Annotated in this window: 98 protein-coding genes, 1 other RNA gene and 8 pseudogenes (1 of these 107 running past the window's edge); 39 read left to right on the plus strand and 68 right to left on the minus strand. The window is 58.3% G+C overall.

The genetic code is table 11. From position 1 onward, the window contains the following. The 3 genes from ACYZTR_RS26980 to ACYZTR_RS26990 form a co-directional block, all read left to right on the plus strand. Positions 1-343: the 3' portion of a glutamine synthetase family protein gene (locus ACYZTR_RS26980; RefSeq protein WP_283182097.1), read on the plus strand. The gene continues 1,034 nt to the left of window position 1, outside the view; the window shows 343 of its 1,377 coding nt (coding positions 1,035-1,377); its start codon lies off the left edge, out of view; the stop codon is at positions 341-343. A gap of 230 nt (positions 344-573) precedes the next feature. Then, positions 574-1,599, plus strand: coding sequence for an IS110 family RNA-guided transposase (locus tag ACYZTR_RS26985; RefSeq protein WP_461972651.1), 1,026 nt, complete (start codon positions 574-576; stop codon positions 1,597-1,599). A gap of 336 nt (positions 1,600-1,935) precedes the next feature. Beyond that, positions 1,936-2,571: a TetR/AcrR family transcriptional regulator gene (locus ACYZTR_RS26990; RefSeq protein WP_461975247.1), complete on the plus strand. Its 636-nt coding sequence runs from the start codon at positions 1,936-1,938 to the stop codon at positions 2,569-2,571. A 49-nt stretch (positions 2,572-2,620) separates the two neighbouring features. Here ACYZTR_RS26990 and ACYZTR_RS26995 read toward each other — a convergent pair whose 3' ends face one another. The 8 genes and pseudogenes from ACYZTR_RS26995 to ACYZTR_RS27030 all read right to left on the minus strand — a co-directional run bounded on the left by ACYZTR_RS26995 (position 2,621) and on the right by ACYZTR_RS27030 (position 9,089). Further along, complete coding sequence (locus tag ACYZTR_RS26995) at positions 2,621-2,836, minus strand: TOBE domain-containing protein (protein ID WP_007942473.1); 216 nt, start codon at positions 2,834-2,836, stop codon at positions 2,621-2,623. Between the two features lie 33 nt (positions 2,837-2,869). Further along, a complete protein-coding gene (gene ssuB / locus ACYZTR_RS27000) occupies positions 2,870-3,676 on the minus strand; it encodes an aliphatic sulfonates ABC transporter ATP-binding protein (RefSeq protein ID WP_461975249.1) in 807 nt (268 codons plus the stop codon). Then, entirely contained in the window at positions 3,673-4,455 is a 783-nt protein-coding gene (gene ssuC, locus ACYZTR_RS27005; protein ID WP_461975251.1) for an aliphatic sulfonate ABC transporter permease SsuC, read from the minus strand. Before ssuC ends, ssuB begins: the two co-directional genes overlap by 4 nt. 8 nt (positions 4,456-4,463) lie before the next feature. Continuing rightward, entirely contained in the window at positions 4,464-5,612 is a 1,149-nt protein-coding gene (gene ssuD, locus ACYZTR_RS27010; protein WP_461975253.1) for an FMNH2-dependent alkanesulfonate monooxygenase, read from the minus strand. 25 nt (positions 5,613-5,637) lie between these two features. Then, positions 5,638-6,618, minus strand: coding sequence for a sulfonate ABC transporter substrate-binding protein (locus tag ACYZTR_RS27015; protein ID WP_461975255.1), 981 nt, complete (start codon positions 6,616-6,618; stop codon positions 5,638-5,640). Between the two features lie 101 nt (positions 6,619-6,719). Beyond that, positions 6,720-7,313, minus strand: coding sequence for an NADPH-dependent FMN reductase (ssuE, locus tag ACYZTR_RS27020; RefSeq protein WP_461975257.1), 594 nt, complete (start codon positions 7,311-7,313; stop codon positions 6,720-6,722). A gap of 278 nt (positions 7,314-7,591) precedes the next feature. Beyond that, positions 7,592-7,657: pseudogene (locus ACYZTR_RS27025) on the minus strand (hypothetical protein); the annotation flags it as partial. A 61-nt stretch (positions 7,658-7,718) separates the two neighbouring features. Further along, positions 7,719-9,089 (minus strand): OprD family porin, encoded by a 1,371-nt coding sequence (locus ACYZTR_RS27030; protein ID WP_461975259.1) that lies wholly within the window; start codon positions 9,087-9,089, stop codon positions 7,719-7,721. Between the two features lie 444 nt (positions 9,090-9,533). Between ACYZTR_RS27030 and tauA the strand changes: the two are divergent. Continuing rightward, positions 9,534-9,707 (plus strand): annotated as a pseudogene (tauA, locus tag ACYZTR_RS27035) (taurine ABC transporter substrate-binding protein); the annotation flags it as partial. A gap of 178 nt (positions 9,708-9,885) precedes the next feature. On the opposite strand, the gene argA reads toward tauA, so the two are convergent. Both argA and argE read right to left on the minus strand, forming a co-directional pair. Next, on the minus strand, positions 9,886-11,184 hold the full coding sequence (argA, locus tag ACYZTR_RS27040) for an amino-acid N-acetyltransferase (RefSeq protein ID WP_461975261.1): 1,299 nt from the start codon (positions 11,182-11,184) through the stop codon (positions 9,886-9,888). A gap of 135 nt (positions 11,185-11,319) precedes the next feature. Continuing rightward, positions 11,320-12,477 (minus strand): acetylornithine deacetylase, encoded by a 1,158-nt coding sequence (argE, locus tag ACYZTR_RS27045; RefSeq protein ID WP_461975263.1) that lies wholly within the window; start codon positions 12,475-12,477, stop codon positions 11,320-11,322. Between the two features lie 157 nt (positions 12,478-12,634). Between argE and ACYZTR_RS27050 the strand changes: the two genes are divergently transcribed. Continuing rightward, positions 12,635-14,002, plus strand: coding sequence for a CYTH domain-containing protein (locus ACYZTR_RS27050; protein WP_461975265.1), 1,368 nt, complete (start codon positions 12,635-12,637; stop codon positions 14,000-14,002). 123 nt (positions 14,003-14,125) lie between these two features. Here the strand turns inward: ACYZTR_RS27050 and ACYZTR_RS27055 are convergent, their stop codons facing one another. Continuing rightward, a complete protein-coding gene (locus ACYZTR_RS27055; RefSeq protein WP_046045137.1) occupies positions 14,126-14,590 on the minus strand; it encodes an Lrp/AsnC family transcriptional regulator in 465 nt (154 codons plus the stop codon). 126 nt (positions 14,591-14,716) lie between these two features. Between ACYZTR_RS27055 and ACYZTR_RS27060 the strand changes: the two genes are divergently transcribed. The 3 genes from ACYZTR_RS27060 (at position 14,717) to ACYZTR_RS27070 (ending at position 17,472) form a co-directional block, all read left to right on the plus strand. Then, a complete protein-coding gene (locus tag ACYZTR_RS27060; protein WP_461975267.1) occupies positions 14,717-15,055 on the plus strand; it encodes a hypothetical protein in 339 nt (112 codons plus the stop codon). 90 nt (positions 15,056-15,145) lie between these two features. Continuing rightward, complete coding sequence (locus tag ACYZTR_RS27065; RefSeq protein WP_461975269.1) at positions 15,146-16,930, plus strand: GspE/PulE family protein; 1,785 nt, start codon at positions 15,146-15,148, stop codon at positions 16,928-16,930. 224 nt (positions 16,931-17,154) lie between these two features. Then, positions 17,155-17,472, plus strand: a complete 318-nt coding sequence (locus ACYZTR_RS27070) for a DUF2388 domain-containing protein (RefSeq protein WP_010466645.1) — start codon at positions 17,155-17,157, stop codon at positions 17,470-17,472. 64 nt (positions 17,473-17,536) lie between these two features. Here ACYZTR_RS27070 and gcvP read toward each other — a convergent pair whose 3' ends face one another. The 10 genes from gcvP to ACYZTR_RS27120 all read right to left on the minus strand — a co-directional run bounded on the left by gcvP (position 17,537) and on the right by ACYZTR_RS27120 (position 29,691). Beyond that, a complete protein-coding gene (gene gcvP / locus ACYZTR_RS27075) occupies positions 17,537-20,410 on the minus strand; it encodes an aminomethyl-transferring glycine dehydrogenase (protein ID WP_461975271.1) in 2,874 nt (957 codons plus the stop codon). Positions 20,411-20,544: 134 nt separating this feature from the next. Next, entirely contained in the window at positions 20,545-20,928 is a 384-nt protein-coding gene (gcvH, locus tag ACYZTR_RS27080; protein ID WP_461975273.1) for a glycine cleavage system protein GcvH, read from the minus strand. A 50-nt stretch (positions 20,929-20,978) separates the two neighbouring features. Continuing rightward, positions 20,979-22,061 carry a glycine cleavage system aminomethyltransferase GcvT gene (gene gcvT, locus ACYZTR_RS27085; protein ID WP_461975275.1) on the minus strand — a complete coding sequence of 361 codons (1,083 nt, stop codon included), beginning with the start codon at positions 22,059-22,061 and terminating at the stop codon, positions 20,979-20,981. A 156-nt stretch (positions 22,062-22,217) separates the two neighbouring features. Continuing rightward, complete coding sequence (locus ACYZTR_RS27090) at positions 22,218-23,834, minus strand: ABC transporter permease (protein WP_461975277.1); 1,617 nt, start codon at positions 23,832-23,834, stop codon at positions 22,218-22,220. A gap of 140 nt (positions 23,835-23,974) precedes the next feature. After that, the gene (locus tag ACYZTR_RS27095) at positions 23,975-24,979 is read right to left on the minus strand and encodes an extracellular solute-binding protein (RefSeq protein ID WP_461975279.1); all 1,005 of its coding nucleotides are present in this window, start codon (positions 24,977-24,979) and stop codon (positions 23,975-23,977) included. Positions 24,980-25,224: 245 nt separating this feature from the next. Further along, on the minus strand, positions 25,225-26,448 hold the full coding sequence (locus tag ACYZTR_RS27100) for a 2-octaprenyl-3-methyl-6-methoxy-1,4-benzoquinol hydroxylase (protein WP_461975281.1): 1,224 nt from the start codon (positions 26,446-26,448) through the stop codon (positions 25,225-25,227). Positions 26,449-26,451: 3 nt separating this feature from the next. Beyond that, a complete protein-coding gene (locus ACYZTR_RS27105) occupies positions 26,452-26,592 on the minus strand; it encodes a hypothetical protein (RefSeq protein WP_461979926.1) in 141 nt (46 codons plus the stop codon). After that, positions 26,585-27,772 carry a 2-octaprenyl-6-methoxyphenyl hydroxylase gene (ubiH, locus tag ACYZTR_RS27110; protein WP_449645327.1) on the minus strand — a complete coding sequence of 396 codons (1,188 nt, stop codon included), beginning with the start codon at positions 27,770-27,772 and terminating at the stop codon, positions 26,585-26,587. The genes ACYZTR_RS27105 and ubiH overlap by 8 nt, the downstream gene beginning before the upstream one ends. Then, positions 27,769-29,103: a Xaa-Pro aminopeptidase gene (gene pepP / locus ACYZTR_RS27115; protein ID WP_461975283.1), complete on the minus strand. Its 1,335-nt coding sequence runs from the start codon at positions 29,101-29,103 to the stop codon at positions 27,769-27,771. The genes ubiH and pepP overlap by 4 nt, the downstream gene beginning before the upstream one ends. Before the next feature lie 27 nt (positions 29,104-29,130). Beyond that, positions 29,131-29,691, minus strand: coding sequence for a YecA/YgfB family protein (locus tag ACYZTR_RS27120; protein WP_449645329.1), 561 nt, complete (start codon positions 29,689-29,691; stop codon positions 29,131-29,133). A gap of 128 nt (positions 29,692-29,819) precedes the next feature. On the opposite strand from ACYZTR_RS27120, the gene ACYZTR_RS27125 reads away from it, so the two are divergent. The 4 genes from ACYZTR_RS27125 (at position 29,820) to ACYZTR_RS27140 (ending at position 31,245) form a co-directional block, all read left to right on the plus strand. Beyond that, positions 29,820-30,029, plus strand: coding sequence for a TIGR02449 family protein (locus ACYZTR_RS27125; protein WP_003177365.1), 210 nt, complete (start codon positions 29,820-29,822; stop codon positions 30,027-30,029). Further along, on the plus strand, positions 30,026-30,343 hold the full coding sequence (locus tag ACYZTR_RS27130) for a cell division protein ZapA (RefSeq protein WP_007942435.1): 318 nt from the start codon (positions 30,026-30,028) through the stop codon (positions 30,341-30,343). Before ACYZTR_RS27125 ends, ACYZTR_RS27130 begins: the two co-directional genes overlap by 4 nt. Before the next feature lie 30 nt (positions 30,344-30,373). Next, positions 30,374-30,552, plus strand: a non-coding RNA gene (gene ssrS / locus ACYZTR_RS27135) — 6S RNA. Positions 30,553-30,639: 87 nt separating this feature from the next. Continuing rightward, entirely contained in the window at positions 30,640-31,245 is a 606-nt protein-coding gene (locus ACYZTR_RS27140; protein WP_461975289.1) for a 5-formyltetrahydrofolate cyclo-ligase, read from the plus strand. A gap of 34 nt (positions 31,246-31,279) precedes the next feature. Here the strand turns inward: ACYZTR_RS27140 and ACYZTR_RS27145 are convergent, their stop codons facing one another. Then, positions 31,280-31,432: a hypothetical protein gene (locus ACYZTR_RS27145; RefSeq protein ID WP_461975291.1), complete on the minus strand. Its 153-nt coding sequence runs from the start codon at positions 31,430-31,432 to the stop codon at positions 31,280-31,282. A gap of 201 nt (positions 31,433-31,633) precedes the next feature. Between ACYZTR_RS27145 and ACYZTR_RS27150 the strand changes: the two genes are divergently transcribed. Then, positions 31,634-32,086 carry an EVE domain-containing protein gene (locus ACYZTR_RS27150; RefSeq protein ID WP_461975293.1) on the plus strand — a complete coding sequence of 151 codons (453 nt, stop codon included), beginning with the start codon at positions 31,634-31,636 and terminating at the stop codon, positions 32,084-32,086. Positions 32,087-32,211: 125 nt separating this feature from the next. Here the strand turns inward: ACYZTR_RS27150 and ACYZTR_RS27155 are convergent, their stop codons facing one another. Then, positions 32,212-32,613 (minus strand): flagellar basal body-associated protein FliL, encoded by a 402-nt coding sequence (locus ACYZTR_RS27155; protein WP_461975295.1) that lies wholly within the window; start codon positions 32,611-32,613, stop codon positions 32,212-32,214. Between the two features lie 150 nt (positions 32,614-32,763). Between ACYZTR_RS27155 and ACYZTR_RS27160 the strand changes: the two genes are divergently transcribed. Together ACYZTR_RS27160 and glpT are read left to right on the plus strand one after the other, a co-directional pair. Continuing rightward, on the plus strand, positions 32,764-33,741 hold the full coding sequence (locus ACYZTR_RS27160) for an NADPH:quinone oxidoreductase family protein (protein ID WP_461975297.1): 978 nt from the start codon (positions 32,764-32,766) through the stop codon (positions 33,739-33,741). 291 nt (positions 33,742-34,032) lie between these two features. Continuing rightward, complete coding sequence (gene glpT, locus ACYZTR_RS27165) at positions 34,033-35,382, plus strand: glycerol-3-phosphate transporter (RefSeq protein ID WP_461975299.1); 1,350 nt, start codon at positions 34,033-34,035, stop codon at positions 35,380-35,382. On the opposite strand, the gene ACYZTR_RS27170 is transcribed toward glpT, so the two are convergent. The 7 genes and pseudogenes from ACYZTR_RS27170 to ACYZTR_RS27200 form a co-directional block, all read right to left on the minus strand. Then, positions 35,358-36,026 (minus strand): gamma-glutamylcyclotransferase, encoded by a 669-nt coding sequence (locus ACYZTR_RS27170; protein ID WP_461975301.1) that lies wholly within the window; start codon positions 36,024-36,026, stop codon positions 35,358-35,360. The two genes, glpT and ACYZTR_RS27170, sit on opposite strands and share 25 nt — an antisense overlap. 273 nt (positions 36,027-36,299) lie before the next feature. After that, positions 36,300-37,268, minus strand: coding sequence for a CDP-6-deoxy-delta-3,4-glucoseen reductase (locus ACYZTR_RS27175; protein WP_461975303.1), 969 nt, complete (start codon positions 37,266-37,268; stop codon positions 36,300-36,302). Then, on the minus strand, positions 37,268-38,734 hold the full coding sequence (ubiD, locus tag ACYZTR_RS27180; protein ID WP_461975304.1) for a 4-hydroxy-3-polyprenylbenzoate decarboxylase: 1,467 nt from the start codon (positions 38,732-38,734) through the stop codon (positions 37,268-37,270). Before ubiD ends, ACYZTR_RS27175 begins: the two co-directional genes overlap by 1 nt. A gap of 80 nt (positions 38,735-38,814) precedes the next feature. Then, the gene (locus ACYZTR_RS27185; protein WP_461975306.1) at positions 38,815-40,770 is read right to left on the minus strand and encodes an acyltransferase family protein; all 1,956 of its coding nucleotides are present in this window, start codon (positions 40,768-40,770) and stop codon (positions 38,815-38,817) included. A gap of 303 nt (positions 40,771-41,073) precedes the next feature. Continuing rightward, entirely contained in the window at positions 41,074-42,333 is a 1,260-nt protein-coding gene (gene rho / locus ACYZTR_RS27190; protein WP_007942421.1) for a transcription termination factor Rho, read from the minus strand. A gap of 248 nt (positions 42,334-42,581) precedes the next feature. Then, positions 42,582-42,911, minus strand: coding sequence for a thioredoxin TrxA (gene trxA / locus ACYZTR_RS27195; protein ID WP_008150340.1), 330 nt, complete (start codon positions 42,909-42,911; stop codon positions 42,582-42,584). 164 nt (positions 42,912-43,075) lie between these two features. Continuing rightward, a pseudogene (locus ACYZTR_RS27200) lies at positions 43,076-43,195 on the minus strand (GntR family transcriptional regulator); the annotation flags it as partial. Between the two features lie 4 nt (positions 43,196-43,199). Between ACYZTR_RS27200 and ACYZTR_RS27205 the strand changes: the two are divergent. Together ACYZTR_RS27205 and ppx are read left to right on the plus strand one after the other, a co-directional pair. Next, positions 43,200-43,506 (plus strand): annotated as a pseudogene (locus ACYZTR_RS27205) (ATP-binding cassette domain-containing protein); the annotation flags it as partial. 182 nt (positions 43,507-43,688) lie between these two features. Then, the gene (ppx, locus tag ACYZTR_RS27210) at positions 43,689-45,191 is read left to right on the plus strand and encodes an exopolyphosphatase (protein ID WP_461975308.1); all 1,503 of its coding nucleotides are present in this window, start codon (positions 43,689-43,691) and stop codon (positions 45,189-45,191) included. A 141-nt stretch (positions 45,192-45,332) separates the two neighbouring features. Here the strand turns inward: ppx and ppk1 are convergent, their stop codons facing one another. Then, complete coding sequence (gene ppk1 / locus ACYZTR_RS27215) at positions 45,333-47,555, minus strand: polyphosphate kinase 1 (RefSeq protein WP_461975310.1); 2,223 nt, start codon at positions 47,553-47,555, stop codon at positions 45,333-45,335. Between the two features lie 18 nt (positions 47,556-47,573). Then, the gene (gene hemB, locus ACYZTR_RS27220; protein ID WP_461975312.1) at positions 47,574-48,587 is read right to left on the minus strand and encodes a porphobilinogen synthase; all 1,014 of its coding nucleotides are present in this window, start codon (positions 48,585-48,587) and stop codon (positions 47,574-47,576) included. Positions 48,588-48,795: 208 nt separating this feature from the next. Here hemB and ACYZTR_RS27225 point away from each other — a divergent pair, with 208 nt between their 5' ends. Next, on the plus strand, positions 48,796-49,419 hold the full coding sequence (locus ACYZTR_RS27225; RefSeq protein WP_461975314.1) for a DedA family protein: 624 nt from the start codon (positions 48,796-48,798) through the stop codon (positions 49,417-49,419). Here the strand turns inward: ACYZTR_RS27225 and ACYZTR_RS27230 are convergent. Then, the gene (locus ACYZTR_RS27230; protein WP_461975316.1) at positions 49,400-50,635 is read right to left on the minus strand and encodes a sterol desaturase family protein; all 1,236 of its coding nucleotides are present in this window, start codon (positions 50,633-50,635) and stop codon (positions 49,400-49,402) included. The genes ACYZTR_RS27225 and ACYZTR_RS27230 overlap by 20 nt on opposite strands. Before the next feature lie 115 nt (positions 50,636-50,750). Between ACYZTR_RS27230 and elbB the strand changes: the two genes are divergently transcribed. Continuing rightward, positions 50,751-51,419, plus strand: coding sequence for an isoprenoid biosynthesis glyoxalase ElbB (gene elbB, locus ACYZTR_RS27235; protein WP_461975318.1), 669 nt, complete (start codon positions 50,751-50,753; stop codon positions 51,417-51,419). Positions 51,420-51,533: 114 nt separating this feature from the next. Here the strand turns inward: elbB and ACYZTR_RS27240 are convergent, their stop codons facing one another. Both ACYZTR_RS27240 and ACYZTR_RS27245 read right to left on the minus strand, forming a co-directional pair. Beyond that, the gene (locus ACYZTR_RS27240; RefSeq protein WP_461975320.1) at positions 51,534-51,989 is read right to left on the minus strand and encodes a YaiI/YqxD family protein; all 456 of its coding nucleotides are present in this window, start codon (positions 51,987-51,989) and stop codon (positions 51,534-51,536) included. A gap of 29 nt (positions 51,990-52,018) precedes the next feature. Continuing rightward, entirely contained in the window at positions 52,019-53,917 is a 1,899-nt protein-coding gene (locus ACYZTR_RS27245; RefSeq protein ID WP_461975322.1) for an FTR1 family protein, read from the minus strand. A gap of 151 nt (positions 53,918-54,068) precedes the next feature. On the opposite strand from ACYZTR_RS27245, the pseudogene ACYZTR_RS27250 reads away from it, so the two are divergent. Further along, a pseudogene (locus ACYZTR_RS27250) lies at positions 54,069-54,218 on the plus strand (penicillin-binding protein activator LpoB); the annotation flags it as partial. A gap of 71 nt (positions 54,219-54,289) precedes the next feature. Here ACYZTR_RS27250 and ACYZTR_RS27255 read toward each other — a convergent pair. From ACYZTR_RS27255 to ACYZTR_RS27265, 3 genes are all read right to left on the minus strand, one after another. Beyond that, a complete protein-coding gene (locus ACYZTR_RS27255) occupies positions 54,290-54,922 on the minus strand; it encodes a LysE family transporter (protein ID WP_461975324.1) in 633 nt (210 codons plus the stop codon). Between the two features lie 227 nt (positions 54,923-55,149). Then, a complete protein-coding gene (locus ACYZTR_RS27260; protein ID WP_461975326.1) occupies positions 55,150-55,731 on the minus strand; it encodes a mechanosensitive ion channel domain-containing protein in 582 nt (193 codons plus the stop codon). Then, positions 55,731-57,641, minus strand: coding sequence for an ATP-binding cassette domain-containing protein (locus ACYZTR_RS27265; RefSeq protein WP_461975328.1), 1,911 nt, complete (start codon positions 57,639-57,641; stop codon positions 55,731-55,733). Before ACYZTR_RS27265 ends, ACYZTR_RS27260 begins: the two co-directional genes overlap by 1 nt. A 50-nt stretch (positions 57,642-57,691) precedes the next feature. On the opposite strand from ACYZTR_RS27265, the gene ACYZTR_RS27270 reads away from it, so the two are divergent. Beyond that, positions 57,692-58,156 (plus strand): TIGR02444 family protein, encoded by a 465-nt coding sequence (locus ACYZTR_RS27270; RefSeq protein ID WP_461975330.1) that lies wholly within the window; start codon positions 57,692-57,694, stop codon positions 58,154-58,156. Here ACYZTR_RS27270 and ACYZTR_RS27275 read toward each other — a convergent pair. After that, on the minus strand, positions 58,153-59,172 hold the full coding sequence (locus tag ACYZTR_RS27275) for an AlgP family protein (RefSeq protein WP_461975332.1): 1,020 nt from the start codon (positions 59,170-59,172) through the stop codon (positions 58,153-58,155). The two genes, ACYZTR_RS27270 and ACYZTR_RS27275, sit on opposite strands and share 4 nt — an antisense overlap. Positions 59,173-59,364: 192 nt before the next feature. Here ACYZTR_RS27275 and ACYZTR_RS27280 point away from each other — a divergent pair, with 192 nt between their 5' ends. Beyond that, positions 59,365-60,030, plus strand: coding sequence for an FKBP-type peptidyl-prolyl cis-trans isomerase (locus ACYZTR_RS27280; protein WP_461975334.1), 666 nt, complete (start codon positions 59,365-59,367; stop codon positions 60,028-60,030). Positions 60,031-60,092: 62 nt separating this feature from the next. On the opposite strand, the gene rsd is transcribed toward ACYZTR_RS27280, so the two are convergent. The 8 genes and pseudogenes from rsd to ACYZTR_RS27320 all read right to left on the minus strand — a co-directional run. Beyond that, on the minus strand, positions 60,093-60,551 hold the full coding sequence (gene rsd / locus ACYZTR_RS27285; RefSeq protein ID WP_282376157.1) for a sigma D regulator: 459 nt from the start codon (positions 60,549-60,551) through the stop codon (positions 60,093-60,095). Positions 60,552-60,729: 178 nt separating this feature from the next. Then, positions 60,730-61,281 carry a disulfide bond formation protein B gene (locus tag ACYZTR_RS27290; RefSeq protein WP_461975336.1) on the minus strand — a complete coding sequence of 184 codons (552 nt, stop codon included), beginning with the start codon at positions 61,279-61,281 and terminating at the stop codon, positions 60,730-60,732. A 229-nt stretch (positions 61,282-61,510) separates the two neighbouring features. Next, positions 61,511-62,749, minus strand: coding sequence for a heme biosynthesis HemY N-terminal domain-containing protein (locus ACYZTR_RS27295; RefSeq protein ID WP_461975338.1), 1,239 nt, complete (start codon positions 62,747-62,749; stop codon positions 61,511-61,513). Continuing rightward, positions 62,746-63,900 carry a uroporphyrinogen-III C-methyltransferase gene (locus ACYZTR_RS27300; protein WP_461975340.1) on the minus strand — a complete coding sequence of 385 codons (1,155 nt, stop codon included), beginning with the start codon at positions 63,898-63,900 and terminating at the stop codon, positions 62,746-62,748. Before ACYZTR_RS27300 ends, ACYZTR_RS27295 begins: the two co-directional genes overlap by 4 nt. Positions 63,901-63,916: 16 nt before the next feature. Further along, positions 63,917-64,684 carry a uroporphyrinogen-III synthase gene (locus tag ACYZTR_RS27305; RefSeq protein ID WP_461975342.1) on the minus strand — a complete coding sequence of 256 codons (768 nt, stop codon included), beginning with the start codon at positions 64,682-64,684 and terminating at the stop codon, positions 63,917-63,919. After that, positions 64,681-65,622: a hydroxymethylbilane synthase gene (gene hemC / locus ACYZTR_RS27310; RefSeq protein WP_461975344.1), complete on the minus strand. Its 942-nt coding sequence runs from the start codon at positions 65,620-65,622 to the stop codon at positions 64,681-64,683. Before hemC ends, ACYZTR_RS27305 begins: the two co-directional genes overlap by 4 nt. A gap of 136 nt (positions 65,623-65,758) precedes the next feature. Then, on the minus strand, positions 65,759-66,505 hold the full coding sequence (locus tag ACYZTR_RS27315) for a LytR/AlgR family response regulator transcription factor (protein WP_461975346.1): 747 nt from the start codon (positions 66,503-66,505) through the stop codon (positions 65,759-65,761). Continuing rightward, positions 66,502-66,615: pseudogene (locus tag ACYZTR_RS27320) on the minus strand (sensor histidine kinase); the annotation flags it as partial. The gene ACYZTR_RS27315 and the pseudogene ACYZTR_RS27320, both read right to left, overlap by 4 nt. A gap of 357 nt (positions 66,616-66,972) precedes the next feature. On the opposite strand from ACYZTR_RS27320, the gene argH reads away from it, so the two are divergent. Further along, on the plus strand, positions 66,973-68,367 hold the full coding sequence (gene argH, locus ACYZTR_RS27325; RefSeq protein ID WP_461975348.1) for an argininosuccinate lyase: 1,395 nt from the start codon (positions 66,973-66,975) through the stop codon (positions 68,365-68,367). 149 nt (positions 68,368-68,516) lie between these two features. Here the strand turns inward: argH and ACYZTR_RS27330 are convergent, their stop codons facing one another. Then, positions 68,517-69,176, minus strand: coding sequence for a glutathione S-transferase family protein (locus tag ACYZTR_RS27330; RefSeq protein ID WP_461975350.1), 660 nt, complete (start codon positions 69,174-69,176; stop codon positions 68,517-68,519). A gap of 124 nt (positions 69,177-69,300) precedes the next feature. On the opposite strand from ACYZTR_RS27330, the gene ACYZTR_RS27335 reads away from it, so the two are divergent. The 3 genes from ACYZTR_RS27335 (at position 69,301) to ACYZTR_RS27345 (ending at position 73,097) form a co-directional block, all read left to right on the plus strand. Beyond that, positions 69,301-69,597 (plus strand): hypothetical protein, encoded by a 297-nt coding sequence (locus ACYZTR_RS27335; protein ID WP_461975352.1) that lies wholly within the window; start codon positions 69,301-69,303, stop codon positions 69,595-69,597. A 212-nt stretch (positions 69,598-69,809) separates the two neighbouring features. Next, positions 69,810-70,055, plus strand: a complete 246-nt coding sequence (locus ACYZTR_RS27340) for a TIGR02647 family protein (protein ID WP_461975354.1) — start codon at positions 69,810-69,812, stop codon at positions 70,053-70,055. A 195-nt stretch (positions 70,056-70,250) separates the two neighbouring features. Further along, complete coding sequence (locus tag ACYZTR_RS27345; protein ID WP_461975356.1) at positions 70,251-73,097, plus strand: class I adenylate cyclase; 2,847 nt, start codon at positions 70,251-70,253, stop codon at positions 73,095-73,097. A 7-nt stretch (positions 73,098-73,104) separates the two neighbouring features. On the opposite strand, the gene rnk is transcribed toward ACYZTR_RS27345, so the two are convergent. From rnk to cyaY, 3 genes are all read right to left on the minus strand, one after another. After that, on the minus strand, positions 73,105-73,515 hold the full coding sequence (gene rnk, locus ACYZTR_RS27350; protein ID WP_461975358.1) for a nucleoside diphosphate kinase regulator: 411 nt from the start codon (positions 73,513-73,515) through the stop codon (positions 73,105-73,107). A gap of 165 nt (positions 73,516-73,680) precedes the next feature. After that, positions 73,681-73,899, minus strand: coding sequence for a DUF1289 domain-containing protein (locus tag ACYZTR_RS27355; RefSeq protein WP_461975360.1), 219 nt, complete (start codon positions 73,897-73,899; stop codon positions 73,681-73,683). 4 nt (positions 73,900-73,903) lie between these two features. Continuing rightward, complete coding sequence (cyaY, locus tag ACYZTR_RS27360; RefSeq protein WP_122567530.1) at positions 73,904-74,236, minus strand: iron donor protein CyaY; 333 nt, start codon at positions 74,234-74,236, stop codon at positions 73,904-73,906. 337 nt (positions 74,237-74,573) lie between these two features. Here cyaY and lptM point away from each other — a divergent pair, with 337 nt between their 5' ends. From lptM to ACYZTR_RS27390, 6 genes are read left to right on the plus strand one after another with little or no spacing between them, the layout of a single operon-like run. Further along, on the plus strand, positions 74,574-74,756 hold the full coding sequence (lptM, locus tag ACYZTR_RS27365; protein ID WP_449645364.1) for an LPS translocon maturation chaperone LptM: 183 nt from the start codon (positions 74,574-74,576) through the stop codon (positions 74,754-74,756). 9 nt (positions 74,757-74,765) lie between these two features. Next, positions 74,766-76,013 (plus strand): diaminopimelate decarboxylase, encoded by a 1,248-nt coding sequence (gene lysA / locus ACYZTR_RS27370; RefSeq protein WP_461975363.1) that lies wholly within the window; start codon positions 74,766-74,768, stop codon positions 76,011-76,013. A 4-nt stretch (positions 76,014-76,017) separates the two neighbouring features. Next, a complete protein-coding gene (gene dapF / locus ACYZTR_RS27375; RefSeq protein WP_282376176.1) occupies positions 76,018-76,848 on the plus strand; it encodes a diaminopimelate epimerase in 831 nt (276 codons plus the stop codon). A 13-nt stretch (positions 76,849-76,861) separates the two neighbouring features. Then, the gene (locus ACYZTR_RS27380) at positions 76,862-77,587 is read left to right on the plus strand and encodes a DUF484 family protein (RefSeq protein ID WP_461975365.1); all 726 of its coding nucleotides are present in this window, start codon (positions 76,862-76,864) and stop codon (positions 77,585-77,587) included. 2 nt (positions 77,588-77,589) lie between these two features. Next, complete coding sequence (gene xerC / locus ACYZTR_RS27385; RefSeq protein ID WP_461967109.1) at positions 77,590-78,489, plus strand: tyrosine recombinase XerC; 900 nt, start codon at positions 77,590-77,592, stop codon at positions 78,487-78,489. Further along, the gene (locus ACYZTR_RS27390) at positions 78,486-79,193 is read left to right on the plus strand and encodes an HAD family hydrolase (RefSeq protein ID WP_461975367.1); all 708 of its coding nucleotides are present in this window, start codon (positions 78,486-78,488) and stop codon (positions 79,191-79,193) included. The genes xerC and ACYZTR_RS27390 overlap by 4 nt, the downstream gene beginning before the upstream one ends. Before the next feature lie 188 nt (positions 79,194-79,381). On the opposite strand, the gene sutA is transcribed toward ACYZTR_RS27390, so the two are convergent. The 4 genes from sutA to glnK form a co-directional block, all read right to left on the minus strand. Next, on the minus strand, positions 79,382-79,702 hold the full coding sequence (gene sutA, locus ACYZTR_RS27395; protein ID WP_282376182.1) for a transcriptional regulator SutA: 321 nt from the start codon (positions 79,700-79,702) through the stop codon (positions 79,382-79,384). Between the two features lie 100 nt (positions 79,703-79,802). Next, on the minus strand, positions 79,803-80,228 hold the full coding sequence (locus ACYZTR_RS27400) for a secondary thiamine-phosphate synthase enzyme YjbQ (RefSeq protein ID WP_461975369.1): 426 nt from the start codon (positions 80,226-80,228) through the stop codon (positions 79,803-79,805). Between the two features lie 215 nt (positions 80,229-80,443). Then, on the minus strand, positions 80,444-81,781 hold the full coding sequence (locus tag ACYZTR_RS27405) for an ammonium transporter (RefSeq protein WP_461975371.1): 1,338 nt from the start codon (positions 81,779-81,781) through the stop codon (positions 80,444-80,446). Between the two features lie 35 nt (positions 81,782-81,816). Beyond that, the gene (glnK, locus tag ACYZTR_RS27410; protein WP_002555808.1) at positions 81,817-82,155 is read right to left on the minus strand and encodes a P-II family nitrogen regulator; all 339 of its coding nucleotides are present in this window, start codon (positions 82,153-82,155) and stop codon (positions 81,817-81,819) included. A 421-nt stretch (positions 82,156-82,576) separates the two neighbouring features. Here glnK and ACYZTR_RS27415 point away from each other — a divergent pair, with 421 nt between their 5' ends. Continuing rightward, positions 82,577-82,837, plus strand: a complete 261-nt coding sequence (locus ACYZTR_RS27415; protein ID WP_461975373.1) for an accessory factor UbiK family protein — start codon at positions 82,577-82,579, stop codon at positions 82,835-82,837. Between the two features lie 441 nt (positions 82,838-83,278). Further along, positions 83,279-83,800 carry a BRO-N domain-containing protein gene (locus ACYZTR_RS27420; RefSeq protein ID WP_461975375.1) on the plus strand — a complete coding sequence of 174 codons (522 nt, stop codon included), beginning with the start codon at positions 83,279-83,281 and terminating at the stop codon, positions 83,798-83,800. 51 nt (positions 83,801-83,851) lie between these two features. Here the strand turns inward: ACYZTR_RS27420 and ACYZTR_RS27425 are convergent, their stop codons facing one another. Together ACYZTR_RS27425 and ACYZTR_RS27430 are read right to left on the minus strand one after the other, a co-directional pair. Next, positions 83,852-84,157: a HigA family addiction module antitoxin gene (locus ACYZTR_RS27425; protein ID WP_030129123.1), complete on the minus strand. Its 306-nt coding sequence runs from the start codon at positions 84,155-84,157 to the stop codon at positions 83,852-83,854. Between the two features lie 8 nt (positions 84,158-84,165). Beyond that, positions 84,166-84,444: a type II toxin-antitoxin system RelE/ParE family toxin gene (locus ACYZTR_RS27430; protein ID WP_150631401.1), complete on the minus strand. Its 279-nt coding sequence runs from the start codon at positions 84,442-84,444 to the stop codon at positions 84,166-84,168. A gap of 771 nt (positions 84,445-85,215) precedes the next feature. Here ACYZTR_RS27430 and ACYZTR_RS27435 point away from each other — a divergent pair. Further along, a pseudogene (locus tag ACYZTR_RS27435) lies at positions 85,216-85,860 on the plus strand (magnesium chelatase domain-containing protein); the annotation flags it as partial. A 376-nt stretch (positions 85,861-86,236) separates the two neighbouring features. Here ACYZTR_RS27435 and ACYZTR_RS27440 read toward each other — a convergent pair. The 3 genes from ACYZTR_RS27440 to ACYZTR_RS27450 all read right to left on the minus strand — a co-directional run bounded on the left by ACYZTR_RS27440 (position 86,237) and on the right by ACYZTR_RS27450 (position 87,987). Then, entirely contained in the window at positions 86,237-86,455 is a 219-nt protein-coding gene (locus ACYZTR_RS27440) for a hypothetical protein (RefSeq protein ID WP_346635809.1), read from the minus strand. 258 nt (positions 86,456-86,713) lie between these two features. Further along, the gene (locus ACYZTR_RS27445; protein ID WP_461975378.1) at positions 86,714-87,259 is read right to left on the minus strand and encodes a recombinase family protein; all 546 of its coding nucleotides are present in this window, start codon (positions 87,257-87,259) and stop codon (positions 86,714-86,716) included. 509 nt (positions 87,260-87,768) lie between these two features. Next, positions 87,769-87,987, minus strand: coding sequence for a helix-turn-helix domain-containing protein (locus ACYZTR_RS27450; RefSeq protein WP_461975380.1), 219 nt, complete (start codon positions 87,985-87,987; stop codon positions 87,769-87,771). A gap of 108 nt (positions 87,988-88,095) precedes the next feature. Here ACYZTR_RS27450 and ACYZTR_RS27455 point away from each other — a divergent pair, with 108 nt between their 5' ends. Both ACYZTR_RS27455 and ACYZTR_RS27460 read left to right on the plus strand, forming a co-directional pair. Continuing rightward, positions 88,096-88,299: a hypothetical protein gene (locus ACYZTR_RS27455; RefSeq protein ID WP_461975382.1), complete on the plus strand. Its 204-nt coding sequence runs from the start codon at positions 88,096-88,098 to the stop codon at positions 88,297-88,299. 22 nt (positions 88,300-88,321) lie between these two features. Further along, positions 88,322-89,281: a hypothetical protein gene (locus tag ACYZTR_RS27460; protein ID WP_461975384.1), complete on the plus strand. Its 960-nt coding sequence runs from the start codon at positions 88,322-88,324 to the stop codon at positions 89,279-89,281. Between the two features lie 773 nt (positions 89,282-90,054). On the opposite strand, the gene ACYZTR_RS27465 is transcribed toward ACYZTR_RS27460, so the two are convergent. The 5 genes from ACYZTR_RS27465 to ACYZTR_RS27485 all read right to left on the minus strand — a co-directional run bounded on the left by ACYZTR_RS27465 (position 90,055) and on the right by ACYZTR_RS27485 (position 96,090). Beyond that, positions 90,055-90,291: a hypothetical protein gene (locus ACYZTR_RS27465; protein WP_461975386.1), complete on the minus strand. Its 237-nt coding sequence runs from the start codon at positions 90,289-90,291 to the stop codon at positions 90,055-90,057. Between the two features lie 23 nt (positions 90,292-90,314). Next, positions 90,315-90,782 (minus strand): hypothetical protein, encoded by a 468-nt coding sequence (locus tag ACYZTR_RS27470; protein ID WP_461975388.1) that lies wholly within the window; start codon positions 90,780-90,782, stop codon positions 90,315-90,317. Between the two features lie 335 nt (positions 90,783-91,117). Further along, positions 91,118-92,377, minus strand: coding sequence for a primase-helicase family protein (locus tag ACYZTR_RS27475; RefSeq protein WP_461975390.1), 1,260 nt, complete (start codon positions 92,375-92,377; stop codon positions 91,118-91,120). A 167-nt stretch (positions 92,378-92,544) separates the two neighbouring features. Next, positions 92,545-92,721, minus strand: a complete 177-nt coding sequence (locus ACYZTR_RS27480) for a hypothetical protein (protein ID WP_461975392.1) — start codon at positions 92,719-92,721, stop codon at positions 92,545-92,547. A 1,635-nt stretch (positions 92,722-94,356) separates the two neighbouring features. Then, positions 94,357-96,090, minus strand: coding sequence for a recombinase family protein (locus ACYZTR_RS27485; protein ID WP_461975394.1), 1,734 nt, complete (start codon positions 96,088-96,090; stop codon positions 94,357-94,359). Between the two features lie 39 nt (positions 96,091-96,129). Between ACYZTR_RS27485 and ACYZTR_RS27490 the strand changes: the two are divergent. After that, positions 96,130-96,990, plus strand: a pseudogene (locus ACYZTR_RS27490) (YifB family Mg chelatase-like AAA ATPase); the annotation flags it as partial. Positions 96,991-97,101: 111 nt separating this feature from the next. On the opposite strand, the gene ACYZTR_RS27495 reads toward ACYZTR_RS27490, so the two are convergent. Beyond that, positions 97,102-99,078, minus strand: a complete 1,977-nt coding sequence (locus ACYZTR_RS27495) for a methyl-accepting chemotaxis protein (protein WP_461975396.1) — start codon at positions 99,076-99,078, stop codon at positions 97,102-97,104. 182 nt (positions 99,079-99,260) lie between these two features. Further along, entirely contained in the window at positions 99,261-100,181 is a 921-nt protein-coding gene (locus ACYZTR_RS27500; protein ID WP_461975398.1) for a LysR substrate-binding domain-containing protein, read from the minus strand. A 176-nt stretch (positions 100,182-100,357) separates the two neighbouring features. Between ACYZTR_RS27500 and ACYZTR_RS27505 the strand changes: the two genes are divergently transcribed. Then, positions 100,358-101,755 (plus strand): NorM family multidrug efflux MATE transporter, encoded by a 1,398-nt coding sequence (locus tag ACYZTR_RS27505; RefSeq protein WP_461975400.1) that lies wholly within the window; start codon positions 100,358-100,360, stop codon positions 101,753-101,755. A gap of 108 nt (positions 101,756-101,863) precedes the next feature. On the opposite strand, the gene ACYZTR_RS27510 is transcribed toward ACYZTR_RS27505, so the two are convergent. Continuing rightward, the gene (locus ACYZTR_RS27510; RefSeq protein WP_461975402.1) at positions 101,864-103,537 is read right to left on the minus strand and encodes a putative bifunctional diguanylate cyclase/phosphodiesterase; all 1,674 of its coding nucleotides are present in this window, start codon (positions 103,535-103,537) and stop codon (positions 101,864-101,866) included. Positions 103,538-103,800: the final 263 nt, after the last annotated feature.

The raw sequence follows: 103,800 nt of genomic DNA on the forward strand, positions 1-103,800 counted from the left end.
GACCGGTTCCGCCGACGCGGTCCGTCTGGAACACCGCGTTGCCGGCGCCGATGCCAACCCGTACCTGCTAATGGCTTCGGTCCTGGCAGGCGTGCACCACGGTCTGACCAACAAGATCGAGCCAGGCGCACCCGTGGAAGGCAACTCCTACGAGCAGAACGAGCAAAGCCTGCCGAACAACCTGCGCGATGCATTGCGCGAGCTGGACGACAGCGAAGTCATGGCCAAGTACATCGATCCGAAATACATCGATATCTTCGTCGCGTGTAAAGAGAGCGAGCTGGAGGAGTTCGAACACTCCATCTCCGACCTTGAGTACAACTGGTACCTGCATACCGTGTAAGCGATTGCAGTAAAAACAACGCCGCAGGCCTCACAGCTTGCGGCGTTTTTTTATGGGTTCATTCAGTAGGACCACGGTGGATTCATCGCGAGCAAGCTCGCTCCCACAGGAGATCTCCTGCGTACGCGACATCTGTGTTTCACATCGATCAAATAATGAAATGGCTACCCCCGCCGCCCCCTGTGATCGCCCACTAAGCTTTCACAGGGGGCCTATCGGAGACCGTTGCCATGAACAAAGTAGCTATTGCCGCCATCGACCTGGGAAAACACTCCTTTCACCTGCATGCTCAAGATGATCGTGGTCATGAGCTCCAGCGCAAAAAGTTTACTCGAGTGGCGCTGATCCAACACCTGGCGAACCTCGATCCCTGCATCGTCGTGATGGAAGCCTGTGGCGGCGCCCACTTCATGGCGCAGGAGGTCGCAAAGCTGGGACATACGCCCAAGCTCATTGCGCCTCATCTCGTGCGTCCTTATGTGAAAAGCAACAAGAACGACTTCGCTGACGCCGAGGCGATCTGCGAGGCAGCGACCCGCCCAACGATGCGCTTTGTCGCCCCCAAGACCCAGGCTCAGCAGGCGTTGGCCATGCTCAACTCGACACGGGATTCGTTCATCAAAGACCGCACCGCGACCGTCAATCGGATTCACGCAGCCCTTCTGGAGGTTGGCGTCAGCTTGGCCCCAGGCTTCAAATCGATCAACGATCTGCCGACGCTACTTGAGGCGAGTTCATTTTCTGAAGACATCAAAATAATTCTGACGATGCTACATGAGCACTTCAACTACCTGAATGAGCGGATCAAGGCACTGGATAAGCGAGTGCAATGCCAGGCCGCTGAAGATGATCTGGCATCTCGTTTGATGACCATGCCGTGTGTCGGCCCGATCACCTCCACCGTCCTGGCTGCCGAGTTGGGTGATGGCAAACAGTTCAAATGCGGGCGAGGCTATTCGGCCTCGATCGGGCTGGTGCCCAAACAGCATTCCACGGGCGGCAAGACCGTTCTATTGGGCATCAGCAAGCGCGGTGATCGCAACCAGAGGCGCCTGCTCATCCAGTGCGCCCGTGTCTACTTGATGCAGCTGGAGCGCCAGAAAGGCTGGCTGGCGGACTGGGTCCGGCAGCTATTAGCCCACCATCACTCCAACCATGTGGTCTGCGCGCTGGCCAATAAGCTGGCGAGGATCGCCTGGGCGATTGCGGCACACCACTCTGAATTCGATGCAGGGCCAACCGCGATGAACGCCTGACCCTGCTGTCACCCGAGCACCACCCACCTGGTTTTGCGATGCTGGATAACAGATGACGTGAACGGCCAACCGGCCTGACGACAACCCTGAGCTCCCACACGGCTGAAAGGCCGTTCGAATAATTAGGATCGTCGGGCATCGATTCTCATCGAGGCGCGGGGGCCACAACCCCACTCAGACGCCGGATAGATGAAAGCAAGCCAACCACGCATCAAAAACAGTATTGCAGAAAAGGGGGTAACCATAGATGTGGGAGCGAGCTTGCTCGCGATGGCGGCCGGGCAGACAACATAGATGCCTGCTCGTACAATGCCCGCTGCCCTGCAGGAGACACCAATGACTCGACTCGCCACCCCACGCAAACCCCGCGCACGCAGCCAGGCCCGGATCGATTCAATACTCGATGCCGCCCGCACGCTGCTGGCTGCCGAGGGCGTGGCCAGCCTGTCGATCTACAGCGTCGCCGAACGCGCGGAGATCCCGCCCTCCTCCGTCTACCACTTCTTTGCCAGCGTCCCGGCGCTGCTCGAAGCCCTGACGGCCGACGTCCACGCGGCGTTCCGCGCCTGCCTGCAAGCACCCATCGACCACAACGCCCTGAACGGCTGGCGCGATCTGTCGCGACTGGTGGAGCAACGCATGCTCGACATCTACGACGAAGACGCCGCCGCCCGCCAGCTCATTCTTGCCCAGCACGGGTTGACCGAGGTCACCCAGGCCGACCGTCAGCACGACATCGAACTCGGCGACCTGATGCACAAACTCTTCGACCAGCACTTCGAGCTGCCGACGCTACCGACCGACGTCGATGTGTTTGCCCTCGCCATGGAACTCGGCGACCGCGTCTACGCGCGCTCGGTGCAACAACACGGACAGATCACCCCGCGCATGGCCGAAGAGGGCATGCGGGTATTCGACGCCTACCTGGGCCTGTATCTGCCGCCCTACCTGCCGAAGCGCCCCGCGCTCTGATCGTTCCCGCGCTCTGCGTGGGAACGATCAATTACAGAGCCGAACGCGCTTACAACTTGGCAATCGACACCTCAGTGGATTTCACAAACGCGATCACTTCGCTGCCGACCACCAGTTCCAGCTCTTTCACCGAGCGCGTGGTGATCACCGAAGTGACAATGCCGGAAGCGGTCTGTACGTCGATTTCCGACAACACGTCACCGAGTACGATTTCCTTGATTGCGCCTTTGAACTGGTTGCGAACGTTGATGGCTTTGATCGTCATGAGGTTGATTCCTGTCGTTGGATAAGGCTTGAGTTATTGAGCCCAACGCAATTGCGCGGGCAATGGTGAAACAGGTTCCGGTGCCGGCGGTTCGCCGGGCAACGCCAGCACGCGATTGAGGACTTCGGTTTCCAGCGCCGCCAGCCGATGGGAGCCGCGAACCCGAGGGCGCGGCAACTCGACGTGCAGGTCGAGGCCGACTTCGCCCTCCTCGATCAGGATCACCCGATCGGCAATCGCCACCGCTTCACTGACGTCGTGGGTGACCAGCAACACGGTGAAACCGTGCTGCTGCCAAAGCCGTTCGATCAGCTGCTGCATTTCAATTCGGGTCAGCGCATCCAGCGCGCCCAGCGGTTCGTCCAGCAATAGCAAACGCGGTTGATGGATCAGCGCGCGGGCCAGGGCCACACGTTGCTTTTGCCCGCCGGACAAGGCGGCCGGCCATTCATTGGCGCGGTCTGCCAGACCTACCGACTCCAAGGCTTCCAGCGCTTGTGGCCGCCAGTTGCCCGTGAGCCCGAGGCCGACGTTGTCGATGACCTTTTTCCACGGCAGCAAACGCGCTTCCTGGAACATCAGCCGGGTGTCTTCCCGCGCCTCACTCAGCGGCGCGGAACCAGCGAGCAATTCACCGCCAGTGGGTTTGTCGAGACCGGCGAGCAAGCGCAGCAAGGTACTTTTGCCGCAACCGCTACGACCGACCACGGCGACAAACTGGCCGGCCGGGATATGCAGATCGATCTCACGCAGCACCTGCCGCGAGCCGAAAGTTTTTTGCAGTTTGCGCACTACCAGCGCAATGCCGCGCAGCAGGCGTGGAGGTTGTTGAGCCGTCATGCCGCACTTCCCTTGGTCACCTGATACGCCGGGTGCCAGCGCAACCACACGCGTTCAAGTCCGCGGGCCGCGAGGTCGGCGAGTTTGCCGAGCACGGCGTACAAGAGAATCGCCAGCACCACCACGTCGGTGTGCAAGAACTCCCGGGCATTCATCGCCAGGTAGCCAATGCCGGAGCTCGCAGAAATGGTTTCCGCCACGATCAGGGTCAACCACATGAAACCGAGGGCGAAGCGCACACCGACCAGAATCGAAGGCAGCGCGCCCGGCAGAATCACCTGACGGAACAGGCTGAAACCGGACAAGCCATAATTGCGGGCCATTTCCACGAGCGCCGGATCGACGTTGCGGATGCCGTGATAGGTGTTGAGATAGATCGGGAACAACGTGCCCAATGCCACCAGGAAAATCTTCGCCGACTCATCAATGCCGAACCACAGGATCACCAGCGGAATCAGCGCCAGGTGCGGCACGTTGCGGATCATCTGTACCGAACTGTCGAGCAGCCGTTCGCCCCACTTCGACAGACCGGTGATAAAACCCAACGCCAGACCGATTCCCCCGCCGATGGCGAAGCCCAGCGTTGCGCGCCAGCCACTGATCGCCAGGTGAGTCCAGATTTCACCGCTGCGCACCAGGCTGATGCCGGCGTCGATGACCGCAATTGGCGCCGGCAAAATCCGTGTCGACAACCAGCCCGCCGACACCGACAACTGCCACACCGCCACCAGCAAAACAGGTAACGCCCAGGGCGCAAGGCTGTGGATAAGTTTCTTCATGGCGCGACTCAGCTCTGCGACGCGGCTTTGGGGAGGATGTCGTTGGCGACCATCTCACCAAACGGGCTGACGTAACCGGCGCTTTTCGGCAATTCCGGACGTTCGATGTCCAGGTGCGGGAACAGCAACTCGGCAACGCGGTACGACTCTTCCAAGTGTGGATAACCGGAGAAGATGAACGTGTCGATGCCCAGGTCCGCGTACTCCTTCACGCGGGCGGCCACCGTTGGACCGTCGCCCACCAGCGCCGTGCCAGCACCGCCGCGCACCAGGCCGACACCGGCCCACAGGTTGGGGCTGACTTCCAGATTGTCGCGGCTGCCACCGTGTAATGCGGCCATGCGTTGCTGACCGACCGAGTCGAAGCGCGCCAGAGAGGCCTGGGCACGAGCGATGGTTTCGTCATCCAGATGAGAGATCAGCCGATCCGCCGCTTGCCAGGCTTCGGCATTGGTTTCACGAACGATCACGTGCAAACGAATGCCGAAGCGCACCGTGCGACCGAGCTTCGCGGCTTTGGCTCGAACCTGCTCGATTTTTTCCGCAACAGCGGCTGGAGGCTCACCCCACGTCAAGACCATCTCGACCTGCTCTGCCGCGAGGTCTTGCGCCGCTTCCGAAGATCCACCGAAGTACAGTGGCGGGCGCGGTTGCTGAATCGGCGGGTAGAGCAACTTGGCACCCTTCACGCTGATGTGCTGACCGTCGTAATCGACGGTTTCACCTTCCAGCACGCGGCGCCAGATGCGGGTGAATTCCACCGAGGCTTGATAGCGTTCTTCGTGACTCAGGAACAAACCGTCGCCGGCCAATTCTTCCGGATCACCACCGGTGACCAAGTTGAACAACGCACGACCGCCGGACAGGCGATCCAGCGTCGCGGCCTGACGCGCGGCCACCGTCGGGGAAATGATCCCGGGGCGCAGCGCGACGAGGAATTTCAAACGCTGGGTCACCGGGATCAGAGACGCCGCTACCAGCCACGAGTCTTCGCAGGAGCGGCCGGTAGGAATCAGCACCCCGCCGAAGCCCAGACGATCCGCCGCTTGCGCGACTTGTTGCAGATAACCGTGGTCGACGGCGCGAGCGCCTTCGGAGGTGCCAAGGTAATGGCCGTCGCCGTGGGTAGGCAGGAACCAGAAAATATTGAGGCTCATGGAGTGGTCTCCTTGGGGAATCGAATTACTGAGCGTTGGCAACGGCCGCCGGTGGCGTCCAGATCACGTCTTTGATGCTCAGGGGCTTTGGAATCAGCTTGAGCTGGAAGAAGCTGTCGGCGATTTTCTGTTGCGCGGCGACCACTTCAGGCGTGAGGAACAGCGCGCCGTAGCCTTGGCGTTTCATCGAGGTCAGGGTGATGTCCGCCGGCAGGCCGAGCAGCGGTGAGACTTGTTTAGTCACGTCTTCGGGATTGGCCCTGGACCATTCGCCGACCGCACGCACTTCTTCCACCAAGGTCCTGATCACCTCTGGATTTTTCTGCGCATAAGGCTTGGTCGCGAGGTAGAACTGATGGTTGTCGACGATGCCTTGGCCATCACGCAAGGTGCGTGCTTGCAGTTGCTGTTCGGCGGCGGCCTGGTACGGGTCCCAGATCACCCAGGCATCGACGCTGCCACGCTCGAACGCGGCGCGGGCGTCGGCCGGCGGCAGGAATACGGTCTGGATGTCGGTGTATTTGAGACCGGCCTCTTCCAGTGCGCGGACGAGCAGGTAGTGAACGTTGGAGCCTTTGTTCAGGACGACTTTTTTGCCCTTGAGGTCCTGCACCGATTTGATCGGCGAGTCCTTCGGCACCAGGATCGCTTCGCTGTGAGGCGCAGGCGGTTCATAGGCGACGTAGAGCAGATCGGCGCCGGCGGCTTGGGCGAATACGGGTGGCGTTTCACCGGTAACGCCGAAGTCGATGGAGCCGACGTTCAGACCTTCGAGCAGTTGCGGGCCGCCGGGGAATTCAGTCCATTGCACGTCCACGCCTTGGGCGGCGAGGCGTTTTTCAAGTGTGCCTTTGGCTTTGAGCAGCACCAGGGTGCCGTACTTTTGATACCCGATCCGAAGCACGCCTTCCTGGGTAGAGCGTGCTTGAGCTTGAGTAATGGCGCCGAAGGTTACAGCCGCAGCAAACAGAGCGACCAGACCACGACGCAAAATGACAGTGCGCATGGCGCTCTCCTTTTTGCAGTTGGGTTTTGGCTGCACCTGCTTGGCCGTTAGCGGGCGAGTAAGGCGAGTGGATCAAATTCAGGTGTGGCTTAAGTGCTGGCTTAAATGCTCCAGCGTGCACTCAACAAACGGTCATTCAACAAGTTCGGATCGATCGGCTTGGGCCGTCGGGCCATGGCGCTGAAAAACAACTCCAGCGATTCATTCAGTCGTTGTTCCAGCTCGGGTACCAACTGCGCCTGGGCGCTGCCTTCTCCGTAAGCGATCTGGCTGTCCACGGCGAAAATCCCGTGGAGCATTTCCTGGGCTTTCAACGCCGACAGCACCGGCTTGAGCGCATAATCGACCGCCAGCATGTGGGCGATGCTGCCACCGGTGGCCATTGGCAAAACCACCTTATGGGCCAGGGCGCGCTCGGGCAGCAGGTCCAGCACGGTTTTCAATGCGCCGGAGAACGACGCCTTGTACACCGGTGTAGCGATCAGCAGACCATCGGCGTTTTCAATCTGCTGCAGCAGGTCGATGACCTTCGGGCTGTCGAAGCGTGCATGCAGCAAGTCTTCGGCCGGGAAGTCCCGTACCTGGTAACTCACCACTTCCACACCTTGCTCTTGCAGCCAACGTTGGGAGCGCTCCAGCAGCACCCCGGAACGGGAGCGTAGGCTGGGACTGCCACCGAGTGAGACGACCCGCATTCAGGCGATTCCTTGAACGGTGTTGGCGATTCGCGGCTTGCGATCTCGCGGTGATGGAGTGACCTTAACAGGTGATTTTTATATCTATAAATCATATTTATTCATTTGGTTATGCGTTTTAGATATATATGAATTCAAACAAATAGTCCGCCGAAACGGCCTTAATCCGCTGCTGATCGTTCCCACGCTCTGCGTGGGAATGCCTCTAGGGACGCTCCGCGTCCAGTGACGCGGAGCGTCACGGGCTGCATTCCCACGCGGAGCGTAGGAACGATCTCTCAACGATTCGGTTGTGGCGTCAGACGCAGGTACGGCTTCACCGCGCGATAGCCCTTGGGAAAACGCAAAAGCCCCGCCCGGCGTGATGCCGGGCGGGGCTTTTTTACTTCAGTTACGCGAGCGCTATTACAACAGCGGGATCGAGTAGCTGACGATCAGACGGTTTTCGTCCTGGTCGCGTTGGCCTGGGACGTCGTTGCGCCACATGGCGTTTTTCCACGTGAGGCCCAGGTTTTTCAGTGGACCGCTCTGGACTACATAGGCCAGGGTCAGGTCGCGTTCCCACTCGGAACGGCCAGAGCCGTTCTCGCGACCATTTGTACCAACGGTATCAATGTTGTCGCCACGCAGGTAAACGATGCCGGCAGTAGCACCTGGCAAGCCGACCTTGGCGAAGTCATACGAGTAGCGAGCTTGCCAGGTACGTTCGCCGGCACGGGCGAACTTGGCGATCTGACTGTCGGTAGTCAGGTAAGCCGACGAGCCGTCACCCTGGTTCAGCCAAGGGAAATCGCTGCTACCGTTGCTGACCTGATAACCGCCACCGAAGGTGTGACCGGCAACGGAGTACAGGAACAGGCCGCTGTACAAGTTGTTGTCGACTTTGCCCCTGCCAGCACGGAAACCCTGATAGTTACCCGAGCTGAAGTAGTTCGAGTCGTTGCCGTTAGCACCATCATCGGAGCTGTTGAAGTAGCGGAAATCAGACTTCAACACGCCCGGGCCGATAGCCCAGTTGTGAACCAGACCCAGGAAGTGTTGCTTGTAGAAATCTTCCAGGTTGCCGTAGTAGTACTGGGCCGTCAGGTCTTTGGTGATTTTGTAGTCGCCGCCACCGTAAATGAACTTGTTGCTGTCACGGCCGGCTGCAGTACGACCGTTAGCACCAGCGATCGACAACTCTTCGTTGTTGCTGGAGTTACGACCCTTGACGTGCTCGATCTGACCACCGACCAGTGTCAGGTCCTTGATCTCGTTCGTGGTGATCTGACCGCCCTGGAAGGTTTGCGGCAGCAGACGACCATCGTTGGTCACGATCACCGGCAGTTTTGGCTGCAGAGTGCCCAGTTTCAGTTCGGTCTGGGAGATCTTGGCTTTGGCAGTCAGGCCCAAGCTGGAGAAGTTATCAACCGCTTCGCCGTTAGACTTGCTTGGGAAAACAGTACCGCCATAAGAACCATAGTTTGTGCTGGTTGCAGGGCTCGCACCATTAGTGCCACCACCCGAATCCAGACGCACGCCCAGCAGGCCGATAGCATCAATACCGAAGCCAACGGTGCCTTGGGTGTAACCGGAGATGAAACGCAGGTCGAAGCCTTGGCCCCATTCTTCTGCCTTACTCTGGGTGGTATGAGCACCGGAATCACGGTTATCGTTGTTGATGTAGAAGTTACGCAGCCCCAAAGTAGCCTTGCTGTCTTCGATGAAACCGGCGGCGCCTGCCTGCTGCGCCAAAACCCCTACGGCCACAGCCAGGGCCAAGGTGGACTTGTTCATTTGTTTCGCTCCTATCGTTTCTAATTTTGTGTTCTTTGGTCTCGGGTCTAACGCCCCAGATCCAAGATGCGCGATTAGCACCAGACCGTGACTTATAAGGCAATCGTAACTATATGTGTCTACGACCAAGGTCTAACCGCAGTGATTTGGTCCCTGCAGGGAATGAATCCCTCATAAACCCAAAAGGAATTTTTTTATCCGTTTTAATACCATTCAGGAATATAGCTCAGCACTACCTATCCGAACCGGGACACTGGGTATCGGCTCATAAGCTAATTCCTAAATGGTATTTGTTAGCCTTTTTTTAGATCGATTAGCGTTTAAGCATCCCGAAAACGTCAATCCCTATCGAATTTGCGACCCTATGATGGCCAAGCGCGCACTATCCAGTCAATTTGTTACAGTTTGTGTATCGGTATTATTTTCTTTTAGCGCTCACGCGGCGACCTCACGGTCGGTTATCAAACCGGTATCGACCCCAGCAAAGTCCCCCAGGCAGATGGACTGTACGAGAAAACCATCGGCCAGAAAATTGACTGGAGTCGTTTCAATAGCGGCCCGGAAGTGGTTACAGCCATTGCTTCCGGCGACGTGCAGATCGGCAACCGCGGCTCAGCCCGTTGGCCGCCGCCGCTCAGGCTGGCCAATGGGGCCGTATGTCAGCGCAAAGTTTGTCACTGAGTGATGATCGTTCCCACGCTCTGCGTAGGAATGCAGCCCGGGACGCTCCGCGTCCCACAGCCGAACGCGGAGCGTCCGTTGAGGCGTTCCTTTGCTGCGCGTGGGAGCGATCAGGTCAGAGGGTTTTTTCGAAGATCTTCGAATTACGCTGATAGTTGTATAGCGATGCCCGCGCCGACGGCAGGCGTTCGACGCTGCTCGGCACGAAACCACGCTCGCGAAACCAGTGAGCGGTCCGGGTAGTCAGTACGAACAAGGTTTTCAACCCTTGCGCCCGGGCGCGGGTTTCTATGCGCTCCAGCAGCTCATCACCACGACCGCCATGGCGGTATTCCGGGTTCACCGCCAGACAGGCCAACTCCCCCGCATCCGAATCAGCAATCTGATACAGCGCTGCACACGCGATGATCATGCCTTCGCGTTCGACCACACTGAACTGCTCGATCTCACGCTCCAGCACCTCACGGGAACGCCGCACCAGAATGCCCTGCTCTTCCAGCGGGCTGATCAAATCCAGCAAGCCGCCGACGTCTTCGATGGCCGCTTCGCGAACAATCTCGAATTGCTCCTGGGCCACCAGCGTACCGCCACCGTCACGGGTGAACAGTTCGGTCAGCAGCGCGCCGTCTTCGGCGTAGCTGACGATATGACTGCGCGCCACACCACCGCGGCAGGCCTCAGCGGCCGCATCCAACAGCTCAGCCTGATAGTTGCTGCCCAGGCGCTGCAGATGCGCCGGCACTTGTTGCGGACGCAACTCACGAACCAGCCGACCGTTTTCATCGATCAACCCCAGGTCGGCGCCGAACAACAGCAGCTTGTCCGCCCCAAGATCGATGGCCGCGCGAGTGGCGACGTCTTCGCAGGCGAGGTTGAAAATCTCACCGGTCGGCGAATAACCCAGTGGCGACAACAGCACGATGGAGCGTTCATCCAGCAGACGATTGATGCCCTTGCGGTCGACCCGACGAACTTCGCCGGTGTGGTGATAGTCGACGCCTTCGAGCACGCCGATCGGCCGCGCCGTCACCAGATTGCCGCCGGCCACCCGCAGACGCGAGCCCTGCATCGGCGATGAAGCCATGTCCATGGACAGTCGCGCTTCGATGGCGATGCGCAGCTGGCCGACCGCATCAATCACGCACTCAAGGGTCGCGGCATCGGTGATGCGCATCCCATGGTGGTAATGCGGGGTCAGGCCGCGCGCAGTGAGGCGGGTTTCAATTTGCGGACGGGAACCGTGAACCAGCACCAGTCGCACGCCCAGGCTGTGCAACAGCACCAGGTCATGGACGATATTGCCGAAGTTCGGGTGCTCCACGCCGTCGCCGGGCAGCATGACGACAAAGGTGCAATCACGGTGGGCGTTGATGTAAGGCGAAGCATGACGAAGCCAATTAACGTAGTCGGGCATGAACCTGGGCCTGTAATAAATAGCAGCCAAAAAATGGGCGAAACTGAAAACGCACAGCGGGCTGATGGTTATCGTCGGAACAGGCTTGGCGACACGCGCGCTCTCCTCATGAATACGGGTTGGGATGCTGGCAATTTATACGGCTTGGGCCGGTGTGAGGCAGTAATGTTCAATCAGTTGTCGTAATAGATGCACGGTAGGCTGCAAACGTGACATTTCGAGGTATTCCCCCGGTTGGTGCGCGCAGGCGATATCGCCAGGGCCCAGCACCAGTGTTTCGCAGCCAAGACGCTGAAGATAAGGCGCTTCGGTGCCGAACGCCACTGCTTCGGCGCGATGGCCGGTGAGCTTTTCCGCGACACGGATCAATTCGGCGTCCTCGGCTTGCTCGAACGGCGGCACTTCGGGGAACAGCGGCGCGTAATCGATCTTCACCTGATGCCTCTCGGCAATGGGCTTGAGCTTCTGCAGAATCTGCGCGCGCAGAACATTGGGGTCCATGCCTGGCAACGGGCGCAGATCAAACTCCAGCGAACACTGCCCGCAAATACGATTGGGGTTATCGCCACCATGGATGCAGCCGAAATTCAGGGTCGGCGTCGGTACACCGAACTGCGGATTGCGATATTCGCGCTGCCACAGCAGACGCAAACCACGCAGTTCGCCGATGGCATCGTGCATGGCTTCGAGTGCGCTGTGGCCAAGGCGCGGATCAGAGGAGTGGCCGCTCTGACCGAGAATATCGATGCGCTCCATCATGATGCCTTTGTGCATGCGGATCGGCTTTAGCCCGGTCGGCTCGCCGATCACGGCGGCACGGCCCAGTGGCCGCCCGGCTTCAGCCAGTGCGCGAGCGCCGGACATCGAGCTTTCTTCATCGCAGGTAGCGAGAATCAGCAGCGGTTGTTTGAACGGTTGGTCGAGCAGAGGAATGACGGCTTCGATGGCCAGGGCGAAAAAACCCTTCATGTCGCAACTGCCCAGCCCGATCCAGCGGCCATCGACTTCGGTCAGCTTCAGCGGATCGGTCTGCCACAGCGCGCCGTCAAACGGCACAGTGTCACTGTGACCGGCCAACACCAGGCCTCCGGGGCCAGAACCGAAACTGGCCAGCAGGTTGAATTTGCCGGGGCTGACCTGCTGGATGTCGCAGGTAAAACCCAGATCGCCGAGCCACGTCGCCAGCAGATCAATCACTGGACGGTTCGATTGATCGAGGCTGGCCTGCGTACAGCTGACGGACGGCGTAGCGATCAGCGCAGCGAACTGATCTTTCATGGACGGCAAAGGCATCGCTGACTCCAACTCCCGAATTGAAGTCCATCATAGAACCATCCGGCGACAGGAATAAACCGTCGCGGCACGTAGGACGGATGAGTCCTGTACACTGCACGACCTTGGCAGCCACACATTCCCCCCGGCTGCGCTCCCGATCCTGGATTTTCCGGCCATGCAGAAAGAAACCGAAATCAAACTCCGCGTCAGCCGCGAAACCCTCGCCGCGCTGCGCGAGCACCCGCTCCTGAAAAAACGCAACAAAAGTGGCTGGGAACGCCGTGAGTTGATGAACCAGTACTTCGACACGCCTGAGCGCGACCTGGCCCGCGCCAAGGTTGCCCTGCGCCTGCGCCGCGATGGCGAAGAAGTGATTCAAACCCTCAAGACCCGTGGCCAGAGCGTCGCCGGTCTGTCGGTGCGTAACGAATACGACTGGAACCTGCCCAAAGCCAAGCTCGACGTGAAGAAACTCGACGGCGAATGCTGGCCCGAAGAACTCGCCGAGTTGGACAAGAAAACCCTGAAGGCGATCTTCACCACCGATTTCGTCCGCGAACGCGCTGAAATCGCTTGGGGCCGTGGCAAGACCAAAGTGGTCATCGAAGCCGCGCTGGACCTCGGCCATGTTGTGGTCGGCAAGCAGAAAGAAGAAATCTGCGAACTGGAACTGGAACTGCGCGAAGGCGAGCCGGCCGCTTTGTTGGAACTGGCCGCCGAACTGGCCGCGACCCTGGCCCTGATGCCATGTGACATCAGCAAGGCCGAACGCGGTTATCGCTTGTACGACGCCAACAGCTATTCGTTGAGCCTGCCGGCGCCGCAGATCACCGCTGAAACGCCGCTGGACGACGCTTTCGCCGCGCTGAGCTGGCACTTGCTGAGCAGCAGCCAGCGTCTGGCCGAGCAGTATCGCTTCAACGGCCACTGGCGCCTGCTGCAGGACTGGGTCGAAAACCTGGCTGAATTGCGCGCGCTGCTCAGCAGCCTGGGTCAAGCCGCACCGCGTCAGTCGACGCACGATCTGCGCGTCGCGCTGGATGCCTTGCTCGAAGACTGGCGTCCGCTGGTTCAAGCCGGTGTCGATGACGAAGACGTGCGCAAAGCCGCGCCGGAGCAGTTCCTCGAAGAACTCGAAGACCCGCGCTGGGGCCTGTTCTCCTTGAACACTTCGCGCTGGTTGCTCGCCCGCACCTGGGCGGCCGATCGCAACGTCCGGGGCAATCGCCAAGGCGCTGCGCAACTGGGCAGCTGGCTGCCGCGCCTGCTGGGCGAAGAAGCGACGTCCCTGCAATTGCAGCGTTACCAGCAACAGCCGGAAGACCTGGCCGAGCAACTGCCGCGCATCGAGCGCATTCAGGCCTGGCTGCATCACGCCCGCAACGTGCTGGACATACCGGAAATGGATCGCCTGTATGGTGAGCTGAAACAGCTTGCTCTGCTCGCTAACGAGCCGATCACCGATGAATCGCTGGATGCGCGCAAGCAGCAGGCGATTGCGGTGTATCAGAATCGTGCCTGGAAGATGCTGCTGCGTATGTAATCTTGTGATGATCGTTCCCACGCTCCCGCGTGGGAATGCAGCCGGTGACGCTCCGCGTCACCTGGACGCGGAGCGTCCCTTGAGGCATTACCACGCAGAGCGTGGGAACGATCACGCAAAACGTCAGACCGGCAAACTCGTCGTGGACTTTATTTCGGATAAAGCCACGATCGAGTTCACCTCCTGAATCCCCGGCACCATCGACAGTTTCTCGAAGAAGAAGCGCTCATACGCTTCGATGTCCGCCGTGACGATGCGCAGCAAGAAATCCACCGACCCCATCAGCACATAACACTCCAGCACTTCGGGAAAACCGCGAATCGCCTCGGTGAACTCGGTGAAGTTCGAACGCCCGTGAGCGTTGAGTTTGATTTCAGCAAAGATCTGCGTGTTCAGGCCGATTTTCTTCCGGTCGAGCAAGGTCACCTGCCCGCGAATGATCCCCTCTTCCTTCATCCGCTGAATCCGTCGCCAGCACGGCGACTGCGAGAGTCCCACCTGTTCAGCGATCTGCGCACTGGAGAGTGAAGCGTCCTCTTGCAGCAACGCGAGAATCTTGCGGTCGTAGCCATCCAGCTCGCTATGCATAAAAAAACCTTTAATCGATAACTTTACGAATCAAGCAATTCAAATAACTGCCAATAATCCCAATCATAGATAAGAAATGCCGGGCACCTAATGTAAAAATTCCTCCAGTGATTTTGGAGTCCGACCATGCCGCATCTAGAAGCCGTGAACACCCCGCACACCCGCGCCGATGTCTGGAACGTCAGTAACGTCCACTGCCGCGTTCACTATCAATTGCTGGCCGAGGCCGAACCGGATCTGCTGTGCCGGGCACTCAACCTGTTCGCCTTACAGTGCCTGACACCGGTACAGGTCAACGTGCAGCGTATGGACGATCTGCTGTCGATCGACATCGTGATGGACGGTCTGAGCTGGCACCGCGCCCAAGTAATCGCGGAGAAATTACGTAACCTGATCAGCGTCTGTTCGGTTGACCTGCAAGCGACTGATTGCGCTTGGGATGAACCGGTTCAGGCGGCAGGCTGAAAAAACTCGACACGGCTTCGTCGGGTAGTGGCCCAACGGTCTGCGGGTCCGCGACTATCCTTTGCGAACTGTTGTTCATGAGGAGCCCGCATGTCCGTTCAACTTGCCATTCAGGACCGCTGGCTGGATCTCAATGATTTGCTGCGTGAACTGGTCGCCCAAGGCTTTATCAGCCAGGACTCGGCCGAACACGCGCTCAATGCTCGACGACGTCACGCCGCCAGTGGCCAGATGCACCCACTGGAATTCATCGCCAGCCAACACCTGGACGACCTCAGTCGTCCGGGTAAAAACCTCGATCTGGAATGCCTGACGCTTTGGCTGTCGCAGCAGGCCGGCCAGCCTTATCTGCGTATCGATCCGCTGAAAATCAACGTTGCGGCGATTACGCCGCTGATGTCCTACGCCTTCGCCCAGCGCCACAAGATTCTTGCGATCTCCATCGACCGCGACGCGGTGACCGTGGCCAGCGCCCAGCCCTACGTCACCGGCTGGGAAGCCGACCTGACCCACGTGCTGAAACTGCCGATCAAGCGTGTGGTGGCCAACCCGGTCGACATCCAGCGCTTCAGCGTGGAGTTCTTCCGCCTGGCCAAATCCGTCAGCGGCGCGATCAACACCGATCAGCAGATGAACACCCTGGGCAACTTCGAGCAGCTACTGAACCTCGGTGCCAGCGACCAGGAACCAGACGCGAATGACGCCCATATCGTCAACATCGTCGATTGGTTGTTCCAGTACGCGTTCCAGCAACGCGCCAGCGACATCCACATCGAACCCCGGCGCGAGCAAGGCACGGTGCGTTTTCGCATCGACGGCGTGCTGCACAACGTCTATCAATTTCCGCCACAAGTGACGATGGCCATTGTCAGCCGCCTGAAAAGCCTCGGACGAATGAACGTCGCGGAAAAACGCAAACCCCAGGACGGACGGGTCAAGACCAAAACCCCGGACGGTGGCGAAGTCGAGCTGCGGCTATCGACATTGCCTACCGCATTCGGCGAAAAAATGGTCATGCGGATCTTCGACCCTGAGGTACTGCTCAAGAACTTTGACCAGCTGGGATTCTCCGCCGATGACTTGCGCCGCTGGCAGGACATGACTAGCCAGCCCAACGGCATCATTTTGGTCACCGGGCCGACCGGTTCCGGTAAAACCACCACGCTTTACACCACGCTAAAGAAACTGGCGACGTCAGAGGTCAACCTCTGCACCATCGAAGACCCAATCGAAATGGTCGAGCCGGCGTTCAATCAGATGCAGGTCCAACACAACATCGACCTGACCTTCGCCGCCGGAGTGCGCGCGCTGATGCGACAGGATCCAGACATCATCATGATCGGCGAGATCCGTGACCTCGAAACCGCAGAAATGGCGATCCAGGCCGCGCTCACTGGCCACTTGGTGCTGTCGACGCTGCACACCAACGATGCACCGAGCGCGATCAGCCGCTTGCTGGAACTGGGCGTGCCGCATTACCTGATCAAAGCCACGGTGCTCGGCGTCATGGCCCAGCGCCTGGTCCGCACCTTGTGCCCGCACTGCAAGGCGCCGCTGACGCTGGGTGAAGAAGACTGGCAAACCTTGACCCGCCCTTGGCAGGCACCATTGCCAAACAACGCACATCGCGCCATTGGTTGCCTGGAATGCCGCGATACCGGTTACCGCGGCCGCGCCGGGGTCTACGAAATCATGCAGCTGACGGACGGCGTCAAAGCGCTCATCAACCCCGACACCGATTTGCTGGCGGTGCGGCGTCAGGCGTTCAAGGAAGGCATGCGCAGTTTGCGGTTGTCAGGGGCGCAAAAAGTGGCGGCCGGTTTAACGACCATTGAGGAAGTATTGCGGGTGACGCCGCAGAGTGAGCAGAAATAGCCGCGCTACCCGTCGGCCAGGCCCCATCCGGTATTGGGTTTTGACCCATAGCACTGCACCGTCCGGACTGCGCTGCAGGACCCCTGGCTGCACCCCATGTGGGTCAAATGGGCAAACAAATTTGCCTCCTGATAATTTGCTGGTTGAACCGGCTGAGCCGTTACGGAACTCGACTGGGTGATTGGCAATCCAAGGCCGTAGATAACCCAGTGGAGTCACCCCTTATGCGTCTCAAACTTGCTGTCGCTACCATCGCCCTGTTGTCCCTTCCCGTCGGTTCGGCGATGGCCGATAGCTTTTGGCGTAACGTCATCTCGTCCGGTGCGACCACCGGCTCGACCTACCTGACCTTCAAGGATCACAAGCTGATCGTTGCCGCCCAGGACGACGCCGGCAGTTTTGTTGCCAGTGACGGCGGCATTCGTGGGCCATACCTGGAAGCCGCGATGCAGAAAGTCCGCGCCGACAACCCTGGCCTGCAGGCCACGGACATGGAACTGGCGAATGCGATCCTGGCGAAGAATGCCGTTGCTTCCGAGTAAGCTTTTCAGCTGAACAAAAATGCCGCTCTATATGAGCGGCATTTTTATGCCCAAACACAAACTATTAGCGATAATCGTCCACCGGGACGCAAGCGCAAAACAAATTGCGGTCACCGTAAACGTTATCGACACGGTTCACCACCGGCCAATATTTATGCGCCTTGGTATGAGCATCCGGCGTCACCGCCTGCTCGATGGTGTAAGGCCGTTCCCACACCCCGGTGATGTCCGCCAGGGTATGCGGCGAACGTTTCAGCGGGTTGTCATCGGCTGGCCAATTGCCGTTCTGCACCTCGGTGATTTCCGCGCGGATACTCAGCATCGCTCCAATAAACCGGTCCAGCTCTGCCTTCGACTCACTTTCGGTCGGTTCAACCATTAACGTCCCCGGCACCGGAAATGACATGGTCGGCGCATGGAAGCCATAGTCCATCAACCGCTTGGCGACGTCTTCCTCGCTGATCCCGGTCAGCGCCTTGAGCGGCCGCAGGTCAAGAATGCATTCGTGAGCCACCCGTTCATTACGCCCGGTATAGAGCACCGGAAATGCACCGGACAGATGCTGCGCCAGGTAATTCGCGGCAAGAATCGCCACCTCGCTGGCATCCGCCAATTGCGGCCCCATCATCGCGATGTACATCCAGCTGATCGGCAAAATACTCGCGCTGCCCCAAGGCGCTGCGCTGACCGCTCCGTTCTGCGGCAGTGGTCCTTCAATCGGCACCACCGGGTGATTGGCCACGAACGGCGCCAAATGCGCCCGTACCCCAATCGGCCCCATGCCCGGCCCGCCGCCGCCATGTGGAATGCAGAAGGTCTTGTGCAAGTTCATGTGGGACACGTCGGCGCCAATGTCCGCCGGCCGCGCCAACCCGACCTGGGCGTTGAGATTGGCGCCGTCCATGTACACCTGGCCACCGTGACTGTGGATAACTTCGCAGATTTCGCTGATGCCTTCCTCGTATACGCCGTGGGTCGAAGGATACGTTGCCATCAGGCAGGCAAGTTTGTCGCCCGCCTCGGCGGCTTTGCCTTTGAGGTCATCCAGATCAACGTTGCCCGCCTCGTCGCACTCGACGATCACCACCCGCATCCCGGCCATTTGCGCCGAGGCCGGGTTGGTGCCGTGGGCCGAGGACGGGATCAGGCAAATATCCCGCGCGCCCTCATGACGGCTCTCATGGTATTTGCGGATCGCCAGCAACCCGGCGTACTCGCCTTGGGCGCCGGAGTTGGGTTGCATACAGATCGCGTCGAAACCGGTAATCGCGCAGAGCCAGCGCTCCAGTTCTTCGATCATCAGTGAATAACCGACCGCCTGCTCTTTCGGCGCAAACGGGTGCAGGTTGGCGAACTGCGGCCAGGTGATGGGAATCATCTCGCTGGTGGCATTGAGCTTCATGGTGCAGGAGCCCAGCGGGATCATCGATTGATTGAGGGCCAGGTCCTTGTTCTCCAGCTGCTTGAGGTAACGCAACATTTCGGTTTCGCTGTGATGGGCGCTGAACACCGGGTGACGCAGATAAGGCGAGGTACGCAGCAGGCCTGCGGGAATGCCGCAAGCAAGGGCTTCAGCGTCCAGTTCGTCGACGTTGAGCCCGTGATCGGAACCGAGGAACACATCAAACAACTTCGCGACGGTGGATTCGTCAGAGGTTTCGTCGAGGCTCAGCCCCAACTGCCCACGCCCAAGAATGCGCAAATTGATCTGTGCGGCCTGAGCGCTTTCGATAACTGCCGTCTGAGTACCACCGACTTCCAGTGTCAGCGTGTCGAAAAAGTGTTGGTTGAGGCGGGTGATGCCGTGGCGCTCAAGGCCGGCGGCGAGAATGCTGGTCAGCCGATGGACGCGCTGGGCAATGCGTTTGAGCCCTTCCGGACCGTGGTAGACCGCATAGAAACTGGCGATGTTGGCCAGCAGCACCTGAGCGGTGCAAATGTTCGAGTTAGCCTTCTCCCGGCGGATATGTTGCTCGCGGGTTTGCAGGGCCATGCGCAAGGCGACATTGCCGCGGGCATCTTTGGACACGCCGATGATCCGGCCGGGAATCGCCCGTTTGTACTCATCGCGACTGGCAAAAAACGCTGCGTGAGGCCCGCCGTACCCCATGGGCACGCCGAAACGCTGGGAGGAACCGAACACCACGTCGGCGCCCAACTCCCCCGGTGGCGTCAGTAACAGCAGACTCAGCAGGTCGGTTGCGACACACGCCAAGGCTTGCTGAGCATGCAGATGATCGATCAACGGACGAAGATCGCGGATCTCGCCGTGGGTATCCGGATATTGCAGGAGCGCGCCGAACACCTGGTGCTGTTTCAAGTTATCCACAGCGTCGATGATGAGCTCGAAGCCGAACCCTTCTGCTCGGGTCTGCACCACGGAAATGGTCTGCGGATGACAGTTTTCGTCGACGAAGAACAGATTGCTTCTGGACTTGGCGACACGCTTGGCCAGTGCCATGGCTTCCGCCGCCGCCGTGGCTTCATCCAGCAACGAGGCGTTGGCCAGTTCCAGGCCGGTAAGGTCGATGGTCAATTGCTGAAAATTCAGCAGCGCTTCGAGCCGGCCCTGGGCGATCTCTGGTTGATACGGCGTGTACGCGGTGTACCAACCGGGATTTTCCAGCACGTTGCGCGCAATGACAGTCGGCGTGAGCGTGCCGTGGTAGCCCATGCCGATCAGGCTGGTCCAGACCTGGTTTTGCTCAGCGTACCCACGCAGTTTGGCCAGCGCGGCTTCTTCGTCGAGGGCGGGTGGCAGGTCGAGCGGCCTGTTCAGGCGGATTCCCGGCGGCACCGTCTGCTCGATCAACTCGACCCGGCTGCCGAGGCCGAGGCTGTCGAGCATCGCCTGTTGCTCGGCGGCATCGGGCCCGAGGTGGCGGCGAAGGAAGGCATTGGGGTCGCGTAACTGGCTCAAGGACGGCAATTGGGACATGACGGGCTCTCTCTTGACTGGCGCTCAACGTCGATGCAACACGGTCAAACCAGCATAGCAGTCGATGCCGGGGAGTCCTGAGCGGACGTAAAAAAGCCCCGACGGGTCGGGGCTTTGGGGGTGACGCGGATCGCTTAGTCGCCGATGGCGGCCTTGTAGCCAGCTGCATCGAGCAGCTTGTCCAGATCAGCCGTGTTGCTTGGCTTGAGCTTGAAAATCCAAGCCCCGTATGGGTCGGTGTTGAGCAATTCCGGCGAAGCGCCCAAGTCTTCGTTGATTGCAATCACTTCACCGGCAACCGGGGAGTAGATATCCGAAGCCGCTTTGACCGACTCCACCACGCCAGCTTGTTCTTCGGCAGCAAATACTTTGCCGACTTCGGTCAACTCAACGAACACCACATCGCCCAAGGCTTCCTGAGCGTGATCGCTGATGCCCACGGTGACGGTGCCATCGGCTTCGAGACGGGCCCATTCGTGACTTTCGGCAAAACGCAGGTCGGCAGGAATATCGCTCATGTTCTGTGTCCTCAAGAGAATTGTCAGCGGTCGTTGCCCGCCAGAAAAGATTAGATCAAGGTTTTGCCATGGCGTACGAAGGTCGGTTTGACCACTCGGACCGGGTACCATTTGCCACGGATTTCCACTTCTGCGCGGTCGGCTGTCGCCATCGGCACGCGCGCCAGTGCTATCGATTTGCTAAGCGTAGGAGAGAAACTACCACTGGTGATCTCCCCTTCGCCAACATTGGCGATGCGGACCACTTGATGAGCGCGCAAAACCCCACGCTCCTCAAGGACCAGCCCGACCAGTTTGTGCTGTACGCCACCCGCCCGTTCGGCTTCCAGTGCACTGCGACCAATGAACTGGCGCGTCGACGGTTCCCAGGCAATGCTCCAGGCCATGTTGGAGGCCAGCGGTGAAACGTCCTGGTGAATGTCCTGACCGTAGAGGTTCATGCCGGCTTCGACCCGCAGAGTATCGCGCGCCCCGAGGCCGATCGGCGAGATGCCCGCGCCCACCAGATCGTTGAAGAATCCCGGCGCTTGATTGGCCGGCAGAACAATTTCCAGGCCATCTTCGCCGGTGTAACCCGTGCGCGCGATGAACCAGTCACCATCGGGCTGGCCTTCGAAGGGCTTGAGCATCTGAATCAGGTTGCCGCGGGCCTGGGTCACCAATTCGGAGATTTTGTTCCGGGCCTGAGGCCCTTGAATGGCCAGCATCGCCAACTCGGAGCGCTCGTTGAGCTGCACATCGAAACCATCGAGATGGGCCTGCATCCAGGCGAGGTCCTGGTTGCGGGTGGAGGCGTTGACCACCAGCCGATAACCGTCCTCGAGACGGTAGACGATCATGTCGTCGACGATGCCGCCGCGCTCGTTGAGCATCGTGCTGTACAAGGCACGGCCAGGGCTGTGCAGACGTTCGACGTCATTGGCCAGCAAATGCTGGAGCCAAGGTTTGGCCTCAGGGCCGCTGACATCGATCACGGTCATGTGGGATACATCGAATACCCCGCAATCGCGGCGCACCTGATGGTGTTCCTCGACCTGCGAGCCGTAATGCAAAGGCATATCCCAACCGCCAAAATCGACCATCTTCGCGCCGAGGGCGAGATGAAGGTCATACAGAGGCGTACGCTGTCCCATGGGTTTCTCCTTCCGGGCGTGGCGAGGGTGCGGGCAGGTGCTGCACGGGGTGAAAGCCTTGAAATATATGGCTTTCAGCCGATTTCAGCTACCTGGTCTGTAGGACAGACCGCACCGAATGCCGCGCATTGTAGCCTCAAGGTGTAGGACTGGCACCTAGGCGTTTCGATGCGCCGAACGTCGAATCAATCCGATGACCGGTAACAGCCCGACCAAAACCAGGGTCAGGGCCGGCAACGAGGCCCTCGCCCACTCACCTTCGCTGGTCATCTCGAAGATCCGCACTGCCAGCGTGTCCCAGCCAAACGGGCGCATCAGCAGGGTCGCGGGCATTTCCTTGAGCACATCGACGAACACCAGCAACCCAGCGCTCAACGTTCCCGGGAGCAATAACGGCAGATACACTTTGAAAAACAGTCGTGGCCCACTGACGCCAAGGCTACGTGCTGCTTCGGGCAAAGAGGGCCGTATTCGCGCCAGACTGCTTTCCAGCGGCCCATACGCCACCGCGATGAAACGCACCAGATAGGCCAGCAATAACGCCGACAGACTGCCCAGCAGCAATGGCTTGCCGGCGCCCCCCAACCAACCCGATAACGGAATCACCAATTCGCGGTCCAGGTAACTGAACGCCAGCATGATCGACACCGCCAGCACCGAACTCGGCAAGGCGTAACCGAGATTGGCCAGACTGACACCAGAACGAATCGCCCGAGTCGGCGCCAGGCGTCGGGCAAACGCCAGCACCAAAGCAACACTGACGGTGATCAGCGCGGCCATGCCGCCCAGGTACAACGTATGGACGATTAGCCCCGCGTAACGCTCATCCAGGTCGAAGCGCCCGCGTTGCCAGAACCACACCATCAGTTGCAGCATCGGAATGACGAAGGCACACGCGAACACCAGAGCGCACCAACTCATCGCTGCCAGCGCTTTGAAACCGCGCAGGTGATACAGCGCCTTGACCCGAGGTCGTTCGTTACTCGCCCGGTTGGCCCCGCGAGCACGACGCTCGCCGTACAGCACGACCATCACCACCAGCAGCAACAGGCTGGCCAGTTGCGCGGCGGTGGAGAGGCTGAAAAATCCGTACCACGTCTTGTAGATGGCGGTCGTGAACGTGTCGAAGTTGAACACCGACACCGCGCCGAAATCCGCCAGGGTTTCCATCAGCGCAAGCGCCACGCCAGCACCGATGGCCGGGCGCGCCATGGGCAACGCGACTCGCCAGAACGCCTGCCACGGGGATTGCCCCAAGACTCGCGCCGCTTCCATCAAGCCTTTGCCTTGAGCCAGGAACGCGGTTCGCGCCAACAGGTAAACGTAGGGATAGAAGACCAGCACCAGGACCAGAATCACCCCGCCGGAGGAGCGCACCCGTGGCAACCTCAAACCCGTGCCGAACCATTCGCGCATCAACGTTTGAACGGGGCCGGCGAAATCCAGGAGGCCGACGAAAACGAATGCCAGCACGTAGGCGGGAATGGCGAATGGCAGCATCAGCGCCCAGTCCAGCCAACGCCGACCGGGGAATTCACAGAGGCTGGTCAGCCAGGCCAGGCTCACGCCCAGGACCGTCACGCCGATACCGACGCCGAGCACCAACGTCAGCGTGTTGCCGAGCAGGCGCGGCATCTGGGTGTCCCAGAGGTGGGACCAGATTTGATGATCGATGGTTTGCCATGACAACAGCAAAACGCTAAGTGGCAGCAGGACCAGCGCGGCGATGGCGAAGACCAGGGGGTACCAGCGGCGTTGGGCGGGGTGGGCCAAGGAAGGTCTCTCGCAAGCAAATCGTGGAGTGTAGGAAAAATGCAAAAAGATCGCAGCCTCCGGCAGCTCCTACGTTGGGTGGTTTACACCCTGCAGGAGCTGCCGAAGGCTGCGATCTTTCGCTCTTACAAGCCGCAGACTCAGTTCCAGCCAGCGCGGTCCATCAACCGTATGGCTTCGGCCTGGCGTTTACCCGCCACTTCCACCGGCAAGGTGTCAGCCTTGAACTTGCCCCACGCCGCCACTTCCTTGGAAGGTTCCACTTTCGAGTTGGCCGGGAACTCCTGGTTGACGTCGGCGAAGATGCTCTGCGCTTCAGGCGTGGTCATCCACTCCACCAGTTTCTTCGCGGCTTCCGGGTGCGGGGCATGCTTGGTCAGGCCGATGCCTGAGAGGTTGATGTGCACGCCACGGTCGGCCTGGTTCGGCCAGAACAGCTTGACCTTCAGGTCCGGCTTCTGCTGGTGCAGGCGGCCGTAGTAATAAGTGTTAATGATGCCGACGTCGCATTGCCCGGCGTTGATCGCCTCAAGCAGCGCGGTGTCGTCGGAGAACACGTCAGTGGACAGATTCTTGACCCAGCCCTTGATGATTTCTTCGGTTTTTTCCGCGCCGTGGGTTTCGATCAGGGTGGCGGTCAGGGACTGGTTGTAGACCTTCTTCGAGGTGCGCAGGCAAAGACGACCTTCCCACTCCTTGCCAGCCAGGGCTTCGTAAGTGGTCAGTTCGCCGGCTTTGACCCGGTCAGTGGAGTAGGCAATGGTCCGCGCCCGCAGGCTCAAGCCGGTCCAGGCGTGGGACGCGGCACGGTATTGAGGCGCAATGTTGGCGTCGATGGTTTTCGAGGTGAAGGGTTGCAGGATTCCCATCTGCTCAGCTTGCCAGAGGTTACCCGCGTCGACGGTCAGCAGCAGGTCGGCGGTGGCATTCTCGCCCTCGGCCTTGATCCGCTGCATCAGCGGCGCTTCCTTGTCGGTGATGAACTTCACCTGCACACCGGTTTTCGCCGTGTAGGCATCGAACACCGGCTTGATCAGTTCATCGATACGCGAGGAGTAAACCACCACCTCGTCGGCGGCCTGGGCGACAGTGCTGCCAATCAGGGTCAGGGCGAGTGCAGTCAGTAGACGCTTCGGTGCCAACATAGGAGCGATCTCTCGATTGGGAAATTGAGACCAAATGATAAGGACTCACATTTACGTTCTCAATCAATCAGTTTGCGGAGGCGTTACCAGATGTTGCACGGTTTGGAATTTGTGGTGAATGTACCGACGCCTTCGCGGGCAAGCCCGCTCCCACCGTTTCTGTGTCGTTCAGGGATATCACAATCGACTCAATCCCTGTGGGAGCGGGCTTGCCCGCGAAGAGGCCATCAGCCCCAACGAAGATCTCAGGCCTTGGCCAACGCAGGCAAATCCCCGATCAATCCCAGCGCCTCACGCACAAACAACGCCTTGGCCTCCGGCATCTGATCAACCATCTTCAACCCGGCATTACGCAGCCAGCGCACCGGCAACGGATCCGCCTGGAACAAACGTTCGAAGCCTTCCATCGCTGCCATCAACGCCAGGTTGTGAGGCATGCGCCGACGCTCGTAACGGCTGAGCACTTTCACATCTGCCAAACGCTCGCCACGCGCGGCCGCTTGCAACAGCACTTCGGCCAGCACGGCGGCATCGAGGAACCCGAGGTTCACGCCCTGCCCGGCCAATGGGTGAATGGTGTGGGCCGCGTCGCCGATCAGCGCCAGGCCTTCAGCCACGTAACGCTTGGCGTGGCGCTGACGCAGGGGCACGCACAGCCGCGGGTCGGCGCTGAGCACCGTGCCAAGTCGGCCTTCGAAGGCTCGCTCCAGCGCTGTGCAGAAACCTTGGTCGTCCAGCGCCATCAGGCGTTCGGCTTCGCTCGGGGTGGTCGACCAGACGATCGAACACCAATCCTGCTGACCATCACGTTCCAGCGGCAGAAACGCCAATGGACCGTTGTCGGTGAAACGCTGCCAGGCGGTCAGTTGATGCGGCCTGGAGCTGCGCACGCTGGTGACGATCGCATGGTGCAGATAATCCCACTCGCGAGTCGCCACACCGGTCAGCCGCCGCACTGCGGAATTGGCGCCATCCGCCGCAATCACCAGCGGTGCGCGCAGCGTGCGCCCATCGGCCAGGGTCAGCAGCCAATCGTCGCCGGAGCGACGCATTTGCTCCAGACGCGCATTGGCCAGCATTCCCAGATCACAGTCATGCAAACGGTCGAGCAAGGCATCCTGAACCACGCGGTTCTCGACGATATGCCCCAGCACTTCGGCATGCACACTGGTCGCCGAAAAATGAATGTGCCCGGTGCCGCTGCCGTCCCAGACGTGCATGTCGGTATACGGGCTGCTGCGCCGGCTGGCGATACCGTCCCAGACACCGAGGCGTTCGAGAATCCGATGGCTGGCCGTCGACAAGGCGCTCACTCGCGGCTCGAACGGCGATTGTTCGTCGAAGGGCTTAACGCTCATCGGGCTGCCGTCCAGCAACAGGACTTCCAGCCCGCTGTCCTGTAACGCCAGCGCCAAGGTGCTACCGACCATTCCGGCCCCGACAATCAGCAGATCTGCGCGCGTTTCCATGCTTTAAGCCTGTCTCGCTTGCGGCTTGAGCCGCACGTAAAGGGTTTTTCCGACAATGTACCGGTGACCGAGGTTCTTCAGCAGCATCAGCATGAAAAACGGATCGACCATCGAGTCGAGTCTTGCAGTCAGCCACTTAAGCATCGGGTCGAGTACCCAAGCCCATGGCTTGCCGGGCGAACCAGCGTTTGGCCGGCGGCAGCAGATCGAGACCGAGCAGGCCGATGTTGCGGCCCAGGGAAACCAGCGGTTGGGTGCTGCCGAACAAACGAGTGACCTGATCGGAGAAACCCACGGTCAGGTTCTGATCCAGACGCTGACGTTCGCGGTAAGCCTGCAAGGTCGCAAAATCGCCGGGAGATGTTTCGCTCGCCAGCAGCGCATCAGCCAGCGCTTGAGCATCACGCAGGGACAGGTTGAAACCCTGGCCGGCAATCGGGTGCAGGCTGTGAGCGGCGTTGCCGAGAATTGCCAGATGCGGACGCACCTGCTCTTCGGCCTCGATCAGCGTCAGCGGGTAAAGATGCCGCGCCCCCACCTGCTTCAAGGTGCCGAGGCGATAACCGAACACGCCCTGCAACTCGCTGAGGAAGCTGCGCTCATCAAGTGCCGCGAGCCGTTGCGCGTCCATGCCCAATCGAGTCCACACCAGTGCGCAGCGGTTTTCCGGCAGCGGCAACAACGCCATCGGGCCGTCATCGGTGAAACGCTCGAAGGCCATGCCGTTGTGCGCCTCGCTCGGGGTGATGTTGGCAATCAGCGCGCTCTGGTTGTACGGGCGCTTTTTGATGCCGATCCCCAGTTGTTCGCGCAGGCCGGAACGGCCGCCATCCGCGAGCACCGCAAGGTCGCATTCCAGGGTGGTTTCATCGTTGAGGGTCAGGCGATAGCCGCCGGTCATTGGCTCCATGCGCGTGACTTCCGCCGGGCAACGCCATGTGATCACGTCCTTATCCAGACCTTGCCAGAGGCATTGGCCGAGCCAGGCGTTTTCCACCACGTAACCCAGCGCCGGAACGCCCTCTTCCATCGCCGACAATCGCGCGGTGGAGAAGCGTCCACGGTCGGAGACATGAATCTGCTTGATCGGCTCGGCGCGGCGGGAGATTTCCTGCCACACGCCCAACCGCTGATAAATCTGCTTGGCGCCGTAGGACAACGCCGAAGAACGGGCGTCATAGCTCGGTTGATAGGTGTGGCCGGGGGCAAAGGGTTCGATCAACACGATCTTCCAGCCACGCGCCTTGGCCCCTGCTTGCAACGCCAACGCCAGGCTAGCGCCGACCAGACCACCACCGATGATTGCCAGATTGACTCGACTCATGCCGCTTGTGCCCGCGCAGCGGCCATCAAGCCCTCGATCTCGGCGACCGTTTTCGGCACGCCTTTGGTCAGGATTTCACAGCCGGTTTTGGTGACCACTACGTCGTCCTCGATGCGCACGCCAATGCCGCGCCATTTCTTCGCCACATTCTGGTTGTCCGGGGAAATGTAGATACCCGGTTCCACGGTCAGCGCCATGCCAACTTCCAGCACGCGCCATTCGCCGCCGACCTTGTATTCGCCGACATCATGCACATCCATACCCAGCCAGTGGCCGGCGCGGTGCATGTAAAACGCTTTATAGGCTTCGCTGGCAATCAACTCGTCGACGTCGCCTTGTAACAAGCCCAACTTCACCAGCCCGGTGGTAATGACCCGGACGGTGGCTTCGTGGGCCTGATTCCAATGTTTGTTCGGGGCGATTTCGGCAAACGCGGCTTCTTGCGACGCCAGCACCAACTCGTAGATCGCCTTCTGTTCCGCCGAATACTTGCCGTTGACCGGCCAGGTGCGGGTGATGTCGCTGGCGTAGCAATCGATCTCGCACCCGGCATCGATCAACACCAGATCGCCATCCTTGAGCACGGCGTCATTCTGCTGGTAATGCAGGATGCAGCTGTTGCGCCCCGCGGCGACGATCGAACCGTAGGCCGGCATTTTCGCCCCGCCCTTGCGGAACTCGTAATCGAGTTCGGCTTCGAGGCTGAATTCATGCAGCCCGGCCCGGCTGGCCTGCATCGCGCGGATATGCGCCTGGGCGGAAATCCGTGCGGCTTCGCGCATCACCTTCACTTCTGCCGCCGATTTATACAGGCGCATGTCGTGAAGCAGATGATCCAGGGCAACGAATTCGTTCGGCGGCTGGGCGCCAAGGTGCGCTTTAGAGCGGATCACGTTGATCCAGTCCATCAGGTGCCGGTCGAATTCCGGGTTGCTGCCCATGGCCGAATACACCCGGTCGCGGCCTTCGATCAGGCCCGGCAGGATGTCGTCGATGTCGGTGATGGGGAAGGCGTCGTCGGCGCCGAAGTCGCCAATCGCGCCTTCCTGCCCGGCGCGCAGGCCGTCCCACAACTCTCGCTCGGCGTTGCGTTCACGGCAGAACAGTATGTATTCGCCATGTAAACGCCCAGGCATCAAAACGATGACCGCCGAAGGCTCGGGAAAACCGCTGAGGTACTGGAAGTCACTGTCCTGACGGTAAATGTGCTCGACGTCGCGGTTGCGGATAGCAATGGCGGCGGCGGGCAGAATGGCGATGCTGTTGGGTACCATCTGCGCCATCAGGGCCTTGCGGCGACGGCTGTATTCTGATTTCGGGATATGAATCATGGGCAGATGGCTTTCCCTGGCTCGCGATTAATGCAACGACGGTTTGGCAGCCGCCGGCGCGTCCGGCTTCTTGGTTTCGGTGAACAGCAGCAGCGGCGCAACGCGCAGGTACTCCATCACTTCCATGTAATCGCTTTCGCCGTCGTCGGACTCTTCCAGAGCGTCTTGCACCTGCGAAATAGCCGCCAGATCCTGCAGAACTTCAGTGGCTTCGGTGCTCAGCATGCTGCTGTCACGGCAGTTCAGGCCGAAACCGCTGAGAAAGCCCTGGCACCACTGGCCCAGTGCGGCGGCGCGGTCAGCCAGTGGCTCGTCATCGGTCGGGAGCAGCAGAACGACGGTCACGTCGTCGCCGGTGAGCTCGCCCTTGACCATCTCTTGCAAGCCGATCAAAGCGTTGCGGACGTTGTCTTGCGGCTCGCCTTCGAGCAGTTCGGCGGCATCAACCAGCCAACCTTCGGCATCGAAGCCGGCACCGGCGCAACTGCGCCCGAGCAGCAAGCCATGCAGTTCGGCAGGCGAGACGTTATGACCGCTGGAAGTCAGCAGCGTGGCGAAGGCTTGGTACGGGGAATTCTGAATGGGCATGGGCAGCTAGGCGCCAGACGGCGCTATGTCTAGAATGAAGGCCTTGTATCCTACATCGACAGACTCGCCAAGACTATTAAAGGCTGTCCGCCAGCTACCACACACTAGACACAATCTCAGTGGACCCAATGGAAGACACAGACCTGCAAGCGCTGATGGCGAGACTCGAGTTGCTAATTGACCGAGTCGAGCAACTAAAGAGTCAAAACGGACTCTTATTAGCTCAGGAAAAGACCTGGCGCGAGGAACGCGCTCACCTCATTGAAAAGAACGAAATCGCTCGGCGTAAGGTCGAATCGATGATTTCGCGCCTCAAGGCCCTGGAGCAAGACTCATGAGTTCAAGCAATAGCGTTACCGTGCAGATCCTCGATAAAGAGTATTCGATCATTTGCCCCCAGGAAGAGCGCAGCAACCTGGTGAGCGCCGCCCGTTACCTGGACGGCAAGATGCGCGAAATCCGCAGCAGCGGCAAAGTCATTGGCGCCGATCGCATCGCCGTGATGGCCGCGCTGAACATCACCCACGATCTTCTGCACAAGGAAGAACGCCCGGATGTGCAGGCCAGCGGCTCGACCCGTGAGCAGGTTCGCGACCTGCTGGACCGCGTCGATCTGGTGCTCGCAACCGATCCGGACGTCACCAAGGGCTGAAACGCGAAACCGCTTGGGGTATACTCGCAACACTCCCTGGGGTGCTTGCCAGTTGACCACGTCCCTGAGCCGATTCGCACTACCCTGGAGGCTGCACGTTGGGCTGGTGTGCATGTCCGCTAGACGGAAAGCCTTAAAGCCTACTGCATCTTCCACCTTGAACTTTCGGGTTCAAGGGCTAAGTCAGCAGCGGTTCATCCGGGGAGCCTAATTGCAGTCCGATGCCGGTTTAAACACCGGCATCGGCTTTTTTACGGGTACGCTTTGTGTACTTGCCCTTCTGAAGCCCGAAATCCATGACCGAACCTGCGCTGCTGCCCCGCCCGCAACTTCGACGCATGCTGCGCAAGGCCCGCCGCGCACTGACTCCCCGTCAGCAACGCCAGGCTGCACGCGGGCTGTACAAGCAATTGGCCCAACAGCCGCTGTTTCGCCGCGCAAAACATATCGCTCTGTATCTGCCCACTGACGGTGAAATCGATCCGCGTGTTGTGCTGCGTGCCGCTCAACGTCGGGGCAAGGCGACTTATCTGCCGGTGCTCAGCGCTTGGCCACGAACCAAAATGGTGTTCCAGCGAATTCGCCCCGGTGAAAAACTGAAACCCAACCGTTTCCGTATTCTCGAACCCCGGCACAACCTTGCCCGGCAACGCAAAGTCTGGGCGCTCGATCTGGTGCTGTTGCCTTTGGTGGGATTTGACGATGTCGGCGGACGCCTGGGCATGGGCGGTGGTTTCTATGATCGAAGCCTGGCGTACCTGGCACGACGTAAAAACTGGCGCAAGCCGACGTTATTGGGGCTGGCCCATGAATGTCAGAAGGTCGAACGATTGGCTCAAGCGAGCTGGGATGTGCCGTTACAGGGAACGGTGACAGACAAGGCGTGGTATTTCGCAGGCTAGACGCCGCAGGAATCAGCGGCGTCCCAAAACAGGTTCAGCGTTTGAACGCCGACGGCTGCTGTTGCTGCGCGATTTCGATCGGAGCGTCGGTCTTGTTGTTCCACAGGCTTTGGGCATAGCCAGTGGTCACGACGCCGAGGCCGAACAAAACAACCAAAATCCATAGTAAATCCGGTTTGCGTTTCATCGATTGCCCCCCAAAGGCACATCAACACGATGACAGCAGCGGTTTCCGTTGTAGGTGTAGGCCGTGCAGCAGCGTCAAGCTTAGAAGGCCGGCATTCTGCGACAACGTGAACCGACACGCAAACGCTGGCGTCAACCGACCGTCGGTTTGTCATAAAATTGCCCGACAACTTGCCCACTCACCTCGCAAGGAGCAAAAACCATGGCCTATTGGCTGATGAAATCCGAGCCCGACGAGCTCTCGATCAAGGGCCTGGAAACGCTTGGCAAAGCGCGCTGGGACGGGGTTCGCAACTATCAGGCGCGTAATTTTCTGCGGGCCATGGCCGTGGGCGACGAGTTCTTCTTCTATCACTCCAGCTGCCCCGAACCGGGAATTGCCGGGATCGGAACGATTGTCGAAGCCGCGTATCCGGACCCGACGGCACTGGAGCCGGAGAGCGTTTACTTCGACCCGAAATCTTCACCCGAGAAAAACGCCTGGAGCGCGATAGATGTCGCTCACGTCGAGACGTTTCCCAAGGTGCTGAAGCTGGATTATCTGAAACAGCAGACGGCGCTGGCCGAGATGCCGCTGGTGCAGAAAGGCTCGCGACTGTCGGTGATGCCGGTGACGGCCGAGCAGTGGGCGGCGGTGATTGCATTAAGGCCTTGACTGATCTATTGCCTGAAAGAATGCCATCGCGAGCAAGCTCGCTCCCACAGTGGATCTGCATTCACTGAAGATCCACTGTGGGAGCGAGCTTGCTCGCGATGAGGCCGGTTTAGACAATAAAAGTCTTATTGGATGATCAAGTTGTTGAACAACAAATCCTCAACCACCGGCTTGCCGGTTTCGTCGTTCATGATTTGCTGGGTCTGCTTCAGGGCTTCCTGACGCAGCTTTTCCTTGGCCTCGACGTTGTTCATCGCCTCGGTAGTCTGCTGGGCAAACAACGCCACCAGTTGATTACGAATCAACGGTTCGTTGGCTTTGACCAATTTGGTCGCTTCTTCCCCGGTCACTCGCAACGCCACATCGGCCTTGTAGACCTTGAGCTTCGGTGTGCCGTCCAGCCCGTAGTTACCCACGAACGGCGGGCTCAGGGTGATGTAATTGACCTTCGGAGCTTCTTTGCCTTCTTCGGCCATCGCTGCCACGGGCAGAGACAGGGCCAGCAACAACATGATCCACGCTTTCACAATTCGCTCCTTATCCGGTTTGCGGCCTAGCATAACGACCCGTCGCACAAGCACAAGCTTATGGCTGACTATCAGGGCCGGGCATGCTCGTTGACCCGTCGACTCACACACCTACACTTATCGGCCATCACTCCCAAAGGAATAGCCCTGATGAAAGCCGTGCTGTGCAAAGCCTTCGGCCCTGCCGAATCGCTGGTGCTGGAAGACGTCGCCAGTCCTGTTGCGAAGAAGAATGAAATCCTGCTGGATGTGCACGTCGCCGGGGTGAATTTCCCGGACACGTTGATCATCGAGGGCAAATACCAGTTCAAACCGCCCTTCCCGTTTTCCCCGGGTGGCGAAGCGGCTGGTGTGGTCAGCGCGGTGGGTGAAAACGTCAGTCACCTCAAGGTCGGTGATCGGGTCATGGCCCTGACCGGTTGGGGCAGTTTCGCCGAACAGGTCGCGGTGCCGGGCTACAACGCGCTGCCAATCCCGCCATCAATGGACTTCAACACCGCCGCCGCTTTTAGCATGACCTACGGCACTTCGATGCACGCGCTCAAGCAACGAGGCAATCTGCAACCCGGTGAAACCCTGCTGGTGCTCGGCGCTTCCGGTGGCGTCGGCCTGGCGGCGGTGGAAATCGGCAAAGCCATGGGCGCCCGCGTGATCGCCGCCGCCAGCAGCGCCGAAAAACTCGCGGTGGCCAAGGCTGCCGGCGCCGATGAGCTGATCAACTACAGCGAAACCAGCCTCAAGGACGAAATCAAACGCCTGACCGATGGCCAGGGCGCCGACGTGATCTACGACCCGGTGGGTGGCGACCTGTTCGACCAGGCCATCCGCGCCATTGCCTGGAATGGACGCCTGCTGGTGGTCGGCTTTGCCAGCGGTCGTATTCCGGAATTGCCGGTCAATCTCGCGCTGCTCAAAGGTGCAGCGGTGATCGGCGTGTTCTGGGGCTCGTTCGCCCAACGCCAGCCTCAAGACAACGCAGCGAACTTCCAGCAATTGTTTGGCTGGTTTGCCGAAGGCAAGTTGAAGCCGCTGGTGTCGCAGGTGTATCCGCTGAGCAACGCGGCGCAGGCGATTAATGATCTGGGCCAGCGCAAGGCAGTCGGGAAAGTGGTGGTGCAGGTTCGCTGAGCCCAATGAAGCGGTCTGGACTTCAAATGAAAGTGTTCAGACTGCTTACTTCCCATTCAAACGTAGGACATTTCCCAAAGCCTCGTCCTACCCTGGACCGAAATGCGGCATGAAGACCTGCAAGTAACCTTTCCCACAACGTCCTTCATTTATGCCTGAGCGACATGTTCATAAAAGAACATGCAATCTTCAACATTTCCTCTATTTGGCCGATGCGAACCGGTGCTATTTTCGGTAACGAAACTGTAACATTCGCATCCGCAGTCAAAACAAGAAATCTGGAGCTCTTGAATGTTTGCTTTCTTTCGTCCTGCCGCACATCAGGCTCCATTGCCTGATGAACAAATAGACAGCACCTACCGACGCCTTCGCTGGCAGATCTTCGCCGGGATTTTCGTTGGCTATGCGGGTTATTACTTGCTGCGCAAGAACTTCTCCCTGGCCATGCCTTACCTGATCGACGAGGGTTACACCCGTGGTCAGCTGGGGTTGGCGATGTCGGCGATCGCGATTGCCTACGGTTTGTCGAAGTTCCTCATGGGCCTGGTGTCCGACCGCTCCAACCCGCGTTACTTCCTGCCCTTCGGCCTGCTGGTATCGGCGGGGGTGATGTTCATTTTCGGTTTCGCACCGTGGGCTACGTCCAGCGTCACGATGATGTTCATCCTGCTCTTCATCAACGGCTGGGCCCAGGGCATGGGTTGGCCGCCGAGTGGCCGGACCATGGTGCACTGGTGGTCGCAAAAGGAACGGGGTGGCGTGGTGTCCGTGTGGAACGTGGCGCACAACGTCGGCGGTGGCCTGATCGGCCCGCTGTTCTTGCTCGGCATGGGCTTGTTCAATGACTGGCACGCGGCATTCTACGTACCGGCGGCGGTGGCTCTGGCGGTGGCAGTGTTCGCCTTCATGACCATGCGCGACACCCCGCAATCGGTTGGCCTGCCGCCGATCGAGAAGTACAAAAACGATTACCCGGAAGGCTACGACGCCAGCCACGAAGACGAATTCAGCGCCAAGGAAATCTTCGTCAAATACGTGCTGCACAACAAAATGCTCTGGTACATCGCCATGGCCAACGTCTTCGTCTACCTGCTGCGCTACGGCGTATTGGACTGGGCACCGACTTACCTGAAGGAAGCCAAAGGCTTCAGCGTGGATAAGACGTCGTGGGCGTACTTCTTCTACGAGTGGGCAGGTATTCCGGGCACGCTGCTGTGCGGCTGGATGTCGGACAAGATCTTCCGTGGCAACCGTGGCCTGACCGGCATGGTGTTCATGGCATTGGTGACTGTGGCGACCCTGGTGTATTGGCTCAACCCGGCCGGCAATCCGACCGTGGACATGATCGCGCTAGTCTCGATTGGCTTCCTGATTTACGGCCCGGTGATGCTGATCGGCCTGCAAGCGCTGGAACTGGCGCCGAAGAAAGCCGCCGGTACGGCAGCGGGCTTCACGGGTCTGTTCGGGTATCTGGGTGGTTCGGTCGCGGCCAGTGCAGCGATGGGCTACACCGTGGACCATTTTGGCTGGGACGGCGGCTTTGTGCTGCTGATCGGTGCATGCCTGCTGGCGATGGCCTTCCTCGCGCCGACGCTGTGGCACAAGCAAGTCGCCAGTCAGAGCCGCGAAGCAATCGCTTGATCGGCGTTTGATTTGCAGCGCTTGAGCCGTGCCTCCAGATTCCGGTCTGGCATGGCGTGGCTACGCAGGGCGTTGGCGGTCTGCTCGACATAATCGCGAGTGGTGCCGTAACGCCCGCAAGCGTTATCGAACACATGGCTCAGCACGTGATCCGGCAAGTTGCCGGCATAGCTGGGCAGGTGTCGCTCCAATACAAATCCCAATGCCTGAACCTGGCTTCCGTCTTCGAGGCGGCAGTTGAGCCAGTGTGGGCGATAGGACGGGAATGGCATTTCGCGCTGCCACAAGGCGTAGAGCGAAGCGTCGAGTTGTTCTTCGGGTAAGCGGTAAGCGAAACCGCTGCAAGAGCCGCCGCGATCCAGGCCAAACACCAGGCCAGGCACTTCCGGTGTGCCGCGATGCTCGTGGGACCACAGGTACAAACCGCGATGGTAGCCATGCACCCGACCCCGCACACGTTCCACCGCCGGGCATTCAGGCCGCCAGATCAGCGAGCCGTAAGCAAACAGCCAGACCGGCCCGCCCTTGTGGCGCGCCATGGTCGACTGCATCGAGCTGAGCAATTGTTCGTGCGTATGCTGCGGCCCCAGATCGAGCCGCGGAGGGTAAGCCAAATTCAAAAAAGCAGATTCAATGGCGCTCATGGCGAATAGCGTTCAGCTCCCCGCGGGTCAAGAATTACTTAATAGAACGCACCGCTGTAACAATAAGGCACATGTGTTTTAAGGCAATTTAAGTGCCATGGCACAGTTCTAAAGCAATCGCCTGAATGAGATATAACCTATCGGTATTTATACAATTCTATAAATACCGATCGGCTATATGGAGAGTTATAACGATTAGGACCTGGGATCAAGATCGTGGATCAAGATCGTGGATCAAGATCGTGGATCAAGATCGCGGATCAACATCGCGGATCAAGATCGAGGCGCGTACGCAAACACATCCGCGCGCATCTGATGAGCGTCCATCCCGGCGTTGACCAGAGCGTCCAGCGTGCCGTAGACCATGGCCGGAGAGCCGCTGGCGTAGACATGCAGGGATTTCAGATCAGGAAAGTCCTCACACACCGCCTCATGCAACATGCCGTAACGCCCCTGCCAGCCGCCTTGATCGCTGACGACTTTATGCAGAAACAGGTTGGGCAATTTCAACCATTCGCCCCAATGTTCGACCTCATAAAAATCTTCAGGACGACGCACGCCCCAATACAAATGCACCGGATGTTTGAAGCCCGCGGCACGGCAATGTTCGATCAGGCTATGGATCTGGCCCATGCCGGTGCCAGCGGCAATCAGCACCAACGGACCGTCCGGCAATTCCGCCAGATGGGTGTCGCCGAACGGCATTTCAATCCGCACCATCGGGTTGCGTTGCAGCTGTTCGATCAGGCTCAGTGCACTGCTTTCGCGCGCCAGCACATGGATTTCCAGATCACGCCCGCCGTGCGGCGCCGAGGCCAGGGAGAACGCGGATTTCTCGCCGTTCTCGCGCTCGATCATCAGGTACTGACCGGCGTGATAGCGCGGCGGCTTGCCGGCCGGCGCTCGCAGACGCACACGCCAGGTATCGCCGCCGACGTCCCTGCATTCAATGACCTGACACGACAAGCTGCGCACCGGCAATTCTCCCCGCGCGAGCACGCCATCCCACAGCACGATGCAGTCTTCCAGCGGCTCTGCTATGCAAGTGTAGAACTCGCCATGGTCGCGCACACCGCCTTCCTGTTCGACCCGCCCTTCCACCAGCAGCGCGGCGCACACGTGACAATTGCCGTTTCGGCAGCTTTGTGGGCATTCATAGCCCAGACGCCGCGCGCCGTCGAGAATCCGCTCGCCGGGCAGAATCTGTAGCACTGCTCCGGAGGGCTGCAAGGTTACACGCATCAATCTATTCCTAACTGATTCCAGATGGCATCGATCCGTTGGGTCACGGCTTCATCCTTGACGATCACCCGGCCCCACTCGCGAGTGGTTTCGCCCGGCCATTTATGCGTGGCATCGAGCCCCATCTTCGAACCCAGGCCGGAGATCGGCGAGGCGAAGTCCAGGTAGTCGATCGGCGTGTTGTCGATCATCACCGTGTCGCGCTTGGGGTCCATGCGCGTGGTGATGGCCCAGATCACGTCGTTCCAGTCGCGTGCGTTGATATCGTCGTCAGTGACGATAACGAACTTGGTGTACATGAACTGTCGCAAAAACGACCAGACACCGAGCATTACCCGCTTGGCATGGCCGGGATACGACTTCTTCATGGTCACGATGGCCATGCGGTACGAGCAGCCTTCGGGCGGCAGATAGAAGTCGGTGATCTCCGGGAACTGCTTCTGCAGGATCGGCACAAACACTTCGTTCAGCGCCACGCCGAGAATCGCCGGCTCATCCGGCGGACGGCCGGTGTAGGTACTGTGATAAATCGGTTTGATCCGGTGGGTGATGCGTTCGACAGTGAACACCGGAAAGCTGTCGACTTCGTTGTAGTAGCCGGTGTGGTCGCCGTACGGGCCTTCATCGGCCATTTCGCCCGGATGGATCACGCCTTCAAGGATGATCTCGGCCGTCGCCGGTACCTGCAGATCGTTACCGCGGCATTTCACCAGTTCGGTGCGGTTACCGCGCAACAAGCCAGCGAAAGCATATTCGGAAAGGCTGTCCGGTACCGGCGTTACAGCGCCAAGAATGGTCGCCGGGTCGGCGCCCAGCGCCACGGACACCGGGAACGGTTGGCCAGGATGCTTCTCGCACCACTCGCGGTAATCCAGCGCGCCGCCACGGTGGCTCAGCCAACGCATGATGACCTTGTTGCGGCCGATCACTTGCTGACGGTAGATGCCGAGGTTCTGGCGATCCTTGTTTGGGCCTTTGGTGACGGTCAGCCCCCAGGTGATCAGCGGGCCCACGTCGCCGGGCCAGCAGGTCTGCACTGGCAGCATCGCCAGATCGACGTCGTCGCCTTCGATGACCACTTCCTGGCAGACCGCGTCTTTGACGACTTTCGGTGCCATGGCGATGATCTTGCGGAAGATCGGCAGCTTGGACCAGGCATCTTTCAGGCCTTTCGGCGGCTCGGGCTCCTTGAGGAACGCCAGCAGTTTGCCGATCTCGCGCAATTCGCTGACCGCCTCTGCGCCCATGCCCAGCGCCACGCGCTCAGGGGTGCCGAAGAGGTTGCCGAGCACTGGGATGTCGTACCCGGTAGGGTTTTCGAACAAAAGCGCCGGGCCTTTTGCCCGCAGCGTGCGATCACAGACTTCGGTCATCTCCAGTACTGGAGAAACGGGGATCCGGATGCGTTTCAACTCTCCGCGCTGCTCAAGCTGCTGCACGAAATCCCGAAGATCCTTGAATTTCATTGATGATGGCACCCGTAAAATAGGCGTACATCCTACCTGCTCTAGCAGCCAAACAGCAGCCCGTCAGTGGCCCGCACCGATCAATTTTGATTGGCGCTCAGCATCACCGGGGTAAACAACGGGCTCAATCTGGCACTGCCAATGTCCGACAGATGATCCTCATCCCTGTACTGCGAATGACCGTTGACTTCGATATTGCAGATGCCGCGCGAGCACATTAGCGGCGTCGGGTCGATGACATGCACGCCAGGATCTGCGGCGCTCATCGAGTCGAACAGGGCACTGAGAAAGTGCTGCCTTGCCAAGTGTTCCTCAAGCGGGCGCCCCAGCCCCTCGACCGATCCGCCGATACGCGCCAAGCTCGTCAAGCGAGAAACGCTGCCCTTGCGCTGCAGCGGCACTTCCTTGAACAACCAGACCTGCGCACCCGCCTCTCTTAACGCCGCCACCCGTGCCTTGAGAGCCTTGGCCATGCGCTGCTCGGCTTGTGCCGTGTCGTCGCGCTCGTTGAGCAGCACTTTTTTATCGCCGTCTTCACGGCCGTAAACGTTAAGGCTCCAGTTGGATACCAGTACCACATCCTTGATCTTCAGGCTGCGAACGCGCTCCATTGTTCGCTCGTTGAAATCGTTGCAGCGCTGGCGTTGATCGTCGCTGAGAACCGGCGAACAGGCACTCATGCTGTACAGCCACACGGGGTGACCTTCAACTTGTGCGTTGTGTTCGATGGCCGGTAACAGCGCCGCGGCATGACTGTCGCCCCAGAACATCTTCGTTGCCGCAATACCGGTGTTGCCACCGACCAGGCACGCCTTGTCCAGATTCTTGTCCGAGGTCACCAGCATGCATTTCATCTGCCCGGCCTTCCAGTCCCGAGACTCTGCGTATTCCAGGGCCTTGCCGGTAAGACGCTGAGGAAAGCCATCGGCCGATCGCACGGCCGAACCTATGACCGCCAGGGCTGCCATTGCCAGCAAACCGCCCAACAACACGGGTCTACGCCCTGCCATTACGCGTTTTTCGCGGAAAGGAAGCTCGACGAAGCGCCAGCTCACCCACGCAAGACCCACCGCCAGTCCAATCCAGCCTGCAGCCTCAACTGACTGAATACCGTCAATCGATATGGCATTGGCGTAGACGTAGACCGGCCAGTGCCACAGATACAGGGAATAGGAGATCAATCCGATCCATACCAGCGCGCGGGCACTCAAGACTTTACCGACCCATGTCGAACCCTGGCCACCCGACCAGATCATGGCGGTCGCCCCAAGAACAGGCAGTAACGCAGCCCAGCCCGGGAATGCGGTGGATTTATTGAACGTGAAAACAGCAACAAGGACCGCGACCAGGCCAGCCAGCGCTACTGACTGATAGAACCAAGGCCGCGCCGAGTATCTCGACGCAGGCAAAACAGCCAGCATGGCACCGCACAACAGTTCCCAGGCGCGAGTCGGCAGCGAGAAGAAAGCCACGTTAGGCTTAGGGTCGATATAGGCGACGTTCAGCCCGAATGACACCAAAAGCACGGCAAACAGCATCCAGCGCCAATGGCGAACATGGCGCATCAACAACGCCATCAACAGTGGAAAGAAAATGTAGTACTGCTCTTCAACGGCTAAAGACCAGGTGTGAAGCAGCGGTTTCAAATCCGACGCGGGCTGAAAGTAGCCATCCTCTCGCATGAACAGAATGTTCGATGCAAAAAGCGCCTGATAACGGATCGTCCGTCCCAGCTCCGAGAAGTCCCTGGCCGTCAGTAACAGCCAGCCGAGCGCCAGCGTCACCAGCATCACCACGGTCAAGGCTGGAATGATGCGCCGGGCACGGCGCGCCCAGAAATCGACGAAGCTGAAACGCTGCGCACTGATCTCGCGGAACAGGATGGTGGTAATCAGGAAGCCGGAAATGACAAAGAAGACATCGACGCCGACAAAGCCACCGCTGAACGTGCTGAACCCGAAGTGGAACAGCACGACAGGAATAACGGCCAGAGCCCGCAAACCATCGATATCACGGCGATTGCCAAACGTGTGCATGACGTCCCTTGTCGTTTCAGATACAAAACCGATTAAAAAAGGGGCTCACCGATAGCGCGAATGGGGATATTCGACGGAGGTCAACTGAGGACGTACCTGTCAGAACACGCGATCAATCGCCAGCAAGATCAACGCAGGGAACGCCCGACGATGGATCAGCTGTGAGCGGGCGGTGACGCCCGTGGAATGGGCGGCAGTTTACAGTACGCGGTGTATGTATCCAGATACAAATGTCGCGATACAAATATCGCGCGCAAAAAAAAGCGCCCTTTCAGGGGGCGCCCTTTTTAAGCGTGTTTCGACTTACTTGCGTTTCATCGACAGGAAGAACTCATCGTTGGTCTTGGTCGTTTTCAGCTTGTCGACCAGAAACTCAATGGCAGCGATTTCGTCCATCGGGTGCAGCAGCTTGCGAAGGATCCACATGCGTTGCAACTCGTCGTCGGCCGTCAGCAACTCTTCGCGGCGGGTGCCGGAACGGTTGATGTTGATGGCCGGGAAGACGCGTTTTTCGGCGATGCGGCGATCCAGAGGCAGTTCCATGTTGCCCGTGCCTTTGAATTCTTCGTAGATCACTTCGTCCATCTTCGAGCCGGTTTCAACCAGCGCGGTAGCGATGATGGTCAGCGAACCGCCTTCTTCGATGTTCCGCGCGGCGCCGAAGAAACGTTTTGGTTTCTCCAGGGCGTGGGCATCGACACCACCGGTGAGTACTTTGCCGGAGCTCGGGATCACGGTGTTGTAGGCGCGAGCCAGACGGGTGATGGAGTCGAGCAGAATCACCACGTCCTTCTTGTGTTCGACCAGGCGCTTGGCCTTCTCGATCACCATTTCGGCTACCTGTACGTGGCGGGTTGGCGGCTCGTCGAACGTCGAGGCAACCACTTCGCCGCGCACGGTGCGCTGCATTTCGGTAACTTCTTCCGGACGTTCGTCGATCAGCAATACGATCAGATGAACTTCAGGATTGTTACGCGCGATGTTCGCTGCGATGTTCTGCAGCATGATCGTTTTACCGGCTTTCGGCGGTGCAACGATCAGACCGCGCTGGCCTTTGCCGATCGGAGCGCACAGGTCGATGACACGACCGGTCAAGTCTTCGGTGGAACCGTTGCCGGCTTCCATCTTCATGCGCACGGTCGGGAACAGCGGGGTCAGGTTCTCGAAGAGAATCTTGTTTTTCGCGTTCTCGGGACGGTCGTAGTTGATCGTGTCGACCTTGAGCAGCGCGAAATAACGCTCGCCTTCCTTTGGAGGGCGGATCTTGCCAACGATGGTGTCACCGGTGCGCAAGTTGAAACGACGGATCTGGCTCGGCGAGACGTAAATATCGTCTGGGCCTGCAAGATAGGAAGCGTCAGCGGAGCGAAGGAAGCCGAAGCCGTCCTGGAGAATCTCCAGCACGCCATCACCGGAGATTTCCTCGCCGCTTTTAGCGTGCTTTTTGAGCAGGGAGAAAATCACGTCCTGCTTGCGCGAACGGGCCATATTTTCTATGCCCATCTGTTCGGCCAATTCGAGCAGTTCGGTAATCGGCTTTTGCTTGAGTTCAGTCAGATTCATATAGGAATGACGTAATCATTTATGGAGGGGGGGAAATTAAGCTTTTGGCTTAATGAGGCCGCGCCGCAGAGAAGGCGACAGGATCGCGTACTTATTCGAAAAGGAGTGCGTCGGCGACGGCTAGTAGGGGGCAATGGAGAAACCAGTGCGGGGCCGAATGTACCACCTGAGTTTCGGAGCGTCTAGCCCTCAATAACGAAAAGGCCCCGCAATATGCGGGGCCTTTTTGATGACGCTTTAAACGACGCTTAGATGTTGGCGTCGAGGAAAGCAGCCAGTTGCGACTTCGACAGTGCGCCGACCTTGGTCGCTTCAACGTTGCCGTTCTTGAACAGCATCAGCGTCGGGATACCACGCACGCCATGCTTGGCCGGAGTTTCCTGGTTCTCGTCGATGTTCAATTTGGCAACGGTCAGCTTGCCTTTGTAGGTTTCAGCAATTTCGTCCAAAACAGGAGCGATCATTTTGCAAGGGCCGCACCATTCAGCCCAGTAGTCGACCAGTACAGCGCCTTCGGCCTTGAGGACGTCGACGTCGAAGCTAGCGTCGGTGACGTGTTTAATAAGATCGCTGCTCATGGAAGTCTCCAGGTTGTAAGCAAAAAAACGTGGCCCATCATAGCCGCCCTTCCCTCGTTCAGGAAGGTGCAGATGATTGAGTCTCGCTATGGTGCCGCATGAGTTTGGGTATAGCTCAAGTCACGAGGTGGCGGGAGCGACGAAGGCAATTGCGGTGCGCAGGGCGGCAAATCAACCGGCGACTGCACGAACACAACTTTGCCTGGCTGAATGCTGATTACCCGCAGCGCGCTCCCAACAGGTCGGTGTTGTGCACCACCGGCAGAAAGTCGAACTGATAAGTCATATAAGCAGGTGGCGATTGCGCGGGCGCTGGCAATGTCGCCGAAGGTCTTGCTGTGCGATGAGATTACGTCGGCGCTGGATCCGGAGCTGGTCAACGAAGTGCTGAGCGTGGTTCGGCAACTGGCGAAGGAAGGGATGACGCTGATTATGCGTCACCCATGAGATGCGCTTTGCGCGGGAGGTTGGGGATAAGTTGGTGTTTATGCCTCAGGGGAAGGTGCATGAGGTGGCGGATCCGACGATTTTGTTTGCCAGCCCGCAGACAGCCGAGCTGGCGAATTTCATCGGGACGGCTGAACACGCCATCTGATCGTTCCCACGCTCTGCGTGGGAATGTCTCAACGGACGCTCTGCGTCCGCTTTTGGGACGCGGAGCGTCCCGGGCTGCATTCCTTTGCTGCGCGTGGGAACGATCGGCAATAAACCGTACGCGTTGGCGGCAGCGTTTGATCGTGGCACGATGTCGAGGTTAACGACCGAGACCCCCTGACCATGCCGCAATCTCAAGCCAAGAATCTGTCCCTGATCGCCGCAATTGACCTGGGCTCCAACAGCTTTCACATGGTCGTGGCCAAGGCCCAAAACGGCGAAATCCGTATTCTCGAACGTCTCGGGGAGAAGGTTCAGCTGGCCGCCGGCATCAACGATGAGCGCCAGCTCAGTGAAGAATCCATGCAACGCGGGCTCGATTGCCTGAAACGTTTTGCCCAACTGATCAGCGGTATGCCGCCCGGCGCCGTGCGGATCGTCGGCACCAACGCCCTGCGTGAAGCCCGTAACCGTGTCGAATTCATCCGCCGCGCAGAAGAAATTCTTGGCCACCCGGTGGAAGTCATCTCCGGCCGTGAAGAAGCGCGTCTGATCTACCTCGGCGTTTCCCACACCCTCGCCGACACCCCGGGCAAGCGCCTGGTGGCCGACATCGGCGGCGGCAGCACCGAATTCATCATCGGCCAGCGCTTCGAACCGCTGCTGCGCGAAAGCCTGCAAATGGGCTGCGTGAGTTTCACTCAGCGCTATTTCAAGGACGGCAAGATCACCCCGGCTCGCTACGCCCAGGCGTACACGGCGGCGCGGCTGGAGATCATGAGCATCGAACACGCCCTGCACCGCCTGACCTGGGATGAAGCCATCGGCTCCTCGGGCACCATTCGCGCCATTGGTCTGGCGCTGAAGGCCGGGGGGCATGGCACTGGCGAGGTCAATGCCGAAGGCCTGGCCTGGCTCAAGCGCAAGCTGTTCAAACTCGGCGACGCCGAGAAGATCGACTTCGAAGGCATCAAGCCCGACCGTCGGGCGATCTTCCCGGCGGGCCTGGCAATTCTCGAAGCGATCTTCGACGCGCTCGAACTGCAACGCATGGACCACTGTGAAGGCGCCCTGCGCGAAGGCGTGCTCTATGACCTGCTGGGCCGTCATCATCACGAAGACGTCCGTGAGCGCACGCTCAGCTCGTTGATGGAGCGTTATCACGTCGATCTGGAACAAGCGGTGCGCGTTGAGCGCAAGGCGTTGCATGCCTTCGATCAAGTGGCTGAGGATTGGGACCTGGATGACGGCGTCTGGCGCGAATTGCTCGGCTGGGCAGCCAAGGTTCATGAAGTGGGCCTGGACATCGCTCACTATCACTACCACAAGCACGGCGCCTACCTGATCGAGCACTCGGACCTGGCCGGGTTCTCTCGCGAAGACCAGCAAATGCTCGCGTTATTGGTGCGTGGCCACCGACGCAATATTCCCCGGGACAAATTTGCCGAGTTTGGCGATGAAGGCATCAAGCTGATTCGCCTGTGCGTGCTGCTGCGCTTTGCGATCCTGTTCCATCACATCCGCGGCACCCAGGAAATGCCTCAGGTCGTGCTGCACGCCAATGGCGACAGCCTGGATGTGCTGTTCCCGGAAAACTGGCTGGACGAAAACCAGCTGACCCAGGCGGACTTCGGTCTGGAAGCAGATTGGCTGACCCGGGTTGGCTTCGTGCTCAACGTGCGCTGAAACACGCACCTGCAGGAGCACAGCTTGCCGGCGATGGCGATCTCACGGGCGCCATCGCGGCAAGCTGTGCTCCTACAGGGTTCGATGAAAACAAAAATGGCGATCCGCAGGGATCGCCATTTTTTTCACTCGATGTTTGCGTTATCGGACCGCAAGAATCGGGCTACCCAAACGCTCCAGCAGGGTTGCCTGGGCGCTGCGCGGGTTCTGGTTGCCGGTCGGCGTGTTGCGGATGTAACGGCCGTCCGCCTGCAAGCTCCAGCTGTGAGTGTTATCGGTGAGATAAAGCTCCAGCTCTTTCTTGACCCGCATGATCAGCTTCTTGCCCTCGACCGGGAAGCAAGTCTCGACGCGCTTGTCGAGGTTGCGCTCCATCCAGTCGGCACTGGACAGGAACATCTGCTCTTCGCCGCCATTGAGGAAGTAAAAGACCCGGGTGTGCTCCAGGAAGCGCCCGATGATCGAGCGTACGTGGATGTTATGCGAAACCCCGGCGATGCCCGGACGCAGGCAGCACATGCCACGCACCACCAGATCGATACGCACCCCGGACTGACTGGCCTTGTACAGCGCGCGGATAATCTTCGGATCGGTCAGCGAGTTGAACTTGGCGATGATGTGCGCCGGTTTGCCGTCGAGGGCGAACTGGGTCTCGCGGGCAATCATGTCGAGCATGCCCTTCTTCAGCGTGAACGGCGCGTGCAGCAGCTTCTTCATGCGCAGGGTTTTACCCATGCCGATCAACTGGCTGAACAGTTTGCCGACGTCTTCGCACAAAGCGTCGTCGGACGTCAGCAGGCTGTAGTCGGTGTACAGACGGGCATTCGCCGCGTGGTAGTTGCCGGTACCCAAGTGGGCGTAACGGACAATCTCACCGGCCTCGCGACGCAAAATCAGCATCATCTTGGCGTGGGTCTTGAAGCCCACCACGCCGTAAATCACCACCGCACCGGCCGCTTGCAGACGGCTGGCCAGTTGCAGGTTGGACTCTTCGTCGAACCTCGCCCGCAATTCAATCACCGCGGTGACTTCCTTGCCGTTCCGCGCAGCATCGACCAGCGCATCGACGATTTCCGAGTTGGCGCCGGAGCGGTACAGGGTCTGACGGACCGCCAATACATGCGGGTCCTTGGCCGCCTGGCGCAGCAGGTCGACCACCGGCGTGAACGACTCGAACGGGTGCAGCAACAGGATGTCCTGCTTGCTGATCACACTGAAAATGTTCTCGCTGTTCTGCAGCAGTTTCGGGATCTGCGGGGTGAACGGCATGTATTGCAGCTCACGCTGACTGTCCAGACCAGTGATGCTGAACAGGCGGGTCAGGTTGACCGGACCGTTGACCTGGTACAGCTCGGTTTCGTGCAGGTTGAACTGCTTGAGCAAATAGTCGGACAACTGTTTCGGGCAGGTGTCGGCAACTTCAAGACGCACCGCGTCACCGTAGCGACGGGAGAACAACTCGCCGCGCAGGGCGCGGGCCAGGTCTTCTACATCTTCGGTGTCGACGGAAAGGTCGGCGTTACGGGTCAGGCGGAACTGGTAGCAGCCCTTGACCTTCATGCCCTGGAACAAGTCATCGGCGTGAGCGTGGATCATCGACGACAGGAACACGTAGTTGTCGCCAGAGCCGCCGACTTCTTCCGGCAACTTGATGACGCGCGGCAACAGACGTGGCGCCGGGATGATCGCCAGACCGGAATCGCGGCCGAAGGCGTCAATACCTTCGAGCTCGACGATAAAGTTCAGGCTCTTGTTGACCAGCAACGGGAACGGGTGCGTCGGGTCGAGGCCGATCGGGGTAATGATCGGCGCGATCTCGTCGCGGAAATAGCGGCGCACCCAGGTTTTGATCTTGGTGGTCCAGTGACGTCGGCGGATGAAGCGGACCTGATGCTTTTCCAGTTCCGGCAACAGAATGTCGTTGAGGATCGCGTACTGGCGGTCGACGTGACCGTGTACCAGTTCACTGATGCGGGCCAGGGCCTGATGTGGTTGCAGGCCATCGGCGCCAGCCTGTTCACGGGCGAAGGTGATCTGCTTCTTCAGGCCGGCCACACGAATCTCGAAGAACTCGTCCAGGTTGCTGGAGAAGATCAGCAGAAACTTCAGCCGCTCCAGCAACGGGTAGGACTCGTCCAGCGCCTGTTCCAGCACGCGGATGTTGAACTGCAGTTGCGAGAGCTCGCGATGGATGTAGAGGCTGCTGTCATCCAGGCCGGGAATGGCAATCGCCGGCGCCGCATGTGCGGGTTCGGCCACCACCGCGGGTGGAGCAGGCTCCAGTTCCGGCGGGGCTTCGGCGATTTGCTCCACCACAGGTTGAGCGTCTTTTACGGCAACTTCAGTGAGGACTTCGGTATTCATCGAATGTTCCTGGGAGGGCTATTTTTGCTCTCGTAACAATTGAGCGGCACGGACGGCAAAGTAAGTCAGGATGCCATCGGCGCCTGCACGTTTAAAAGCGGTCAGGGATTCGAGGATAACCCCTTCGCTCAACCAGCCATTCTGGATGGCCGCCATGTGCATGGCGTATTCACCGCTGACCTGATAAACAAAGGTCGGCACTTTAAATTCTTCTTTGACCCGGTAGAGGATGTCCAGATACGGCATGCCTGGCTTGACCATGACCATGTCCGCGCCTTCTGACAAGTCCGCCGCCACTTCATGCAGGGCTTCGTTGCTGTTGGCCGGGTCCATCTGATAGGAGGCCTTGTTGGCCTTGCCCAGGTTCAGCGCCGAACCGACCGCATCGCGGAACGGGCCGTAATAGGCGCTGGCGTACTTCGCCGAATAGGCCATGATCCGCACGTTGACGTGATCGGCCAGTTCAAGCGCTTCGCGGATCGCCTGGATGCGACCGTCCATCATGTCCGACGGGGCCACCACCTGAGCGCCGGCTGCGGCGTGGGATAGCGCCTGCTTGACCAGTGCGTCGACGGTGATGTCGTTCTGCACGTAGCCTTCTTCGTCGAGGATACCGTCCTGACCATGGGTGGTGAACGGGTCCAGGGCGACGTCGGTGATCACGCCCAGCTCAGGGAACTGCGCACGCAACGCACGGGTGGCGCGCTGGGCAATCCCGTTGGGGTTCCAGGCTTCGGCGGCGTCCAGGGATTTGAGCTCCGGCGGCGTCACCGGGAACAACGCCAAGGCCGGAATCCCCAGCGCGACCCATTTGGCCGCTTCTTCAAGCAACAGATCGATGGTCAGGCGCTCGACGCCTGGCATCGACGCCACCGCTTCGCGACGGTTTTCACCGTCCAGCACGAACACCGGCAGGATCAGGTCGTCGACGCTCAGAACATTTTCACGAACCAGTCGACGCGAGAAATCATCACGACGGTTGCGACGCAGGCGGGTTGCTGGAAACAAACGATTGGCGGGGGTAAAGCTCACGGCAGACTCCTGAGCCCGCGCTGGCGGGCGAGTGTGACAGTTATAAGCGGCCATTATGACCAACGCATGACAGTTATGTGCCCCCCTGTGACAGGTAGTCGCATTCCATTGTCCTTGTAGGAAATGTTCACGTCGAGACACATTTGGACACTTTCATGAATGTGCCCGAAGGGTTAGGCTGCGCGTTCATTTCGCCAGCATCCAGACAATGCTCCAACAATTTCTTCAGGAATTCGGCTACTTCGCCCTCTTTCTCGGCACGTTCTTCGAAGGCGAAACCATTCTGGTGCTCGCGGGCTTCCTCGCGTTCCGCGGATACATGGACCTCAAAGTGGTCATGATCGTGGCGTTCCTCGGCAGCTATGCCGGTGATCAGCTGTGGTATTTCCTGGGGCGCAAGCACGGCCGCAAGTTGCTGGCGCGCAAACCGCGCTGGCAATTGATGGGCGACCGGGCGCTGGAACATATCCGCAGACACCCGGACATCTGGGTGCTGAGTTTCCGCTTTGTCTATGGTCTGCGCACGGTGATGCCGGTGGCGATCGGCCTGTCGGGCTATCCGCCGGGACGTTATTTGCTACTTAACGGCATTGGTGCAGCGATCTGGGCCGCCGCACTGGCCGCTGCCGCTTATCACTTCGGCGCCGTGCTCGAAGGCATGCTCGGCAGCGTCAAGAAGTACGAGCTGTGGGTGCTCGGTGCCCTATTGGTACTGGGCCTGTGCCTGTGGCTGCGCCGGCGCTTCAAGAATGCCCGTCTGGCGAAGAAGATCTACGCCGACGAGCAGGCCGAGTTGGCCAAGTCTAACGAGACTAAGACGCCAGCCGAGTGAATCGGTTTCTGCAACAGTAGAGACCGATCCCGCTGAGCAGGCTGTAACTGAGCAAGCCGACCCAGCCCACCGCGCTGGCCGGCCACAGCCCAACGACCGGCGCCAGCCACACCAGCGGCACATTTGACGCCAGGCGCAGCAGTTCCAGCTTCAGCGCCCACGGGCGATTCTCCAGGGCCACGCCCAACGTAAACAAACCCAGCGCCACGGCACTCCAGCCGAGCACCAGCGCGGCGGTTGGCAAACGCTGCTCCAGGTTCATCAAGAAGCTGCCCAGCGCGATGTAGATACAAAACTGCAACACGACATAAAGCTGCTGACGCCCGTCCAGTGGCACCTCGAATTTACGGAACTGACTCAGATCCGGCTTGTTCATCGGGTACTTGGCCGCCACGTCCGCCGGGCGCCAACCGGTGCGCATGAACCAAATACGCAGTTTGTCCCATTTGCTTTGCGCACGCCGCGCGTCATCCCACAGCTGCGCGTAGAACTGCACGTTCGCCCACAACGGATTCCAGCTCGCCAGCGGCGTGGTCACGCCGAAAATCACCGGTTCGTTGTCGTCCTCTTCCTGGAACGAGCCAAATAGACGGTCCCAAATAATGAACACCCCGCCGTAGTTGCGATCCATGTAGAGAGCGTTCTGTGCATGGTGAGCCCGATGATTGGACGGCGTGACGAAGAACCACTCGAACCAGCCGAGCTTGGGAATGTGTTGGGTATGCACCCAGAATTGGTACAGCAAGTTCAGCGCGGCGACGCTGACGAACACCAGCAGCGGCACGCCGAGCACCGCCATCGGCAGGTAGAAAATCCAGCTCAACAGGAAGCCCGTACTGGTCTGGCGCAGCGCCGTGGAAAGGTTGTAGTCCTCGCTCTGGTGGTGCACCGAATGCGCCGCCCAAAGGATGTTGCGTTCGTGGCCCATGCGATGCAGCCAGTAATAGCAAAAGTCGTAGAGGACGAAGGCAAACACCCAGACCCAGACACTGTCGGCAGAGCGTTCGAACAGCGCCAAATGCTTGAGGGCAAATGCGTACGTGACCAGGCCGACGCCTTTGGTCAGCAGGCCGGTGGTGGTCGACAACACCCCGGTGCTGATGCTGTTAATCGCGTCGGCCACGCGATAATTGCTCACCCCGCGCCAACGGTCGGCCAGCAGTTCGACGGCAATCAGCACAAAGAAAAACGGCACCGCATACAGAATGAAGTCCATGACGCGCCCTGATCGGAATCTTGAGGACAGATGCTAGGTGTAGCCGCGAATTAACCCTATGGCAACGAGTGACAAATTAGTGGACATTTAACGCCATGAATCTGGAGAAAAGCCCATGAGCAAAAAAATTGCAGTGATCCTGTCCGGCTGTGGCGTGTACGACGGTGCCGAGATCCATGAAAGCGTGATCACCTTGCTGCGTCTGGACCAGCGAGGTGCTCAGGTGCAATGCTTTGCCCCCAATATCTCGCAATTGCATGTGATCAATCACCTGACCGGCGACGAAATGCCCGAGTCGCGCAACGTGCTGGTGGAATCGGCGCGGATCGCAAGGGGCAACATCAAAGACATTCGTGAGGCCGACGTCGAAGACTTCGACGCGCTGATCGTGCCCGGTGGTTTCGGGGCGGCCAAAAACCTGTCGAACTTTGCCATCGAAGGCGCTGGCTGCACCGTGCAACCGGATGTCCTTGCTTTGACCGAAGCGTTTGCCGAAGCGGGCAAACCGGTGGGGTTGATCTGCATTTCGCCAGCGCTGGCGGCGAAGATCTATGGACCGGGCGTAACCTGCACCATCGGCAACGACGCCGACACAGCAGGCGCCATGAACAAAATGGGCGCTACACACACAGACTGCGCGGTCACTGACATCGTTGAGGACAAAGCGCGCAAACTGGTGAGCACCCCGGCATACATGCTGGCGCAGAGCATCAGTGAAGCGGCTTCGGGTATCAACAAACTGGTCGACCGCGTTCTGGAACTGACCCACGAAAACGACGTTTAAAGGCAAGACCTGATCGTTCCCACGCTCTGGTGGGAACGCAGCCCGGGGCGCTCCACGTCCCAAAGCGGACGCAGAGCGTCCAGTGAGGCATTCCCACGCAGAGCGTGGGAACGATCATTGTGAACGGGATAACCGCGTCAGGATCCGGTCCAGCGCATTGGCAAACGCTTGCTTCTCACGCTCGCCAAACGGCGCTGGCCCGCCGCTCATCTGCCCCTGTTCACGTAGATCGGTGAACAGGTTACGCACCGCCAACCGATCGCCCATGTTCTGCGCATCGAACTCTTTGCCACGTGGATCCAGCGCCGCAACGCCCTTTTTCACCAGACGGTCGGCCAGCGGCACATCGCTGCAGATCACCAATTCGCCGGGTACCGCATATTCCACCAGGTAGTCGTCGGCGGCATCCGGACCACTCGGCACCACGATCAGTTTCACCAGGGTCAAACCCGGCTTGATCTGCGGCTGTCCAGCCACCAACACCACTTCGAACTGGCGCTTTAGAGCGAACTTCACTACCAGATCCTTGGCCGCCCGAGGGCAGGCGTCGGCATCGATCCAGACACGCATTGTGTTTTTCCTTTTAAAGGATCACTCGGTCAGGAAGCCGGCACCCGCCGCTTCTCGGCCATCCGGCTGCGACTGTACAGCACGATGATCGCCATGATCGCCACGACCTGAGCACTCAGCGAATACGCATCAGCGTGGATGCCCAGCCAGTCGAAGTCAAAGAACGGCACCGGCCGGGTGCCAAAAATCCCGGCTTCCTGCAACGCCTTCACACCGTGCCCGGCAAACACCACCGACAGCGCGCACAGCAAGCCGGCGTTGATGCTGAAAAACAGCGACAGCGGCAACTTCGCCGAGCCACGCAGAATCACCCACGCCAGACCGACCAGCAACACCAACGCCGTCGCACCACCCGCCAACACCGCGTTATGACCCGCTGGACCCGCCTGCAGCCACAGAGTCTCGTAAAACAGAATCACTTCAAACAGTTCGCGATACACCGAGAAGAACGCCAGCGTCGCAAACCCGAAACGCCCACCGCCGCCCACCAGGCTGCTCTTGATGTAATCCTGCCAGGCCGCTGCGTGACGACGATCGTGCATCCACACGCCGAGCCAGAGCACCATGACGGCGGCAAACAACGCCGTTGCACCTTCCAGCAATTCGCGCTGCGAACCGCTGACATCGATCACGTACGCCGCCAGCGCCCAGGTCGCCAGACCCGCCAGCAGCGCCAGCCCCCAACCGACGTTGACGCTGCGTACCGCCGATTGCTGGCCGGTATTGCGCAGGAACGCGAGGATCGCTGCCAGCACCAGAATCGCTTCCAGGCCTTCGCGCAGCAGAATCAACAAACCGGAGATGTAGCTCAGGGACCCACTCAACCCATCGCTGCCCAGCAGGCCGGCGGATTCCTTCAACTTGGCCTTGGCCGCGTCCAGACGCTGTTGGGCCTGGGCCACCGGCCAACCATCCTGCAACGACTGACGGTACGCCATCAGCGATTTTTCAGTGTCTTTGCGCACGTTGGCGTCGACGTTATCCAGCGAGCTTTCGACCCGTTCGAAACCCTCCAGATAAGCCGCCACCGACAGGTCATAGGCCTGATCATGATCGCCGGCACGGTAGGCCGCCATGCTCTTGTCCAGGGTCGCGGCGGTGTAGTCGAGCAACTGCGCCGGGCCACGCTTGACCTGCGGCGGTTGCGCCCGCTGCGCACGGAAGATCGCCGCCGCTTGCGGCCCCTCCGCGGCCTGCACTTCTGCGGGAGTCTGACGGGCCAGGTCGGCGAAGTTGTAGGTCTTTTCGGATTTTGCAGCAGCCGGGTCGGCGCTGAAGCTGGCGATGTAGGTCGCCAGATCCCAACGCTGACGATCGTCCAGCTGATCGGCGAAGGCCGGCATGTCGGTACCTTCGACACCGAGGCCCAAGGTGCTGTAGATCGCGTAGAGGCTCAGGTGATCCAGCCGCGCCGCATCACGCAGATTGGACGGCGGCGGCATCAGACCGACACCCGCCGGACCATCCCCGGCACCCGCGTCACCGTGGCAAACCGAACAATGCTGAGCGTACAGCGGCGCACCACGGGAAGGATCCGGCGTAATGATCGGCGCCTGGCTGACCTCATAGGCCACGGCCAACCTGGCGCTGAGTTGCCGTGCCTGGCGACCGACGTCCGCGCCGTCCTGACGCGCAGCGATCGCGTTGCGCAGCGTGCTGACGCCCTGCTCCAACCCGGCTTTTTCCGGTTTGGCCGGCATCGCGGCGATCAAGCCTTGCAGTGCCTTGATGAATTCGAGCTGCTCTTGGTATTCGGACTCATCAATGACCTTGCCCGCGCGCACCGTTTCCGGGTAATCCGCGCCGATGTAATCGAGCAAATGCAGCGCTTGTGGCGCGCCTTCCACGGTGTCAGCCAGCAGATTGAAACTGCACAAGGCAAACAGCGGCAACACCAGCCAGGCAAGGAAACGGGACGGGGCAGTCATGAAAGAATCTCAAATGGAAATACGAAGTAACACATTGTTCACTTCCAATGACTTTCACTCAAGCTTTGTTGTGCGGAGATCGGCACGGCATTCGGCGTTTAAGCTCCTGATCGCCGACCCGCGCGACAAGGAATACCTCAAGAGCGAAGAGCAAGCGGTCCAGGGCACGCCTTATACATCGGCGTCCAAGGGTGACGTCTATGACGTGATCAAGCGGATCAAGGCCGGCAACTTTAAAGGTGCCGACTACTTGTTGTTCGGCACCGTGTCGCACATCGACTTCAACGACAGCTACTCGGCGCCGGTCATTCTGTGCTGATTTTTGAAACTAAAAAGGCGACCCTTGGGTCGCCTTTTTTGTGTCTGACGGTTTTACACCGCCGCTTTGCGAAGGGTCGCCATGAACGCCGCCGCACCAATGAACAGCCCTGCAAAGGTGCGGTTCATGCGTTTTTGCTGCTTGGGCGTGCGCAACAACCGCAGCACCTTGGACGCCAATCCGGTGTAACCGGCCATGACAATCAGATCGACGAAGACCATGGTCACCCCGATGATCAGGTACTGAGCCAGCAGCGGTGCATGCGGATCAATGAACTGCGGCAGTACCGCGAGCATGAACACCAACGCCTTGGGGTTGCTGATGTTCACCAGGAAACCGCGAAACACCAACGCCATCGGCTTGCCAATCTGGCGCCCGGCCGCGTCGTCGCTCATGTCGCTGGGTAGCGCGCGCCATTGCTTGATCGCCAGGTAGACCAGATACGCCACGCCGAACCATTTGATCGCATAGAACGCCGTGGCCGATGCCGTGAGGATCGCACCTACACCAGCGCCAACGATCGCGATCTGCACCGCCAAGCCCAATTGCAGGCCCAGGGCGTTCCAATAACCGCGCCAGAAACCGTATCGCAGACCGCTGGACATCGACGCAATGGCGCCGGCACCGGGAGACAGACTGATCACCCAGCAGGCGGCAAAAAACGCCAGCCATGTTTGAAGCACCATCGCACACCTCGACTCAGACTCGTGACAGACGTCTAAGCTAATGCGGCTTTGGGCTGATGACTATCGATTTTTTGTAGGACAGAGCGACTGCCGACCAGCGTTTTATGGCTTTAGGGCCCCTTCGCGAGCAAGCCCGCCCCCACTGGTGACCGCGTGTTTGGTTAGAGACTCGGTCTACTGTGGGAGCGGGCTTGCCCGCGAAAGCGGTGTGTCAGGCAACAGAAGGTTTACTTTTCAAACCCACCGGTCGAGAACACATCCGTACCACGCCAGCGTCGAACCGAGCGCTGGAAGAACAGGCTGTTGGGCACTTGCACCATCGCGCTGCCGGTGCCGAGTTCTTCGGCTTCGATCAGCGTGGTGTAGAGCAGATTGATCGCCACTACCCGGCCTTTGACGCCAGGCTTGTCGGTGGTGTCCACCAACTCGACCACGTCGCCGAGGCGGAACGGGCCGACGGTGAAGATCAGGATCGCGCACAGCAGATTGGAGAGCACGCTCCACATCGCAAAGAACGCCACCGCCGCTACCGCGACAAAACCGGACAACGCGGTCCAGAGCACCGTCGCCGACACCCCCAGGCGTTCCAGTACGAAGATCAGCGCACTGCCCATGATCAGCCAGCGCAGACCACCGCGCAGCGGCATCAGCAATTGCGGTGGAAACGGATACCGCTTACCCAGGCGAGTCAGGCACTTGGCGACGCAGCGCTGGGCGACATATCCCGCCAACAGAATCAGCAGGATTTGCACAAAGAGCAAGATCGGCTCAATCCACACGGCAGGCAATGGCAGCTTGAAGGCTTCCATCAGGACAGCGCCTCCAGCTCCGCCTGCATGCTTTCGAGCAATTCCAGCGCTTCCATCCAGGTTTCTTCCAGTTCGGCTTCACGTACCTTCAGCCTGGCCTGTTCGGCCAGCAGATCACGCAAGTCGTTCTTGCGCACTGGTTCGTAAATGTCGCTGTCGCCGAGGCTGGTATCGATCTTCGCCAGTTTCTCGTGCAGCTTGCCCAACTCGGCTTCGAGCTTGTCGGCCTCGCGCTTGTGCGGCGCCAGTTGCTGACGCAACGCAGCGGCGGCCTGGCGCTGGGCCTTCTTGTCGGTCTTGTCCGGGTTTACCGGGGTGTTGCTGACGGGGGCATTGCGCTGGCGGTACTCCACCAGCCAGCGAGTGTAGTCTTCCAGATCGCCGTCGAACTCCTCGACCTTGCCATCCGCCACCAGGTAGAAATTGTCGGTGGTACTTTTAAGCAAATGGCGATCGTGGGAGACCACCAGTACCGCGCCGCTGAATTCCTGAAGCGCCATGGTCAGCGCCAGGCGCATTTCCAGGTCCAGGTGGTTGGTCGGTTCGTCGAGCAGCAGCAGGTTCGGCCGGCCCCAGGCGATCAACGCCAGCGCCAAGCGAGCCTTCTCGCCACCGGAGAAATTCAGCACCGGCTCATCGATCCGCGCGCCACGGAAGTCGAAACCACCGAGGAAGTCGCGCAGGGTCTGCTCGCGCTCAGTCGGCGCCAGGCGCTGCATATGCAGCAACGGGCTGGCCTTGGAGTCGAGCGAATCCAGCTGATGCTGGGCGAAGTAACCGACGACGGTGTTCTCGCCACGGGTCAATCGACCGGACAACGGCTCGAGTTCACCGGCGAGGTTTTTGATCAGGGTCGATTTACCGGCGCCGTTCGGGCCGAGCAAACCGATCCGTGCACCGGGGGTCAGTTGCAGCTTGACCTTTTCCAGCACGGCTTTGTCGCCATAACCCAGCCGGGCATCAGACAGGTCAATCAGCGGGCTGGAGATCTTGACCGATTCGCGGAAGACGAAATCGAACGGCGAATCGACGTGGGCGGCGGACAGTTCTTCCATCCGCTCCAGGGCCTTGATCCGGCTCTGGGCCTGACGGGCCTTAGTGGCCTGGGCCTTGAAACGGGCGATGTAGCTTTCCATGTGCGCACGTTGCACCTGTTGCTTCTCGTAGGCCTGCTGTTGCTGGGCCAGACGTTCGGCACGGGCGCGTTCGAAGGCGCTGTAACCACCGCGATACAGGGTGATCTTGCGCTGGTCGACGTGAGCCACGTGATCGACCACGGCATCGAGGAAGTCCCGGTCGTGGGAAATCAGCATCAAGGTGCCAGGATAGCTTTTGAGCCATTCTTCGAGCCAGATGATGGCGTCGAGGTCCAAGTGGTTGGTCGGTTCGTCGAGTAGCAGAAGGTCCGAGGGGCACATCAAAGCCTGCGCCAGGTTCAGACGCATCCGCCAACCACCAGAGAAATCTCCTACCTGGCGATCCATTTGTTCGTTGGTGAACCCAAGCCCCGCCAGCAACTTGCGCGCGCGGGCGTCGGCGGTGTAACCGTCGGCGCTGTCGAGCTCGGAGTGCAGGCGGGCCTGAGCGGCACCGTCATGGGCCGCTTCGGCAGCGGCGAGGTCGCGTTGCACCTCGCGCAGTCGCAGGTCGCCATCGAGCACATAGTCGACCGCCACGCGATCGAGGGTGTCGATCTCCTGGCGCATGTGGGCGATGCGCCAGTCCGCCGGCAAGAAGCAATCACCCGAGTCCGGGTGCAGGTCACCCAGAAGCAAGGCGAACAGGCTCGATTTGCCGGCGCCGTTGGCACCGATGAGGCCGGCTTTGTGGCCGGCGTGCAGGGTCAGCTCGGCGTCTTCTAGCAGACGTTGCGGGCCACGCTGTAAAGTCAGGTTCTGAAGTCGAATCATAATGGCGGCGGAGTCTACCAGCTTCGCTCGCAACTGGCGCGAGTAGCACTATGTCCTCTGACCTGTGGAGTTTTTCCCTTGGCACTTACGCCCGTCCCGGCGTTGAACGCGCATGCCTGCGATTACAGTCGGCGGGCGTGAATGTGTGCCTGCTGCTCGGTGGATTGTGGCTGGCACAGCGGGGTGTTGCCTGTAACGAGCAGCGATTGCAGCTACTTCGCAATGTGGCCGAGCCCTGGGATACCGATGTCGTTCAACCGCTGCGAGCATTGCGCATGCAATGGAAAGCCGCCGCGACTGAGGATGCCGAGCTGACTACGTTGCGCGAACAAATGAAGACATTGGAGCTCGAGGCCGAACGACATCTGTTGTTGCGGCTGGAGCGATTGGCACAGAGTTGGCCGCAAAGTGAGGCGACCGATTTATCGGCCTGGCTGGAAGGTGTGACGGCAGGCGCCGTCCACCTGGACCGCGACGCGCTGCATCAGCTGCGCGTCGCGGTATCCGGCACTTAGGAAGCGCTGGTTGGGGTGGTTGCCGCACTCGAAGCGGTTGCCGGCGTTGACGCTGGTGTGGCTGTCGAGGTGGTTGCTGCAGAAGCAGGCGTTGCAGCCGGGGTGGCTGGCTTGGCAACTGGCGCGGTGGCCGGCTTGGCCGCAACCGGTTTTTTCACTGCTGGTTTTGCAGCTGGCTTCGCCGCCGCTGGCTTGGCAGCGGGTTTGGCGGTGGCCGGCTTGGCGGCTGCTTTTACAGCGGGTTTGGCCGCGGTTCTCGCAGCAGGTTTTGCAGCGGTTTTAGCCGCGACAGATTTGGCGGCTGGCTTGGCAGCAGGTTTCGCCGCTGCAGTTTTGGCTGCTGGTCTTGCTGCGGGTTTAGCGGCCGTTTTTGCAGCTGATTTAGCAGCTGGTTTAGCAGCGGCAGTTTTCGCCACGGCGGGTTTGGCAGCGGCCGTTCTTGCAGCACCAGATTTGGTTGCGGCAGGCTTGGCAGCCGTCGTTTTAGCCGCTGGTTTCGCAGCGCTGGCAGCGACTGCTTTTCTTGCTGCTGGTTTGGCTGCGGCTTTCACCGGTGCTTTTGCAGCAGCCGGCTTGGCAGCGGCTTTCTTGGCAGGAGCCGCAGCAGGCTTGGCCGAACGCAGGGACAACGCCTTGCCGACAGCCTCTTGAACACGACCGACACCCTGGGCCAATTTCAGGCTTTCTTGAGCATCGCGCTTGAGTTGCAGAATGTAGCTGCGAGTTTCCGATTGACGATCCTTGAGGGCATCAAGCAGGTCCTCAAGCTCCTTCATCGCGCCCTTGGCTTTGGTTTGTGCCTTGGCCTTGCCGGCCGCCGCAGCGTCCTGCAATTTGGTACGGGACTTGTGCAATTTTTCCTGCGCTTTTCCGCGCTGCTTTTCCAGTTTGGCGAGCAGTTTTTCAGCATCAGCCAAGGCTTGGGAACAAGCGTTTTCCAGATGCTCGAGCAAGCTGCCCGAGAGTTGTTGGAGTAAGTGCAACGGAGTATTTACTGGCTTCTTGGTGGCCGACATGGTTTACCTCCTGGCTGACGTGGGTGCGGCTCATACTAGACCTCTGCTGCTACCGCCGCTAGGGCATGTTGACAGTATCCAAAGCGCTGCGTTGCAACGGATTGAAATTCTTCTTCGCCTGCGCAAAACCAGTTCACCGTTGAGCGCATTCACACTGGCATAATCCTGCGCATCTCAGGTCGGAGAGTGCCCATGTCGCGCTACCTTTTTTTATCACTGTGCGTGTTTTTTTCCGTGGCCCAGGCCGCCGAAAAAACCAAAGGAAATGACACTCACGATCTCTCTTACAGCCTGGGCGCGAGCCTCGGCGAACGCCTGCGCCAGGAGGTTCCCGATCTGCAACTTCAGGCGCTGATCGAAGGTTTGCAACACGCCTATCAAGGCAAACCCCTGGCGTTGAAAGATGAGCAGATCGAACAGATCCTTGCCGAGCACGAAGCCCGGGTCGCCTTGCCACCAACCCTGCCGCAAAGCGAAATCGCGCTCCAAAAAGAGCGAGCGTTTCTCGACGAGGAAAAAGCCAAACCGGGCGTTCGTGAGCTGGCAGATGGAATATTGCTAACGGAGTTGGCACCGGGCACTGGTGCCAAAGCCGGCCCCAACGGCAAAGTCCACGTGCTGTATATCGGTCGCCTTCCCGATGGCACAGTGTTCGATCAGAACAGTCAGCCGCAGTGGTTCAGTCTCGACAGCGTGATCAGCGGATGGCGCAGCGCGTTGCAGCAAATGCCGGTCGGCGCGAAATGGCGTCTGGTGATTCCATCGGCCGAAGCCTATGGCGCCGAGGGTGCCGGCGACCTGATTGCGCCGTTTACACCGCTGGTATTCGAAGTCGAATTGCGCGGTGCCACACGCTGAATACCGGAAACGAAAAACGGCGCGCATAGCGCACCGTTTTTGGAGGTCTTGCAGGAAGGGGTTCAGGCCTGAACCGAATCTTCTTCCTTGTGAGCGGTGTGCAGCACTTCGATCAGGCAGTCTTCCAGTTCGAAGCGTTCGTGCAACAGGCCACCCAGCTCTTTGAATTTCTCTGCCACGCATTGACCTGCATCACACAGATCGTTGAAGGCGAGCAGCTTCTCGGTGATGACGTCGATGCGCGGGTAGATCGTCTCGGCCAACTCCAGACCACGCTTGTCGTTGAAGGCCTTGGCCTCCCCCGTCAACTGTTCGTAGATCTCGAAGTGCCCCGCAGACACGTAATCGACCAGCACGCCGCAGAACTCCTGCAACGGCTTGCGGTTCTCGCTCAGAGTCTCAGGCTTGGCGCCGAGAGCATCATAGGCCCGAACCAGTTCGTGACGCTCCTGCAACCAGCGATCGATCAGCAGATGCACTCCACCCCAGCGTTCTTGAGCATTCTGACAACTTTCGAGCATGGTGATCTCTCTTCCCTTGTGGGTCATGCTGCCCTACACCCGTCGCACACTTGAAGGTCAAGTATCGGCCAGGCAGAGCGTCATTCGAGCAACATAATTCCAATGACACGTGCGGGCCAGATTATGCCCGCGCGACAATGGCTTCAAGGTACGCAGGAGACAAAGTTCATACAAGTGTTTAATCACCCGTCAGCGCCCGGTGTGACAACTCGCCGCTGAGCGGTCGCTGACAGGCTTTCCAGACAAGACGCAGCACCTGATAAATACCTAAAACCGTCATCGCCATGAAGAGCAGCAGACTCCACTCAGGAATGCTCAGATCGAACAGTGTCCAGAAAATCTCCGCGCACTCTACCTCCCCTTTAAACATCTGCGTGACCTGACACAACCAAGGCATGTCCTCGTACTGAACGGCCAGATTGGGCGAGCACGTCAAAAGCTGATGCGTTGGATCGCTCTGCAGCAATACCTGCCGCCACGCCATGACCGTACCCGCAAGACTGCAAAGCAGACCGAGCATCCAATACAGAAAAGACCCGAAGCGGCCCGGCCCATGCACCGAAGCCATCAGGCAGGTACCCGTGAGTAACGCGAGGGAAAGCCGCTGTAACAGGCACAACCCGCAAGGTTTGAGGCCGACTGCATATTCCAGGTAATAGGACACGCCCAGGGCCAGGGCACCTGCAATGAAAGCCATGAAAAACAAGGAGCGTGAGCAGGCCAAAGACATGGCATTTCCGTAACAGTAGAGACAGACGGTTACGGTAGAGGAAAGCACGCCAGCCTTTCAAGGCAGGCCAGCAGGGACACTTCAACAGAAGTGTAGGGAATTCCCGACAGAAGCGAGAGGATTAGGTGTAGCCCTCTGTAGGACTCTGCCGATGACGGACTACAAAGGTAAAATTCCGGCAAATTGCAGCCGACTGGATCGCCCGTTCGAGCGACCCGTCATTCACTTATCAAGCGTGAACAGGAACTGGCAACGGTGCCGCCAGCAAGCGCTTATCCAACAAGCCCAAGCCCTCCTGGAACAACTGATTGCTGCGCTCGGTGTCACCCAACTGCGCCAGCAGCCGCGCCAGTTCCGCGCAGGCTTCGGGATTGCGCTGCATGCGCAAGCTGCTTTCCAGATAGTCTCGTGCCTTGCCCCAAAGGCTGCTTTGCAAACACAAGCGCCCCAGTGTCAGCAGCAGGCTCGGGTCGGCCGGATGGTCTTTAAGCCAGCCCTCGGCGGTGTGCAGTTGACGTGCCGGATCACTGCCGCGAACGAGGCCATAGAGGCGTGCAAGATGACTGTCATAGGTGCGCTTGAGCGCCGCTCGCAGGATCTCTTCGGCCTCGACCTGAGCACCCAGCTGCCGAAGCTGCTCGGCATAAGCGAGCACCAGTTGCGGCTCCTGACGCTGAGCTGAAGTCAACTGCTGCCAAGCGCGATTGAGCGACTGCAAGCCGACCGTCCCGTCTTCTTCCTGATGCGCCGCCAGTGACAGGTTCTCACCCCAGGCTCGGCGCTCCAGTTCGGCCAGCTCGGCCGGTGGCAGGACCTTGTCCTTGCGTAGCTCGGGCAGCAGGCGAATCACGGCTGACCAGTCGCCTCGCTGTTGATGCAAGCGCTGCAACTGACGCAAGGTCTGGACGTTATGAGGATGACGCTCGTGCATGGCTTGCAGGGTCACCAGAGCGCCTTCGGTATCGCCGCGGTCAGTCTGCAATTGGGCATGGCTGAGGGCAATCGCCAACTCCGCCTGAGGCTGTCGCTCAAGAGCGCGCTCCAGCAAGTTGTCGCTTTCCTCGTAATGACCTTGTTCGTTCGCGGCCCGGGCAGCGCCGAGGTAGTAAAGCAATGGCTGGCGCTCGGCTTCCGCGGCCCGATGAAGATGACGCTGTGCACTGGCCCAGCGACCTTCGGCCAGATCCAGCTGACCGTGTTCAATCGCCACCTGCACCCGGCGACTACGGTTGCGTCGCGACCAGGGATTGACCACACCGCTGGAGGTCGTCACCAGTTCGATTAACGCCTTGATGCCCCAAAACACCAACCACAGCACGGCGACCAACGCCAGGGTTGCCCACAGGCTCGATTCGTAGCGGAAGCTTTTGTAGGCGATCAGCACGTAACCCGAATGCTCGGCAATCGCCAACCCCAGCGCAGCGGCAGCGGCGATCACCAGGAACACGATCACATAGAGGCGTTTCATGGCGTCGCCTCCTGCGCGGTGTCCCCAGCAGGTTTGGCCATCGGTTTGATCGAGTCTTCGGCGTTGACATTACGCCGCTCCAGATACCCCTGAACCGCGCTCAGCGTGCCGGTCAGGTCTGGCGTGACGACGGTGACCGGCTGCTTGCTCAACTCGCCAACCTGCTCAAGCATCACTTTGCTCTGAGGGTTGTCCGGATTGAAGTTGCCCTTGAGCACGTCCCGCGCCTCCGCCAGCGCCTGGGTGTAAACGGCTGCCTGGCCATTGAGCGCGGCCCATTGCGCCTGCTCCAGTGCCAGGCTCAGGGCCAGGCGAACCTGGCTCAGGCTCTGCCCAGCCAGTAATGGACGCACATTCTTGTCGGCGTTGAAGTCGATGCGGATGTAGCGCGAGACCTGATCCCACCATTGCGCCCAGCGACTCGCGCCGTCGCCATCGGCGGTGAGACCCAACAAGGATTCACCGCGATCCTTGTACTCGGGTGCCAGCTCCGTGAGGCTGATCACCTGATCGCGCAGCGCCCCCAGTCGTAGGAACAGCCCGGTGCGATCCGGCTGCTCGGTGCTACGCAATGCCACCAGCGTTTTGGCCACTTGCTCGCGAGCGGCAAAAGAACCCGGGTCATTCTGTTCGCGCAGAATTTCATCGGCGCCCTGCACCAGGGCCTGGGCACTGCTGATGTCCTGCAACGCGGAAAGACGCAGGCTGGCCAGACGCAGCAAGTGCTCGGCCTCGGCCAGACGCCAGTCCTTGCGGCTGGCACCGAGAACCGTTTCCAGACGTTGACTCAAGCGTTGCTGATCGCCTTGAAGTTGAGTCACCAAACGACTGCGCGCGTCGAGCTCGTCGGCGGCAGGCATTTGTTCCAGGCGAGCGGTCAGACGTTGTTCATTGAGTTTCAGGTTCTGCGCCTGATCGTTCAATGCCTGGACCTGACTCAACTGCTGTTGAGTATTGGCTTGCAGGTGACGCACCTGCCAGACTCCCCAACCGCCCACGGCGACACCGGCAGCGCCCAACAACAGCGCGACGATTGCCAGCCCATTGCCTCGGCGCTGCACTGCAGCAGGTGGCCCGGTTTCAACCGGTGCTTCAACCGGTGCATCGCGCACTGGCTGGACGTCATCTTTAGGCAAGGCTGTTTCGCTCACGTATCCATCCTTTGCATTAGAGAACGGGCACGGGGTGCTCCCGTAACGCCGTCAGCAAAGCCGCGGCACTGGCGCCGCGACAATCCACAACTGTTTGGGCCCCGGCGGCACGTGCCAGCTCGGCGACCCTGGGGCTTGGAACAAACAACGGCAACCGTGCCAATTGCGACCAGGCATCGCCGGCCAATTGATGCAGGTGCTCAAAACCCTGCCCACTGCTGACCACCAGCCCGTTCAAGCGTTCCGCCCGGATCCGGTCCGGCAGGGCCGCTGACGGGTACTTCGGCAGGCCGCGACTGTACAACTCCAGATACTCGACACTAGCACCTAGCTCGCGCAAACGCTCAGCCAGCAACTCGCGTCCGCCCTCCCCGCGCATGATCAGCACACGCGGACCGGGCCGTGCGATCGCCTCGCGCAACGAGGGAAGTTCAAGCAACGCTTCGCTGTCATCGCCATCCACCGGGAAGCTGATGTCCAACCCGCGATCCTCAAGGATCTGCGCGGTGGCCGCGCCCACGCTGAACCACTTCAGACGAGGTGGTTGCGGCCAATACCGGTCGAGCAGATCCACAGCGATTCTGGCGGCTGGCTTGCTGACTACAATCACCGCGCAAAAGCGATCCAGACCCTGAATCACCTCGCGCATTGTGTCAGAGACAGGAATCGGCTCGATCTCCAAAAGCGGCAAACTGCTGCTGAAAATCCCCTTTTCGGTCAAAAGACTGCTCAGCGCCGCCGACTCATCCGCGGGACGCGTCAGCAGCAGGCGCCAGCCCGTCACTCGTGACCTGCCTCGCCGTAGACTGCTTTCAGAATGTCGTTGGCGCCTTGACTCAGCAGGTCTTCAGCCACTTGCACGCCCAGGGCTTCGGCGTCACTGCGTGGTGCACGAGCCTCGGCGCTGAGCAGCAGACCACCGTTCGGATCACCGACAAGGCCACGTAACCAGATCTGCTCACCTTCAAGCACGGCGTAGCAGGCGATTGGCACTTGGCAGCCGCCATTCAAATGTTTGTTGAGAGCACGTTCGGCGGTCACGCGGGTGGCGGTGTCCTGATGGTGCAGCGGCGCCAACAGCGCGTGAATGTCGCTGTCGGCGCTACGGCATTCAATACCCACCGCGCCTTGGCCACCGGCCGGCAGACTGTCGTCGACGCTGATGGCCGAGCTGATCCGATCTTCAAAGCCAAGACGAATCAGGCCGGCAGCAGCGAGGATAATGGCGTCGTATTCGCCGGCATCGAGCTTGGCCAGGCGGGTGTTGACGTTACCGCGCAGGAAGCGGATCTCCAGGTCCGGACGCCGGGTCAGCAATTGAGCCTGACGGCGCAGACTGGAGGTGCCGACGATGCTGCCTTGCGGCAACTCATCCAGGCTGGCGTAGGTGTTGGAGACGAACGCATCGCGCGGGTCTTCGCGTTCGCAGATGCAGAACAGACCGAGACCTTCAGGGAAGTCCATCGGCACGTCTTTCATGGAGTGCACAGCGATGTCGGCTTCGTTTTCCAGCAGCGCGGTTTCAAGCTCTTTGACGAACAGGCCCTTGCCGCCGATTTTCGACAGTGGCGAGTCGAGCAACTTGTCACCGCGACTGACCATGGGCACCAACGTCACGAGCAGACCCGGATGGGCCTCTTCCAGACGAGCTTTGACGTATTCGGCCTGCCACAGGGCGAGAGCACTTTTACGGGTGGCGATGCGGATTTCGCGAGAGGACATGGATCAATCCGTACTGAAAAGATACGGCGGATAATAACAGCTCAGCCAAATCCACTTTGACTTGTATCAGAAACCGCGTGGCCTCCCTGGCCTCAGACACCCGGCAATCGGGTAAAACCCGCCCGTAAATGGCGGATTAAAGCTGCTGCATCATCTTGCGCACGCCGGCCACATGCCGTCGGCTGACGATCAGGGCATCGCCGTTCAAGCCTTTGAGGAACAGCTGAAAATGCCCCAGAGGCGTGCGTTGCAGGCGTTCGATGCGTTCGCGGGCGACCAGCGCGTTGCGGTGGATGCGCACGAAGCGGTCGCCAAATTCATCTTCAAGTGCCTTGAGCGGCTCATCCAGCAGCACTTCGCCGCCTTCGTGGCGCAAGGTCACGTATTTGTGATCCGCAATGAAGTAGACCACCTGACCCAACGGGATCAGTTCGATACCTTTACGGGTACGGGCGCTGATGTGACTGCGTGGGCCGCTGCCACTTTCGGCGGCGGGACGGGTCAGGGCCGCGAGCTGGACGCGATTGGGCCGCTCGGCTTGTTTTAACGCTTCATGCAATTGTTCTGTACGCACAGGTTTCACCAGATAGCCTACGGCGCTGGCCTGTAAGGCTTCCACGGCAAATTCATCGGGCCCTGCGCAGAACACCACGGCGGGAGGGGTTTCGCGTTCGCACAATCGTGCAGCCACTTGCAGGCCATCGAGGCCCGGCATGCGGATATCGAGCAGCACGATATCCGGTTTGTGGCTGTCGATCAGTGCCAACGCCTCTTCGCCGTTCGTGGCGCTAGGCTCCAGGACATTGTATCCCTCGAGTTCGCCAACCATTCGGCTCAGGCGCTCGCGGGCCAAGGGTTCGTCATCAACGATCAGGACATTCATATTGCGCTGGATTCCTGCGTGAGTCTCGCACAAGGATAGCGTAGACAGGTGAAGTGACGTCCGTCACCGCGATCCACGCTAAGACTAGCGCGAAGGCCAAAAAGTGCCGCGCGACCGACGGCTAAATTTTCATCTGCCTGGCGATTGGCGGCACAGGCCAGCGCTGGCCAAGCATCGCCGTAGGGTTTGTTGATACACAATATGAACACCCCCTCTTCTTATAGTCAGTTGCAGCGCCTGGAAGTGCGCTGATCCACCTGTCCTACTGTCCAACTGTAGACGGTTGCCGGCACGATATTGCTCAATTGAAAAATATCGTTGCGCAATTCCCCGCGGCGTTGGCTCGAGTATGGACCGCTGCATGAGAAAAAAACGTGTCGACCAGTGTCAGCGACAGGATTGGCAACCCTGTTATTATCCGCGACAGCTTTCAACGCCATCTTTCTTCAGCCGATACGAGCGAATTCATGAGCACTGACAAGACCAATCAGTCCTGGGGCGGCCGCTTCAGTGAACCCGTCGACGCCTTCGTCGCCCGCTTCACCGCCTCCGTCACTTTCGACCAGCGCCTGTATCGCCACGACATCATGGGCTCGATCGCTCACGCCACGATGTTGGCCAAGGTCGGCGTGCTGACCGATGCCGAACGCGACAGCATCACCGATGGCCTGAAGACCCTCCAGGGTGAAATCGAGGCCGGCCAGTTCGACTGGCGCATCGACCTCGAAGACGTGCACATGAACATCGAGGCGCGTTTGACCGATCGCATCGGCGTGACCGGTAAGAAGCTGCACACCGGCCGCAGCCGCAACGACCAGGTCGCCACCGACATCCGCCTGTGGCTGCGTGATGAGATCGACCTGATCCTGAGCGAAATCACTCGCCTGCAAAAAGGCTTGCTGGAGCAGGCCGAGCGCGAAGCCGGCAGCATCATGCCGGGCTTCACTCACCTGCAAACCGCGCAGCCGGTGACCTTCGGGCACCACATGCTGGCCTGGTTCGAAATGCTCAGCCGCGACTACGAGCGCCTGGTCGATTGCCGCAAACGTACCAATCGCATGCCGCTGGGCAGCGCCGCACTGGCAGGCACCACTTACCCGATCGACCGCGAATTCACCGCCCAACTGTTGGGCTTCGACGCTGTTGGCGGTAACTCGCTGGACAACGTTTCCGATCGCGACTTCGCTATCGAGTTCTGCTCGGCCGCGAGCATCGCGATGATGCACTTGTCGCGCTTCTCCGAAGAGCTGGTGCTGTGGACCAGTGCCCAGTTCCAGTTCATCGATCTGCCAGACCGTTTCTGCACCGGCAGTTCGATCATGCCGCAAAAGAAAAACCCGGACGTGCCGGAGCTGGTGCGTGGCAAGACCGGCCGCGTTTTCGGAGCACTGATGGGCCTGCTGACCCTGATGAAAGGCCAGCCACTGGCCTACAACAAGGACAACCAGGAAGACAAGGAGCCGCTGTTCGACGCCGCCGACACGTTGCGTGACTCGCTACGGGCCTTTGCTGACATGATCCCGGCGATCAAGCCCAAGCACGCGATGATGCGCGAAGCGGCACTGCGCGGTTTCTCCACCGCCACCGACCTGGCCGACTACCTGGTACGTCGTGGCCTGCCGTTCCGTGACTGCCACGAAATCGTTGGCCATGCCGTGAAGTACGGCGTGGAAAGCGGGAAAGACCTCGCGGAAATGAGCCTGGAAGAGCTGCGCAAGTTCAGCGACCAGATCGACCAAGACGTGTTCGCCGTGTTGACGCTGGAAGGCTCGGTGAATGCCCGTGACCATATCGGCGGGACTGCGCCGGCGCAGGTCAACAAAGCAGTGGCTCGCGGCCAGGCATTGCTCGCCAGCCGCTAAACCGTCAAAAGCTTCGTCGGAACGCCGCCCGGAGCAGGCTCGCTCCCACATTAATTAGATTGATGGTGAACATAAAATCTGTGAACACCAAAGATCCACTGTGGGAGCGAGCCTGCTCGCGAATGCATTCTTGAAGACGCTATAAAAACCTACTTTTTGGACGCGACCATCGCCATAAACGCTGGCATCGCCGCGTCCTTGTCCGCTGCGATCCGCTGCACATGCGGGTTCTGTTCCAGACGCTCCAGCAACGCCTTCGCCGCTGGCATCTCGGCCAACAGATCGATGCCGAACAGCTTCTGCCCGACTGCACAAGCCAGCGGAACGCTGTAAAGGAAATACAAATCCGCAATGCTCAGGCTGTCACCTGCCACGTAAGGGGTGAATTTGCCGTGCCTGCCCAGGGAGGAAAACCCCAGCAGCAACTCGGCTTTGGTCTTGTCCTTGATCGCCTCCGGCACTGTCATACCGAAAAATGCTTCGACGTAACAGGCGCGCCCCGGCAGTTCAATGTACAGCTCGATTTCCTTGGCAAGTGCCAAGACCTGCGACCGCTCAAAGGGATCGCTCGGCAACAGCGGTGTGCCTTTCTGGCTTTGTTCGAGGTATTCGAGAATCACGCTGGTTTCGTTGACGAAACCCTCTTCGACGCCCAGCACCGGCACCTTCCCGCGCGGGCTGATGGCGAACGCTTCGGCGCTCGGTTCTGGGTAAAACAGTACTTCTTCAAACGGCAGTCCCTTCTCCAGCAGCGCCAGCTTGACCATGTTGTAGTAGTTACTGACGGAAAATCCATAAAGCTTGAGCATCACTTAGCCTCCAGGCCGTGCAGGGGTTGGCAGCACTATTTATAGAACGCCGCGGTGCTTCTTGCCAGCAGCATCACAGTGCTGAATGCAGGTAAACTGACCGCCTTTCCTTGAGGAGCCTGCCATGAGCGAGCCAACCCCTGACAATAACCAAGACGACATCGACGAAGAAGAGTTCGCCGAAAACACCCTGATCGAAGCCATCCAAAACCAGATTGAAAGCGACAACCCGCCGGCCGCCAAGGCGACCTTCAACAAGCTGACATTGGTGGGTTACGAGCGTGAAGAAATCCTCAATTTGATGGCCCACGTGTTGGCGGTAGAAATCGACGCAATCCTCGAAGAAGACCGCGCGTTCAATACCGAATGGTATGAAACGGCGTTGCGTGCGCTGCCAGAGTTGCCACCGGAAAAGAAATGATCCCCGCTTCTCGTAGGAGCGGGCGGTGCGGCGACCCGACTTGCCCGCGAAGGCCACAACGCGGTCCCCATAGAAACCGCGTCATCGTTCTTCGCGGGCAAGCCTCGCTCCTACAAAGGCGAAAAAACCCTGTCGCGAGCACTGGACATGCCGCACAAGTGGGATCACCTTAGGGGCGCTGTCGTCCAATTCCTAGAAAGTCTGGAGTCCTTATGTCGCTTACCCCTGAGTTGGTTGCCGAACTGGAAATCCTCGCCCTCTTCAACCTGGACAGTTCCCAGGAAGGTTTGAAAATTCATCAGACCGCTGCCCCGAAAGCCATTGCCGCCGCCCAAAGATTGTTCGACAAAGACCTGATCACCCAGCCAGATGGTGGTTATCTGACCAGTCTGGGTCGTGACGCCGCGCAAAGTGTGCAAACCGTTCTGACCATTTTGACCGTAGAAGAAACAGCCTGAGTATTACCGCAGCGCCCACGGAAACCCCTGCTACGGGATTTCCGCGGGCTCACTCTGTTACCTGCCGTCGCCCTGCGATAAAAATCTGACGCCAGAAAAACAAAATCAGCTTAAAAGTCCCAGGGCCGAAGCGCTAAACTGCCCCTCATCCTGAGATCTCCCACGTCCGAGCCCCGCAAGCCGGTTTGAGCTGACATGACCCGCACTAATGAAATCCGCCCCGATCTGGACGAGGGAATCGACCGCAAGGTTCTCAGCCAACTGCGCGCACGTTTTCTGAAGCTCAACGAAGGCCGCATGGCTCGCGCCATGGAAGGGTTGTCGACCCGTCAGCAAGCGGTGCTGACCCTGCTGCCGCTGTTTTTCCACGTCAATCATCCACTGTTGCCGGGATACGTTTCGGGCGGTACGCCAGCCGGGCTGTCGAATTACGAACCAGACGCCAACGCCCTCGCCGAAGCCCAACGCCTGACTCGCTCGTTTTCCTATAAGCCCCGCCACCGCAGCAATCCGCCGCGACCGATTCACGGCCTGTTCCTGATGGGCAGTCTCGGCACCCTGGCCCAGGCCGATCAGAGCGACATGGACGTGTGGGTCTGTCACGGGCCGGACTTGAGCGAAAACGAGCTCACTGAGCTGCGCAAAAAATGCCAGCTCCTCGAAATCTGGGCTGCCAGCCAGGGCGCCGAGGCGCATTTCTTCCTGATCGACCCGACCCGTTTCGTACGCGGCGAACGTGATACGCAACTGAGCTCGGAAGACTGCGGCACCACCCAGCACTATCTGCTGTTGGACGAGTTTTATCGCACTGCGATCTGGCTGGCCGGCCGCACACCCATCTGGTGGCTCGTGCCAGTCTACGAAGAGGCAAGCTACGACCGGTACACCCACACACTGATCTCCAAGCGCTTCATCCGTGCCGACGAAACCCTGGACCTGGGACATCTGGCCTATATCCCACCCGGCGAGTTCATCGGTGCCGGGCTCTGGCAGTTGTTCAAGGGCATCGAATCGCCGTACAAATCGGTGCTCAAACTGCTGCTGACCGAGGTCTATGCCAGCGAACACCCCAAGGTCCATTGCCTGAGCCTGCGCTTCAAGCAAGCGGTGTTTGCCAATCGGCTTGACCTCGATGAGCTGGACCCGTACGTCGTGGTCTACCGGCGCATCGAGGAATACCTCGTCGCCCGTGGCGAGCCGGAACGGCTGGAGCTGGTACGCCGGGCGTTGTACCTGAAGGTCAATCGCAAACTCACCGGCAGCAGCAGTCGCACCCAGAGCTGGCAGCGTTCGTTGCTCAGACGCCTGGCCCACGAATGGCACTGGGATCATCGTCAACTGGCCCTGCTCGATAGCCGCAGCCAGTGGAAAGTCCGTCAGGTCAGCTCTGAGCGCAGGGCCTTGGTCAACGAGCTCAATTACAGCTACCGCTTCCTGACCCAGTTCGCCCGTAACGAACAGACTGCCAGCCTGATCAACAAACGCGACCTTAACGTGCTGGGTCGGCGGCTGTACGCGGCGTTCGAGCGCAAGGCCGACAAGGTCGAGTTCATCAACCCTGGTATCGCCCCGGATCTGGCCGAAGACACCCTCACGCTGGTGCAAGCGCCGAACAAAAAAGAACCGGGTCAACCTCAGTGGGGTTTGTACAACGGCAGCCTGACGGCCCTCGAGTGGGAGCATTTCGCACCGATCAAGCGCGGCCGCCAATTGCTGGAGCTGCTGACCTGGTGTCACCGCAATGGCGTGATCGACAGCAGCACTCGCCTGGCCTTGCATCCCGGCACCAGCGACCTGAGCGAGTTCGAACTGTTCAACCTGCTCGGCAGCCTGCAACAGAGCATCGTCCTGCCGCTGACAACCGTCGCTGAAGAACCGTTACTGCGCGCCAGTGTGCCGAGCGAAGTGCTGATTCTGGTGAACGTCGGTGTCGATCCACTCAAGCACCACCGCGACCTAAACATCCTGATGACCACCGAGCGCACCGATTCGCTGAGCTACGCCGGCGTTCGGGAAAACCTGGTGCTGACGCTGGATCAGGTCACGCTCAATAGTTGGAACGAAGTGCTGGTCAGCCGTTTCAACGGTCCTCACGCGCTGCTCGACTGCGTGCGCGATTACCTCAACAACCTGCCCAGCGGACTACAACAACCCACGTTGCGCGTGCGTTGCTTCTGCCACAACCGCGCACAATTCATCGCCCAGCGAGTCGAAGAAATCCTCGATACCGCGCAGAACCTGCTGTTGAGCAAACTCAATCATCGCTACCTGATTCAGGTCCAGCAGCACTACCACGTGCTGGAACTGGTGCCCGGCCAGGTCAATCATGTCGCCCTCGCCACGCTGCCGGCGCTGGTCGATTATCTGGGCGAAGAGCTGGCAAGCTACAGCCCGCTACACCTGGACCCGATGGCACTGGAAGATCACGACCTGGCGCTGGTCCTGCCGATGGGTCAGCCCGATTGCATTCAGGTGTTCTACCGGATCAATGAATACCACGCCGACCTGTACGTACTGGATGAACTCAATGCCCTGTGGCAACAGCGTTTGCCCTACCACGACGAGCAAAGCCTGCTGGTGCCATTGCAACGGTTCCTGCAATCGCTCCAATACCGGCGCGACGCATTGCTGCCGATGGATGTCGCCCAGCCGCTGAGCTTGGACACTTTGTATTACCAACTGCTTCCCTCCGGCCCTGTACGGGCACGTCGGGTCGAAGCTCGGCCTGCGCCGCAAACCCCGGTCAACAAACCGTTCTACGACGTGCAGGCGATTGTCGGCAAAGCCGCACCGGGACAGGTGCAGGTCACGTTGTATTGCAATCAGCGGGAGTTTTCAGAGTTGGAGCATGGCGACCAACTGTTCAGCGTGGTCGCCCGGGAAATCGTCGAGCAACGCCGTGAAACCGAACGCTATCGCTGTTACATCACCGACCTGGACCTGTCGGGCCTGCTCGGTGATGGGCAGAACTCAAGCAATCTGTATTTGCGCTACAAGGCCGACCTGGAACGCGCACTGAACGAGGCGCTCGAGCAGGTCTGAGGGGACGTCATTCCGGGAAGGCGCCGCCATTGGCAGGCTGCGATTCGACTTCCAGCAGAGTCAGTTTGAGGGTCTTGCCACCCGGAGCCGGCCAGTCGATATGCTGGCCAACCTTCAGGCCGAGCAGTGCGCTGCCCACCGGCGCCAGAATGGAAATCTTGCCTTCGTCGGCATTGGCGTCCTTCGGGTAAACCAGCGTCAGGTGATAGTCCTTGCCACTGATTTCTTCACGGCAATGCACACGGGAGTTCATGGTCACGACATCGGCTGGCACCTCTTCGTGACCGACCAGGGTATCGGCGCGGTCCAGTTCGGTTTGCAGCGCGATAACGCCCGGCAGCGTGTCATCCAGGCTGTCGATCAGGCGTTCCAGACGTTGAACGTCCAGACGGGTAAGGGTGATTGAAGGTGCGGTCATGATTTGGGCAGACTCCTTTCTTCTGCACAGAAAAAGCAAAACCCCGCCAGAAAAAGGCGGGGTTTTCACGAGCCTCGATGGGTTGAGGCGTAACCGGACACTATCACAGCTCAATAAATATACAAGTCAGGCGCGACGACACACTTTTTGTATCGCGCTACGGCTTCAGGCGGAGGTTTTGCGCTCTGTGGCCTGGGTACAGATGACACGGCGCCGATCGTCATCGGCCGAGCGCCATTCGCGGATGTCTTCGACATGGCGAAAACACCCAAGGCAAACCTTCTGCTCATCCAGGCGACACACACCGCTGCACGGCGAAGGGACCGCCGGGCTGACATTGCTGTAGAGCGGTTTGGGCGGACGAACGGGCGCAGGCTGGGTCACGATCTCACAGACCTTCGAATTCGAGTTCGACGCCAGCTTGCTGCTTGACGATGCGCTCAAGCATCTCGCCCAATTGCTCTTCGCTCTTGTCGCACATCCAGCGCTCGCTCTCTTCGTCGTAATCAAAGTGGAACCCGCCGGACACCGCCGCCAGCCACAACTGCCGCAGTGGCTCCTGACGGCTGAAGATCAACTGGCTGCCATTTTCGAACTTGACGGTGAGCACACCGGCGGAGCTCTCCAGATCAATATCCAGGTCACTTTCGTCAAAAACATCCTCCAGCGTCTGCTGGGTGGCATCGACCAGATCGTGGAAACGGGCTTCAGTCAAACTCATTGCGGGAACCTCAAAAAGTGTCTACTCACGCTCAAGCGCCGCAAGATACGGGCGAGCCCCGGTGATTGCAAAGGATAACGACCAAGGACCGATATAGGTACATCAAACGCTGTACCTGTGGGAGCGGGCCTTTGTGGTGAGGGGATTTATCCCCGTTGGGTTGCGAAGCAGCCCCAGCAGTTCAAGGTTAAACGGGATTGCTTGCGACTGCTGCGCAGCCGAACGGGGATAAATCCCCTCACCACAAGCCCCGCCGGACGGGAGCCCCGTCGCATAGGCAAGCTGCCGGGTGGCCGGTATACTCCGGCGCAATTAATGCATTTTCAAGGATTTCGCCATGAAGCGCCTGATCTCTTCCCTTGCTGCGCTCGCTTCGCTCGTCGCTTTTACCTGCTTATTATCGGCCTGTGGGCAAAAAGGCCCACTGTACCTGCCCGATGACAGCCAGGACCCTGCAGAGCAGGCCAAGTCGTCGCAAAAACAGCCTGCATCCAAATCGCACAAGCACGACGTCTACTAAGGGAACGCCATGGACGCTTTTAACTACCGTGGCGGGGAGCTGTTCGCGGAAGGTGTTGCCCTGTCCGCCATCGCTCAACGCTTTGGCACACCGACCTACGTCTACTCCCGCGCCCACATCGAAGCCCAATACCTGGCTTACGCCGATGCGCTGGCCGGAATGCCGCACCTGGTCTGCTTTGCGGTCAAGGCCAACTCCAACCTGGGTGTACTGAATGTCCTGGCGCGTCTTGGCGCCGGTTTCGACATCGTCTCCCGTGGTGAGCTGGAACGTGTACTGGCCGCTGGCGGCAGCGCCGACAAGATCGTGTTCTCCGGTGTCGGCAAGACCCGTGACGACATGCGTCGCGCGCTGGAGGTCGGCGTGCACTGCTTCAACGTCGAATCCACCGATGAGCTGGAACGTCTGCAAGTCGTCGCCGCCGAGCTGGGCGTTCGCGCGCCGATCTCGCTGCGCGTGAACCCGGATGTCGACGCCGGCACCCACCCGTACATTTCCACCGGTCTTAAAGAGAACAAGTTCGGCATCGCCATCGCCGATGCCGAAGACGTGTACATCCGTGCCGCCCAACTGCCTAACCTGGAAGTCGTCGGCGTCGATTGCCACATCGGTTCGCAACTGACCACCCTGGCGCCATTCATCGATGCCCTCGACCGCCTGCTGTGCCTGGTCGACCGCCTCGGCGATTGCGGCATTTACCTGCGCCACATCGATCTCGGTGGTGGCCTGGGCGTGCGTTATCGCGATGAAGAGCCGCCATTGGCTGCCGACTACATCAAAGCCGTGCGCGAGCGTCTTGACGGTCGTGACCTGGCGCTGGTGTTCGAGCCGGGCCGCTTTATCGTCGCCAACGCCGGCGTGTTGCTGACCCAGGTCGAGTACCTCAAGCACACCGAACACAAAGACTTCGCCATCGTCGACGCGGCCATGAACGACCTGATCCGCCCGGCGCTGTACCAGGCCTGGATGGACGTCACCGCCGTGCGCCCGCGCAATACCGCTGCCCGTGCCTACGACATCGTCGGGCCGATCTGCGAGACCGGCGACTTCCTGGCCAAGGACCGTCAGCTGGCCCTGGAAGAAGGCGATCTGCTGGCCGTGCATTCGGCCGGTGCCTACGGGTTTGTCATGAGTTCCAACTACAACACTCGCGGTCGTGCCGCTGAAGTGTTGGTGGACGGTGATCAAGCATTTGAAGTGCGTCGCCGTGAGACGGTAGCCGAGTTGTTTGCTGGCGAAAGCCTGCTGCCGGAGTAAAACCATGCTGCTGCGTTTTACCAAGATGCACGGCCTGGGCAATGACTTCATGGTCCTTGACCTGGTCAGCCAGCACGCGCACATCCTGCCCAAACACGCAAAGCTTTGGGGCGATCGGCATACAGGTATCGGTTTCGACCAGTTGCTGATCGTCGAAGCGCCCAGCAACCCGGATGTGGATTTCCGCTATCGGATCTTCAACGCCGACGGCTCCGAAGTGGAACAGTGCGGCAACGGTGCACGCTGCTTCGCGCGCTTCGTGCTCGACAAGCGCCTGACCGCGAAACGGCTGATCCGCGTCGAGACCAAAAGTGGCATCATCGAACTGGATATCCGCAGCGACGGGCAGATCGGTGTCAACATGGGCGCACCGCGCCTGGTGCCGGCCGACATTCCGTTCGACGCGCCGGAACAGGCCCTGAGTTATCAGGTTGACGTCGACGGCACTGCGGTCGAACTGGCCGCCGTGTCCATGGGCAACCCCCATGCCGTGCTACGGGTCAGCGATATCAACAACGCACCGGTGCATGAACTGGGGCCGAAAATCGAAAACCATCCGCGCTTCCCGGCGCGGGTCAATGTCGGTTTTCTCCAGGTCATCGACCGCAACCGTGCGCAGCTGCGCGTCTGGGAACGCGGGGCCGGGGAAACCCAGGCGTGCGGAACCGGCGCTTGCGCTGCCGCAGTGGCCGCGATCAGCCAGGGGTGGATGGATTCGCCGCTATTGATCGACCTGCCCGGCGGGCGTTTGTCCATTGAATGGGCAGGCCCTGGCCAACCGGTCATGATGACCGGCCCGGCAGTGCGTGTTTATGAAGGACAAGTGCGTCTTTGAGAGAGTCAAATCCATGAAAGATAAGCCCCAGGTTCCCGCCCTACAGCCCGACGAATCCCCTTCCGAAAGCCTTGAGGCGGCGGCGATTGCCGCGTACCTGGAGGCTCATCCGGATTTCTTCGTCGAGCATGAAGAACTGCTCGCAACCTTGCGCATTCCGCACCAGCGTGGCGACACCATTTCGCTGGTCGAACGCCAGATGACCCTCCTGCGCGACCGCAATATCGAGTTGCGTCATCGCCTCTCGCACTTGATGGACGTGGCCCGCGACAACGACCGCCTCTTCGACAAGACCCGCCGCCTGATTCTCGCGCTGATGGACGCCACCAGCCTGGAAGATGTGGTGATCAGCGTCGAAGACAGTCTGCGCCAGGACTTCCAGGTACCCTTCGTCAGCTTGATCCTGTTGGGTGACAACCCGATGCCGGTGGGCCGCTGGGTGACCCATGCCGACGCGCAAACGGCCATCGGCGGCTTGCTCTCCGAAGACAAAAGCGTCAGCGGCAGCCTGCGTGAACACGAACTGGACTTCCTGTTTGGCGAAGAACAGCGCAAGCAGATTGGTTCCACCGCCGTCGTCGCCATCAGCTACCAGGGCATCCACGGCGTCCTGGCCATCGCCAGCCGCGACCCGCAGCACTACAAGAGCTCGGTGGGCACGCTGTTCCTCAGCTACATCGCCGAAGTGATGGGCCGTGTGCTGCCGCGGGTCAACAGTTCCCTGCGCTCGGTACGCTGACCATGGAACGGCAACTGGACGCTTACTGCGAACACTTGCGCAGTGAGCGACAGGTGTCGCCTCATACGCTGTACGCCTACCGCCGCGACCTCGACAAAGTGCTGGGCTGGTGCGTCAAACAGAACATCAGCAGTTGGGCAGCCCTGGACATCCAGCGCCTGCGCAGCCTGGTCGCACGCCTGCATTCACAGGGTCAATCGTCCCGCAGCCTGGCGCGGTTGCTGTCGGCAGTGCGTGGGCTCTATCACTACCTCAACCGTGAAGGCCTTTGCGATCACGACCCGGCCAATGGCCTGGCGCCGCCGAAGGGCGAACGTCGGCTGCCAAAAACCCTCGACACCGACCGCGCGCTGCAACTGCTTGAGGGTGCGGTGGAGGATGATTTTCTGGCGCGTCGGGATCAGGCGATTCTGGAGCTGTTCTATTCCTCAGGTTTGCGCCTTTCGGAACTGACCGGACTCAACCTGGATCAGCTGGACCTGGCCGATGGCATGGTGCAAGTGCTCGGCAAGGGCAGCAAGACCCGACTGCTGCCGGTCGGCAAGAAAGCACGCGAAGCGCTGGAGTTGTGGCTGCCGCTACGGGCCATGACCAACCCGGCGGACGACGCGGTGTTTGTCAGCCAGCAAGGCCGACGCCTCGGCCCACGGGCGATTCAAGTGCGGGTTAAGGCCGCTGGCGAGCGCGAACTGGGACAGAACCTGCATCCGCACATGCTGCGGCACTCCTTCGCCAGCCATTTGCTGGAGTCCTCCCAGGACTTGCGGGCGGTTCAGGAATTGCTCGGCCACTCGGACATCAAAACCACCCAGATCTACACCCACCTGGACTTCCAGCACCTGGCGACGGTGTACGACAGCGCCCATCCAAGGGCCAAACGCATCAAAGGCGATGAGTCATGAGAATCCAATTGATCACCTTCGACCTTGACGACACCCTATGGGACACCGCCCCGGTGATCGTCAGCGCCGAAGCCGTATTGCGTGAATGGCTGACCGAGCATGCACCGAATCTGGGCGCCGTGCCGGTGGAGCATTTGTGGGCGATTCGCGAGCGGATCCTCAGCAGCGAACCAAGCCTCAAGCACCGCATCAGCGCCCTGCGCCGCCGAGTCTTGTTCCACGCGCTGGAAGAGGCCGGTTACGACCAGGGTCAGGCCTCAGACCTGGCCGATCAGAGTTTTGAGGTGTTTCTGCATGCCCGGCATCAACTGGAAATCTTCCCGGACGTGCAACCGACCCTGGAGACACTGGCCAATCACTACGCCCTCGGCGTGGTCACCAACGGCAATGCCGATGTGCGCAGATTAGGGCTGGCGGATTACTTCAAGTTTGCCTTGTGCGCCGAAGACATCGGCATCGGCAAGCCGGATGCGCGACTGTTTCATGAGGCGTTGCAACGGGGTGGTGCGACGGCTGAAACAGCCGTGCATATCGGCGATCATCCGGGTGACGACATTGCCGGCGCCCAGCAGGCGGGATTGCGGGCGATCTGGTTTAACCCGGCGGGCAAGGTGTGGGAAGCGCAGAAGGCGCCGGATGCCGAGATTCGTAGTCTGACCGAGTTGCCAGCGTTGTTGGCTCGCTGGAATGCGGCTTCGGCCTGACAAAAAACCTGTAGGAGCCGAGCTTGCTCGCGATGAGGCCGTCACATTCAAAATTGATGTTGGCTGACACACCGCCATCGCGAGCAAGCTCAGCTCCTACAGGGATGGCGTCAACCTGAACCTTTTGTTTCACCCATGAAAAAGCCCGCAGCGACGGCGGGCTTTTTCAGCAAGCAAGCTGCAGGCGCTTAGATAGGCCGGCTACCGTACTTGTTGTCAGGCTTCTTGGGAGGATCGGCGACCACATTGGCCTCCACTTCCTGCACCTTTCCGCCTTTGGAGAGAAACTCCTCCATAGCGCGTGCCAGAGCATCACGCTCCTTGTTTTTCGCTTCGACGCTCGGCAGCTCATCGACCGATACCGCTGCCTTGGCTTTGCCTTTGGCGGTCGGAACGGGCGCTTCACCGCCATCGTCGTCAGCAACGTCTTCCGCTGCAGTTTCCAGACCTTCTTCGGTTTCGTCGTCGCCTACTTCGAGGTCGTCGTTTTCCAGATCATCGTCGCTCATGTTCTACCTCATGACTGCGAAAAGCAGATTAGTTATAGCCCAGCTTCGCCATCTGTCGAAGGCCGCCGGAAAAAATTCTACAACCGCTGGTAACCACGGTTTATGCCCCTTCACCGTAGACGGTGGCGAGGACTTTACGAGCACCGCCATTATCACGGTGCTCGCCCAGATAAACGCCTTGCCAGGTTCCCAGCGCCAGTCGGCCTGCCGAAATCGGCAAACTGAGCTGACAGCCAAGTACGCTGGCCTTGAAGTGCGCCGGGAGGTCGTCCAGGCCTTCGTCGTGATGCTCATAGCCGTCTGCTCCTTGTGGGATCAGACGATTGAAAAATCGTTCGAAGTCGCGACGTACCGCCGGATCGGCGTTCTCGTTGATGGTCAACGACGCCGAGGTATGCTGCAGCCACAAATGCAACAGACCGACCCGACATGCCTTGATTTCAGGCAGGCCGGCGAGTAACTCGTCCGTTACCAGATGAAAGCCCCGGGGCCTCGCCCGCAGGGTAATCAGAGTCTGTTGCCACATACAGTTCTCCGCACGTTCGGGGCGCATTCTAGCGCGCTCTGGGAAAAAACAAAGGCCCTAATATTCCTTCAATCATGTAAGCCATTGGCCGCAGAAAAACGCTCGTCGTAAACGCCACTAAACGTGTACGAAAAAACCTTTCAGCAGTTCCTTCACTGACAAACTCCAGACAAAAAAATGCCCGGCAAGCCGGGCAAGTTTTTTTGCGCGCGTACTTACAAGTTGTAGCCGCGTTCGTTGTGGAGGGCCAGATCGATGCCGACCGCCTCTTCTTCCTCAGTGATACGCAGACCCATGACGGCGTCCAGGACCTTGAGGATGATGTAGGTGACGATCGCGGTGTAGATCACCGTGAAGCCCACGCCTTTCATCTGAATCCAGACTTGTGCACCGATGTCGGTGACGGTGCCAAAGCCACCCAGGGCCGGTGCAGCGAACACACCCGTCAGGATCGCGCCGAGAATACCGCCGATACCGTGCACACCGAAGGCGTCCAGGGAGTCGTCATAACCGAGTTTGCGTTTCAGGGTGGTGGCGCAGAAGAAGCACACCACGCCGGCTGCCAGGCCGATGACCAGAGCGCCCATCGGGCCTACGGTGCCAGCGGCTGGTGTGATTGCAACCAGACCGGCCACAACACCCGAAGCGATACCCAGAGCACTTGGTTTACCGTGAGTGATCCACTCAGCGAACATCCAACCCAATGCAGCGGCGGCGGTTGCGATCTGGGTCACCAGCATCGCCATACCCGCAGTGCCGTTGGCCGCCGCAGCGGAACCGGCGTTGAAGCCGAACCAGCCGACCCACAGCATGGCAGCGCCCATCAGGGTGTAACCAAGGTTGTGCGGCGCCATTGGGGTAGTCGGGAAGCCTTTGCGTTTGCCCAATACCAGGCAGGCAATCAGACCGGCCACACCGGCGTTGATGTGCACCACGGTGCCGCCGGCGAAGTCCAGCACGCCCCAGTCCCACATCAGGCCGCCGTTACCGGACCAGACCATGTGCGCAATCGGCGCATAAACCAGGGTGAACCAGACGCCCATGAAGATCAGCATCGCGGAGAACTTCATCCGCTCGGCGAAGGCACCGACGATCAGCGCAGGGGTGATGATGGCGAAGGTCATCTGGAAGGTGATGAACACCGCCTCAGGGAACAGCGCCGCGGGACCGGTCAGGCTCGATGGCGTGACACCGGCGAGGAATGCCTTGCCCATGCCGCCGAAGAATGAGTTGAAGTTGACGACGCCCTGTTCCATGCCGGTGGTGTCGAACGCGATGCTGTAGCCATAAATGACCCACAGAATGCTGATCAGACCGGTAATGGCGAAGCACTGCATCATCACGGAAAGAATGTTTTTGGAGCGAACCATGCCGCCGTAGAACAGCGCGAGGCCGGGAATGGTCATGAACAGCACGAGGGCTGTCGAGGTCATCATCCAGGCGGTGTCGCCGGAGTTGAGGACGGGGGCCGCCACTTCGTCTGCCGCCATAGCCAGGCTGGGCATTACGAGGGACAACAGGGCTCCTAGCCCTGCGAATTTACGCAGAGTCATATTGTTTTCTCCTGGGGCGTTGGGTGTGTGGCGGCTTAGATTGCGTCGGTATCGGTTTCGCCGGTACGGATGCGAATCGCCTGTTCCAGATTGACCACGAAGATCTTGCCGTCACCGATCTTGCCGGTGTTGGCAGCCTTGGTTATCGCCTCGATAACCCGGTCAAGATCCTTGTCGTCAATGGCGACATCAATCTTCACCTTTGGCAGGAAATCGACCACGTATTCCGCGCCGCGATACAGCTCGGTGTGACCCTTCTGCCGACCGAAGCCTTTGACTTCAGTAACGGTAATGCCCTGTACGCCAATCTCGGACAGCGACTCGCGTACGTCGTCCAGTTTGAACGGCTTGATGATGGCAGTGACTAGCTTCATGAAAACTCTCTCCCGAATTTGGTGGACTTGCCCCAGGAAAACAAACCCGACTCAAGTCTAAGCGCAGTGCCTGGCTTTGTAACGCATCGTCGGCCTTACCTGCCCGTCCGACGCCTGCTAACCACTCCGCACGAAACACTTTCCCCCCGTTCCGCTTGGCGCACTGCATTCGTCACAGCGACTGCATCAGTGCATGGGTCACTACCGACTAAGCAGAAAGCTTGCCATCTCGCCAAAACCCACTGATTTCAAGCCCTTGGCCGCTGCCGCAAACTACTTCGCTGCAATGACCCGACTGATACGCACAACAACAGTGCATTGCCGTCCGTCCGCATGCGCGAAAAGCGTGCAGCCCTGACTGCGAGATTGACTATCGACAGTGCGTGATACACTGCCCGCCATTGTTGACAGGACATTTCCCATGCTCGCCCCCAAAGACTTCCTCGATGCCCTGAGCGGCACCGCCTCCCGCCTCTTCAACGGCGACACCCCACTGCCGAAAAGCGAAATCGAAAGCCAGTTCAAGGCCCTGTTGCAGAGCGGCTTCAGCAAGCTGGATCTGGTGAGCCGGGAAGAATTCGATAGCCAGATGGTTGTGCTGGCACGGACGCGGGCACGGCTGGAAAGTCTTGAGGCGAAAGTGGCGGAGTTGGAAGCGAAGCTCAATCCACCGACCGAATAACACCACCGCTCAACTGTGGGAGCGAGCTTGCTCGCGATAAGGGTCGCCTCAGTCTTCCAGCCATCCCACACTGGACCGACCACTCCTGTAGGAGCTGCCGAAGGCTGCGATCTTTTGATCTTCCGCCCCGCCACTATCTCGGCAACGTCCTACAAAGATCACACCGCCGTCCGATTGCGCCACAAAGCCCCGGTTCCTAAGCTCACCCAATGCTGAATGTTCAGCACTGGGTTTGGCGACCCGGATAGCATGTGACGCACCGCAACCACGTTCGACTCTGGGCATTATTCCCCTCTCGAATTATGGCGGCTGGGCGTGGGAGACCTTCGGGTCTGCCGGTTTTTCGCATGCACCGGTTCGCCAACCCGCGCACAGCTGCCACCCTTTTCGTTTGGCGACGATCAGCGGCAGTTTCCTTCATGCGAGTTTGAGTGATGCTCTATGGACGACAACTATCTGATCCCACACACCTTCACCCGCCACAAACTCCACCTCCACGCCCTCCTCCTGGAAAACCAGGCCTGGTTCAGCGCACGCGAACTCGGCCGATTGCTCAGACTATTCCTCGACGAACGAGCACTACGCAAACTCGATTCCGACCAGCGCCAATCTGTGCGAATGCTCATCCACGGCACGGTAGAAGACACACTGCTGATCAGCGAATCCGGCGTCTATGCATTACTGGTCTACCACTACTGCCCCGAATACCGAGGCCTGCGCGAATGGCTGACCCACGACGTAGTGCCAGCCCTCAGAGATGCCCAACAGCCAACGTCAACCGAACGCCCGATCCTGAGCCTGTTGAACTGGCCAGAGATGTCGCTGAGTTTGCTGCACTGGAATAACCAACCGTGGATTCGCTTGCAGGATGTTCCGCACATGCTGGCGGATAGTGAACGGCCGCAGCCTGCGGCCAATGCACCGTGGTGGAAGCGTGCTTCCCGAATACTCCAGGCATTCTGAACGACAAAAAAACCCCACGTTATAGCGTGGGGTTCGTTCAGGAATTGAGGATCAGGCGCAGTGCGGAAGCCGCTCAACCTGATCCCGGATCGCGGCCCCTCGCTCAATCTCGGCTTTGCGCAAATCGTAAGTCGATTGCAGGTTCAGCCAAAATTCCGGGGTCGTGTCCAGACAGATAGATAGCCTTAGAGCCATATCAGCGCTGACACCCCGACGCTGGAGCACGATGTCGTTCACCGTTGGTGTCGAAACGCTCAATGCTCTAGCCAAGGCTGCCGCCGTAAGGCTCAGAGGCTCCAGGTATTCCTCTTTGAGGATCTCGCCGGGGTGAACCGGGCGCATACCATTCTTAGTCATTACTCACCTCAGTGATAATCGACGATTTCGACATTCTCTGGCCCGTTAAGACCCCAAACAAAGCAAATTCGCCATTGAGCGTTGATACGGATGCTGTGCTGACCTTTTCGGTTTCCCCCCAATGCCTCCAAGCGATTACCCGGCGGTGATCGAAGGTCAATCAGTACGGCAGCAGCATCAAGCATCGTCAGCTTTCGTTCCACGACACTCAGAATGGCTGACCACATACGGGTCTTACCATTGCGAAACAGGTACTCGGTCTCAGAACACTTAAAGCTAACGATCATAATTTAAAGCTTAACGTTATGCATTAATCTTGAGTGTATAACCTGAATTCACTTATGCAAATGCGCCAATGCGACTCTTGGCCATCCCTTCAAAGCTTTAGGAAAAGGACTACCAAGGGCCTTCAGAACTCCTTCCAAACCAAGACGCTTCCTACAAAAAGGAGCACCAATTCTCATTGCATCACTACCGCGCTCACCTCTTAAGCTGACCGACCTGTAAAACCATCTTCAATCCAAAAGAGATCGCTATGAAACCCGGAAAACGAAAAGCCAAACTGCTACTCATCGCTGGATATCATGCAGAGGCACTCCGGCTGGCCGGGAACGTATCAGCCACTCAACGTCGCTTTTTTGAGGTTGCTGCGGCTCGCGGTAAAGAATTGGAGCCAAGCGGCTGGCTCGCCGGTTACAGAGCACCCGCTACGCCTGATTCGACAACAAAAGGTGAACAACCTCAGCACCATGAGTGTATTCACTAAGGACGCAGGCCTTGGCCCCCCCGAAATCTGCACACAAAAAACCGCTTCCTCAAGGCGGTTTTTTTTCGCCTTCGATTCAGCTTTCGCCACCGTCCTTCATAGATCCAGGCAACGTCCTACAACAACCTCATCCCGCGACTGATTACGTCGCAAATCCCCACTCCCTTACGCTTCACCCATCAGAAAGACACTCGCAACATCCTGCGAAAATTTGGCGCCTGCGCCATTACGCGCCCCGACTACCCTTCAAAAAACCGCAGGAAGCGGTTCCCGTAAAGCTCAAGGAACGACTATGTCACTCTCCATCGTTCACAGCCGCGCCCAGATTGGTGTGGATGCGCCTGCCGTTACCGTTGAAGTCCATCTGGCCAACGGATTGCCATCGCTGACGATGGTTGGTTTGCCGGAAGCGGCGGTGAAGGAAAGCAAGGACCGGGTGCGCAGTGCGATCATCAATTCGGGCCTGCAATTTCCGGCGCGGCGAATCACGTTGAATCTGGCCCCTGCGGATTTGCCAAAAGACGGCGGACGCTTTGATCTGGCGATTGCCTTGGGCATTCTGTCAGCCAGCGTGCAGGTGCCGACGTTGACGCTCGATGACATCGAATGCCTGGGAGAACTGGCATTGTCAGGCGCGGTGCGTGCCGTGCGGGGCGTGCTGCCGGCGGCACTGGCTGCGCGCAAGGCCGGGCGTTCGCTGATGGTGCCGAGGGCGAATGCCGAGGAAGCCTGCCTCGCGTCCGGGCTGAAGGTATTTGCTGTCGATCACTTGCTGGAAGCGGTCGCGCATTTCAATGGTCACACGCCGGTCGATCCCTATATCTCCAATGGCTTGCTCTACGCCAACAAACCCTATCCCGACCTGAATGAAGTGCAGGGGCAAATCTCGGCCAAGCGTGCCTTGCTGATTGCCGCAGCTGGAGCGCATAACCTGCTTAGGTTATGGAACAATAACCCCAATGATTTTTAAGCGAAGCCACTTCGCACTGCCTATAAGAATTTCGCCCACGCAAAGCGTCCCCCTGCCCTCCAAAACACGGACAAACCGAACATGCAGCCGGGCTATGTGACGTAAGGAAAATATGCGGCACTGAATCGCGACAAGGTGAGGTTGAAGCGCGCTCTCGATAGAAGACTCACCCAGCACCAAAGGACTGTCATCCTGCGGGTTGGCTACTACAGATGCTGGGTGAGCAGCCAAATTCTATCACCCGCAATGTTTGATCAAGGAGGATAGATTTCAGATCTTTGGCAGATATAAACGGAGAGCTATCAAGATAGCTCTGCACGGGCTGACATACGGCGCGGAAACCTTACATTCTCTTTAGTATGCCGTGCTCTTCCATAAACTCAGAGAATTGCGTCCAGGTGAGATTGTATTTATTTACATGATTGCCTGATGGAAGCCATTCGATGTTGCCTTGGCTTATGAGAATAGTGCCGAGCTTGCCACCATCCTTTTTCACTTCAACTTCTACGTCCTGACGCTGCACCAGCATAGATTGAAGATTGATTTTTACTTCGTGAGCCATGGCGCCTTCCCTTGCATGCTTGTGACGTTTCGGTGGTAGCAAGCTTAGAAGAGGGTTCAGTATTCGCAAATCTTGGCGCTAGGGCACAGCGGTTAAGACCAGATTATAAATGAGAACCGATCCTATCGGCAGAATACCAAATATCCGAGCTTTGGGGTGGCTCACTAGCTACCCCTGACTCAGAGACGGAAGAGGCACTAGAACGCCTCAGATAGCCTGAAACCGCCTAGAAAAGACGGTTCTTAAGAGAGTCCTACCTTATGCTTCTACCTTCATAGCTCGTTGCACTGTACTCAGTGATACACCAAGGCTTTCAGCCGTCTTCCTGAAGCTCAAGCCACTCCCTACAGCAGCACGTATCTGGGCATCATCAACCGATTTAGCCCGACCTTTGTAAACGCCAGCTATTTTCGCCTTGGCTATACCTTCGCGTTGACGTTCTTTGATCATCGAACGCTCAAACTCAGCTACTGCGCCCATCATCTGGAGCATGAGGTTCTGATACTTATCGTCAGCCCCAGTGAAGGTTAATTTCTCCTTGTGGAATTGGACGGCTACTCCCTTCGCAGTGAAGTCCTCTACCAAGCCCAAGAGGTCAGACAGGCTACGTGCCAGCCTGTCAATGGAGTGGACGTGTACGGTGTCACCCTTACGAACGAAGCGCAGCATTTCTTGCAAAGCAGGACGCTCAGTGGTTGCGCCGCTTACCTTGTCAGTGAATGTCTCGTCTAACGTCAAACCGTCCAACTGACGAGCTGTGTTCTGATCAACCGATGAAACCCGGACGTAACCTACATTAGCCATTTCCCTTCCCCTGTATTCATTTGCCTCTAGATGTAGCCATTGTCTATGTATTCATTCCTCAATACAACCCTATTGAATACACTTTTATAGTCTTGATCGTATTCACCGACGAGTGGTCAGTAGGGTGTAGCCTATTGAATACGACATTAGGGCTTCGGGATTAGCTTTGAATGGTGATGGCTAAGGGCTATAGTCGAAAAGCCACAATTGGTGGCGGAAGAACTAGGGACAGCTCATGGCAATTTACAAAAACCGCAGTGCACTAACCCATACCGAAGACAAGGCATTTGATGGCACGCATTCGCCTGGAGTCGCAGCTCCTCATCCTGGGATCTATAAGTGCACGGGTTGTGGAGATGAGATCGCAATAGCTGGAGGGCATATCCTGCCGCCCCAGAACCACAGGCAACACTCGACCAATGCCAAAATCGCATGGCAATTACTGGTTTACCCAGTCCAGCAAAAATAAAGCTCGATCTAGACCGGCCTAGCGTTTTTGAATGTGGGATTCAAAGCCCTGCGAACAATTCTTCGAGGTCGGTCTTCAGTGCGACTGCCAAAGTCTGGATCGCGTCTAAGCTTGGGTTTGCTCCACCTGTCTCAATACGGCTCATGTAGGTTCTGGCGAACCCACACCTATCCGCGAAAGCTTCTTGAGTCATGCCGGTAGCAAGACGAAGCTCACGAATTCGATTGCCGAAGCGTTGACGTAGGGAGGGAGAAGGCATTCCCGCATGTTGGGCTGATGTGCTCTAATCGTGAACACACTAATCGTGACATTGGCTGAGCAGACGACCTGCCAATCTGTCTCATCAGCACACAAGGAGAAACGGGGAATGAAGGATGGAATTATTAGGCTCAACGATTACCTTTGTTACTTTGCCATCGTGGCTGTTGCGTTCGCGGGTTACTCAATCTATGGCGAATGGGGGGCCATCGGTGGGTTCATAGCAGGGGCGGTGATGGCCGGGTTCTGGCTTGTCCTCAGCGGAATTTATGACGAGCTGAAGAAAATTACTGCATCGAAGGGATTGCGTTAGTCAAGACACAAGGAATTGATTGATGGACAGTCAAGAAATTGAGCTTCGGCAAGACTCTGCAATGCTGCTTCGCACAGATATGCGTTCGAAGAAGATCAACCTCAAGGAAGCCAATGCAAAACGTCGTGAAATCACCAGCACTGTAGCGGCGGTAGGTGAAGAGCTGAAGTATGCGACCAGTCGTTTAGCTGAGCTTCAGTCTGGGAGAGGAAAGACGCTTGCTTCAGCACCTGACATAGAGGTTTTTGAATTTTGGCTGAGCATTCCCGGTTACAAAGGGAGTATTCAGAAGGCAAAAGCCGAAATGATAATGCATGGCAGTCTGCAACATGTCAGCAACGTCAGCAGTACCAGCAAGAGTGGGTTAGGTGGCGGCATTGTCGGCGGCCTGATTTTTGGGCCATTGGGGGCTGCCGCTGGTGTGTTGGCGACACGGAAAAGTAAAGTTAGTACCCATGTCCAACAGGTAGACACGCGACAAGTGGAATTGCAAATCTCGGGGCCTGGCTATGCTTGGTCCGTCTTGGCTCACTCGGGTTATGCTGACAGATTCAGGGAACTGAGAGACTTGATAAATGCTTACGGGTCATCTCCCAAAAACATTCAAGACTCCCTTCGCGAACAAACCACAACTGTAAATCTTCTACAAGAAAAGTCGGCCAAACAAAAAGCATATCTTCAACTCGCTGCCAAGGAAGCTGAAGAGCGAAGCGTTGCTTATGAAATAACGAAAAAAGAGTTCACAACTACCCGATTACCGCTCCTTACGGATTTGAAATTCAGATGGCAATGTCTATCCGATTTCTGGCAATGGTTGGCAGTGATAGGTGGCCCCGTCTTATTGACTATACTCGCCGGGGCAACTACGTATGCTCGCATGGCGGCTCAACCATGGCTTAGTCAAGCAATTGCTCTAGCTGTGGCGGATGTCGTGCTTTGGTGCGCTTTGTTCATATTCTATTTGATTCGCTACCGTATTTAACTACTCACAATGGGTGGAGAAGGGATTGAGCATAAGTGAGTGCATATCCCTCTACGAATGCAGGAAATGCCTCTGAGTCCCATGGCCCACCAACCGCCTCGCCATTAACGAATACAGCACCGTTGATCCAGCTCCGAGACATTGCAGTAAGCCCGTGAAACAAGCCTACAGCCTCGTTAGGAGTGACCTCAGATTCTATCTGCACTGACCAACGCCCGGTGTGCTCCAGGTACTGCCATTGCTTTCTAAGCGGTGAGAACAAGTCGATAGAAGGTTTGGTGTTGCTATCCGAGCTATCTACTGAAGCCTTCAGAATGAACCAATAGAAATACGTCATTGGTTGCGGCCTTGTAGCAATTTGAGTCTTGTATCTAGAATACTAATGTGTGATTCCATGTCGGAATTAATCCTATCTTGCCGATCAGCATTATTATTAACCTTTGACTCTGTATAACTCACAAGTGAATCCATTCTTTGACGTATAGCATCATCACTGCTGCGATCAACCTTCATTGTGAGCAATGCAAAGGTCAGTAATGAAATACAGATAGCACTGACAAGTCCGAACGCCAATAGGGCAACAATTACTACGTTATTCAATCCTCAATACCTTCTTATTTATTGTAATTTCAAACTATTGACGATTATATGTGCATTTCTAGCGCGGAAACCGTCCGTGCTTGACTAATATAAAATTGACGTCAATAAACATGGCATGTTGAGAGATGAAGGGAGGGTGTCAGTCTCCCTATCTCAGTTACTTAACTACCTGCTTAATCCTGTTTAGGATACTTTTTCAAAAGAATCTCTTTCGTGTGGTCCACGTATTCTGCGGGCTTGCTCGCTTCAAGAAGCATATCTACGTAGGTTTGGATTTCCTCATCTGACAGCTTAGGCTTTGCAGAAACTTCGGGTTCAACAGGCTTTATGGACTTTGCAGTCTTGCTGAAATACTGGGCGCTTAGAAGTTTCTCTTCGCGGGTCTTTGGAAATAGAACGTTCTTCATCATATTGTAGCTCCGTACTTATTAGATTAATTGGTGTTGAGGTTTTGGAATACTTCCTGAGCTTCAGCCAAAGCAGAGGCCATTTCCTTCTCTTCTTTTACTTGAAGAGCCTTGGCTTCTTTCGCCTTCTTTTGATCGAACAACTGCTGAGCCAGGAGATTTATGTTACGTTCCTTGTCTGCTTCCAGTTCAAGTTCGTATTGCGCTTTCACCTCTTGTTCAATTCGCTGAAGCTCTTCTTCCAGATTTTCTTTCTCAAAACATACGAGCAAGTATCCGTTCAGGTTTTGAGGAGTTCGGAACTGACTGAGCTTTCGTCCTTTGGTAGCCATTTCCATAACCTTTGGAATTGCAAGGGATACAGGCTCGTGAATAGTTTCCAATGCTGCGGCTGAGCTTTTGAAGCTGAAGATGGCGTTCTTCAGTCGTTTATCAAATACGTCTTGATCGAACTGGAAGCTAGACAGACTTACGTGCTCTTTGATGCTGGTCATATTATTTCCTTTATGTTGTTGCCATGATTGGCAGTTTTTGGGCAATAGTTCACCCGGTGATTGCTCTTGTGAGGGAGCAAATTCTATTATTTGTGGAGTGCCTTTACAGAGGCGGGAAGAACATCTTACGGCTGCGCTATCGCTTGCCTTACGTCAATTCACTACGTTGCACTTCGTTCTTTGACTTACTGTAATCTATATAATAGATAACGCTTAGCGACCCTACATAACCTACATGAAGCTACAGCCCCCTTTAGATATGCGGCATACAGCCATGTAGGATATTCATAGAACATACATATAACCCTCCATAACATACATAGAAGCTACATGACTTAGAACATCTGAAACCTAACCTTAGCCTTTTTCAATTCCTCTTCTAAATGTTTTGGTGCTGTTTCTTTAGAGAATCCTTGCTTCGCCCCCGATGGAGTAATATGTAGAACTCCGACGGTAATGCGTTTGCTTACACATCCAAGCTGCTCAAGAACGGCAGCAATCTTCCGGTCTGATATAGGCTGATGACTTTCGATATCCGTTAGCTGCTGTTTAACCAATGCCACGTTAACTACGGTTTCAGACTCTATTAGTTTCTCAATCTGCTCAGAAATCTTATCTTCCAAAGACCAACCTAATCGAGCTTGTTTAGATTCGGTCATGATCGCAGGATCATAGGGACTGAAAGCCTTCAAATCTACGGTTTCGAGGTAATCACGCACCTTCTGATAGCCGCCGTATTTCAACCAGTCCGCGAACATGCCAATGAATTGCTTTGATTCAGCTTGGCTAACCTTGTACTCAATAAATTGAGGAAAGAAAAAGCGGCGATCCGACGATTCAAAGTAAATTGGATCATAATCATTGCTTGCCACAATCAAATTCAGCTTGTTGTCGATGGTAATGGTGGGCAGATGTTTACGATTTACCATGATTGTTTCGTTACTCTGATAAACCTTCAGGACATTGGTGGTCCGGCGCTTATCCACGTAGCACTCATCCAAGAGAAGGACAGTCTTGCCGATCAAAGCGTCTTGGAAGGTGCCTACGATGTCGCTCAAGCCACAAACGTCTGCACTCGGCCCCATGATCCCCCTGAGCAACGTGCCCACTAGGAACGTCTTGCCGATGCCCTGCTTTGACCGAAGCACTGGAGTTGATACTATTTTTTGCTCTGGTTTAAGTACGGCATGCGCGATCCACCACAACATATATTCATACTCAGCCTGAACTGGGAACATCCTTTCCATATACTCAAGGAAGGGAGCTACCTCTTCAGCTTGTACACATTGGCCTGAATACAGATGCTTGTGAGGTATCCAAGTGTTTACAAGAGAGCCAGGCAGGAAGCGTGGGCCATTTGGTTGAAAGCCCTCACCATATGCAAAATCCAAACAGCCTAGTAGATACGCCGGATCAACATCACTGCTTCCCCCATTCTTCTTATAGAAGTCGCGAAGGATTCCGGCATACCCTTGATCAGTGTTTGTAATTAAGTCTCGGAACTGTGCGGATTGACTTTTAGATGGTACAAGAATAAAGCGTTTCTTTAGAGCTTCGATTGCTTGTTTATCGGTTGATGGTGCTGCATTGGTCATTAAGTGATACCTCATCTGATGGGCTAGGACGTTTGGTTTTGAATAAAGAGTCGTGAAGAGACGAAATCAAAATATTAAGTGTGTGATTGGGAGAGCCATGGTCGTAATACCGCATAATTTCTAAAAGTTCGCTTGCAGATCTGTCGTTGAGATGTGGGCGCATTGAGTTATTTCTCCAGTTTCGAAAATTCTTCACGCAGATGTTTATGTAAGAAGTAGCGCCTTGTAACTGCCTGCATCAACTTGGTAAAACTTGGGTATTCCTCAGCCTCTCGTTCGAGCAATTCAATTAGATCCAGAGGCATTGCAACTTTGATGATTTTGGTGTCGTGTGTATTTTTCATAGTGCTACTCCACTTGTTTCCCTAGGGGCTTCGTATTGCTCAAAAAATGTGTTTATTTCTTGATTCAGATCTTTGAGTTTTTCAGGATCTTTCAGTTGTTTGAGAAGTGACTCCAGCTTATTTCGAATTTTTACTTTCTGGTAGTAGGAACGTACCACGCAAGCGTTGCCACAAAATTCGTGCTTCTTGTTAGTCGGAGTAAATTCTTTCTCACAGCAGATGCATTGGATTATCATATTGATTCCTTTATTAGTAATGGGTTGGATTGCTCCGGTTCAGTAGGTAAATCTACTTGTTTGTTGACTTTGTTTTTACACAGCTCTTTATATTCGGCAATTGATAACTTTAATTCTTGGCGCTCCTTATGCCATCGCCTATAGCAAGAGCGGGCTCCGCATAGAAACTTTTTCGCAGATAGAGCATTGTAAAAACTTCCACAGCACAAGCATTGCCTTGTGGTTTGTACGGCCATTGGTTTTCCTTCTTTTGTTGTAATTACTTTATTTCGGACACAGCAAAACGGCACAATAAGCACCGTGAGGGGTGGTAAATTCTTTTCAGCAGAGAATAAAAAAGGCTGAAAGGTAAGAACCAAACAGCCTTTGATTAAGACTTAGATATTTTCAAACATCAGCACAGTGTACAACCGAAGAAGCTGCGGCACTGATGTTCTTTAGTAAGATAAGATTTGGACTGGGAGTGCGAAGGAGAGCAACTTTAGTGATTGCAGCTCATGCCGAGCGGTTCTTTTCTTTATGGGAGAAGTATATCAAACTTTACTTCACTATTAACAGATACAGTTGCAAATAGTTTGAATTATTTTTACCATACAGTTGAACTTTTGGACTTCTTTCTCTATCGAACAAGACCAGAAAGCTAGCATCAAACATCATCATTAAATTATCTTACTTCTTACACTTATTAGACGTAATTTATTCTTTAAAAGTCACATAATACTATTGAAATTACATATATATTTACTTATCAAAATGGGTTTCAGGAAGAACTTCGGCAAAAGCAACCCTTACCCAGGCCATACAGAGCAAACGCTCTGCCTAAGACCGAGTAAGAGCCTTCTACCTAAAGCTCAGCCTGATTCCATACCCGTAAAAGCAATAGATGCCATCAAAATTGGGAACGAGGTGAGTTGAACCTAATTATCTTAGGTTCAGTACAGTCTACACGGGTGGAGTAGCTGCCTTCGGAACAGGGACACTGATAACGCCCAATCTAGTCAGATAGAGTTCACACAGCTTTAGCAGAGCTGCTGGGGGGTGCTGACTTAAAGCTCACCCATCGACCTTTCCCATCTCACAGTAGGTCGCTTATTTAAGATTGTTGCTGCCAGTTCATGCAGGAAGTTTTCACCATCACACTAGCCGACCACTTAGCCTTGGTAAGGACAATCCGATCTTATAAATTTTACAAGAGCGTAATATTATACGGCATATATTTGAAATGGCAATTAATATCTTGCAATTGTTGCTTGATAAGTGTAGCGGCTCTACAGCATCTAGATGAGGCGGCAGGTATGAGGGGCTACATAGGTAGCCATTTTCAGAGAACGGCGATTTAGCACCCAAAAACACCGCCGAAATACGGCTTTTCGATAGCCGGTAGAGGTGTTGAAGTGGGTTATTCCTCGTTTTCGATTTGATCGAGCATTGATTCGTGAAACCTAGCCAAGTCTTCGACTGTCACAATCCTCTTTCTTTCTCCTTCGGGAATGTCACGGTTCCTATTTAAGTGGTCCATCATACCGACAGCAAAACTATCTCCTTGCTCTTCTGCCAAGATATTCAGCGTTCGTGTCATCGGCGAGAATATTAAAGCCACACCGTCATCCTTGATGCCGAGCAACGTTTTGTCACCTGAAAACATCCAGTAGTTGATAATGTGTGGGTAGAGGCCTTTTCCCCTACGACTAAGGGTGACTGTGATATCCAGTCCCTTCAAAAGCCCATTGGCACGAGCTCTACCTTGGAAGCTAACAAGATCTAGACGTTGAAAGAAGTCAGTTTTAGAGAGGATTTTCTCTCGTGAAAGGTCTGTCTTTAGCTGTTCACGTTGGCGCTGCCAGTCTTCCAGGCTGTCTTCAAGATCGACCATCGTTTGGACAAGGAAAGAGGGCAATTTCCCGACTGACGCCACCTGCTCCTTTAGTTCGCCTAGCCTTGATTGCACTTCAGCGATCTTGCCGTCCAGCACCTGCACGTTGCGCTGAAGCTGGCCCTGACTATTTTGAACCAAACTCAAACTGTCCACTTTAGCCAATAGTTCTTTAAATACGACTTCTGATCTATCCAGCCGGAACTGCTTGCTCGGGCATACGCCTTTTGCACTGTTGTAGCAGCGAAGATACTTACTTCCCTTTGGAGGCTTGCCCTTGTTTACGAGGTGCAACGGGCCTTTGCATAGCCCACATTTGGCAATGCCCTGCCATACGTTGAAATTCTTAGAAGGCTTCGTCGCTTTGCTGACATTTCGGGACACGCGAGCCGCTTGAGCGGCATAGTATTCTTCTTCCGATACCACGGCCGGGAAGAAATCCTTTACCGGCTCACCTACAAGTTGACGCAATCCATCCACAAGACCAGTCGGCTGGTATTCACCCAATAAAGCTTTGTTACTTAGTATCTTTCCGGTGGAGCTGCTTCCCCACTTCCCGGTTAGGTTGCGTTTAAGGCTCCCAAAAACCGGTACACCTTCTTCATTCAGAATCTTAGCGATTGCGCGGTGCCCATGCCCATCACACGCAAGCTGAAATATTCGTTTCACAACCTCCACACGTTCGGGTAATGGGTGGTATTCCCCATTGTTGAATTCGAGCCAATAGGGGCATGCACGACCTAGCGGTTTCTTCTCGGTTCGAGCCAGTGTTTGTTTTTGCTTCCACGCCTTGCTAACCCGCTGCCCCTTGAGATTGCTCTCGTTGTGGGCGCGGCTCATGTGAACAATTGAAATGATTAGGTCTAGCTCGTTGTAATCCTCTGTGTATAGCTTGCCATCGGCAGAGGTGTAGACCTTGATTCCCTTGTTCAGGAGGTCTAGAAAGCGGGGTAAAGCATCTTTCACCCGTTCCCGACTCAGGCGGTCGAGGCTCTCGACAATTAAGGTGGAACCTGTGGGAACGGTGCCGTCTTCCACGTATCCGAGGAATCTTGCTAGCTCGCCCGTATCGTCAAGGTGTTTCGCTCTGAAGGCTGAGCGCCCTTTGTCGAAAAAGAGATAATCCCTTGAACTGACCAGCTCCATTCCATTTGCATTGCAGTACTGCTCTGCTGACTCTCGCTGCCGTCTGTAGCTATCTCCCTTTGCCTGTTCGGGACTGCTGAACCGGATATAGCTATAGGCTTTAGGCTTGAGCATGGCTTTTGAGCACCGTGGAAACGTTAGGGTGTAAAGTAGCACAACTTGCTGTTCAGCGGACCGCCGGGCACGGGTAAAACACTCCTGGCGAGTCGTTTGCCTGGGTTGCTGCCTCCGTTGGCCGAACATGAGGCGCTGGAAGTGGCGGCCATTCAATCCGTCACCAGTTGCGTGCCGTTGAGCCATTGGCCACAGCGCCCGTTTCGCCAGCCGCATCATTCGGCGTCGGGCCCGGCATTAGTGGGCGGTGGATCAAAACCACAACCTGGCGAAATCACCCTCGCCCATCACGGCGTTCTGTTTCTTGACGAACTTCCGGAGTTTGATCGCAAGGTGCTGGAGGTATTGAGAGAACCGCTGGAATCCGGGCATATCGTGATTTCCCGCGCCAAGGATCGTGTGCGGTTTCCGGCGCGATTCCAGTTGGTTGCAGCCATGAATCCGTGCCCCTGTGGGTATCTTGGCGAACCCAGTGGCAAATGCAGTTGTACACCGGACATGGTCCAGCGTTATCGCAACAAATTGTCGGGGCCGCTGTTGGATCGCATCGACCTGCACCTGACCGTCGCCCGGGAAGCCACGGCGTTGAATCCTGCGCTCAAACCCGGAGATGACACGGCAACCGCCGCGCTGCTGGTCGCCGACGCCAGGGAGCGCCAACACAAGCGCCAAGGCTGCGCAAATGCCTTCCTTGATCTGCCGGGACTGCGCCGGCACTGCAAGTTATCCACCGCCGACGAAACCTGGCTGGAAACTGCGTGTGAGCGACTGACACTGTCGCTGAGGTCGGCGCATCGGCTGCTGAAGGTAGCGCGGACGCTGGCCGACCTTGAGCAAGTCGATGCCATTACCCGGGAACACCTCGCCGAAGCGTTGCAGTATCGACCATCGACTCAGTAAGTGAGTAAACGAGTCGCCCCCCTTCGCGAGCAGGATCGCCGCCTCAAGAATGGTGGTCAACCAATCTCTGTGGGAGCGTGGCTTGCCCGCGAAGGCGGCTTCGAAGATGCCTCAACGAAACCGGTCGACCTCCGCTCGCAACTCCGCAGCCAGGCTTTCCAGCTCTTTAGCCGTGACGGCCAGATTCGATACCACTTCACGCTGCTCGCTGTTGGCCAGCGCAATGCTCTGCAGATTGCTGCTGAGCAATGTCGCGGTGCTGCTCTGCTCCTGCGTCGCCGTGGTAATCGCCGCGAATTGCTGCCCGGCAGAACGGCTTTGCTCGTCGATACGTGCCAGGGCACTGGCGACGTTGGCGTTGCGCGACAGGCCTTCCTGCATCAACACGTTGCCCTGTTCCATGGTGCTGATGGCGTTGCCGGTTTCCTGCTGAATGCTTTGGATCATGCCGGAAATTTCGTCAGTCGCTTCGCGAGTGCGTGAAGCCAGGTTGCGAACTTCATCGGCCACCACTGCAAAACCACGACCCTGCTCGCCGGCACGAGCGGCTTCGATGGCGGCGTTGAGCGCCAGCAGGTTGGTTTGATCGGCAATCGAGGTAATCACACCGACAATGCCACCGATTTCCTGGGAGCGCTGACCCAAAGTATTGATCACCGTCGCCGTGCTCTGAAGCGCGCCGGCGATTTGCTCCAGAGACGAGGACGCTTCGTCCATCGACGTACGACCGATCTGGGTTTGCTGTGCGTTTTCCTGAGCCAGACGCTGGGTGCTGCCCATGTTGTCGGCAATGTTCAGGGACGTGGCGCTGAATTCTTCCACGGCACCAGCCATGCTGGTGATTTCGCCCGACTGCTGCTCCATCCCTTCATAGGCACCGCCGGACAGACCGGACAAGGCCTGGGCACGGCTGTTGACCTCTTGCGAAGCCTTGCGGATGTGCTCGACCATGGTCGACAAGGCTTGACTCATCTGGTTGAAAGCGCGGGCCAGCTGACCGATCTCGTCGTTGCTCGACACGTTCAGCCGCACGCTCAAATCACCGGCACCCAAGGCTTCAGCCTGACGCACCAAATCACCCAGCGGCGCGAGCTTGCTGCGCAACAGCCAGACTGCCGAGCCCACAGCGATCAACATTGCCAGCAGACTGCCAATCGCCAATTGAATACCGACGCTCCAGGTCACCGCACGGATTTCGGTTTTCGGCATGCTCGCCACGACCGACCATGGGCCGCCTTCAAACGGTACGGCAATGCTGTAGAAATCTTCGGACTTATCGCTCCAGAACTCGCCCTTGCCCGACGTCTTCGCCAAGCGAATGATGCTCGGCGTCGCCTGATCCAGCGCTTGCACTCCCGCAATCGGCACCAGCCATTTGCTCTGTTCATCCAGCAGCGCCAGGGAACCGGTCTGGCCGATACGGAAGCGCTTGAGGTTGGCGAACTGCGCGTTCTGCGCGTCGGTGTAGTCGAATCCTACGAACAGGACGGCAATCACCTTACCGCTGCTGTCGCGTACGGGGGTGTACTGAGTCATGTAGGAGCGTTCGAACAGCAAGGCACGACCGACATAGCTCTGCCCCGCCATCAAGCGGGCATAGGCCGGGTTCGCGTGATCGAGCAGCGTGCCGATGGCCCGGTTGCCGTCCTGTTTGCTAAGTGAGGTGCTGACCCGAATAAAGTCTTCGCCGCTGCGCACAAACACCGTCGCAACGCCCGCCGTCATTTGCTTGAACTCGTCCACTTCCTCGAAGTTGTTGTTCAATACCTCGCTGCCCAGGTGCAGGCCCGGGGTCTGGGTGCCCGCCACGGTCACCGGTTCGTCCGGATGCACGCTCAGACCCGCGCTGAAGCGCTTCTCGAACAAACCGGCCAGGCGCTGGGTACTTTCCCGCAACGTGCCGTGAAAGGTGCTCAACTGATCGGCCAGCAACCGGGCTTCACTGGCCAGGTGCTCTTCGCGGGTGGCAAGGTTGGCGGTGTCCAGCGAACGCAGGGCGAACACGGTACTGCCAGTGATGACAATCGCCAGTATCACGGCAAGCGCAAGACCAAGCTGTGAGGCGATCCGGGCACGAGGTTGAGACATGACAGCTCCTGGCCGAGTGACCGGATCATCCTGATCACGACGCACACTCAGCAAAATTTCTAATGGGAATTACGTCGAACCTGCACGAAGGTTCCACCTGCAGATTTTCGGCGGCATACCTGAATACTTGAGTAATTAACCGGGATATGGCTGAAAGCCGCCATTGCGGCGGCTCTATCGATTCAGCTCAAGTGTTCGACGTCCGGTAATGCCATGGCGCGAACTTCGTATTGGAGGAAATCGCTGAGCCTGCGCAAACGTTCACCTCCGGGGCGTGTTTTCGGCCAGACGAGGTAATAATTCTCACCGCTGGCGACGGCAGTCGGCCACGGCAAACTCAGACGTCCCTGAGCCACATCCTCCGCGACCATCAGCAGATCGCCCATGGATACGCCATAACCTCGAGCGGCGGCGATCATGCCCAGCTCCAGCGTGTCGAACACCTGCCCGCCCTTGAGTGATACCTGGTCCGCCAGCCCCATGCGTTCCAGCCAGCTGCGCCAGTCGCGACGATCCGGCGTTGGGTGCAGCAGTTCGGCATTGGCCAGCCGCGCGACATTCCACGGTTGATCCTGCAGAAGATTCGGCGCGCCGACTGGAATCAGCTCTTCCGGAAACAGAAAACTCGCCTCCCAGTCCGGCTGAAAATGCCCGTTGCTGAGGATGACGGCACAGTCGAACGGTTCATGGTTGAAGTCCACCGAGTCGACATCCATCCAGGCGCTGGTCAATTGCACCTCATTGCCTGGTTGCAGGTGCCGAAAGCGGCTGAGCCTTGCCAGCAGCCAACGCATGGTCAGGGTCGACGGCGCTTTCATGCGCAGGATGTCATCCTCGGCGCGCAAGGTATTGCAGGCCCGCTCCAGCGCGGTGAAGCCTTCACGAATGCCCGGCAGGATCAGCCGCGCCGATTCGGTCAATTGCAGATTGCGCCCGCTGCGGTGAAACAGCCGACAGGCAAAATGGTCTTCGAGCGTACGAATATGTCGGCTGACCGCACTTTGCGTGATCGATAATTCTTCGGCCGCACGGGTAAACGAGCTGTGCCGCGCCGCCGCTTCGAATGCGCGCAGGGCATACAAGGGAGGAAGACGACGAGACATTCGGAAAGCTCCTATAGCGCGATTCGGTCACCCTAGCAGAAACTCTCCAGCATGAGTTTGAATCATGCCACCCATCCTTTTTATCCCTTTGTGCAAACCCGGTAGAGCGCCGAGAATCGACGCGTTCCTGTCCACTTTGGCTTTCCTTTTCTCTTTAAGCGCGGAGCGTGATGACCATGCAGCATCCAGCACGTACCGAACTCTGGGCCATCCTGCGGCTGGCGGGGCCGTTGATTGCCTCGCAGTTGGCGCACATGCTGATGGTCCTCACCGACACCTTGATGATGGCGCGCCTGAGTCCCGAAGCGTTGGCCGGGGGTGGCCTGGGCGCGGCGACTTACTCGTTCGTGTCAATTTTCTGCATCGGCGTCATCGCGGCGGTCGGCACCTTGGTGGCGATCCGTCAGGGCGCGGGCGACATCGTCGGCGCTGCGCGGCTGACTCAAGCCGGGCTTTGGCTCGCATGGCTGATGGCGCTGGTGGCCGGGCTGCTGCTGTGGAACCTGAAACCGGTATTGCTGATGTTTGGCCAGACCGAAACCAACGTCCATGCGGCAGGACAGTTCCTGCTGATCCTGCCGTTCGCCCTGCCCGGCTACTTGAGTTTCATGGCCCTGCGCGGTTTCACCAGCGCCATCGGCCGGGCGACGCCGGTGATGGTGATCAGTCTGGGCGGCACCGTGGCCAACTTCGTCCTCAACTACGCGTTCATTACCGGGATGTTCGGCTTGCCAAAAATGGGCCTGGTGGGGATTGGCCTGGTCACCGCGATCGTCGCCAACCTGATGGCCGTGGCACTCGCGCTGCACATCCGTCGGCATCCGGCCTACGACGCTTACCCCTTGCGTCAGGGCCTGTCGCGGCCCAACCGTCAGTACCTTAAGGAACTGTGGCGCCTGGGCCTGCCCATCGGCGGCACCTATGCAGTGGAAGTCGGGCTGTTTGCCTTTGCGGCGCTGTGCATGGGCACTATGGGCAGTACGCAACTGGGCGCACACCAGATCGCCCTGCAAATCGTCTCGGTGGCGTTCATGGTTCCGGCGGGCATTTCCTATGCGATCACCATGCGTATCGGTCAGCACTACGGCGCCGGGCAACTGCTGGATGCACGGCTGGCCGGACGGGTCGGGATTGCCTTTGGCGCGGCGGCGATGCTGGGCTTCGCCATGGTCTTCTGGCTGCTGCCGAATCAGTTGATCGGGTTGTTCCTGGACCACAATGACCCGGCGTTTCGCGAAGTCATCAATTTGGCCGTGAGTCTGTTGGCGGTAGCGGCGTGGTTCGAGCTGTTCGACGGCACGCAAACCATCGCCATGGGCTGCATTCGCGGGCTCAAGGATGCCAAGACCACGTTTCTGGTGGGTTTAGGGTGCTATTGGCTGATTGGCGCGCCAGCCGCCTGGTGGATGGCCTTCCATTTGGATTGGGGGCCAACGGGCGTCTGGTGGGGATTGGCGCTGGGGTTGGCGTGCGCGGCGGTGAGCTTGACGTGGGCGTTTGAGTGGAAGATGAAGCGGATGATCAGGCAGGAGCCGTCGTCTCAGACAGGTTTCCAGATGGCTCAGGCTGACTGAGATCCGCTGTGGGAGCGAGCTTGCTCGCGATGAGGTTGTGTCAGTTAACATTGATGTCGACTGACACACCGCTATCGCGAGCAAGCTCGCTCCCACATTTGTCCGTGGTTAGTTCACGACTTCCTGTGCAGGCTGCTGACTGCTGCCAAAGGTCAAATACTCAACCAGCTCCGCCAGCGGCAATGGCTTGCTGATCAGATATCCCTGCACCTGATCGCAACCAAACCCGCGCAAAAGTTTCAGCTGCTCCGGCGTTTCCACACCCTCGGCGACCACTTCAAGGTTGAGGTTGTGCGCCAGATTGATCATCGCGTGGACCAGCTTGCGATTCTCTTCCCGCTCTTCCATGCCGCCGACAAAGCTCTTATCGACCTTCAACAAGGCAATCGGCAGGCTGTTGAGGTGCACAAACGAAGAGAACCCGGTGCCGAAATCGTCCAGCGAGAAGCGCACGCCCAAACGCCCCAGGGCGTCCATGGTTTGCTTGACCAGATCGCTGCGACGCATTACCGCGGTTTCGGTCAATTCGAATTCCAGCCATTGCGCCTCGACGCCACGCTCGGCAATCAACCGACTCAGCGTCGACAGCAACTGGCTGTCCTGAAACTGCCGGAATGACAGGTTGATCGCCATGTGCAACGCCGGCAAACCCCGTTCGCGCAACGCCTGCATGTCGCGCAAGGCGCGGGAAATCACCCAGTAACCCAGCGGCACGATCAAGCCGCTTTGCTCGGCCAGCGGCACGAATTCGCTGGGGGGCAGCAAGCCGCGTTCGCCATGACGCCAGCGCACCAAGGCTTCGAGGCCGACGATCTGGCCGTCCTCAAGGTTCAGCCGTGGCTGGTAATGCAACTCCAGCTCATCGCGGCGCAAGGCCCGGCGCAGCTCGCTTTCGAGGTCGGCTATGCTGCGCGCATTGCGATTGATGCGTTCGTTGAAGATGTGATAGGTGCAGCCCTGAGTGCTTTTGGCTTGTTGCATGGCGATGTGCGCGTGCCACATCAGCGGGTCGGCGCCAGCCTGGGCCCGGGCGTGGGCAATACCGAGGCTGGAGCCGATCAACAGGCTTTCGCCGTCGACCCAGTAAGGCTCGGCCAGCGCTTCGGTAATGCGTTCGGCCATCCATTCGGCGCGCTGAGGCGCGCGGCGGGTGTCGATCAGCAGGGCAAATTCATCGCTGCCCAGCCGCGCCAGTTGATCGCCGGCCTCAAGCTGGCTTTTCAGCCGCGCGACCACTTGCAGAATCAGCCGGTCACCGGCTTGGTGGCCGAGGGCGTCGTTGGCGTGTCGAAAGTTGTCGAGGTCAAGGTGCCCCAGGGCCAGGCCGCGGCCTTCGTTTTCCGCCAGGCGTGCCGCCAGCAAGGTCTGGAAACCCTGACGATTAGCGATACCGGTCAACGGGTCCTGCTCGGCCAGGCGCTGCAAAGTGTTTTCCAGCACGCCGCGTTCACGCACATGACGCAGGCAGCGGCGCAACATGCCGGGATCCAGCAGATTACGCACCAGCCAGTCGCTCACACCGTCGGGCGGCGCCAGCGGCTCGTGTTCGAGCAGCAGCACCGTCGGCAGGTTGCAACGGCCGGGTGCCGGCTGGAGAGCCGGGATCGTCAATAACACCGCGCTGCGGTTGTCATCGAACAGACTGCTGACCGACTCCCAGCTCGGCGCGCTGATCAGCACGGCCGAGCTCCCCATCGGAGCCAGACACTCGCGCAACAACGCTGCCCACACTGGCTCTTCGGCCAGTAACAGCAAACGCAAGGGTTCGACAGGCGTAGACAAGCTAGCTCCCTAGACTCTGCAAAGATGTAGGCGACGGGCATTATGCAGCGCCGGTAACCAATGACCAAATGACATCGGTTATCAACCGTTGCTTTGTATCTTGAATGACGAACATTAGACACAAACTCATCGCGCATCCTGCGTGAAAGTATCAAAACCGGCAAATATAGATAGCGTGCTGCGTCACAAGTCGGAGAGAGCAGCACAATTCGCTGAGCCTGTTAAAATGCCGGCCCATTTCGCAAACGACTCCCTGATTTCGT

Source organism: Pseudomonas sp. Hz4, assembly GCF_054898165.1.

Excerpts from the sequence above, each read along its gene's own strand:
- ACYZTR_RS27400 (WP_461975369.1), bottom strand. The coding sequence starts at position 80,228 with ATGTGGCAACAGACTCTGATTACCCTGCGGGCGAGGCCCCGGGGCTTT.
- ACYZTR_RS27225 (WP_461975314.1), top strand. The coding sequence starts at position 48,796 with ATGCTCCAACAATTTCTTCAGGAATTCGGCTACTTCGCCCTCTTTCTC.
- ACYZTR_RS27070 (WP_010466645.1), top strand. The coding sequence starts at position 17,155 with ATGCGTCTCAAACTTGCTGTCGCTACCATCGCCCTGTTGTCCCTTCCC.
- ACYZTR_RS27390 (WP_461975367.1), top strand. The coding sequence starts at position 78,486 with ATGAGAATCCAATTGATCACCTTCGACCTTGACGACACCCTATGGGAC.
- ACYZTR_RS27240 (WP_461975320.1), bottom strand. The coding sequence starts at position 51,989 with ATGCGTGTCTGGATCGATGCCGACGCCTGCCCTCGGGCGGCCAAGGAT.
- ACYZTR_RS27260 (WP_461975326.1), bottom strand. The coding sequence starts at position 55,731 with ATGGAAGCCTTCAAGCTGCCATTGCCTGCCGTGTGGATTGAGCCGATC.
- lysA (WP_461975363.1), top strand. The coding sequence starts at position 74,766 with ATGGACGCTTTTAACTACCGTGGCGGGGAGCTGTTCGCGGAAGGTGTT.
- ACYZTR_RS27175 (WP_461975303.1), bottom strand. The coding sequence starts at position 37,268 with ATGCGTGTAACCTTGCAGCCCTCCGGAGCAGTGCTACAGATTCTGCCC.
- ACYZTR_RS27095 (WP_461975279.1), bottom strand. The coding sequence starts at position 24,979 with ATGTTGGCACCGAAGCGTCTACTGACTGCACTCGCCCTGACCCTGATT.
- ACYZTR_RS27470 (WP_461975388.1), bottom strand. The coding sequence starts at position 90,782 with ATGACCAGCATCAAAGAGCACGTAAGTCTGTCTAGCTTCCAGTTCGAT.
- ACYZTR_RS27160 (WP_461975297.1), top strand. The coding sequence starts at position 32,764 with ATGAAAGCCGTGCTGTGCAAAGCCTTCGGCCCTGCCGAATCGCTGGTG.
- gcvT (WP_461975275.1), bottom strand. The coding sequence starts at position 22,061 with ATGGGACAGCGTACGCCTCTGTATGACCTTCATCTCGCCCTCGGCGCG.
- ACYZTR_RS27105 (WP_461979926.1), bottom strand. The coding sequence starts at position 26,592 with ATGCTTAAGTGGCTGACTGCAAGACTCGACTCGATGGTCGATCCGTTT.
- ACYZTR_RS27485 (WP_461975394.1), bottom strand. The coding sequence starts at position 96,090 with ATGCTCAAGCCTAAAGCCTATAGCTATATCCGGTTCAGCAGTCCCGAA.
- ACYZTR_RS27030 (WP_461975259.1), bottom strand. The coding sequence starts at position 9,089 with ATGAACAAGTCCACCTTGGCCCTGGCTGTGGCCGTAGGGGTTTTGGCG.
- ACYZTR_RS27345 (WP_461975356.1), top strand. The coding sequence starts at position 70,251 with ATGACCCGCACTAATGAAATCCGCCCCGATCTGGACGAGGGAATCGAC.
- ACYZTR_RS27255 (WP_461975324.1), bottom strand. The coding sequence starts at position 54,922 with ATGGTGCTTCAAACATGGCTGGCGTTTTTTGCCGCCTGCTGGGTGATC.
- ACYZTR_RS26985 (WP_461972651.1), top strand. The coding sequence starts at position 574 with ATGAACAAAGTAGCTATTGCCGCCATCGACCTGGGAAAACACTCCTTT.
- argA (WP_461975261.1), bottom strand. The coding sequence starts at position 11,184 with ATGCCCGACTACGTTAATTGGCTTCGTCATGCTTCGCCTTACATCAAC.
- ACYZTR_RS27420 (WP_461975375.1), top strand. The coding sequence starts at position 83,279 with ATGGACGACAACTATCTGATCCCACACACCTTCACCCGCCACAAACTC.
- ACYZTR_RS27340 (WP_461975354.1), top strand. The coding sequence starts at position 69,810 with ATGTCGCTTACCCCTGAGTTGGTTGCCGAACTGGAAATCCTCGCCCTC.
- ubiD (WP_461975304.1), bottom strand. The coding sequence starts at position 38,734 with ATGAAATTCAAGGATCTTCGGGATTTCGTGCAGCAGCTTGAGCAGCGC.
- elbB (WP_461975318.1), top strand. The coding sequence starts at position 50,751 with ATGAGCAAAAAAATTGCAGTGATCCTGTCCGGCTGTGGCGTGTACGAC.
- ACYZTR_RS27170 (WP_461975301.1), bottom strand. The coding sequence starts at position 36,026 with ATGAGCGCCATTGAATCTGCTTTTTTGAATTTGGCTTACCCTCCGCGG.
- hemC (WP_461975344.1), bottom strand. The coding sequence starts at position 65,622 with ATGTCCTCTCGCGAAATCCGCATCGCCACCCGTAAAAGTGCTCTCGCC.
- ACYZTR_RS27505 (WP_461975400.1), top strand. The coding sequence starts at position 100,358 with ATGCAGCATCCAGCACGTACCGAACTCTGGGCCATCCTGCGGCTGGCG.
- ACYZTR_RS27185 (WP_461975306.1), bottom strand. The coding sequence starts at position 40,770 with ATGCACACGTTTGGCAATCGCCGTGATATCGATGGTTTGCGGGCTCTG.
- ACYZTR_RS27315 (WP_461975346.1), bottom strand. The coding sequence starts at position 66,505 with ATGAATGTCCTGATCGTTGATGACGAACCCTTGGCCCGCGAGCGCCTG.
- glpT (WP_461975299.1), top strand. The coding sequence starts at position 34,033 with ATGTTTGCTTTCTTTCGTCCTGCCGCACATCAGGCTCCATTGCCTGAT.
- ACYZTR_RS27455 (WP_461975382.1), top strand. The coding sequence starts at position 88,096 with ATGAAGGATGGAATTATTAGGCTCAACGATTACCTTTGTTACTTTGCC.
- ACYZTR_RS27500 (WP_461975398.1), bottom strand. The coding sequence starts at position 100,181 with ATGTCTCGTCGTCTTCCTCCCTTGTATGCCCTGCGCGCATTCGAAGCG.
- ACYZTR_RS27380 (WP_461975365.1), top strand. The coding sequence starts at position 76,862 with ATGAAAGATAAGCCCCAGGTTCCCGCCCTACAGCCCGACGAATCCCCT.
- ACYZTR_RS27495 (WP_461975396.1), bottom strand. The coding sequence starts at position 99,078 with ATGTCTCAACCTCGTGCCCGGATCGCCTCACAGCTTGGTCTTGCGCTT.
- ACYZTR_RS27450 (WP_461975380.1), bottom strand. The coding sequence starts at position 87,987 with ATGCCTTCTCCCTCCCTACGTCAACGCTTCGGCAATCGAATTCGTGAG.
- ACYZTR_RS27050 (WP_461975265.1), top strand. The coding sequence starts at position 12,635 with ATGCAGAAAGAAACCGAAATCAAACTCCGCGTCAGCCGCGAAACCCTC.
- rho (WP_007942421.1), bottom strand. The coding sequence starts at position 42,333 with ATGAATCTGACTGAACTCAAGCAAAAGCCGATTACCGAACTGCTCGAA.
- glnK (WP_002555808.1), bottom strand. The coding sequence starts at position 82,155 with ATGAAGCTAGTCACTGCCATCATCAAGCCGTTCAAACTGGACGACGTA.
- lptM (WP_449645364.1), top strand. The coding sequence starts at position 74,574 with ATGAAGCGCCTGATCTCTTCCCTTGCTGCGCTCGCTTCGCTCGTCGCT.
- ACYZTR_RS27275 (WP_461975332.1), bottom strand. The coding sequence starts at position 59,172 with ATGTCGGCCACCAAGAAGCCAGTAAATACTCCGTTGCACTTACTCCAA.
- ubiH (WP_449645327.1), bottom strand. The coding sequence starts at position 27,772 with ATGAGTCGAGTCAATCTGGCAATCATCGGTGGTGGTCTGGTCGGCGCT.
- ACYZTR_RS27140 (WP_461975289.1), top strand. The coding sequence starts at position 30,640 with ATGACCGAACCTGCGCTGCTGCCCCGCCCGCAACTTCGACGCATGCTG.
- ACYZTR_RS27460 (WP_461975384.1), top strand. The coding sequence starts at position 88,322 with ATGGACAGTCAAGAAATTGAGCTTCGGCAAGACTCTGCAATGCTGCTT.
- ACYZTR_RS26990 (WP_461975247.1), top strand. The coding sequence starts at position 1,936 with ATGACTCGACTCGCCACCCCACGCAAACCCCGCGCACGCAGCCAGGCC.
- ACYZTR_RS27465 (WP_461975386.1), bottom strand. The coding sequence starts at position 90,291 with ATGATGAAGAACGTTCTATTTCCAAAGACCCGCGAAGAGAAACTTCTA.
- xerC (WP_461967109.1), top strand. The coding sequence starts at position 77,590 with ATGGAACGGCAACTGGACGCTTACTGCGAACACTTGCGCAGTGAGCGA.
- ACYZTR_RS27060 (WP_461975267.1), top strand. The coding sequence starts at position 14,717 with ATGCCGCATCTAGAAGCCGTGAACACCCCGCACACCCGCGCCGATGTC.
- ACYZTR_RS27100 (WP_461975281.1), bottom strand. The coding sequence starts at position 26,448 with ATGGAAACGCGCGCAGATCTGCTGATTGTCGGGGCCGGAATGGTCGGT.
- dapF (WP_282376176.1), top strand. The coding sequence starts at position 76,018 with ATGCTGCTGCGTTTTACCAAGATGCACGGCCTGGGCAATGACTTCATG.
- gcvP (WP_461975271.1), bottom strand. The coding sequence starts at position 20,410 with ATGTCCCAATTGCCGTCCTTGAGCCAGTTACGCGACCCCAATGCCTTC.
- ACYZTR_RS27290 (WP_461975336.1), bottom strand. The coding sequence starts at position 61,281 with ATGTCTTTGGCCTGCTCACGCTCCTTGTTTTTCATGGCTTTCATTGCA.
- argE (WP_461975263.1), bottom strand. The coding sequence starts at position 12,477 with ATGCCTTTGCCGTCCATGAAAGATCAGTTCGCTGCGCTGATCGCTACG.
- ACYZTR_RS27405 (WP_461975371.1), bottom strand. The coding sequence starts at position 81,781 with ATGACTCTGCGTAAATTCGCAGGGCTAGGAGCCCTGTTGTCCCTCGTA.
- ssuB (WP_461975249.1), bottom strand. The coding sequence starts at position 3,676 with ATGACGGCTCAACAACCTCCACGCCTGCTGCGCGGCATTGCGCTGGTA.
- rnk (WP_461975358.1), bottom strand. The coding sequence starts at position 73,515 with ATGACCGCACCTTCAATCACCCTTACCCGTCTGGACGTTCAACGTCTG.
- pepP (WP_461975283.1), bottom strand. The coding sequence starts at position 29,103 with ATGATTCATATCCCGAAATCAGAATACAGCCGTCGCCGCAAGGCCCTG.
- ACYZTR_RS27475 (WP_461975390.1), bottom strand. The coding sequence starts at position 92,377 with ATGACCAATGCAGCACCATCAACCGATAAACAAGCAATCGAAGCTCTA.
- ACYZTR_RS27150 (WP_461975293.1), top strand. The coding sequence starts at position 31,634 with ATGGCCTATTGGCTGATGAAATCCGAGCCCGACGAGCTCTCGATCAAG.
- ACYZTR_RS27055 (WP_046045137.1), bottom strand. The coding sequence starts at position 14,590 with ATGCATAGCGAGCTGGATGGCTACGACCGCAAGATTCTCGCGTTGCTG.
- ACYZTR_RS26995 (WP_007942473.1), bottom strand. The coding sequence starts at position 2,836 with ATGACGATCAAAGCCATCAACGTTCGCAACCAGTTCAAAGGCGCAATC.
- argH (WP_461975348.1), top strand. The coding sequence starts at position 66,973 with ATGAGCACTGACAAGACCAATCAGTCCTGGGGCGGCCGCTTCAGTGAA.
- ACYZTR_RS27335 (WP_461975352.1), top strand. The coding sequence starts at position 69,301 with ATGAGCGAGCCAACCCCTGACAATAACCAAGACGACATCGACGAAGAA.
- ACYZTR_RS27015 (WP_461975255.1), bottom strand. The coding sequence starts at position 6,618 with ATGCGCACTGTCATTTTGCGTCGTGGTCTGGTCGCTCTGTTTGCTGCG.
- ppx (WP_461975308.1), top strand. The coding sequence starts at position 43,689 with ATGCCGCAATCTCAAGCCAAGAATCTGTCCCTGATCGCCGCAATTGAC.
- sutA (WP_282376182.1), bottom strand. The coding sequence starts at position 79,702 with ATGAGCGACGATGATCTGGAAAACGACGACCTCGAAGTAGGCGACGAC.
- ACYZTR_RS27415 (WP_461975373.1), top strand. The coding sequence starts at position 82,577 with ATGCTCGCCCCCAAAGACTTCCTCGATGCCCTGAGCGGCACCGCCTCC.
- ACYZTR_RS27445 (WP_461975378.1), bottom strand. The coding sequence starts at position 87,259 with ATGGCTAATGTAGGTTACGTCCGGGTTTCATCGGTTGATCAGAACACA.
- ACYZTR_RS27120 (WP_449645329.1), bottom strand. The coding sequence starts at position 29,691 with ATGCCCATTCAGAATTCCCCGTACCAAGCCTTCGCCACGCTGCTGACT.
- ACYZTR_RS27145 (WP_461975291.1), bottom strand. The coding sequence starts at position 31,432 with ATGAAACGCAAACCGGATTTACTATGGATTTTGGTTGTTTTGTTCGGC.
- ACYZTR_RS27480 (WP_461975392.1), bottom strand. The coding sequence starts at position 92,721 with ATGAAAAATACACACGACACCAAAATCATCAAAGTTGCAATGCCTCTG.
- ACYZTR_RS27130 (WP_007942435.1), top strand. The coding sequence starts at position 30,026 with ATGAGTTCAAGCAATAGCGTTACCGTGCAGATCCTCGATAAAGAGTAT.
- ACYZTR_RS27280 (WP_461975334.1), top strand. The coding sequence starts at position 59,365 with ATGTCGCGCTACCTTTTTTTATCACTGTGCGTGTTTTTTTCCGTGGCC.
- trxA (WP_008150340.1), bottom strand. The coding sequence starts at position 42,911 with ATGAGCAGCGATCTTATTAAACACGTCACCGACGCTAGCTTCGACGTC.
- ACYZTR_RS27125 (WP_003177365.1), top strand. The coding sequence starts at position 29,820 with ATGGAAGACACAGACCTGCAAGCGCTGATGGCGAGACTCGAGTTGCTA.
- ACYZTR_RS27330 (WP_461975350.1), bottom strand. The coding sequence starts at position 69,176 with ATGCTCAAGCTTTATGGATTTTCCGTCAGTAACTACTACAACATGGTC.
- ACYZTR_RS27265 (WP_461975328.1), bottom strand. The coding sequence starts at position 57,641 with ATGATTCGACTTCAGAACCTGACTTTACAGCGTGGCCCGCAACGTCTG.
- ACYZTR_RS27230 (WP_461975316.1), bottom strand. The coding sequence starts at position 50,635 with ATGGACTTCATTCTGTATGCGGTGCCGTTTTTCTTTGTGCTGATTGCC.
- cyaY (WP_122567530.1), bottom strand. The coding sequence starts at position 74,236 with ATGAGTTTGACTGAAGCCCGTTTCCACGATCTGGTCGATGCCACCCAG.
- ACYZTR_RS27245 (WP_461975322.1), bottom strand. The coding sequence starts at position 53,917 with ATGACTGCCCCGTCCCGTTTCCTTGCCTGGCTGGTGTTGCCGCTGTTT.
- gcvH (WP_461975273.1), bottom strand. The coding sequence starts at position 20,928 with ATGAGCGATATTCCTGCCGACCTGCGTTTTGCCGAAAGTCACGAATGG.
- ACYZTR_RS27270 (WP_461975330.1), top strand. The coding sequence starts at position 57,692 with ATGTCCTCTGACCTGTGGAGTTTTTCCCTTGGCACTTACGCCCGTCCC.
- rsd (WP_282376157.1), bottom strand. The coding sequence starts at position 60,551 with ATGCTCGAAAGTTGTCAGAATGCTCAAGAACGCTGGGGTGGAGTGCAT.
- ssuC (WP_461975251.1), bottom strand. The coding sequence starts at position 4,455 with ATGAAGAAACTTATCCACAGCCTTGCGCCCTGGGCGTTACCTGTTTTG.
- ssuD (WP_461975253.1), bottom strand. The coding sequence starts at position 5,612 with ATGAGCCTCAATATTTTCTGGTTCCTGCCTACCCACGGCGACGGCCAT.
- ACYZTR_RS27295 (WP_461975338.1), bottom strand. The coding sequence starts at position 62,749 with ATGAAACGCCTCTATGTGATCGTGTTCCTGGTGATCGCCGCTGCCGCT.
- ACYZTR_RS27430 (WP_150631401.1), bottom strand. The coding sequence starts at position 84,444 with ATGATCGTTAGCTTTAAGTGTTCTGAGACCGAGTACCTGTTTCGCAAT.
- ACYZTR_RS27425 (WP_030129123.1), bottom strand. The coding sequence starts at position 84,157 with ATGACTAAGAATGGTATGCGCCCGGTTCACCCCGGCGAGATCCTCAAA.
- ACYZTR_RS27440 (WP_346635809.1), bottom strand. The coding sequence starts at position 86,455 with ATGGCTCACGAAGTAAAAATCAATCTTCAATCTATGCTGGTGCAGCGT.
- ACYZTR_RS27065 (WP_461975269.1), top strand. The coding sequence starts at position 15,146 with ATGTCCGTTCAACTTGCCATTCAGGACCGCTGGCTGGATCTCAATGAT.
- ssuE (WP_461975257.1), bottom strand. The coding sequence starts at position 7,313 with ATGCGGGTCGTCTCACTCGGTGGCAGTCCCAGCCTACGCTCCCGTTCC.
- ppk1 (WP_461975310.1), bottom strand. The coding sequence starts at position 47,555 with ATGAATACCGAAGTCCTCACTGAAGTTGCCGTAAAAGACGCTCAACCT.